Source organism: Flavobacterium erciyesense (assembly GCF_018069925.1).
GTDB classification, from domain to species: Bacteria; Bacteroidota; Bacteroidia; order Flavobacteriales; family Flavobacteriaceae; genus Flavobacterium; species Flavobacterium erciyesense.
Genome location: NZ_JAGPXB010000001.1, coordinates 1 through 115,343, shown reverse-complemented (window position 1 = coordinate 115,343; position 115,343 = coordinate 1). Strand labels below are relative to the sequence as shown.

Genomic DNA, 115,343 nt, shown 5'->3' with positions numbered 1-115,343 from the left:
AAGTGCTCATAGTTTTGGAATTCATGTGGCTAAAATGGCTGGAATGCCCCAAATTGTGATTTTAAAAGCGCAAAAACTGCTTAAGAAGCTTGAAAAAAATCATTCTAGTGAATCGCTCAATGGAAATTCAGTTGCGAAGAGAGGCGCTAGTTTAAAAGAAGCGCAAACTGAAACCATGCAAATGAGTTTTTTCAACCTTGATGATCCTTTGCTAGAAGAAATAAAAGAGGAAATAATCAGTCTTGATATTAACACCATAACGCCTATGGAGGCGTTAATGAAACTCAATGAAATTAAAAGAATGTTGACTCGAAAATAATTTCTCTTTTTAAGCACACGTTATCAGATTGTTATCGTTTTTGTTTAATTTTTTTGCAAAAAAGACTTGTTTAATCCAATAAATGTCCTAAATTTGCATCCGCAATACAGAACAAGTGTTGTAGTTCTTTTAAATACAAAATGCGAAAATAGCTCAGTTGGTAGAGCGCGACCTTGCCAAGGTCGAGGTCGCGGGTTCGAGCCCCGTTTTTCGCTCAAACACCTCTTAATGCTCGGATGGTGAAATTGGTAGACACGCTGGACTTAAAATCCAGTGAACAGCAATGTTCGTGCGGGTTCAAGTCCCGCTCTGAGTACAAAAGCCCCTTCAATTGAAGGGGCTTTTTTTATGACCTAAAGTCAAAGGATATATTTTGTTCTGATTGAAAAATGGTCAAGTCGTAAAGCGAGGTTTAATTTTGAAAAAACAATCAATATGGGGGCTTTTGTGATAAGTAAGCGTTACAATGACGAGTATAAGTTTGTTTTTACCTCAAGGAAAGGGAAAGTGATTTTTACAAGTTTGAGTTACGAATTAAAGTTCGAGGCCGAGGAGGCTATTGAACATTTTAAAAAAGTACTTTCGTCAGCTGATTTTTTAAAATTTAAATCGACCAGTGGGAAGTTTTTTTTTAAAGTAGTTCTCGAAGGGCATCATTTTGCTACCAGTCGAAAATACACAACGGCTTTGCGTTTGCAAAAAGGGATAGATGAAATTGTGAAATACGGCTCGGCAGCAGAGATCTTAGATTTCTCAACCAACGACTGTATTTTTTTAGATTAAAAGAAAAGAGTCTTGAAAACGATAACGTATTCAAGACTCTTTTTTGTTTTGCGATATGAAATTATTTCATTTTATGGCATAAAAAAGCCATCTCGCTAAGCGGATGGCTTTAAAATCTTTAGAATTTAGATTCTAATTATTTTTTTACAGCTTCAGCAGCTTCTGTAGCAACCTCAGCAGCTTCAGTTCCAGCAGCAGCAGCAGAATCAACTACTTGAGCAGCAGAATCAACAACTTGTGCAGCAGAATCAACTACCATAGCAGCAGAGTCAACAGCAGTTTCAGTTCCTTCAGCAGGAGCATCAGCTTTTTTACAAGAAACAACAGTTAATACAGCAACAGCAGCTAAACTTAAAAATACTTTTTTCATCTTAATTTAATATAAAGGTTAATTATTAATTCGTGGCAAAGATATAAATTTTTTAATATGGAAAATATTTTTTCATTTATTTTTTAAAAAATATTATTCTTTCCCATTGTCCAGCAAATTTACAATTATTGTGCCAGTTTTTGTATGTCAAAGGCAATTTTTTTTAAAGTTTTATTTGGACTTTTTTTCTGACTGCTTTTGTTTTAATGGTTTATTTATCAATGTCTTGTCTTTTTTTGGATGTACAAGCTTTAATTCGGCCATTAAGTTTTTTGCCCCAGCGTATTTGTCCATGATAAATAAGACGTATCTTATGTCTACCATGATGTTTCTACAGATACTTGGATCATAGTAAATATCACTCATTGTACCTTCCCATACACGGTCAAAATTTAGTCCAATCAAATTACCGTTGGCATCTACTGCAGGACTTCCTGAGTTACCTCCTGTAGTGTGGTTTGTTCCAATGAAACACACGGGCAATTTACCGGTAGCATCGCTGTAATTGCCGTAATCTTTATTTTTGTACAACTCCACTAATTTTGAAGGAACATCAAATTCATAATCTCCAGGAATGTATTTTTCCATAACACCTTCTAGGTAGGTAACAGGAGTGTATAAAGTAGCGTCTTTTGGTTCGTAACCCTTCACTTTTCCGTAGGTAACACGCAAGGTACTATTGGCATCTGGAAACAAACGACCGTTAGCATTAAGTTCTAATTGCGCTTTCATATACGTGCACTGCAAAGCAGTTATCGTTTGGTTTATCTCATCGTATTTAGGAGCAATTTGGATGTTGTAACTATCCGCAAGTTCTTTTACCAGTTGGTAGGCAGGATCTTTTCTTAGGTTGCCTAAAGCAGTAGTCGCATCACCAGAAAGTATTTCTTTTAAGCCCGCGTAGCTTGTAATTTTAGAAATGCTGTATATAGCGGTAGCTAGTTTTTTTGCATCAACATTTGCCAAGCTATTTGGTAAAAATTGTTTTGGTGACTTGGTAGTATACAAATCGATTAATTGTTCGAAAACTTTTTCATCGACAGTTGCATTGAAGTTTTTATAAAAATCAGCTAGCCCGCCAATTAAATTATTTTTTCGGTCATTGAAGGCTTGTTCACCTCTTGCATTGTACACTTGCTCTAGTTGGTACAAGCGGTATGCAGCACTTAACAACTCAGTGTTACGCTGTACGGTTTCCATAAAGTAATCTCTAGCTAGAGCGTAAGGAGCAATTGCTGTGTAGTTTTTATCAAAATCAGCAAGTAGGGTTCCGTATTCTTTTTCTTTGCCTGCTTTTTTTACTTTTTCTTGAAAAGTTTTTTCATCATTGCGTTTTACAGCTACAGCATTTGATTTTTGAAGACCTTGGGTTTCTCCAATCCATTTTTTCCAATAATTAGCAATACTAGCATATTTAGAGGCATACTGAATTTTAATAGCATTGTCTTTACGCATGAATCCGTCGGCTACTTTTAAGGCTTTATCGCGGATTTCAATTTTTGCAGGATTGAGTTCGTTTACAATTTGTTCAATGGCTACTGAGGGTAGGTACTCGTTTGTTTTTCCCGGATAACCAAAAACAAGGGTAAAATCATCTTCTGCTACACCGTCAAGAGAAATAGGCAAGAAGTGTTTTGGAGCATAAGGCACATTGTCTTTGGAGTATTTTGCAGGACGATTATTTTTATCGGCATAAATACGGAATAACGAAAAATCACCTGTATGACGTGGCCAAACCCAATTGTCTGTGTCAGATCCAAATTTACCGATTGATGTAGGCGGAGCACCAACCAAACGCACATCAGAAAAAGTCTCTGTTACAAAAAGAAGGTATTGATTGCCTTCGTAAAAAGTACGAATTTTGTTTTCTTGCCAAGATTCTTTCGGGAATGAGGCGCTCAAACGAGTAATGTTTTCTTGAATTTTTTTCTGTTTGTCGGCTTCGTTTGTGAGTGTCGCTGTACCTTCAAGTATTTGCGTAGTTACGTCTTCAATTTTCACTATAAAAGTAACAGTCAAATTTTCGTTTGGTAATTCGTCTTCCATTTTATAGGCCCAAAAACCATCGGCTAAATAATCTTTATCAACTGATGAGTGCGATTGAATTTGCGAATAACCGCAGTGGTGATTGGTAAGTAATAAACCTTTTGGCGAAATTACTTCAGAAGTACAGCCACCGTTAAAATGCGGCACTGCGTCTTTCATGCTAGACTGATTCACATCATAAATGTCTTTGATTGACATTTTCATGCCTAAATTCTTCATTTCGGTTTCATTCATTCCTTTCAATAAAGAGGGAATCCACATGCCGCCTTGTTGCGCTTGTGTTTGAATGACAAATAGTAATAAGAACAATTTTAAAAATTTCATTGGTATATAATTTAGTTTGAGAAAAGTGTGATACAATTAGATGATTTATTTGAAATATAATGGAAAAGAAAATGACTTAATGTCGTTTGCCTTTCCAAGTTCCTCCGTATTTATATTGAGGCAATGATTTTGATTTTTCGCAGCAAGATTGACAAACGAAAATCCAGTTTTTTCCCGTGGCGATTTGAACCCGAAACATTGTACTGGCTGCAATAGAACAAATTTCACATATTTTGGTTTTCATTTTATTAGCTCAATAGCGACGCTTCATTTTTAAAAGCAATATTTACTTTGAATAGGTTTCTATAAAACGAATCAATTTAATATATCTTTTAAAAAGTCCGTGTTTGATTATTTTATTAGCAATTTCAATCGGTTTTAAGACGCATTAATTTTCGATTATGCATTTCAAAACCGCTGGCAAGATACAATTTTTGTGCTTTTGTATTGTGTGGTTCTACCTCAAGATAGATCAGTTTTAACGATAATTTATGGCTTTCGGCTTTTATAAAATCTATGGCTTTGCTGCCAATGCCTTTGCCTCGAGCTCTTTCTATAACGAATAACTCATCTAAAAATGCAATTTTTCCTTGGTATTCAAAACTAAACACAAAAGTTAGAATAAGGTAGCCGACCACTTGCTCCTGCCTATAGATCAACCAAGCTTTTCCTCGATGATCGTTTTCAATAAATTCTTTCCAAAGATTTGTTGTTTTAGCGCTATCAAACGGATAATTATCAATGGCGTAGAACTCTTTCATTAAGCAAACTATGCTTTCTATAGTGCTTGCTTTGACAGGACGAAAGGTGATCATGGAGCAACTTTTTTTAAAATACTTGAAGTTGCGCCTTTGTTCATTTGTACAAAAGTGCTGCACATATGCCCTTTTTCGTGACGGATGTCTTCATTTCGAATTAAATTTTCAAAAGCCTCGTTCAGTTCTTGTTGATTGTTTATGGCAGTACACGCTTCCATGTTAACCAATGCGATTGCTTCTGCAAAATGCGAATAATTGGAACCAATAACGATTGGAACACCGAAAGTAGCTGGTTCTAAAACATTGTGTACGCCAGGATTTCCAAAGCCTCCACCCACGTAAGCAATATCAGCATAACTGTAAATTTTGGTCAAAATTCCAATGGTGTCAATGATAAAAACGTCATAATCCGCTAGGTTTTTATTTTCTTTTTCAGAGAATAAAACAGTTTTTCGGCTGATGCTGTTTTTGAGTTTTTGAATTTGATCGTCTTTAATATTGTGTGGAGCAATTATAAATTTCACATTCAAAGCGGTCGAGTTAAGGAAGTTTACAATGAAATCTTCATCTTTTGGCCATGAACTTCCCACAACAATTGTAGTAGTGTTGTCCTTAAATTGAGCAATAAAATCCAGTGTATTGTCTTTTTCTAAAATGGTAGCCACGCGATCAAAACGAGTGTCACCAGAAACAATAACGTTGCTTTTGCCTAACTGATGCAAGAGTTTTTTAGAACTTTCATTTTGTACAAAAAAGTAAGTAAAAGCATCGAGCGCTTTTCTGTAAAAGCCGCCATACCATTTAAAAAAGGCTTGGTTTTTTCTTAAAATTCCAGAAATCAAATAGCTTTTTAAGTTTCGTTTTTTGAGTTCGTTTAAGTAATTCGGCCAATATTCGTACTTGATAAAAAACACCATTTCAGGATGAACGAGGTCAAGAAATTGTTGTGCGTTTTCCTTTGTGTCCATTGGTAAATAAACCGTCACATCAGCTATAGCATTGTTTTTTCGGACTTCGTAACCTGATGGGGAAAAAAATGTCAATACAACTTTATGACTTGGGAATTGTTCTTTTATTTTTTCAATCACGGGCAATCCTTGCTCATATTCTCCTAGCGATGCAGCATGAAACCAAATGGTTTTGTCGGCTGGTTTTATTTGCTGTTCAAGTTGCGTAAAAACACCTTTTCTGCCGTCTACAAAAAGTTTCATTTTTGGACTTAAAAGCGCCACAATTTTCAAAAGAAAACTCGCAACTAAAACTAATAAATTGTAGATAAAAAGCATGGCTAAAAATTTTGGGCTAAAATACGTTTTCTTTAAATGAATTTCTAACGCATCATTTTTTTAAATTTCAAGACTGCGCAGTTTATTTTATTTTATTGCCTGCTTTTTAAGAAACGTTGCATTGGTATCAAGACATAAATAACTATTTTTGTTCTTCGTTTTAAGAAAGGAACAAGAATGTACTAGCAAGCTTCTCTTTCGAACATTAAACTGAAAATCGAAATGAAAAAAATCCAAATGGTTGACTTAAAAAGTCAATATGAAAAAATAAAAGAGGTTGTAGATGCTTCTATTCAAGAAGTTTTAGACACCAATACGTATATCAACGGACCTAAAGTGCATGAATTCCAAAAATCACTAGAGGAATATTTAGATGTAAAGCACGTAATTCCTTGTGCCAATGGTACTGATGCTTTGCAAATTGCAATGATGGGATTGGATTTGAAACCTGGCGATGAGGTCATCACTGCCGATTTTACTTTTGCAGCCACTGTTGAGGTAATCGCTTTGTTGCAACTAACTCCCGTATTAGTAGATGTAGATATGTACAACATGAACATCTCTATTGATGGGATTCGCAAAGCAATAACTCCAAAAACAAAAGCCATTGTACCGGTTCACTTGTTTGGACGTGCGGCCAATATGGAAGCCATTATGGCTATTGCCAAAGAACATAATTTGTACGTGATTGAAGATAATGCTCAAGCTATTGGTGCTAATTGCAAGTTCTCTGATGGTACAAAAAAGAAAGCAGGAACTATTGGTCACGTAGGAGCGACTTCATTTTTTCCTTCTAAAAATTTAGGATGTTATGGTGATGGTGGAGCAATTTTTACCAATGATGATGCTTTGGCTCACAAACTTCGCGGGATAGTTAATCACGGAATGTACGAGCGTTACCACCACGATGTTGTGGGTGTAAACTCAAGACTAGACAGCATACAAGCAGCAGTTTTGAATGCTAAATTACCTTTGTTAGATCAATATGGAAAAGCCAGACAAGATGCAGCACGTAAATATTCTGCGGCTTTTGAAGGGCACAAAAATATAATTGCACCAAGTATTTGTGATATTTGCGACTGTCACGTTTTTCATCAGTATACATTACGAATTATCGATGCAGATAGAAATGGATTGATGCAACACTTATTAGATAAAGGCATTCCTTGTGCAATTTATTACCCAATTCCGTTACATTCGCAAAAAGCATACACTGATGCTAGGTATAACGAAGAAGATTTTCCAGTAACCAATCAGTTGGTAACTGAAGTACTTTCGTTACCAATGCACACTGAATTAGATGATGAGCAAATTGCTTTCATTACATCGAGTGTTTTAGAATATCTACAATAATTTAAGAGACGCGGTTTTCGCGTCTTTTTTATGAATTAATTCAGTGTAAAAAATACACTTATAAAATAATTTATTATGAAGATACTAGTAACAGGAGGTTTAGGATTTATAGGTTCTCATACCGTGGTTGAATTGCAAAACGAAGGATTCGAAGTTGTGGTTGTTGATAATTTATCTAACACTTCTTTGGGTGTTTTAGATGGAATTCAAAACATTACGGGTGTGAAGCCTGCATTTGAAAAAATTGATTTAAGAGAAAAAGATAAAGTTCAAGATTTTTTTAAAAGACATGATGATATTGCAGGTGTGATACATTTTGCGGCTTCAAAAGCGGTGGGCGAAAGTGTTGAAAATCCGTTGTTGTATTATGAAAATAACATCAGTGCTTTGATTTATCTGTTGCAGGAATTACAACAAAAACCTGAAGCCAATTTTATTTTTAGTTCCTCTTGTACGGTTTACGGTCAAGCCGAAACAATGCCGATTACTGAGAATGCGTCTATTCAAACTGCCATGTCTCCATATGGAAATACCAAACAAATAGGGGAAGAGATTATTACAGATACAGTCAAAGTTACCAATATCAACGCGATTTTATTGCGTTATTTTAATCCAATTGGGTCTCATCCATCAGCTGAAATTGGAGAATTGCCACTAGGAGTGCCACAAAACTTAGTGCCTTTTATTACGCAAACCGGAATGGGATTGCGAGCTGAATTATCAGTTTACGGCAACGATTATCCTACGCCCGATGGCACTGCCATTCGCGATTATATTCACGTAGTCGATTTGGCGAAAGCCCATGTTATTGCATTACAGCGCTTATTGAATAAGAAAAATGAAACCAAAGTGGAGACGTTTAATTTAGGTACCGGTACCGGAAGTTCGGTTCTGGAAGTAATTGAAACTTTCGAGAAAGTAAGCGGAAATAAGTTACCTTATAAAATTGTGGGTCGACGAGAAGGAGACATTACATCAGCTTACGCAAGTACTGAAAAAGCTAATGAAGTTTTAGGTTGGAAAGCACAATCAACACTAGAAGAAGCTATGGCAAGTGCTTGGAAATGGGAACAGAAAGTTCGTATGTAGCGTTAGATTTTAGATACGCTCTTGCTAAATAGAATGAAAATCCTGAATTATCGAGATGATAATTCAGGATTTTTTCGTTCAAGTAATTTGTTGTAAATTCGTGAAACTAAGATATGAGTCATGGATGTTGAAAAAAACAAATCTGAAAATAGTAAAGCCGAAGAGCCTTCAATAGGTTATGAAACTTCAAAAATTAGGTTTAAGGGAATTGATAGAGCTACTTTTAATTTTGATGAAGAAGTTAAAAAAGGTTTGACTCCTGAACAAGCCAAAGCAGAATCCATTAAAAGAATTAGAGAGTGGTGGGCAAAATAGAAGTTGTTTTCACACCGCACATAATTGATTTTTTGGATGACTTAGTTCGTCTTTTGTATAAACAAGAATATTTTGGGTTTATAGAAACGGCGGAAGAGTATGTTAGTAAAATTTATGATTTCATCCCTGAAAACTTACGATTAAATAACCACAAAGTAACTCCACAAAAACTCCGATATTTAGGAACCAACTATATTTTTTACAAAGCGAATAATCGAACTACTTGGTACATATTCTTTGAAAGACAAGATTCTATATTTTTAATTACAGGGATTAGTAACAACCATTGTGAAGAAGCTAAAAGGTTATAAAAAAAAGTAAAGCCAAATCTGATAGGATTTGGCTTTTTTATGATTTATTTTTTTGCTGCTTCTTTCATTTTTGCTGCTGCTTCATCTAATTTTGCTGCACCTTTTTCAAGCGCTTTGCCAGTTTTTGATTGTAATGAATCTACTGCTTTATCCATTTTAACTTCAGCAGTGTCTAGTTTTTGATCTAGTTCAACTTCTACGGCATCTTTTGCCTCGTCTAATTTTTCTTTGGTTTCTTCTTTACAAGATACAGTTACTAATGCCAAAAAGGCTATTCCTAAAATTACTTTTTTCATATTTTATTAATTTATGGGTTTGTATTTTTAAAGATATAAAAAAATCCTCATAAACACATGCCTATGAGGATTTTTTCTAAGATCGACAAGTAGCTTATGCGTTGGCTGTAGCTGCTTCTTTATTGATTTTTCCAATTAATCCAGCAAGTACTTTTCCAGGACCAACTTCGGTAAATAAAGTTGCCCCATCAGCAATCATTTGCTGTACAGATTGCGTCCATTTTACAGGAGCGGTTAATTGTATGATTAAATTTTTCTTGATTTCATTCGGGTCCGAAACGGCACTTGCAGTTACGTTTTGATACACCGGACATATTGGTGTTGAAAAAGCGGTAGCTTCAATAGCTGCTGCAAGTTCTTCACGAGCTGGCTCCATCATTGGGGAGTGGAAAGCGCCTCCAACAGGTAAAATCAAGGCTCTTTTGGCACCCGCTTCTTTCATTTTTTCGCACGCTAATTCAACGGCTTTGTATTCGCCAGAAATTACCAATTGACCCGGACAGTTATAATTGGCAGCAACCACAACACCATCGATAGAAGTGCAAATGTCTTCAACAATTTTGTCGTCTAAGTTTAAAACAGCAGCCATTGTTGATGGAGTAATTTCGCAAGCTTTTTGCATCGCCAAAGCTCTTTGAGAAACTAGCTTTAGACCGTCTTCAAAAGATAAAGCGCCATTAGCAACTAGTGCAGAGAATTCGCCAAGAGAATGTCCCGCTACCATTTCTGGAGCAAAATTTTCTAGAGTTTTAGCTAAAATTACAGAGTGTAAAAAAACAGCTGGTTGAGTTACTTTGGTTTCTTTTAATTCTTCGGCAGTTCCTTCAAACATGATATCGGTGATGCGAAATCCTAAAATTTCGTTCGCTTTTTCAAATAATTCTTTTGCAAGAGGATTACTCTCGTACAAGTCTTTACCCATACCTGTAAACTGTGCGCCTTGCCCTGGAAAAACGTATGCTTTCATGTGTTTCTTTTAAAATTGAAAAAAATAAGGATAGAAATTACGACTCTATCTCGCTGCAAAAATACTATTTTTTTGCATCAATCAATAGTTCCTTTTTAGCAGGTAATTGTGTAACGCTTTTTGATGTACGAAGACTAATTTGGTACACAAATAACTTTTCAAAATGAAAAAGACATTTACTTTTATTTTTTTACTGCTTTTAGGTTTTTTATTGGTTTACAATAACCTACCCGTTTTCAATTACGGTTTTCCAGGCTTCGCTATTATTGTACTTTTTTTATTGGTTTTAGCTCTTTTGTTCTCGACGGGATTTACTGTTTCAGGTTCCAATAATCAGTTAAAAGTGGTCTCGAGACCCAGTCGTTTTTTGGTGTATGCTTTTCTTGTTGTTTTAGGTTATTGTACGGTTTTACCTTTTGTAACTAGTTTGAAAATGTTTCGCTCTGATTCGTATCAAAAATTATTAGGCACGGTTAAGAATGGTCAAAAAATCACCAATCATATAGCACCAATCGCTATTGATCAAATTCGGGTAGTTGACGAAGAATTGGCGCATTTGTTAGGCGAAAAAATATTGGGATCGCAACCAGCTTTAGGAAGTCAAGTAGAGTTGGGCGATTTTTGTATTCAAAAAGTAAACAACAGTTTGTATTGGGTGGCGCCTTTGTTACACTCTGGTTTTTTTAAATGGTTCAACAATCAAGAGGGAACAGCAGGATATGTAATGGTTTCAGCAACCAATGAGCGTGATGTAAAACTGGTACAAAACGTTGCGGGTAAAGCAATTAAAATTAAGTACCAACAAGGTGCGTATTTCCAAAGTGATATTCATAGACATGTTTACTTTAACGGAAATGCTACAGTAGGTTTGACTGATTTTAGTTTTGAAATTGACGATGCTGGAAATCCGTTCTGGATTATAACACAATACGATAAAAAAATAGGTTTTTCAGGAAAAGAAGCTACAGGAATCTTGGTTGTTGATGCGCAGTCGGGTGCAATAACCGAATATTCTATCGCCAATACTCCAAAGTGGGTAGATCGTATTCAACCTTTGGCCTTTATCGAAGATCAGTTGAATGATTGGGGCGAATATGTGCATGGTTATTGGAATTTTTCGAATGCAGATAAACTTCAAATTACTGAAGGTTTAACATTGGTGTATGGTAAAGATAACAAGTCTTATTGGTATACAGGCTTAACTTCGGTGGGGAAAGATGAATCGGCGGTGGGTTTTGTTTTGGTGGATACAAGAACCAAAGAAACTACTTTTTACAAGCAAGGTGGTGCAACTGAGTTTGCAGCTCAAAGTTCGGCTCAGGGAAAAGTTCAAGAAAAGGGATACCGTGCTTCTTTGCCAATTCCGTACAACATTAATAATATTCCAACTTATGTAATGACTTTAAAAGATGATGGTGGTTTGGTGAAAATGTTTGCCATGGTGGCCATTTCGGACTACACGATTGTAGGTGTGGGCAATACCATGCGTGAAACGTTGACTTCGTTTAAAAATGTCTATAATATGGCAGATAATAAAATCAATCCGAATGGTGCTTCAACTCAAAAATCAGTACAATCTATTGTGACGCGCATTCAAAATGATGTAAAAAACGGAAATAGCTTTTATTATTTCAAAGTAAAAGACTATCCTAATATTTTTGTAGGCTCATCGCAAATATCCAATCAACTGCCTGTGACCATGGTGGGTGATAGTGTGATGATTTCTTTTGATGTTGATATGGAAGAAGTAATTGATGTGGCAACATTCGCCAATAAGACTTTAAAGCCTAGTTCAAAAGCAAAATAGATAGAATAGTTTAAGATAAAAACACCCCAAAAAGTTGACGACTCTTTGGGGTATTTTTTTAGGATTTCTTTTTCTCTTTTGGCAAAAGGGTAAAGGCAGTTGCTTTGAAACGATTATTTACCACTTTTCCTTGTACAGATGCCTTTCTAATAGCAGAACAAAAGCCATCTTTGGCATGTGCATCACCGTGGGAATCGATCGAGCTACCATCAACAAAATAAGATTTTCCGTCTATGCGAACGGCTAAATCGCATCCGTGTCCGGTCATTCCAAATTGGCATTGACCACAAGAAGCTTCAACAATTTTAGCTTTTTGGTTTTCTTTTTTATCCTGAGCACTGGCCAGGATAGTTAAAAATAGAAGTGCTAAACAAAGTATTTTTTTCATGGTAATTGAGTTATTAAAAACAAAGATACTAGTTTTTTACATCGAATAGTTTTTGAACATGTAAATCCATAACAGTCGCGATAATCGGATGTTAAAAGAGGATAAGCTGATAATTACAAAAGCAATAATAGGAATGATTCTTAAATCAAAAGTCTCTTTGAAAAAAAATTGAGCCAACACATAAGTTGCAATTCCTTGTGCTACTGTTAAACCATAATTGACATACATAGCTCCAAAAAAATAGCCAGGTTCTTTCTCAAATTTGTAATGACAATGCGAGCAGTATTCGTTCATTTTAGGGAAACCAAAAGTAAAAAAGATACTTTTTTCATTAAAAACCTTACCTTTTTGACACTGAGGACAATCATTATTTAGGATATGAGCGATAGCGTGTGACATGATATTTATTTTTATCAAAGGTATTTCTTATTGCTATGCGTAGTATTTTCTATCTTCGCTACTTCTAGGACAATAAAGACATTTAGATATCATGGCGAAGTATCCCATTTACAACATTCAGCGGTTTAATTGCAATGCAGTCAACAGTAGTTTGTATATCAATACCTTTAAAAATCATTTAATTACGCACAGTTTTGTAGAGGAGCCACACCGTCATAACTCTTATGTTTTAGTGTTTTTTACACAAGGCTCCGGAACGCATGAGATTGATTTTGATGTTTTTGACATTCAGCCCGGAAGTATGTTTTTTATGCAACCTGGACAAATTCACCATTGGCATTTATCCGAGGATGTCGAGGGATATGTTGTTTTTTACTCGCAGGAATTTTACAATCTTTACTTTGGACAAAAAGACATTGCGGACTATCCTTTTTATTCTGCTGTGGATAATAAACCCGAGCTTGTTTTGCAAACTACCGAAACACTTGCCATTGTGCCGTATTTTGAAAGACTTATCGAGGAATCACAGTCTTCTCAGCCTTGGCAGAAGGATTTCATTTTGAATCTTTTGGACTGCATTCATATTCAAATTGCGCGTAAGTATGAAAGATCGAATTTGCATCAAGCACATGCCTATAATGTGAAAATTAAAGCTTTTGAAACCGAATTAGAAAAGTATTACAAAACAGAGAAAGCGGCCTCCTTTTATGCAGCCCAGCTTCACATAACACTGAAACATTTAAATAGAATTTGCAACGAAAGACTCCAAAAAACCACCACAGAAGTTATTACGGGCAGAGTTATACTCGAGGCCAAACGAATGTTGTTTGACAAAGATTTTACGATAAACGAAATCGCATTACGTTTAGGATATGAAGATTACTCCTATTTTACCCGATTGTTTAAGAAACAGACTGGATTGACACCAACGAACTTCCGCAATTTTAAAAAGTAATGGGGATCAATATCGTTTATTAAGAATTTTGTCAAGTCAGGCGCAGTCGAGACCAACTGTTACTTCGCGAATGCGCCCGATTTGAAAATATTACTGAAAGTAAATTACGGATGAACGGTAATTAAACTAGCCGCTTTTTTCGCTTTTTCTACAACAATGTCAATTGGTGTTTCAAGACTATCATTTACTAAAGCTACACCCATGCGTCGGTAAGGTCTTGAAGTAGGTTTGCCAAAGATTCTAAAATCAGTTTTAGATAAACCGGCAATTTTTTCTATTCCTGTAAAACTTGGATTTTCAGAGTTTTCAGATGCTAAAATCACAGCACTAGCACCTACTTTTTCTAACTTAATTTCAAAAATAGGTAAACTCAAAATAGCACGTAAATGCAATTCGAATTCGTTAAAATTTTGCGTTCCCGCCAAAGTTACCATTCCTGTATCATGTGGTCTTGGCGATAATTCTGAGAAATAAACACCATCATCAGCCAAGAAAAATTCGACTCCAAAAAGTCCTGCGCCTCCCAAAGCTTCGGTAACTTTTTCGGCCATATCTTGGGCTTCGTATAAATCTTTGTCTGAAATCAGGGCAGGTTGCCAGCTTTCTTGATAATCGCCACGTTCTTGTCTATGTCCAATTGGAGCACAAAAAAGCGTAGGATTATTATTTTGCGTGACGGTCAATAAGGTAATCTCTGAATTGAATTTGACAAAAGCTTCTACAATTACTTCAACTACATCACCACGAGAACCGTCAACGGCGTATTGCCAGGCTTTTAAAATATCATCCGAAGTTTTGATGGTGGATTGTCCTTTTCCAGATGAAGACATCAATGGTTTTACCACGCATGGCATTCCAACTTCGGCTACTGCTTTTGTCAATTCTTCGGCGGTGGTGGCGTAACGATAGTTGGCCGTTTTTAGCCCAAGATCTTTGGCTGCCAAATCACGAATGGCTTTACGATTCATGGTAAAGTTGGCTGCTTTTGCAGATGGCACTACGGTAATACCTTGTTTTTCGTAATCATAAAAACGTTCGGTACGAATGGCTTCTATTTCGGGAACGATAAAATCGGGTTGGTGTTTGGCAACAATGCGGTCTAATGCCTCGCCATCGAGCATATTAATGACTTCAAAACCGTGCGCTACTTGCATAGCAGGGGCATTTTCATAACTGTCTACCGCAATTACAGTTTGCCCAATGCGTTGTGCAGCAATTACAAATTCTTTACCTAATTCGCCTGAGCCGAGGAGTAGTATTTTCATTTTTTTAAATTGTTGGGGAGAGATTATTGAGTTTTACATTGTTATCAAACGGAAAGCACAATCTTGTCTAAACGTTTTTAGTGTAAGATTCGCTCTCCTGTTTTTAACTCCATCTAATTTTTCAAATTGATATATTCTAGCATTCATAACATCCCAAAAAGTATAATTTCCTATATGTTTTTTGTTTTTTCTGTTTTCGAAAATAGCATAATAGTTCTTTTTTAATCTTTCACTACAGTCATTATTATTTTCGATTGGAATATTATTATTTGAGGTCAAAAATATAGCTTGTAGTTCATTATTTTCTTTTTCACTTACTCTTACACAATGTAAAAGTGAAAAAAATAATTCATCAAGTACGATATTAGCAGTTCCTTTTGAATCATTCAAATTTAATGTATCTAATGCTTTTATTAATTCCTTTTCAAAAGTTGTATTTGTTTTTTTGATACTAGGTATTTGAGTCTCATTTGGAAACTCCCAATAATCTCGATGCGTATTTGATAAATAAGGTATTGCGTAATATTCTGATTCTTGATTGACAAGAATTATTATCTTCTGTGGGTCATTATATTCATTCACTACAGATGAATATAGTTTTAATTGAAATTCTCTATCTCCATTTGTTACACTTCTTGTCAGTTTGTATTCAATATTTTTATTGTTCTGTTTCGCTAATTGCGGAAATTTGTTTTTCAAATCAGAAATAGCTTTTTCAAAACTAGGCTCTTTTTGACAGCTTATAAATGATAAAAGTGACAAAGCTAAAATTATTGGTACGGATTTTATTTTCATTTTTTAGGGATTTGCGTGAGGGATAGAAGCGACATCCTTTTGTGAAGCGATAGCGGAACAAAAGATATAGCGTATAGCCCGCTCGCCGCGGCGAACACGCCCAAATTTAATAAAAAAACCGATGCCTTTTTTTAATAAAGCATCGGTTTTGTATTTTAATGAAAGTGATCTTCTTCAATTTCGAATTCAGCATCTTTTTCCCAAATCTCCATTTCGCAGGGTTTACAATTGAATTTGAGTTTGTATTCTAATTCGCCTTGTTTTAATACCAAAGGTTCTTTTACCTTCTTGTCCATATTTTCTCGATGGTATTTTGGACAGCGTTCTAATTCGTATTTGATGCAATATTTGGTGGTCATCACGCGGGATTTTCCAGGGTCCCATTGTAATTCAAAAGCTTTTTCGATTTCGGTAACGCCATGACGTTCGTAGAATTTACGGGCTAGTTTGTTCGAAACATTGTACATAAAATCCAATTTGGTTTCCGGATAAGGATGCGATGTTTTAACCAATTGGTGTTCCTCAACTTTGTAATTAGCCAAACGAATTTCTGAAAGTTGTTCGTAAACCGTTCTTCGCATTTCGTTGATTTTAGATATTGGTAAGAACCAATTTTCAGAAAAAGCAATTGTAATTTCATCAGCTGTGTAAGGTGTGAAACCCGTTTTGGCCAAGTTAATTTTAAAGTTTTCTTCAATCGACTCGTTGTTCTTGGTTCTTTCTTTTGGATGCGCCAATTGAACCGTACTCACATTACCATCTTCGTCAGTAGCAGTTAGCTCAAAACCATTTTCGGTTTCGGTTAGGTGCAAAGTGGTGCTTATTTTACGAACCGCACTGTCTTCACGTTCTACAATTTTGATAAAAGCCGCGTCGTTGTTACGGTAAATAAAAGTACCTTCTTTTAGTTCTTTTAATACATTTGGGTAAGCCAAGCCGTTTTCGACTTTGTTTACATAAATTCCGTCAGCTTCATTATTTTCATTGATGTAACACAAACCGTCGCCGTTGTTAAGTAATTCGCCGTTTTCTATTTCATAAGCGTTACCCACAGTACGAATTAGTTTCCCGATATATTGCCCTTTTGATTTTGGACTTTCCCAAGAACCGATAGATTGATGTCTTTCGTTTACAAAATAATCAGTGTATCCACGATTGAAACTTTTGTTCAAAGCTGAGTCAAAAGTGTAGGTGCATTTTCCAGAAGAAGCTTTAGTGTAGTTTTCATTCCCTTCCAAGAAAGCATCTAATTTTTGACGTAAATACGAAACATTATTTTTTACATAAACGATATCTTTTAAACGCCCTTCGATTTTAAAGGACATCACGCCGGCTTCAACAAGATTTGGAATTTGATCCGAAACATCAAAATCTTTAATCGAAAGTAAGTGACTGTTTTTGATTAAAGTGTCGCCATTACCATCGATTAAGTTGTACGGTAAACGGCAGTTTTGAGCGCAGGAACCACGGTTTGCAGAGCGTTCGCCATTGGCCACACTCATATAACAGTTTCCACTGAACGACACACAAAGTGCACCGGTTACAAAAAATTCTAATTCCACATCAGCAGTATCCGCAATTTCTTTGATTTGGTGTAAATTCAATTCACGAGCCAAAACGACGCGTTTCATTCCGGCATCTTTCAGGAATTTTATTTTATGAGGATCACGGTTGTTGGCTTGCGTACTCGCGTGTAGCACGATAGGCGGCAAGTCCATTTCCATGATCGCCATGTCTTGTACAATTAAAGCATCAACTTTAATATCATACAATTGCCAAATCATCTGACGACAAGTTTCTAACTCGTTATCATACAAGATCGTATTGATTACCACAAAAACTTGTGCGTTAAAAAGGTGTGCGTACTTTACTAAAGCGGCCACGTCTTCGATAGAGTTGGTGGCATTCGAGCGTGCACCAAATTGTGGAGCACCAATATATACAGCATCAGCACCTGCGTTAATGGCTGCCATACCGTGAATAAGGTCTTTGGCGGGTGCGAGGATTTCTATTTTCTTTTTCATCTTTGGGATGATAATGGGTTAATTGCTAAAACATTAGGTTTTTGGGCTTTCGCCGAAAAAAGTGTGCAAAGGTCTAATAAATTATTCAAGATTTCTAATTCAAAACCGTATTTTTTGGATTTTATATTGTACCATCAGCTTGTAAGTGACATTATACAAATCATGTTTGAAATTTTATTCTCATTTAGCGTTGATTTTGGCTTTAAATAACAAAGCCTCTTGTGTGATCAAGAGGCTTTTAGGTATGTGTGTATAGGTATTAAACCGTTAATGCATTTTTGATTCGAGACAGTGCTTCGGTTAAAAGGGCTTCGCTGGTAGCGTAAGAGAAACGAATGCAATTAGGATTTCCAAAAGCGTCTCCAGTAACGGTAGCTACATTGGCTTGCGCCAAAAGATACATGGATACATCATTGGCGTCTTTAATTTCGGTTCCGTTTAATGTTTTTCCGAAGAAAGAAGATACATCTGGGAACACATAAAAAGCACCTTCAGGAACATTTATTTTTACACCCGGAATTTCTTTTAACAATCCTACAACTAAATCACGTCGACTATGAAAAGCATTTACCATCTCTTTCAATACACTAGGATCAGCGTCAAGAGCAGTGATAGTAGCACGCTGTGCTATAGAATTGGCTCCTGAGGTAACTTGACCTTGAATTTTAGTACACGCTTTTGCAATAAATTCAGGTGCTCCAATGTATCCAATTCTCCAACCTGTCATGGCAAAAGCTTTAGCTACACCGTTTACAGTAATTGTTCTTTCGAGCATTCCTGGGATGGAAGCAATACTGCAAAAAGTACCTGAAAAATTGATGTGCTCGTAAATTTCGTCAGCAACTACGTAAATGTTTGGATATTTTTCTAAAACTGCCGCAAGCGCCGTTAATTCTTCGCGACTGTAAACCGATCCTGATGGGTTACATGGTGAGGAAAACCACATCATTTTTGTTTTTGGTGTAATGGCAGCTTCTAATTGCGCAGGTGTAATTTTGAAATCTGTTTCCACAGATGTAGGAACTTCAACAGGAACTCCACCTGATAATTTTACAATTTCGAAATACGATACCCAATAAGGAGCTGGCAAAATTACTTCGTCACCGTCATTCAACATTACTTGAGCAATATTGTACAATGATTGTTTAGCTCCCGTAGAAACTACAATTTGAGTTGGTTTATATTCTAAATCATTATCTCTTTTAAACTTTCTGCAAATCGCCTCCTTAAGTTCTAAGTACCCTTCAACAGGTGAATACGTACTGTAGTTTTCGTCTATGGCGCGTTTTGCTGCTTCTTTGATAAAATCAGGAGTATTAAAATCAGGTTCACCAAGGCTAAGGCTAATAATGTCTTTTCCTTGTGCTTTTAATTCTCTGGCTAAAGCCGCCATGGCAAGGGTTTGCGAAGTTGATAAGTTGTTAATTCTGTCGGATAATGGATTCATTAGTATATAGTTGTAGTTAGTTTTATTCTTTTGCTGCTATTGAAAATTAAGCAGTAATTGCTGGGTTTTGCCCCAATTCTTTCAAATGTTTGAAGTGAGCAATAACGGCGCTTCGCATCGTTTTGTATTCGTAATAAGGTAAATTGCACTCTTGAGCAGTTTCTTTTACAATTTTTGCAATTTTCCCGTAGTGAATGTGACTGATATTCGGGAAAATATGGTGCTCAATTTGATGATTCAAACCACCTGTGTACCAGTTTACTATTGCGTTTTTAGGTGCAAAATTAGTAGTGGTAAACAATTGGTGAATAGCCCAAGTATTGTCCATTTCTCCTAATTCGTTTGGTGTAGGATTGATTGTTTCCTCTACCACATGCGCTAGTTGGAATACAACACTCAAAATCAAACCAGCAGTGTAATGCATTACAAAAAAGCCTATTAATACTTTCCACCAAGTGATTCCAATTACGATTGGTAATGCAATCCAAATAGCAACATAAATTATTTTTGTAATAATTAAAGTAGTCCATAATATTTTTGGACTTTTAGCTTCTCCGTAAGATAATTTTCTTTTTAAGTAGTTACGCATTTGCTTAAAATCGGTTGTAATTGCCCAATTGAAAGTCAATAAACCGTATAAGAAAATAGAGTAGTATTGTTGAAAACGGTGAAAATTATACCATTTTGCCTCTTTCGTAAATCGGATTACACGACCAGCATCAAGATCTTCATCATGACCAGGAATATTGGTATAGGTGTGGTGTAACACATTGTGTTGCACTTGCCAATTGTAGACGTTTCCTGCTAATACATAAATGGTACCACCCATAAATTTATTGATCCACGATTTGTTCGAATAAGATCCGTGATTTCCATCATGCATCACATTCATTCCCACGCCTGCCATACCAATTCCCATGACGATTGTCAATAAAAGGTGTGCCCAAAATGGCATATCAAGAGTTAATATTAAAAAGTAAGGTGCTAGAAAAACAGTGAATAAAATGATGGTTTTTAAATACAGTTTCCAGTTTCCTGTTTTTTGAATGTTGTTTTCTTTAAAGTAGTTGTTAACCCGTGAGTTAAGTGTTCTAAAAAATTTCAAGCTATCTTGCTTAGCAAAAGTAGGCGCAGTGTTATTCATATAAGTGGGATAAAGTTCAAAGGTAATTATTATAAATTTTTGGATATACAAAATTGGCATAAATATTTTAACTGTAAAGTATTACTTTTGTTAAAAAAAAGAAGAGATGGACGAGATTCTTAAGTGTTTTCCTAATTTGACACCAATTCAAATCGAACAGTTTCAAAAATTAGATGCGCTGTATCACGATTGGAACCAAAAAATAAATGTGATTTCTAGAAAAGATATTGATGCTTTGTATACCAAACATATTTTACATTCACTTGGTATTGCCAAAGTGATGACTTTTGAACCAGGAACTTACGTTTTAGATGTAGGAACGGGTGGTGGATTTCCAGGAATTCCATTGGCGATTCTTTTTCCGGAAACGCGTTTTTATTTGATTGATGTTATTGCCAAGAAAATAAAAGTAGTTCAGGCTGTTGCTGAAGGTTTAGAGTTGAAAAACGTAAAAGCAGAGCAAATGCGCGCTGAAAATGTAAAAGGTGATTTCGATTTTATCGTGAGTCGTGCTGTTACCAATATGCCTGATTTTGTGTCTTGGGTAAAAACCAAAATTAAGAAACAACACAAACACGAATTGAAAAACGGAATCCTCTACCTAAAAGGAGGTGACTTAACCGAAGAATTAAAAGATTTCCCTAAAGCTACTGAATACAACTTAGCAGATTATTTTGAAGATGAATTTTTTGAGACTAAGAAAGTGGTGCATTTGCCGTTGAAGTTTACGGTTTAGTTTTAAGGTCAAAAGTCATAAAGTCTAAAGAAAGAATTAGATAAAAAAAGCCGAATCTAAATTTTTAGATTCGGCTTTTTGGTATTTGCTAAAGTACTTTATAAGTTTTGACTTTAAAGCTTTAGGACTAAAATTACTCTCCTAAAAATGGGTATCTGTAATCAACTGGAGTTACAAAAGTTTCTTTGATAGTTCTTGCAGAAGTCCAACGCAATAAGTTTTGCATAGATCCTGCTTTATCATTTGTTCCTGATCCTCTTGCTCCACCAAACGGTTGCATTCCTACAATTGCTCCTGTTGGTTTATCATTGATGTAGAAGTTACCAGCTGCGTTTTGTAATTTCACAGTAGCTTCTTCAATAGCATAACGATCTTGACTGAAAACAGCTCCTGTCAAAGCGTACTCTGATGTAGTGTCTACTAATTCTAGAGTTTCTACCCATTTAGCATCTTCGTAAACGTAAATAGTTACAACTGGTCCGAATAGTTCGGTTTCCATTGTAGCGTATTTTGGATTGGTAGTTAAAATAACAGTTGGTTCAATAAAGTAACCTTTTGATTTGTCATAATTCCCTCCCATAATTACTTCTGCATCGCTATCAGCTTTGGCTTGGTCAATGGCTTTAGCTAATTTATCAAATGAACCTTCAGAGATTACCGCAGTGATAAAGTTGCTCATATCTTGTGGCGATCCCATTTTCATTGATTTTAAATCAGCTTCTAATTCAGCTTGTACAGCTGGCCATAAACTTTGCGGAATGTATACGCGTGAAGCAGCACTACATTTTTGACCTTGGTATTCAAAAGCACCACGAGAAATTCCTGTACTTACTTGTTTTGAATGTGCAGAAGGGTGTGCAATGATAAAATCTTTACCACCAGTTTCACCTACAATACGTGGATATGTTTTGTATCTACTAATATTAGTTCCAATTTTTGCCCAAATATCATTAAATACGCCTGTTGATCCTGTAAAGTGAACTCCAGCTAAATCACGGCTAGCCAATAAAGTTTCGGTGATCATTCCTGAGTCTCCCATAACCATGTTGATTACACCATTTGGTAAACCTGCTTCTTTGAAAATTTGCATCAATAAGTTAGCAGAGTACACTTGAGTTGCTGCAGGTTTCCAAACCACAACATTCCCCATTAAGGCAGCACTTGTTGGTAAGTTTCCAGCAATTGCTGTAAAGTTAAAAGGAGTAATGGCGTATACAAATCCTTCAAGAGGTCTGTATTCAACGCGGTTCCACATATCAGCAGTAGATTTTGGTTGCTCGTTGTAAATTTGTGTCATGTACTGTACGTTGAAACGTAAAAAGTCAATAAGTTCGCAAGCGGCATCAATTTCTGCTTGGTATATTGTTTTTGACTGTGCGATCATTGTAGCAGCGTTGATCTTAGCTCTGTAAGGTCCAGCCAATAATTCTGCTGCTTTTAAGAAAATTCCAGCGCGTTGTTCCCAAGCCATATTAGCCCAAGCTTCTTTTGCTTGAAGTCCAGTGGCAATAGCGGCTTCAATATGTTTTTTTTCGGCTTGATGATACACACCAACCACATGCTGATGGTCGTGCGGTGCAGTCATGTTTTTTGTATCTCCAGTTCTTATTTCTTCGTTTCCGATATAAAGGGGTACGTCTACTGTGCTGTTCCACATTTCAGCGTATGCTGCAGAAACGGCTGCACGTTCTGGCGAATTAGGGGCATAGCTTTTTACAGGTTCGTTGACCGCATTGGGTACGTGAAAAAATCCTTTTAACATATTGATGTTTTTATTGGGTTAAAAATAGTGTCGTATTGTTTTTTAAACTAAAAACAAAAGTACAAAGGTTTCTTTAAAGATTTGTACTTTTTTGAAGTTATGTACAGTGCACTTTTGTATAATGGTAGGTTTAGCCCTGATTGAAGTGGAAAGCTTTTTGAAGTGGAGAGCCTCATTTTTAAGGACTAAAAAAGCGACTGCAAAAAGCTCTTTTTAGGACTATAAAAAAGGGCTTAACACAAAAAAACTTGTAGCGAAAAGCAGGATGAGCTCCTGATAATGCGATTTAGTTTAATGCAAATGGCGCACAAAGTCTAAAAGTAGGAACCATGACTTTGAAGTTTCGGGTGGTGGTAAAGTTGATCATGTTGAAATAGCCTTTCATAGCGCCATACGGTGATGACAAGAGGCAACCTGAACTATAAGTGTGCTGTTCTCCTGGTTTAAGGACTGGTTTTTTACCAATTACTCCTTCGCCATCAACAATTTCGAGGTCATTAAGCGAGTCAGAAATCTCCCAATGACGGGTAATAAGTTGAACAGAATCTTTACTGTGGTTTTCGATAGTAATTACGTAACTAAAAGCAAAGTGAATCTTATAGTTTTTGAAGTAGGTGCCTTCAAAACTAGTTAATACTGAAATTTTTATGCCTCTTGTTATTTGAGAAACCATATTAAAAGGATGAATATGTGCTTATTATTGACAAATTTACAAAAAAAGGATGTTATTTTAATGGTTATTGCCAAAGTTTTTTTAATTGATGATATTTATTGAACTTGCATTTCCTTTTCCGATAACGCGGTCGTAACGGTCGATGGCTTCTCGGTAATACACTAGTATGGTATAGTCGTTTTCTGTTTCAAAGAAATTACCGTCAATGGCGTTTTCATAATCGATATTTCCCTTAGAGTCTGCAATGGTATACTGGAAATTAGTAAACCCTTGTTTGATTAAAATGGCTTTTTCGTAAATGGCTTTTTCAGGATTGTAATCCATTTTATTTTCATCTGTAAGGGCGTAATTGTTGAACATTCCTGTCACGTAAATGTTTTTATTGAGTCTGAAAGTAGGTGCTGATACGCTAAAATGTACCCAAACATAATCGGCTTCGATTTCGTTTTTTTGCGCGTTAAGGTTGTTCACTACAAATCCGCCGTTGACATCTTGCATGAAAGTGTAAGGCGTATTGGCACGAGCGGCACTAGTATATAAGTAGGCGCTATAAATGTCTGTTTTGGCATTGATTCTCGCTACATTGTTGCTAGCAGATCGAATGTCTTTATTTTCAAAAAACAGAAATTCGTTTCCTGCCCAGAATTGTGTTTCGGTATCGTATTTATAAATCAAATCGTTGCCAATCGTATATTGCGGCGCTATATTTTGAATTGCTGTGTGCCATTGTCCGTTTTGTAGCAAAACTACTTTGACATTTTTAAGTGGATTTTGAAACGTAAGGCTGTTGCTTTTTACGCTAAAATCTAAATTGTGTTTGCTAACTAGAGTGTTTACAGTTCGTGCTCTTTTTACTTGAATGGGTACTGTGGCTAGGTCTTCAAATAAAATGAATTTTCGACTAAACACTACATCGCGGTTTTCGTCTAAAATTTTAAGAATGTAGTTACCGCTTACTTTAAGCTGTTGTGTAAATTGATTAGGAATAGACAACTTGTAATGCGAATACAGTTGCAGGGCATTAAAGGAGTTGATGTAGTCTTGAATGCGTTGGTTGTCGAAACCTTGTAAGTATTCTATTTTTGGAATGGGAGAGGGTTCCCAATTAAAATTGCAGTGAACAATTTCGTAATAATAGTTTGCTTCGTTGCCGTATAAGTCGTCAAATTCCAATTGAAAACCCTCGCCAAGTTGAAAGATAGGCACTTTGTTTTGATCGTTTTGTACAAAAGCAACTGTTTTGATGTGAAAAGGTGGAGGAATCTCTTTTTCAACTTGTGCAAAAAGAGCAGAGTTGCAAAACAAAAAGAGAGATAGGATGGAATATATGAGTCGGATCTTTAACATTTTTTAGAAATGAGTTCAAGTTTTAAAGGTACAAAAAAACGTAAAATAGGAAAGATTTATTTTGATTGCTTCTTAATTGTGTTTTCGTGTGTAAATTCTGTTAATTATTTTTAAAAATAGTAATAAAGTAGAAAAATACTCGTTAGTTTTACAGCAAACAAAATAAACATATGAAAAAAATCAACCATTTATTAGTAGGAATTTTTATTATTCCTGCTGCGCTTTTTGCGCAAAAACTAGATTATAATACGGCCATTCCGCTTGATCCAAGTGTCAAGACAGGTGTTTTACCGAACGGCTTAACGTATTACATCAAGAAAAATGCCAAACCAGAAAAGAAAGTAGATCTTCGATTGGTAGTTAATGCAGGTTCTATTCTCGAGGAAAATGATCAGCAAGGATTAGCGCATTTCATGGAACACATGTGTTTTAATGGGACGAAGCGTTTTCCTAAAAATCAATTGGTAGATTACCTTCAAAGTATTGGGGTTAAATTTGGACAACATTTAAATGCATACACTAGTTTTGATGAAACGGTGTATTTCTTGCCAATTCCGTCAGATGATCCTGAGAAACTTGAAAAAGGATTTCAAATCATTGAGGACTGGGCGTTTAACACTGTTTTGACACCAGAAGAAATTGATAAAGAAAGAGGCGTAGTATTAGAAGAATATCGTTTAGGTCTAGGCGCTGGAAAAAGAATGATGGGTCGTTATCTTCCTAAAATGATGCACGATTCAAAATACGCTACTCGTTTGCCAATTGGTCAAAAAGAGGTGTTAGAAAAGTTCAAACATCAGTCTTTAATTAATTTTTACAAAGATTGGTACCGTCCGAATTTGATGAGTGTTATTGTGGTTGGTGATATTGATGTAGCCGAAATGGAGAAAAAAATTGTTTCTCACTTCTCTGCTTATAAAAATCCTGCAAATGAAAAACCAAGAAAAGTATTTGAAGTTCCTAATCACAAAGAAACTTTTGTAGCTGTAGAAAGTGACAAAGAAGCATCGAATACACAAGTGCAATTATTGTACAAAGATTATGCTGCACCTAAGAAAATGGTTACCGTAGCTGATTTTAAAAATTACATGATCGAGAATTTATTTGCAACGCTTTTAAATACACGTCTTGATGAATTGACAAATTCTGCAACACCACCTTTCACTTATGGGTATTCTTATTATGGTGGTACTTTTGCAAGAACCAAAAAAGGATATCAATCTGTGGCAATGTCATCAGAAGACAAGCAATTAAGTGCCTTGAAAACATTGGTAACAGAAAACGAGCGTGCTAAGAAGTTTGGTTTCACACAAGGAGAATTAGACCGTGCTAAGTCTGAATTTATGGCTTCTATTGAAAAAGCATACAATGATAGAAGTAAAACGAATTCAGAGAATTTTGTAGGCGAGCTTCAAGCAAATTTCCTAGAAAAAGAACCTGCTCCAGGTATTGAATGGACTTTTCAAACCTTTAAGCAAATCTTACCGTTAATCGAGCTTGCAGATGTAAATGGCTTAATTAAAGAGTACGTTAAAGAGGATAACCGTGTTATTATTTTAACGGGTCCTGAAAAAGAAGGCTTGAAAAAAGTTACAGAGCAGGAAGTATTAGCTGCAATAAAAGTGAATACAGACGAATTAAAACCTTACGAAGATGCTGCGGTAGCTACGAGTCTGCTTAGAAAAGAGGTAAAAGCAGGAACGGTGGTAAGCAGAAGTAGTAATGATAAATTGGGTACAAAAACATTAGTTCTTTCCAATGGTGCTAAAGTGACGTATAAAAACACCGATTTTAAAAATGACGAAGTGCTTTTTGAAGCGGTTAGTTTAGGTGGGTCTAATTTGTACTCAAACGAGGAAATGAAAAAAGTTCAGTTTGCTAATGGAGCACTTGCTGAGGCTGGTTTCTCTGGCTTAAAATTGAACGACATTAACAAATTCATGACGGGTAAAATTGCAAGAGTGAATCCTTATATTGGAGGTACTAGCGAAGGACTTAGAGGTACATCAACTCCTAAAGACTTAGAGTATTTAATGCAAATGACGCATGCTTATTTTACAGATTTAAATTTTGACCAAGAAGCTTTTGAAGGATTCAAACAAAAACAATCAAGCTTTTTCAAAAACATGGCTTCTACGCCACAGAATTACTTCCAACAGGAGTTTTATACCTATTTGAACCAGAATAACCCACGCTTTTTTGGAATCATGCCTACTGATAAATCATGGGCTGATACCGATTATAAATTGGCTTACGAAAAATACAAAGAGCGTTTTGGAAATGCTGCTGATTTTGAATTTTTCTTCGTAGGAAATGTTGATGATGCAACAATCGAAGCTATGGCTACGAAATACATCGCTTCATTACCAGCGAATGATAAAAAAGAAAAAGCAGTAGATTTAGGATATAGAATGTTGAAAGGCGACTTGAAAAAAGTAGTAAATAAAGGAGCAGATCCAAAGAGTAACGTTACGATTATGTTTTATGGTGATGCTAAATATTCTGCCAAAGATGCTATGAGTATGCAAGCTTTAGGGGAAGTACTTACTATTAAGCTAGTTGAGCAATTACGTGAAAACGAAAGTGGAGTTTACGGTGTAAATGCTAGAGGAAGCATGAACAAAATGCCTTACGGATCGTATACTTTCTCAATAGGTTTTCCTTGCGGACCAGAAAATGCTGAGAAATTGACTGCATCAGCCTTGAAAGAACTTCAAAATATTATAGACAAAGGGCCAGATGAAAAAGATGTAGCTAAATTCAAAGAAGGTGAATTAGCCGATTTTAGAAAAGATAGTAAAGAGAACCGTTTTTGGTTGTCTAACTTGACAAGATCGTATTTAAACGCATCTAATGCTGAAGATGTTTTGAAAATGGAAGAAATGGTAAATGCCGTTACTGCCAAAGATATTCAGAACATCGCCAAACAATATCTTACAAAAGATAAAGTGATCGGTATTTTGATGCCAGAGAAAAAATAATTTTTTTAGTCTTAAAACTAAAACCTGCTATTTCATTGAAGTAGCAGGTTTTTTTTATGCTAAAATAAAATCTAAATTTTCTTCAATTTCTGGGCTGATGTGGTTTTCATCAAGTAGTGCATCCGAAAGTAGTTTTTTGTTTTCTTGTAATCGAATGATTTTTTCCTCGACGGTATTCTTGGTAATGAACCGAACGACATTTACTTTGTTCATTTGCCCAATACGATGAGCCCGACCAATTCCTTGCTTTTCGGCAAAAGGATTCCACCATGGATCTAAAAACAAAACATAAGAGGCTTTGGTAATATTGAGTCCTACGCCACCTGCTTTTAAGGAAATGAAAAACAATTTAGCACGCTCTTGTTCCTGGAATTTCTGAACTTGATACGCGCGTTCATTTTGTGGAGTCGCGCCTGTCAATTCACAAAAATCAATTTTGTTTTCAACGCTCCATTTTTTATAAAATTCCAAGTTGGATACAAACGAACTGAATACTATTGTTTTTTGATTGGATTGCACTAATGTTTCTAAATATCGGGTCACCGCAATATATTTCCCCGAATCAAGTTCTGATTTTTTGTCAATCATTTTAGGATGATTGCTCAATTGCCGTAAGCGCATCAACGTATTGATAATATTGATTTTGCCAATTCCAGAACCATCGGTTTTTAAAAGTGCGTTTCTTGCTTTTGACTTTTCTTCTTCGTATAGTTTTTCTTGTTCAGGTTCCATATCACAATAAAAAACTTGTTCCGAGAGCTCCGGTAAGTCTTTTAAAACTTGTTCTTTTGTCCGACGTAAAATAAACGGACTGACGAGGTTTCTGAGTTCCAGTAGACTATTTTCGTCTTGGTTTTTCTCTATTGGAATTTTGTAATGCTCCGCAAAAAAAGCGTAACTCCCCAAAATATTCGGATTGATAAATTGCATTTGTGACCACAAATCGTCTAAGGAGTTTTCTATTGGCGTTCCACTCAGAGAAATTTTATGAGTCGTTTTTATTTGATTGATGGCTTGAAAAATTTTCGAGTTTTTATTTTTGATGTATTGACTTTCGTCTAAAATCAAATACCGAAATTGGTACTTTTCCAAAATGGAAAGATCTTTCGATACAATGGCATAACTCGTAAAAATCAAGTCGTATTTTTCTAATTTTTTAGAAATTAGTTTTCGATCTTGTCCCACATATTGAATTCTCCTGAAATGAGGCGTAAATTTTCTAGCTTCGTTGTACCAGTTGAATACCAAAGAGGAGGGAAGCACAATCAAGGCTTTTAGGTATTCTTTGGCTACAGGAATTTCATTGCCAAACAAATCGAGTTGCATGTTTTCGGCTTTTTCAAAATCTAATTTTTCTTGTACAGCGACCAGTGTTGATAGGGTTTGCAATGTTTTTCCCAATCCCATATCATCGGCCAAGCAAGCGCCTAAACCATTGTTGTAATGTTCTAGAAGCCATTGTACGCCTTCTATTTGGTACGGTCGCAACGTGGCTTTAACCAAAGGCGAAGGTTGGTATTGAACCGTTTCTTTTACATGCAAGGTCTGTTTTAATTGCGGGATGTCTTCAAAAACACCAAAATTACTTTTGAGCACTGCCATAGTTCCGTTGTTGATTTTAGCCAGCTTAGCCATAGCTCCGTAACGCGTCATCCATTCTAACGGAATCAAAAAATAATTCCCATTGGGTAAGAGAAACAAGCGATTTTGGCTTTTTATATTCGGAATCAACTCGCTGAAATTGAATTCAAAATCATCACAAACCACAGTCATTTTAATATCAAACCAATCGTTTTGAATGGTGTTGGAGAATGTAATGGTAACTGCATTATTATCAATTTTTTTTCCGTCGATTTTGAGATTCTCTAACGAAAAACCTAATGATTCTAATTTCACACGATTTTCTAATGCCCATTGCACACAAGCGTAGGTGTCTTTTTGTTCTGGTTTTTGCAAAAGTCCAAAAAGCAGATTCTCTTGTTTGCCAAGACTAAGCGTTTGCAGGGATTTCGTAAATTTATCCTCAGCTTGACTGCGCTTGTATTGGATTAATTTTATATTCTCTAAGTTTTTTAAATCAATTTCTGTATGCGTGTTTTTGGTTTTAGTGGCATCAAAAACGTATCCATCATAATCAAAAGAAAGACTGATGAAATAGGTGTTTTTAAAAAAATCATGCACCAATTGTAGGTTGCATGAACGTATTACATTTTGGGTAATCACCTCAAACCCTGTGGCGCTGATATCTACTTTTTGGGCAATGTCTTTAATGAATTTTTCAAAATAGTCGGGTACTAATTTCGAAGGAATTTCGACCGTTTTTTTATTTAGAAAAGGGGTGACTTTTTTGGAATTGATATCTTTTAATTGAAACAGTTTGTGATGCGCAACCAACCATCCCGGCTCATCTAACAACAATGTTACTGTTGTGTTCGAGGGATAAAAAGCAAGTTCATTTTCCTTTAGTTTTAAAGTATATGAAATTCCGTTTTCGTGTTTATCAAAATGCAGTTCAGTTTCTAAAGCTGGATTTTGAGTGCCAATACGACTGATGCGAAAATCTTTTTCTTTACCTAATTGAAACGAAAGCGGAAAATCATGTTCGCGAACTAAAGCATAAAAGGATGCTAATTGCAGTTGTATGAATTGTGTAATTCCGAATTTTAATTTCTCGTCTTGCAATAAGTCCTCAATCTTCTTGGCAGCTTTACTTTTTGTTCTGTATTTTTTAAACAAGACTTCTGGTTGTAGGCTTTCGCAAATGCTAAGTGTTTTTTGCGTTGAAAGTGGAAGTTGTTTTGTCTCAATACCCATACTTTGCAGTACTTCTGAACTTGCTTTTTTTTCTAAATACGTGATGGTATCCGCATGTCCAACCACATACGAAGTAGGGATATAGTAATTGAGTTTCGCTTCAAAACTAAGATCAAAGCAAAACTGGAAATGATTTTCGGATTGCAAAAGTAAAACGTTATTTGATTGTTAGGTTATAAAGACAAAGATTCCACAAATTCACACAGATAATTTTGTGCAAATTTGTGGAATCTGTGTTGGATTTTATTCTGTTTAAAAAAATTATTTAAAACAAACTGGAATAATTTCGCCTTTGGCTAAACAGTACTTTTCTACTAATTCAGGTGCAATTTTATTGGTGTAATTTTCTTCAACAACTGTAAAACCGATACTTCTTAATTTGTCAAAATAATCACGACCGTAAATACGCACGTGGTCATATTGGCCAAATATTTTGGCACGTTCTTTCTGGTCGGTAATGCTATCATCCGCAAAAGTTACGTCTCTTTTTAAGTCTTGTGGAATTTGTAAAATAGCCATTCCTCCTGGTTTCAACACACGATATAATTCCTGCATCGCTTTGGTATCGTCAGGAATGTGTTCCAAAACGTGGTTGCACAAAATCACATCGTATTGATTGTCCTTAAAAGGTAAATTGCAAATGTCTGCTTTTACATCTGCCAATGGTGAAAACAAATCGGTGGTGGTGTAGTCTAGGTTTTTTTGCTTACGAAACAATTTATAAAAAGCCTGCTCAGGAGCAAAATGCAATACTTTTTTTGGAGCAGTAAAAAAATCAGTTTGTTCGTTGAGGTACAACCACAATAAACGGTGTCTTTCTAATGAAAGCGTACTTGGCGAAAGGACATTGTTACGCTGTGTTTCATAGCCATACGGCAACATTGATTTGAAACTTTTTCCATCAATTGGATCAGTAAACTTGTCACCTTTAAGAGTAAAGGCTATTATAGGGCGTGCCACATAACTCAGACGAATTAACAGCGGACGCGGAATGGTATTGAGGATAAGTTTAAAAGCAGATTTCATTTACATATTAATTAAAACACGAATTTCACGAATTTGCACTAATTACAAAAGTTGATTTTGTTTTGAAAGCCAAAAAAGTGCGTGTTTGTTACAGGATTATTCTTTTATATTTAAGGCTGTCTTCACCAAAGTTGACCAAAATTCCAAGTTTATTTTTTGAGGCCGCTAAGTAATTTAGTGTTTGTTTAATTTCACTTTTACTCAATTCTTGTATCGCCTTAATTTCGAGTATAATTTCGTCGAAGACTAAAAAATCAGCAAAATAATACGTTGGTAAAACTATTTCTTTGTACTCAATGTTGAATTTGGATTCTCTAGAATAAGGAATATTATTTTTCCTAAATTCATATTCTAATGCATCTCCATAAACCTTTTCACTATGTCCTTTCCCCAGAATTTTGTGGACTTCCATACAAATTCCAATAATTGAATAAGCTTCTTCTTTCAAATAAAGTTCATGCATTTTGTCTACCATAGGTTAAATAATCGTATGTATTATTTCTTAAATTTTCACAAATTTTTAATTCGTGGTAATTCGTGAAATTCGTGTTTAGATAACCAAAGGCACTTTTCTAAACTCATCTTCTTCATTACTTTCAATCCCCAAAGCTTTGTATACATAAGCAAAAGTAGAAAGCAATTCTGGTTTTCCATCGATGATTGCTACATCATGTTCAAAATGGGCTGATGGTTTTCCATCGGCAGTGGTAATTGTCCAGCCGTCTTTATGTTGTTTGATGTTGCGCGTTCCCATATTGATCATCGGTTCAATGGCGACAACCATTCCTTCAACTAACATTTTGCCACGTCCTTTTTTACCATAATTTGGCATTTCGGGATCTTCGTGCATTTTTTGGCCAAGACCGTGACCTACTAATTCACGAACTACTCCATAACCGTGTGCTTCGTTATATTTTTGAATGGCATTGCCTACATCTTCTACACGATTGCCCGCGCGAAGTTCGCGAATACCTACATATAAAGATTCTTTAGTAACCTGTAACAGTTTTTTTGTTTCTGGAGCTACTTCACCAATTTCAAATGAGTAGGCGTGATCACCATGGTAACCGTTTTTAAAAGCACCACAGTCTACTGAAATGACATCGCCACTTTTTAAAGGAATATTATTTGGAATTCCGTGTACCACTTGCGAGTTAGGACTCATACATAATGAATTCGGGAAACCATACAAGCCAAGGAAACTAGGGACGGCTCCGTGATCACGAATAAAGGCTTCTGCTAATTTGTCAAGGTATAAAGTAGTTACGCCTTCTTTGATTTCAGAGGCAATCATTCCTAATGTTTTAGAAACGATTAAGGCACTTTCGCGCATTAATTCAATCTCCTCACGTGTTTTTTGAATAATCATATTTTCGAATTTTCAGTTTGCAAAAGTACGATTTTATAATTATTTAATCCGGATTGGCCATAATTTTAAACAGTTCGGAGTTTGAAATGAAAAAGCGGTTTTCTAAAGCAATTCTAGAAAGTTGTGCGCTAACCAAATTGTTCTCTCTGGTGTTGATTAAAAATAGAGAGCTTTCACCAAATGAAAACAGTCGCTCTTCTGATTTTAGCATCGTTAAATTATCATTTACCAATCCTTTAATCAATTGTTGTTGCTTTATGAGGGATTCTATTTCAGTTTTTTGAGCGTTAATTTTATTGGTCAATTGTACTTTTTCCAGATTCAAAGCAAATTGGGTTTCTTGCACCTTGAATTTGGCTAATTTCAGGCTTCCTCTCTCTTTTCTTAAAAACAAAGGAAAGTAAAAGTTGAGTCCAATTTTGTAATCTTCAAAGCGGTAATTATCTATATAACTTGGTTCCGATAAATAGCTGTAACCCACGTCAATTTTGGGTAGAAGCATATTGGCTTTCAATTTTTGCTCGACAGTAAGCATATCAATTTTACTCTCAAGGGCATTAATTTTTGGGTGATTGGTAATTGAGAAATCTTGGTTCACCAAGTCATTAGTGCGTAAACTTTCTTGAATAGTGAATTCTAGTTGTGCCTCTGGAATAAGTTCTTCGGCAAGTTCTAATGGAATGTTATTCTCCAGCCATAAATAATTTGATAGTTCTAGTTTTGCTTTTGCTAATTTTAATTGAGAGTCTTCTAAACTCAGCGCTCTGTTTTTTACAATAATACCAGCCTCTACACTATCAATTGCAGGTTTATCACCTTGAACAATTAAGGATTTAATTCCTTTAAATCGGATTTGGGCATTCTCGTTGTACTCTTTATAAAGTGCAACTTCGTTAAAGTTTTTTTTCCAATTGAAATACGCTACAGAAGCATCATAGAGAACTGCAATTGCCTGTAATTTGCGTTCGGCTTGGCTCAATTGCAATTGCATTTTAGCTTTGCGTACATCGGCCATTCGTTGGTTAATCAGTAATCCTTGACCCAAAGGTACAGTGATCCCTAAGGATGTCAGTCCTTGATTTGGCACCGTGTTTTCCGGATTGAGGTATACGCCTTCGTTGTTGTCAAAGCCAGCTTTAATCTCAATTCCGTACCAAGTTGGTATTTTAAAACTACTATTCAAAATAGAATAATACTCGGTGTCTTTGAATTGTTTTTTGCTAAAATCAACTTCAATTTTCGGATCGAAACCACCACGAGCCATCATCAAATTTGCCTGCGCTTTGCTAATTTCTAGGTTTGCATTTTTTACCAACGGATGGTATTTTTTTACGTAACCTAAATATTCATTATAGGTAAATTCTTTGGAAGGAATGTTTTGAGCAGAGGCAACAAAACCAAAAAATAAAAACGCAATAAGTAGTTGTTTCATTATTTCTTTTCTTTTGAAGTCGCAGTTGCAGAGGTGTAATAATTAGGAGGGAAGCCGTTAAGTGTTCTCCAAATTTCAAACCAAACAGGGACATTATTCAATAGCGCAAGTGTTTGTGCACCCGCACCAATACTTAGTTGTTTTGGCCATTTGTGATCGTTTTCGTCAGGAGCAATCAAAACTCTATATTTTCCATTTGGGCTTATAAAATTTTCGATAGCTACAATTTTTCCACCAAAAGTTCCATATGACATGTTTGGCCATCCCGAGAAAACAATAGTAGGCCATCCGTCAAACCATACACGTACTTTTTCGCCTTTGCTTATAAGTGGTAAATCAATCGGATTCACGTAAGTTTCTACAGCAATATCATATTTGGCAGGCATGATCGTAGCAATTGGGGTTCCTTCTTTTATGGTTTCTCCAATTCCTGATTGTAACGCCCTGTTCACGTAGCCGTTTTGAGATGCTTTGATATAGTACATTCCGTTACGAATGCTGTAGTTGGCATATTGATTTTGTAACTTATTTACTTGTGCGTCGGTATCAAACTGATTGCTCAAGGCTGTAAATTTATCGCTATTCGCTTTCGAAGCTTTTTCAGCGTATTCGGCACCAATTCTGTTGATTTCAACTTTGGCGTTAATGAATTCGTTTTTACTAGTCAGTAATTTGTTTTCCTGAGTAATGATTTTGGCTTCAACTTCTTGTAATTTAAGTCGTTTTTCTTCAATATCAGTTAAAGGTTTTAAGCCTTCTTTGTTCAGTTCAACAGTTCGATTGTATTGTGTAGTTGCAATTTTCAGTTGTGTTCGCACCGCAACTAAATCAATACTATCGCTTTTTATTTTAAATAAAGCTTGTTTAATTTTATTATTGGCTTGCTGTAGTTTCAAAACCTTTTCACGTTCAATTGCTTCTATTTGGCCTTCTAAAGTAGTTACTTTTGACCCGTATGAAAGTAAGGATTGTTTCTTAGCATTCATTTGGTTCTCGGTGTTTTGTACCAAGTTCGGATCCATATACTCTTCTTTTATCTCCGAGATAAAGAGTATGGTATCGCCTTTTTTTACATAATCACCTTCTTGTACGTACCATTTTTCGAGTCGTCCTGAAATAACACTCTGAATAGATAACGGGCGCTGGTTGGGTTTAAGTGTAGTAACGCTACCTGAACCCGAAATGTTTTGTGTCCAAGGCAAAAACAAGGCAATGACTCCTATAATAGATACACCAGCAATAATCTTATTTAAGATTTTGTAATGAGGCCTATTAACTAAATTTTTTACTGTAGTAAAGCGCTCCAATGAAGGCAGCTTTGTATTGTTTTCAGATATGTTTAGCATTTCTAAATATTTTTTGAATCAAGTTGTATGATGCCATTTTGCATGGTTATTTTTCGCGTACATTTTGTTTTCCAGTACGGATTTTTAGAGGAAACAATGATGGTCCATTTGTGTGAATCGGCCGTAATGAAATCAATAATTTCGTTAGCTACTTTTTCGTCCATCGCATCAGTTGGGTCCTCATAAAACAAAATTTTTGGCTTGTGAATAATGCTTCGTGCCAAAAGTAACTTTTGAGCATTAGATGAAGAAAGTTGTTTGCCTTCTGGAAAAATAGGAGTATCAAGACCTTTTGGTAAAGCTTTGATAAAGCCCGATAATTGTACGCCATCAATTGCCCATTTTAAGTCCTCAGTTTTGATACTCGGATCATTAAAGGTTATGTTTTCAATCAAAGTTCCTTCAAAAGGAGTTTCGCCCGAAATGATAGTGCCAATTTGTGAACGGTATTGTTTTAAATTGATTTTCTTAAAAGTGTCATCGTTGATGTAAAAAGCACCAGAAGTTGGCTGTAGTAAACCTGAAAGGATTCGAATTAGCGTTGTTTTCCCTGAACCATTAGCTCCATCAATCACTATTTTTTCACCTTGTTCGATTTTGATCGATAAAGATTGTAAAATTTCAATTGGAGAGTCAGGGAATTTAAAGCTTAAATTTTCAGTTTCTAATGCGATCCTGTTGTAGCAGGTGTCACTATCAAATCCTATTTCTTCTTCTAGACTTAAATCGGTTACCTGCCCGATTTTTTCAACTGAAGTAAGTACGTCATAAAACGTTTCAAGACCTAAAATGATTTTTTCAACAGAATTGATAACCAAAAGAATAATGATTTCTGCAGCAACAAATTGACCGATGTTCATTTGTTGTGATAAAACTAAGAAACCACCAATAGATAACAAACTAGCCGTGATTATTACTTTAAACAGAATCAATTGTGTAAATTGTCTTTGGATAACTTTAAAGTGTTTTTCGCGATAATTTAAATAATCAGATACAATCGTATTGTTTTTTTGAAGTCCGAAATTATAATTTAAATCGTTTTTAAAACTAAAACTATTACGGGCCATTTCTTGTAACCAACCTGCAACTCTGTATTTGAATTTCGATTCTTTTAAACTCGTTTCAAGACCTGAATTATAGGAGAATTTAAAAATAAAGTACAAGAGTAAAAAGAGCAAAAGTCCAAAAACTATAAAATACGGATGGTAAAGTGAGAGTAAAATGATTCCAAAAGCGATTTGTAATAATGCTGCCGAAAAATCAATTAATAATTTAGAGGTTCCTTTTTGAATAGTCAAAGTATCAAAAAAACGATTCGCTAATTCTGGCGGGTAGGTATTGTACAAAGCCTCCGTTTTTATTTTAGGAAGTCTGGCGCCAAATTCAAATGAGGAGCGAACAAATATTTTTTGCTGTAAATTCTCGGTGATTCGCAATTGCATTAAAGATAAAATACCAACAAGTGCTACTCCAAAAACTACTAAAACAATCAAGACGATCCAAGAGGCACTCACACGACCAGATTGGATAAAATTGGTTATGGCTTGAATTCCTAATGGTAACGACAAGCTAATCAAACCTGCGAAGATGGCGTAGAAAAATATTTGATAAACATCTTTTCTGTCTAACGAAAGTAAGTTGTAAAATCTACGTAACGGTGTTTTTTTCATAGTTGTTTATATTGCAATTTTTTCTACTAAATCAAGGTAAAAATCAGTTGGTGATACTGTTTCATTACAATTAGTTATTGTTTTTAAATGGTCTTTCAAAAAGTGTTGGTGCAAGGCGCCTTCTACAATTGATGAAGCTAAGCTTTTAGCATACAAATAATTTGGATTGACAAGTGCAATCATCTCGATTAATCGGTTAATTACACGTTTATAAATCAGGAAAAAGCCTTCTTTATTTTCTTCGTCAACTTCTTTGGTTAAAAGAGTTTTAGTAAATTCAGCAATAATTATTTTGTTTAAAACAGACTCATTTATATGTGCTGTAGTAGAATCATCTTCAATTTTTTCGGTAACGATAATTACGGCTTTTCTTAATTTTTCGATGGGACTTTGAATATTATTTGTCGCAAATACGAGTTTGTACTCTATCCAGCCCCAATACCAAGAGGATAAATAGAGTAGTAACTTGTGTTTGCTTTCAAAATAACGGTAAATAGAGCTTTCGTTTGAACCAATTGCTTCTCCTAATTTTTTAAACGTAAAATTTTCAAAACCAATTTGATCAATCATCAAAATACTGTGTTCGATAATCTTTTTACCCAAGGCTGAAGTTTCGGGGTTTTTAACGTACAGTTTTTCGTTGACTGAAATAATAATATTTGTTAAAATAGAATCCATTAGAAGTATTTTTGCTGAATAAAAGGAATGTTAGTTTTTAAAAATTGATTTTGAAGCCAAAATTAGTATTTCTAGTATCTTGTAAATCAACTTTGATTTTGTTCCCTTTTAAATCAAGGTATTTCAAATGATCTAAAGTTTTAATCACGGGAATGCTTTGCAACTGATTGTTTCCTAAGTATAAATTTTCAAGATTTTTAAAGTTTAAAATCTCATCGGGTAAGGCAGTAAGTTTGTCTCCCTCTAGATGTAGTGATTTTAAATTGGGTAATTTGGCTAAAATGGAAAGTGTTTTGGGCACATCCATCTTTTTGTCATCGTTTAAAACTATTTCTTCTAAGTTCGATAGTTCCCCAAAAGTAGCAGGTAAAACGCTAAAGTCATTACCACTCAAGTCAATTTTTTTAAGAGATTTTAAAGTGGTGATCCCTGTGGGGATTTCTTTTAAATGGTCATTTTTTAACGTCAGGTATTCTAAGTTGGTAAATTTTGACCAATCAATGGTGTTGAATTTTAGTTTTTGATTACTTAAATTCAAATTGATAATTTGTTCCGGATGTTGCAGCGCCTCCTCAAGATTGGTGTATTCCTTGTTTGATTCGATTTTGATTTGTGCAAAAATTAAGGAATTGTAAATACAAAGAAACGCGAGTAAAAGTAATTTTTTCATTGTTCAACTATTTACGGTTTGCACAAAGGTATCAATAAGGTTAATAGTAAAACTATTAATATAGTGTTTTTAACTTTAATTTAATAATCGATTAATTAGTATTAAAAAATTTCAAGTGGCTGCTTGCGCAACTGATGGCTAGCAGCCCTTGAGATTTACTTTTTTGTGGCATCGATATTTATTATGGTGTTCAATATGAAACCATTGTTGTTTTGAAAAACGTTGCGTTGCTCGATTTCTCGGCCTAATTGTACGGTTTGATTCAAATAGCCAGCCTCTAAACGAAGTTGGTTGTTCAACTTGTATCCTAACAAAATCCCTAACCTGTTTTGATCAAATATGTTTTCATTGACATTTTTTCCAAAACCAATTAGGATTTCATTATACGCGGCAAGGTAGGGTGTATGATCAGCAATACTTGTTCCTTTTAATGGTACTTGTACGCGTAGCATGTAGCGCAAGCGATGCAATAACAAATAATCGTCTTCACGTTCTAATTCAGCATTGGTATAGCGGCCTACAAAACGTTGCTCTAGCATAAAGCGATGCGAAATATCCACAAGCGAAAGTTTATCTGTTAATGTAGCCATTTGAAAGATGCGGTGCTCGGTAAAGTCCTTGCCAAAACCATTTATAGGAAAATCTCCGTAAGGTTGTGTCTCTATCCAAGCGTAACCTAATCGGAGTTGTAATTTTGGATTTGCTTGATAATTGAGACCAACACGCAATAATCCTTGTAATGGGTCTTGAATGTAGTTGTCGCGGCGCCACTGATATTCAGAGTGGATACTATATTTGTCGCTAATTTTCACGGTTCCAAAATAGCCTAACCAGCCTATTTGGTTGCGATCAGTAATGCGGGTATTTTGCGAAAAAGTCCTGTTGCCTACTAGAGACAACAGGGCTAAAAAAAGAATGGCGTTTGTTTTCATTATTTTTTAAGTTGTGGTAAGTTATGTAAAGTTTCTGGTAAAAACTCTACTTTTCCGGTGTGAATATCATAAACAGCTCCTACAATTAATATTTCTCCGTTTACATATTTTTTGTGCAAGATAGGTTCTAAATCTCTTAAGTTATTGACTTGATCAATTACATTTTGTCTTACTGAGTTGTTAACGGCATTACCTGGTAAATGAGCGCATTTTGCTACTGCTGGTTTGATTTCATTAATTAAGGTTACAATATGTCCTGGAACATTTTCTGGACGTTCAACAGCTGCTGCGACTGCGCCACATTCTGTGTGCCCCAGCACAACAATAAGTTTTGTTTTTAACTTTAAAGTCGCGAATTCCATGCTCCCATAGGATGCTGCCGCCGATACTTGTCCCGCGGTGCGAATGATAAACAAGTCTCCAAGACCTTGATCAAAAATCATTTCGTTTGGTACACGTGAATCAGAACAAGCTACAATTGTTGCAAAAGGCTCCTGTCCGTTTTCAAGTTTTTTGATAGTCTCCATGTTTTGCCTTGGTTTGATGCTCTTGCCTTCAACAAAACGCTTATTGCCGCCTATTAATTTTTTGAGTGCAATTCGAGGATCAGCATACGCTGAATCTCTATTGACTACATAATGTTCTTTCTTCCATTTTAAGGAATCAATTTCTACTTTTTTTACAGCACTTTTTTTCCTCTTTTTTTCTTGCGAATAAGATGCAGTGGTGAGTGCTAAACACATTAAAAATAACATTACTTTTTTCACGGTAATAAAATATTAGTTATACATTTATAATTTGATGCAAATCTAATCAAAATTAATAGCTTTGCTATCAGTTATAATTATTTAACTTTTATTTATGTGTTGATTAATCTCAATTATGATAGTTATATGAATAAAAAAAGGAGCTGTTCAAAATTACTTTTGACAACTCCTAGATTTTTATTTATTGTTTGGTCTATCGTGGCTCACCGTTTTTACCGGGAGCGCCATTTTTTCCATTCTCGGTTCCTATTGCATCTGATCCATTCTCGCCAGGGCTACCGTCTTTGCCTGTTTTAAGTGAGATGCAACTAGCCAAAGTGATACTTAACAGCGCAATGATGTACTTTTTCATAGTAGAGAGTTACAAGTCATTACTGCAGGTTTTTCAATTCCCATTAACTCTAAAATAGTTGGTGCAATATCACCTAAAACTCCGTCGTGAACGTTTCTTATTTCTTTGTCAACCAATAAAAACGGAACTGGATTGGTGGTGTGTGCCGTATTTGGGCTACCATCAGGGTTAATCATTGTTTCACAATTTCCATGATCAGCAATTACAAGTGTAGTGTAGTTGTGGGCTAGAGCTGTAGTAATCACTTTTTCTACACATTTATCGACTGCCTCACAGGCCTGAATTGCTGCGCTCATGATTCCGGTATGACCTACCATATCACCATTCGCAAAGTTCAAACACACAAAATCTACCTCTTCTTTTTCTAACTCAGGAATCAATGCTTCAGTTAAATCATAAGCACTCATCTCGGGTTGTAAATCGTAAGTAGCTACTTTTGGCGAGTTTTTTAAAATGCGGCTTTCGCCAATAAATGGCTGCTCTCTACCACCCGAAAAGAAGAAGGTTACGTGTGGGTACTTTTCTGTTTCTGCAATTCGAATTTGTTTTTTGTTGGCTTTTTCAAGTACTTCGCCTAGTGTTTGAGTAATATTGTCTTTGTTGTAAACTACTTTTACGTTGGTATAGGTTTCGTCATAATTGGTCAACGTAACATAATACAAGTTGAGTTTATGCATGTTTTGTTCGTGACAATCCATTTGGCATAAAACCTCTGTAAGCTCGCGCCCTCTATCAGTTCTGAAATTAAAAAAAACTACCACATCATCCTCTTCAATTAATGCAATCGGTTGGTTACATTCATTAACCATTAAAATCGGATTGATGAATTCATCAGTAATATTTTCGTCGTAACTAGCTTCTATAGATGCTACTGCATCATTAGATGGGATTCCAACACCATTTACCAATAAATCGTAAGCTAGTTTTACCCGTTCCCAGCGTCTGTCGCGGTCCATTGCATAATATCGACCAATCACCGAAGCAATTTTTACTTTAGTAGGAGCAATATAGTCTTGAAGATCTTGTATGTATTTTTTTCCTGATTTGGGATCAACATCGCGTCCGTCAGTAAAAGCGTGTACATAAACGTTCTCCAGTCCGTATTCTTGTGTGGCATCGATCAATCCGCGCAGATGTGAAGTGTGTGAGTGCACTCCTCCATCAGATACAAGACCTAAAAAATGTACTTTTTTGTTATTTATTTTAGCATAGGTGAAGGCATCAATAAGCACTTGCTCTTTTGCAAGCGTACCGTGTGCTACCGCCAAATTAATTTTTGCTAAATCTTGGTAAACAATTCGTCCTGCGCCAAGATTCATATGACCTACTTCGCTATTGCCCATTTGTCCTTCTGGCAGGCCAACATTCAATCCATCGGTGCGCAATTGTGCACTAGGATAGTTCACATACAAACGATTTATAAACGGAACATGCGCGTTGTCAATTGCAGATACTTTCGGATCAGGTGATTTTCCCCAACCGTCCAAAATCATTAAAATTACTTTCTTATTCATGAGTTTTAGTTTTAAACAAAGGTAAAGTATTTCTAAAAATCTTGAGGAACATGAAAACCACAATTGCATTATAGCTTAAATAGCTTTCAAAAAAATGATAATTCTTTTATTTGCAGTTGTAATTTTTAAAATTAATGCAGTTATAAGCGTTTTGCTACTTGGTTTGCATCTATAAAATAGCGAACACTAATAGAGAAAACATGATTCAACGCATCATTGTTTAACAAAGCAGTTACATTATTTGTGAATTCTTTATTGATGCTTCGATCAAATTTACCTGCATTGTTGCGGTATAAGACTGATACTTGACTGCCAGGAGCAAACCACCAATTGTACGATAAGTCGGCATTCCAAGAGTAAAAACTTGAATTCTTGTTTGCGTTATAAGTGTTGTTTGGATTCAATCGGCCATCATTACCTAAAGTAAGTGCATTTTTGTTTTCGGCATACGACCAATAATGACGTAATGCGATGTTAAAAGTCATTTGACTGTTTAGTGAATATTTACCAGAAAGCGTATTGGCATAAGTTACCACATTACGGTTAGCAAAAACAATTGTATTGGGTGTTGCCGCATTTTGATCCTCATTTACGCTATCAATGAAACCCTTGTTGTTGTTTTGTCTAGAGAAATTGAAATTGTAATTCAGTGATAACTTGTCATTGAAACGGTATCGTGGTCCCAAAGAGAAGCCATATGATTTGCGACCTGCTTCATCAAAAACAGAAAATGATGGATTGAAATCAAAAGCAAAAGGATTATTGTAGTTGGTCGAAATATAAATAAAACCGCCAATTCTAGTTGGGCGAATTACGAAACGATCAGCGGCTCGAGGTTCGTAATAATCATAAGTTTCTACCGGGTTAGCATCGAATCCGAAACCAATGTAATGGTTTTTTTTGGTGTTCGAATTCACCTGATAGTTGATATTACTCGATTGTATTTTTCCAGTTTCTTTTTGAAATTGAGTGTAGGCATTAATCCTAGTGTTAAAGGAGTTGAAATATTTAGTAGGGTTTAAAATTCTGTAGCTCGCATTACCATAAACGCTGTAATAGTTGGTTTCGAAATTGATCCCCAAATCATTATTGTCAAAATCTTTACTCATGACATCGCCTCCAATGCCATAGCGAAATTTACCGCTTGTTTCAGCAAAGTTAAGTTGCGAATTGATTCCAGTTTTAGTTGCGCCTTCATTGACATGACTATATTTAAAATCGCCCGATAAGTTGTAGGTGTTTTTTTTAGTATTCAAATCCCAAACTAGCGCCGTTACGTTTCCGTCTCTAAAACTTCCGTTTCTGGTCACATTGGTATTCACAAATGAAACTGAGGAATTTTTGCGAAAGCGCTGGTCAAGTACCAAAACATTATAATTTGCCAACGGTTCAAGTAATTCTCTGCGTGTTTCTCCAGTTACAGTGTTAGCTATAGTTGCCGAGGTTTTTTGAGTAACGGCATTTAAAATTCCTACTCCAAGTCCATTTTTAGTTCTTCCTGATACCTTGAAGGCATTTATTAAACTTACGTTAGCAGGATTTTCAAGAAGAACTTCATTGGTTCCTACTGATGGTGAATTCGTCGGATTACCACCAATTCTTCTCGAGTAAACCAAATTTCCTTTGCTAAACAAGTCAGTTCCCTCTGTAAAGAAGGGTCTGTTTTCATTGAACTGCTGTTCAAAAGGACCTAAATTTAGGATTTGATCATCAAATTTTGTTTGACCAAAATCAGGTATCAAAATCATATCTAAGGTGAAAGCATCATTGATACCATACTTTACATCCAAACCACCTTTGAGAGTTCCTACTGTTTTTTGTCGGGAATTGGCATCCACATAAAAAGAGGAGTAAGGCAATAAAAAGAGTCGAGTTGGTGGTTTTATATTTTCAATTCCTTCTAAAATTCCAGTTTGTTGTGTAAAAGTCCCTAATTTGGAGTCGATAAAATTCCATGTGTATTTAAAACGATCTCTGCGTACTTCTCTAAAAAAATTAAGTCCCCAAGTTTGTTTTTTCTCAGCTGAAAATCGCAATGCAGCATAAGGAATTCGCATTTCTACGTTCCAACCTTTATCTGTAATGACGGCTTTACTTCGCCACACAGCATCCCAAGAATAGTCCTCGCCATTGGTATCGGTTGTAATACAATCGGCTTGACCATCAGCAGCATTTACAAAAAATTGAAAATCTTGCTGCCCATCATTAAATCCATTTATAAACACTCCAAATACATCCGAAGTACCAAAATCATCGCGTTGTGTAATTTCACGAAGAATTTTTTCAGGATTTTCGTCATTCATTATAGCTGCAATATAAATAGCATCATTGTCATATAAAACACGAACTTCAGTTTTCTTATTTTCAGGAATGGGTTTACCGTTATCCGGTTCAAAGGTGATAAAATCACCCGCTATTGGTGCAGTTTGCCAAACAGACTCGTTGATTTTGCCGTCGATTTCAATTTTGTCAGAAATGAATTTTGTTTCTAATTTTTTTCTTTGTCCAAAGCTGTAAATGGTGCCTAATAAAAGAGTCAACAAGATTAGTTTTTTCATGAAACGATTGATTGGTTGATTGATGATGATTGTAAAACCAAAATAGCTTCAAGAAGATTGTCTTTTTTTTGCTTTTAAGTTTGCATTAATAGACTAGTTTGTCTGTGAAATGTTACAGTTGTGGCATAAAAAATATTATTTTAACACATTCGCATCAATGAAATAGCGGATACTAATAGATAACACACTAGTAAGGTTGCTATTGAATACGTTTTTTAAATTTGTGGTCAAATTTTTCTCTACTGTACTAGCACGCTGTAAGCCGTAATTACGATACAAAAGTGAGATTTCACTGCCGGGTGCAAACCACCAAGAGTAGGACAAATCAAAGTTCCAAGAATTAAAATTTCGGTCTTTGTTTAGATTGTAATTGTTATTTGAAGTTAAAAATCCATTTGGTTGCAAGGTGAAAAATTCTCTATTTTTTGAGTATGACCAATAGTAGCGAGCAGTTAGGTTGAGCGTCATCTTATTATTGATGGAGTATTTCCCGGTAAGATCATTTTGCAGGATTTCGCGGTTTCGTTCTGTAAAAACAATTTCGCCATTGTCCCCAAAATCAACCCATCCACGATCTTGATTTAATTTTGAGTAATCGATAGCAAATGCTAAAGATAGTTTGTCGTTAAAACGGTACTTTGGGGACGCGTAAAATTCGTAAGTGTTACGTCCTTGTTCGTCAAATTTTACATAGCTAAAAGTCATATCCACCAAAAAAGCATTGTTTCGGTTTAACTCAAAACCAAAATAAGTAGCTAAGTTTCGTGGTCTGTAAACGTAACTGCCGTAATCGCGTGGCTCGTAAAAATCATATACTGTAAAAGGATTCGCTACTATTCCCAATTCAAAATAGTTGTTTTTTAAAGTAGTACCTTTAACGACAGTTTTGTACCAAGCTTCTTGCATTTTACCGGTTGTATTTTGTAATTCTAAATTGAGTTCTTGTTCCACTTTTAATGTATTAAATACTTTAGTGGGGTTTAAAATACGGTAGCTAACATTAGCAGAAGCAGCATGGTAATTGGTATAAAAAATAATACCTAGGTCATTGATGTCATAGTTCTCAGATAAATATTTTCCTGAAAATAAATAGCGATAGCGGCCACTAGTTTTTTCAAAGTTGATGCTCGTTTTGTAGCCACTGTAATTTTTAGTATCATTCACATGACTAAACTTAAAATCACCATATAAATTATAGGTGTTTTCTTTAGTGCTTAAGTCATAAAGTAAAGCAGATGCATTGGCATCCCTAAAACCGCCATTTCGGGTAGTGTTGGCATTCACAAAAGTAACCGAAGAATTTTGATTAAATCGTTGGTCGAGTACTAACATATTATAATTAACCAAGGGCTCAATTACCGCTTTGCGGGTCATGCCAGTAGCTTCATCTAGAATTGTTGCTTTCGTTACTTCAGTAATAGCATTTAAAAATCCAACGCCTAGTCCTTTTTCGGTGCGGCCTGAAACTTTTACCGCATTTATTAAATTAACAGTACTTGGGTAGTCGATTATCTGTTCAGTATTATTTAATTCGGGTTCACTTGTTGGCGATCCGCCAATTCTACGGGAATAAAACAGTCCACCCTTATTGAATAGATCTGTTCCTTCAGTAAAAAAAGGTCTGTTTTCTTCAAAACGTTGTTCGAAGGGTAATAAGTTTAAGATGGCATTATCAAATTTTGTTTGACCAAAGTCAGGTACAAGAATGGCGTCTAGCGTAAATGAATCATTGATTCCGTATTTAATGTCAAGTCCAGCTTTAAAAGTATTATCGTAGCCAATATCGCTTTTTTGTGCATAGGCTGATGCATACGGAATAAGAAATAATCGAGTAGGAGTTTTGATATTTGATATGCCTTCTAAAATTCCGGCTTGTGGAATTACAGCTCCAATTTTGGTATCAATTCGGTTCCAAGTATATTTTTGAACGTCTCTTTTTATTTCGCGCATGAAGTTCAAGCCCCAAACTTGCTGATCTGATTTTGAAAAACGCAGTGCAGCATAAGGAATTTTCATTTCTACAGACCATCCAAAATCAGTCAATAATACTTCGCTATCCCAAATAGCATCCCAAGTAAAGTCTTCAAAATCTTCAGTTGCTAAGCAGTCCATTTGAACTCCAGCGGCACTAACAAAAAAACGAAAATCTTGCTGTCCGTCGTTAAACCCGTTGATATAGACCGCAAAATGATCCGATACTCCAAAAACATCTCGGTTGGTTAATTCCTTTTGAATTTTACTCGGTTCGTTGTCATAAAGCAGTGCCGAAATGTAAATAGCGTCATTGTCATAAACAATTTTAACCTCTGTCTTTTTATCTGCACTAATGGGTTTTCCATTATCGGGTTCAAACATGATAAAGTCAGTAGCTACTGCAGTTGAGCCCCAAATTGCTTCGTTTGCTTTGCCGTCTATGATGATGCTTTCGGTGGTTTTTTTGGCTTGGAGTATTTTTTTTTGACTGTAATTATTTACAGAAAACAATAGCATGAGCAATGCTGTTAAATATTGTGGTTTTGGCATGAAATGGTTGGTTGGTTTTGAACAAAAGTAATAAAATTAACAAATAAATTGTAGTTTTTTTCACCATCTGCTCTTTTATTGTTCCTATTACAAAAATACCTGTAAGAATAAAATTGTGTTAAAAATTATTCATTTCTCAATAAATAACTTAGGTTTGCAAACCCAAATTTATTTACAACATAAAGATAATCAATGATTTATAATACACTTCCTACGCTATTTATTTCGCTTTGCTCATTATTTTTACTTTCTGAAAATGGTGCTTCTATTTCAACAGAAACTAAACATTCGTTTATTGCTCGTCATGAAGTTTCAAATCTTGACGAAGTAGAAGTTCTTTATCAAGATTTACAGCTCAAAAACAAACAAATTCCAACATTAGAAAGTTTCCAGCAGGCCGTGGATGCCTATACTAAAATAAAGCACAAAGGGCTTGTGCAAAAGGAACTGCTTACTATTATTGATTTTAGTTTGTCAGCAAATACCAAGCGACTGTGGGTGATTGATATGGCCACCCACGAAGTTAAATTTCATTCTTTGGTATCGCACGGCCGAAATACTGGTGAAGAGTTTGCTACTTCATTTTCAAACGCTGCAGAATCTTTTAAAAGTAGTCTTGGTCTTTATCTAACTGCTGAGGTTTATTCTGGCAAACATGGTTTATCTCTTAAATTAGATGGTCTTGAAAAAGGAGTAAATGATCATGCGAGAGCAAGAGGTATTGTGATGCATGCCGCTGATTATGTTTCGGAATCTTTTATAAAAAACAATCAACGTTTGGGCAGAAGCCAAGGTTGTCCTGCTGTACCAAGTAGTATTTCTAAAGAAATTATTAATCTTATTAAAAACAAATCTTGCTTTTTTATCTATCATCCTTCGCGTGCAGTTGCTTTGGGAGGAACATTTGTATCATAATTTAAAGTTGAAAAATCCAATTATCTAAAAAATGAATCAAATTTTGGTCTAAATTGAAGATTAGAAGGCTTGATTTTAGGTTTTGATTATTAATTTTTAATTTTTTTTTTCGTCAAAATTATTGATGATAAGATTTTCATAGTAAATAAATTAGGTGCGGAAATGTACTTTGTTGAGGTCTGAAAGTGGAGTGAATTTTAGTTTTTTTCAGAAAAAAACTTGCAAGAAAGCAAAGTTATTAAGTATATTTGCACCGTTGTAATGCGAAAGTAGCTCAGTTGGTAGAGCTCCAGCCTTCCAAGCTGGTTGTCGCGAGTTCGAGCCTCGTCTTTCGCTCTAGGTTTCAAATCTAGTTTTTGAAATTAAATTTATTGTATTACAATGCGAAAGTAGCTCAGTTGGTAGAGCTCCAGCCTTCCAAGCTGGTTGTCGCGAGTTCGAGCCTCGTCTTTCGCTCAAAGCCTCAAACATTTGTTTGGGGCTTTTTTTATGCAATGTATTCACTTCTTATTTGCATATTCAATTTAAACCATAAAAAAAATCCAAAGTAAACTACTTTGGATTTTTTTAATTTTCTTATTTCAAAGCGCTCAAATCAGAACCAGTTGGTAACTCCTCTGCTAATTGATTTTTCAAGAAGAGTCTTGCTGTTATGGGGCCTTTTAGTGTTACTTTGTCTGCTTTCACCTCAATCCAACTTCCTTCGCGCAGGCCCAAAACTGGAGCCGAGTTGTACGCGTGAAATTCTTTGATGCGGGTTTCTCGTGTTTCGCCCATGTGAGTAGATCTTGGATCAGGATCAAGATAATGTGGATTTATGTTGAAAGGAATAAGTCCCAGTGTTTGAAAACTTGGCGGATACGCAATTGGCATATCGTTGGTGGTTTGCATACTCAAGCCACAAATATTACTTCCTGCACTACATCCTAAATAAGGAGTTCCTTTTTTTAGAACTTCTGCTAGAGCGCCCATTATTTTGTTTTTGTAAAGCTGAGAAACCAGTACAAAGGTATTTCCGCCCCCTGTAAATATTCCTTCGGCTTGGTGAATTGCATTTTCAGGATTGTCAAATTCATGTATGCCAACGACTTTTTTATTGATCTTGGCAAATGCACTTTTTACTTTATCGGTATATTCTTCATGGCTCATTCCGCCTGGCCTTGCATATGGAATAAAAAGAATTGTATTACATTGACTGAATAGCAATTCTAATTCAGGAAGTAAATATTGTAAGTAATCCTCATTAGCTAACGTCGAGGTACTCGCTATGATGGCGTTTTTCATAGTTTAATATAATTTTTTTGATAAAGGTATTAAAGTCTGTTTTTGTATTCCTTTTTAATTAACATTTTTTTACCACGGCATTAGTATTAAATTTGGAGTTGAGTATGATACTTTTACGTGCTTAGGGATGACGTTATGCGACAAACAATGAGGATATACTGTTTATTTTTGATTCTTTTTGGTTTTAATTTGTCTGCACAAAATGCAAATAGATCAATTGTAAAAGGTCGAGTTGAGGTTGTTCGTGCAGATGCGGCAGGGATTTATGTCGCTAATAAGACTACAAATGATGTTGTGCAGACAGATGCAGAGGGTAATTTTGAAATAAAAGCTACCGTGGGTGATGCCCTTTGTTTCACTGCTCCTCAGTATAAAGAATTTTGTTTGGTGCTCACTGCAATTACTTTACAAAAAGAGGTTTTGTCAGTTTTTTTGAAACGAATTGTCAATGAACTCGATGAGGTAGTTGTTTCAGAGAAAGTAAGTGCAACCAGTTTGGGGATTATCCCGAAAGGGCAAAAAGTATACACACCTGCAGAACGAAAATTATATACTGCTACACATTTAAATGCTTCGGCAAATGCAGGGAGCATGGCCGGAGGATCTATTTCGGCTGATCCGCTTTTGAATTGGATTTCAGGAAGAACGAAAATGTTAAAAAAAGAGTTGCAAATTGAGAAAAAGGAGCGCTACATGCGGCAATTTGAAGCTTTGTTTTTGCCAGATTATCTTATTAGTAAGCTTAAAATCCCATCAGATTATGTAAAAGGTTTTGAGTACTTTGCCATAGAAGATGCTCAATTTGTGGCCTCTTTACAATCTAAAAATAAATCAATGAGTCAATTTTTAATTAATGATTTGGCTATCAAATATAAAAAAATACTAAGTGAATAATTATAGAGTCCTACTGTTGCTATTTTTTTTGCTGTTGATGCAAGGCATTAGTGCGCAAGTCAACTTGAGTCGTCAGTTAAAAGGTCGGGTTGTTGCTGACTCGGTAAGTGTAGATCGAATCAATATCAACAACATTACAAGTAAAGTTTTGGTGCTTACTCAAAGTGACGGTACTTTCGAAATTGAGGTTAAAAACGGTGACGTACTAGTCTTTTCTGCCGTTAATTTAGAAACCGTGCGAAGAACAATTTCAGCCATAGACCAAGTCTCGGGAAATGAAATGCAAATTCGAATGTACTCCAAAAGTATTATTTTAAAAGAAGTGGTTATTGCCGAATCGTCTATTACGGCTGAAAGTTTAGGGATTATTCCATACGGTCAAAAAAAATATACTGCAGCAGAACGAAAGTTGTATACTGCAACTTCTGGCGGCGGAATAGATGGCTTATTAAACACTATTTCTGGAAGGAAGGCTATGCTGAAAAAAGAGATTTTGGTCGAAAAAAAAGAAAGCAATTTATATCGATTAGAAGCCTTATTTGACGAAACCTATTTTACTGAAACCTTAAAAGTGCCGCAAGATTATGTAAAAGGATTTTTATATTATTGTGTTGAAGACAATGCTCTTGCAGCGGCATTGAAGGCCAAAAACAAAACATTGGTTATGTTTTTGATTGTGCCATTGGCTGAAAAGTATAACCAACTTCGAATGAGTGAAAACTAGTATCTATCTCCTTTTGTTTGGATTTTTCACTACGGTAATGCTGGCGCAAAATCAAAAACTAACTTCGATTCGAGGTTTAGTTGTGTGTCAAGAGCAATCCATCGCCGATGCTACAATTAGAAATGCGACAACGGGCCAAGAAGTTAAAAGTAACAGTATTGGAAGTTTTTCTGTTTTAGCAAAAACAGGAGATGAACTACTTGTTTCGGCATTTAACTATGAGACTGTTCGTAAAATAATAACTGCACAAGATTTACTTTCAAGCGATGTAAAATTTGAACTTTCACAAAAAATTACCGTATTACCCGAAGTCATTGTAAGGGATCAAAAGATTACGGCACGCTCGATTGGGGCACAAATCACAGAACCTAAACGGTTCACGGCTGCAGAGCGAAAGCTTCAAACTGCTGGGGATTTCAAACCAATTATGTTGTTGGGATTACTTGGTGGTTCCATGCCGCTCGATCCTTTGATTAATAAAATTAATGGGCGAACGAAAAGATTAAAAGTATTGGTTGCCTTAGAGAAAAAGGAGCAAGTAGTAAAGCTTTTGTCGGAATGGTTTGAGCCTAATTTTTACACCGATCAACTACAAATTCCATCGGAGTTTTGTTCTGGTTTTAAATTCTTCGTTGCTGAACAACCCTCTTTTGTAGTTTTAATGGATACTCGGGATAAAAATAAAATTGCTTTTGAACTGGCTATTTTGGCTATAAAATACAAAACGCTTTTGCATTCAAATGAATAGAGATCGCCTTCATTCATTTGATAATGAAATGTATTAAAATACTTTTAATTGCACATTTATAAAGTCATTTGCTGTTTTTTTGTATTCTATTAAAAAAATCATAATTTTTTTTGAGTCGAGATGAAACCTTTTGCGTTTTTTGGCGTCTAACAAGTTCTAGTTCGCAAGTGTTATTTGCTTAAAAGGAATTATTGATTAAAAAATGAAAAAATCTGTTGTAGTTATTTTACTGGCATTGTTAAGTTTGACGGTGTCTTCATTTGCTTATCACAAATTTTATGTAGGCCTGTTTCAGGTAAATTTTGTACCTGAAAAGAAAATGTTACAAGTAACTGCTCGGTTGTTTGTTGATGATTTAAATTTGGCATTGGGGAAAAAATACAACAAAAAAGTGTACTTGGGAGACCAAAAAGAAACCACAGAAGATGTTGTTTTATTAAAAAAGTATTTGAACGAAAAATTCAATATCAAAATAAACAACCAAAGCAAACCGTTTTTCTTTGTTACTAAAGAATTAGAAGGCGATGTTTTGGTTTGTTACCTTCGTTTAAATGAAGTAAAAAAAATATCGGAGCTAGAAGTGTTTAACAGTTTGCTTATGGAGAGTAGTTCAGAGCAGCAAAACATCATGCATTTTAATATAAAAGGAACTAAAAATACGTTACTGATGACCAGTAGTTCTGCTCGCGGAATGTTAAAATACTAAATTAACAGTCTCTTAATCACTAAAATTCTTAATTTCACACCAGATAATAACCAGATTTCTACCTATGAAAAAATTGTCCTTTTTACTATTTTTTCCTGCGATGCTTTTCGCACAGGAAAAACCGGCTACAGTCGCGCCAAGACAACCAGGCAAATACGACACCAATAAGTTTAGCCAAATGTACGATTTGATGGCTACGCCAAACATGTTTCGTACTGCTTCTGGAGCGCCAGGTCCAGCTTACTACCAACAGCAGGCAGACTACAAAATCAACATTGAGCTTGATGACAAAAAATCAAGATTAACTGGTTCTGAAACCATCACTTATACTAATAATTCACCAGATACTTTAGAGTATTTATGGGTACAATTAGACCAAAACCAACAAAATAAAAATTCACAAACTCCTTTGGCAGAAAGTCAGAGAATAGATCAAGTTTTGCCTGCATCAAATTTTGCAAGCAAGTTTTTCAAAGACCCATTAGAGCGTGGTTTTAATATTGAGCAAGTAAAAGATGCAAAGGGCAATCCTTTATCATACGTGATCAATCAAACCATGATGCGTATCAATTTAGCTACTCCTTTAAAACCGGGTGAGAAATTCTCATTTGGAATTAATTGGTGGTACAACATCAATAATTATAGAGCAGAAGGTGGTCGTTCTGGATATGAATTGTTCGAAAAAGAAGGTAACAAATTATATGTAATTGCTCAATTTTATCCAAGAATGGCAGTGTATAATGATGTTGAAGGTTGGCAAAACATGCAATTCTGGGGAACAGGTGAGTTTACTTTACCTTTCGGAAACTTTGACGTAAACATTACTGTTCCTGCTGATCATGTGATGGAAGCAACTGGAGAGTTAATGAACCGTAGCGAAGTATTTACTCCAGAGCAAGTTAAAAGATACGAATTGGCAACAAAATCATATGATAAGCCAGTGGTTATTGTAACACAAGCAGAGGCTGAGGCCGCTGAAAAAGGGTTCTCAGATAAAAAGAAAACTTGGAAATTTAGCGCAAAAAACGTAAGAGATTTTGGTATTGCTACGTCTAGAAAGTTCATTTACGATGCAATGGCTGTAAAACTGAGCGAAAAAACAGTTATGGCAGTATCAGTTTATCCAAAAGAAGCAAATCCATTATGGGGCGAAACTTCAACTAGAACTGTTGCACATACTTTAAAAAGTTATTCAGCACACACGTTTGATTATCCTTATCCAAAAGCAGTTTCAGTTTCTGCCGAAGATCAAGGAATGGAATACCCAATGATTTGTTGGAACTATGGTCGTCCTGACGAAAAAGGAGTAACTAGCGATCGTATCAAAAACGGAATGATTGGTGTAGTAATTCACGAGGTAGGGCACAACTTTTTCCCGATGATCGTTAATTCTGATGAGCGTCAATGGTCTTGGATGGATGAAGGATTGAACACGTTTATGCAATACATGGCTGAGCAAGAAATGAATGTTAATTTCCCTTCAAGCCGCGGACCAGCAAGTAAAATAGTTCCTTACATGAGCGGTGATCAAAAATTCTTGGAGCCAATTATGTCTAACTCTGAAACGATTGTTCAATTTGGATCTAATGCTTACGGAAAGCCAGCAACAGGTTTAAACATTTTGAGAGAAACGATCATGGGAAGAGAGTTATTTGACCATGCATTCAAAGTTTATGCGAACAGATGGAAATTCAAACACCCAACTCCAGAAGATTTCTTCAGAACAATGGAAGATGCTTCAGCAGTTGATTTAGATTGGTTTTTTAGAGGTTGGTTTTATTCTACAGACTATGTTGATATCGGTGTAAAAGAGGTGAAGCAATATTTTGTTTCTGAAACAGCAACTAAGGAATTAAAAGATGCGGTAGTGCGCAGAGGTCGTTTCGGACAAGAAAAAGGACCTTTTGTTTACTTAGTTCCAGGAACAAGCGAAGAATTGCCAGCGAAAGATAAAAAAGCATTGGCTATTTCAGATGTGAATTTACTATCTGATTACGTAAACAAAAACTTTTCAGCAGAAGAAAAAGCGGCGATTAAAGCACCTAAATTCTTCTACGAAGTAGAGTTCAACAAGCCAGGCGGAATGTTAATGCCTATTATTGTGGAGTTAACTTACGAAGATGATACTAAAGAAACATTCAAGTATCCAGCTCAAATTTGGAGAAAAAATAATGATACTGCCAAAAAAGTATACGCTACTGCAAAGGCAATCAAAAAAATTCAAGTAGATCCAAAATTAGAAACTGCTGATATTGATGTAACCAATAACACTTGGCCAAAAGAAGAAGTAAAATCTAAATTTGACTAAACTTAAAAACAAAAAAAGACTCTGCAAAGAGTCTTTTTTTTATGAAATAATTAAAAGTCAAAGGGTCAAAAAGTAATATCTTTGTCTTTGAAATAAAATAACACTATTATGTTCGGTATAGGAGGAGGCGAATTAGTTTTTATCATGTTTATTGTGCTCATGCTTTTCGGATCAGATAAAATTCCTGAAATCGCTCGCACTTTGGGTAAGACCATGGCACAACTAAAAAACGCTACAAACGATATTAAAAATGAAATTCAAAAAGGAGCAGAAGCTAATGGTTTCGACTCTAAATCATTAACTGATTTCACAGGAAATATTACTAGCGAAATCAATAAAGCAAAAGAAAATTTGCTAGGTGATACAACTCAATTTACAAGTATTACAGAGGGTTTTAATAACGAAATCAATACTGTGAAAGACAATTTAATTGTAGATACAACGAAGCCTGTTGATGCTGCTAAAGAAGTTATTGAGGAAATAGAAGGTCCCATCAAACGCCAAATGTAATGCTTGACAAACTACGTGCAATTGACATTGATTTATTCGTTTTTCTTAACGGTTTAGGTTCAGAGTCTTTCGATCCGTTTTGGTTGTTGGTAACTAAACAAATCAATTGGATTCCTCTTTTTTTGTTATTGCTATACCTCATTTACTCTAAGATAGGTGTCAAACAAACCATTTATTTACTGGTTTTTGTAGCTTTGTTAGTTACGTTTACGGACCAAGTTACGAACTTATTTAAAAATGGTTTTCAACGCTTGAGACCATGTAACAATACTGATATTAACTCTTTCATTCGAGTAGTGCAGCAACGTGGATCGTACAGCTTTTTTTCAGGCCATGCTTCTAATTCTATGGCAGTTGCAACTTTTATATTTTGTGTTTTTCGATCTCAATTTAAATATTTTGGTTTCATTTTTTTATGGCCGTTGGTTTTTGCATACAGCCGAATTTATCTTGGATTACATTATCCGCTAGATATTCTTACTGGCTATTTATTTGGAGTTTTAAGTGGTTATTTGGTATTCAAAACTTATTCTCATTTTCAAAAAAAGTATTTTCCGCTAGGACAATAATTTTAAAAATAGTTGAATTAAATCTTTAGTATAAAATTCAAAATCCGAAATCATCTTACTTATTGCAGTAAAGTGATTTCGGATTTTTTATGTTGAAAAGTAATTTCAGCTATTTACAAAACACGGCTGACCGTCAAACCATCTCGAATGGGTAATAAAACAGTTTCTACGCGTGGGTCTGTAGCTAAAAGTTGGTTGTATTCTAATAATACTTTTGTGCTCACATCTTTTGGGTTTAAAGGTTCTAAAACCTTTCCACTCCAAAGTACATTATCAGATAAAATAATGCCGCCTGGATTCATTTTTGGAAGAATCAATTCAAAATACTCGAGGTAATTTTCTTTATCTGCATCAATAAAAACCAAATCAAATTTAAGTTCTAGCGTGGGTATAATATGTATTGCTTCGCCTAAATGTTGCACAATTTGTGCTCCCCAAGGTGATTTGTCAAAGTGCTTTCGTTGAAAGTCGACCAATTCTTCCTTGATGTCAATCGTATGCAATTGCCCGTTTTTTAGCATGCCTTCGCAGAGACACAATGCAGAATAGCCAGTATATGTTCCTATTTCTAGGATGTTTAATGGTCTAATTAGCTTAGATAACATGCTCAAAACACGACCTTGAAAATGGCCGCTTAGCATTCGCGGAAGCAGAATTTTTTGGTAAGTTTCTTTATTCAAAGCCGCTAATAATGCAGGTTCTTTTTCAGAATGTTGTTCGATGTAATCCTCTAATTCAGGCGAAATAAAATGCATGATTCAAATTTTTTGCTGTGGATTGCAAAGTTACCAAATTATAAAATCAACAAGTGTGCATTTCTTTAAATTGATGAAATAAATCAACAAATTGTCATTAAATTTGCAGCATGGAAATGGATAAAAAAGACATACGATCTTTAACAAAAGAGCAACTTCGTGATTTTTTTGTGGCCAATGGCGACAAGGCTTTTCGAGGCAATCAAGTGTATGAATGGTTGTGGAGCAAAGGAGCCCATAGTTTTGAAGATATGACTAATGTTTCAAAAGGAACACGTAGTATGTTAGAAAAGCACTTTGTAATCAATCATATTATGGTTGATACCATGCAACGTTCAGAAGACGGAACGGTTAAAAATGCTGTTCGTTTGCATGATGGCTTGGTTGTAGAGTCGGTTTTAATTCCTACCGCTACCAGAACAACTGCTTGCGTTTCAAGTCAAGTTGGGTGTAGTTTAGATTGTAATTTTTGTGCTACTGCACGATTAAAAAGAATGCGTAACCTAGAGCCTGCCGAAATTTATGATCAGGTTGTGGCTATAGATAAAGAAAGTCGTTTGTACTACAATCATCCCTTGTCAAATATTGTTTTCATGGGAATGGGCGAACCGCTTATGAATTACAATAATGTTTTGAAGGCGATCGAAATGATTACTTCTACAGAGGGTCTAGGGATGTCTCCAAAACGTATTATGGTTTCTACATCAGGCGTTCCTAAAATGATAAAAAAGCTGGCTGATGACGATGTCAAATTCAAATTAGCAGTCTCTTTACACTCGGCAATTGATGAGGTTCGTGCACGAATTATGCCTTTTAGCGCCAGTTTTCCATTAGCTGATTTGCGTGAATCATTAGAGTATTGGTACCGTAAAACCAAAAGTAAGGTTTCGTACGAATACGTGGTTTGGAAAGGGATAAATGACAACAAACAAGCGGTTGATGCTTTGGTTAAGTTTTGTAAATACGTGCCATGTAAAGTAAACTTGATTGAATACAACCCGATTGATGATGGCGAATTTCAACAAGCTTCCGAGGAGTCAATCAATGCCTACATTAAAGCATTAGAAGCTAGCGGAATTGTGGTAAAAGTACGCCGCAGCCGCGGTAAAGATATTGATGCAGCCTGCGGACAATTGGCAAACAAAGAAGCATAAAAAAAATGGAGTTCAAAGTTGAGCTCCATTTTTAGTTTCCGATAGGATTAAAAATTAATTCCCTAAAATTATTGGTTTTGCCTGTCCGCCATCAATGGCTAACATTGCAAGATTATCACATTCACCATTGCCGTATTCAATAATTGCATAGTGAGATTCCTTGCTAATTTTTAGTTTTCCTGATACAGGAAAAGGCATGGGAGTTTTTTGTAAGCTGCAAGCCGTTTTGTGTATTAATGCAGTTCCCTTTGCAACTAGCCAAGTATAAATCGATCCATTTGGATGTTTGGTGGTGAACGTTCCATAGGTGGCGAACACGTCGTCAGCAAGATTCAAACGAGTAGCAAAACCTGCAACCATTTCTCTTATTCTTTCTCCTTTACGGCTATAAACACCTTCTCTAGTTGTCCATGTCATAGCGTTCATAGAAAATGTGGTTTTTGGATGTAATTCATTCCCCGTTCCAATCATTTCTCTTTTCCAGGTTGATGTTCCCTCTAATTTATTGTCATTGATATAAAAATTATTGAAGGTAACAGTCATTATTTTAGGGAAAGTAGTTCCTACTGTACGCGTTAAAATAATTTGGCCTTTAAGGAATTGACCTCTAAACAAACAAGCAGCTGTGTTTGGATTGCCAAAAGTGATTGTGATTTTTCTAACGGTAGCTGTAGAGCCCAAATCGCTTACTGTGGCACAAGTAGGCAATATGGAGTGGTAGTTGCCTATTGTTCTTCCTGTTGATGTCCCTTCAGATAATTCATACTGATCGTCAACAATAACAGCAATATCATCTACAGCATTATCCATTTTTTGTGTTGCAGCAACCTCATTAGTGGTTACTATCGTATCAGCTGCAACCGGTTCGGATTCGTTGGTACAACTATTAAAACTAAGAATGCCAAGTGTCAATCCGAGAATTAAAATTTTCGATTTCATATTGATGGGGTTTTTGGTTTATTTTTATTAGATGCTTATTTGGGAAAAAGGTTTAACGTATATGTTAATATTATATTTAAAATTAGTAAATAAAAGTTAAATAATAGAGATTTCAGCAATTGTAACTGCTGTTAAGTTCAGTGTTATGCTTTTTAAATAATACACATACTTATATTTACGTACAGTTTTTTTGTTTCAAAATTGTATCTTTGAGGAGCAAATGAATATCACTTCACAAATAAAACAGCCCATTTTTGATGAAATGGAACTTTTTGAAAAAAAGTTCTACGAGTCGATGTCTTCGCAAGTGGCGCTTTTAAACCGCATTACGTATTATATTGTCAATCGTAAAGGGAAGCAAATGCGTCCGATGTTTGTTTTTTTGACTGCAAAAATGTTAGCGTCAGGCCAAGTTAACGAACGTACCTATCGAGGCGCTTGCGTCATTGAACTTATTCATACTGCTACTTTAGTTCATGATGATGTGGTTGATGATAGTAACAGACGCCGAGGTTTCTTCTCCATAAATGCACTTTGGAAAAATAAAATTGCCGTTTTAGTAGGCGATTATTTGCTCTCTAAAGGTTTGTTGCTCTCTATTGATTACGGCGATTTTGATTTGTTGCGCATTATTTCAGTGGCCGTTCGCGAAATGAGTGAAGGCGAATTGTTGCAAATAGAAAAAGCCCGCCGACTAGACATTACCGAAGAGGTTTACTACGAAATTATACGTAAAAAAACAGCAACCCTCATTGCTGCTTGTTGCGCGCTTGGTGCACAATCAGTTATTGAAGATGCCGTACAAGTAGAAAATATGCGCAAATTCGGCGAACTCATTGGTATGGCATTTCAAATTAAAGACGACTTGTTTGACTACACAGATGAAGCCATCGGAAAACCAACAGGAATTGATATCAAAGAGCAAAAAATGACTTTGCCATTGATACACGTTTTGAATACTTGCACTTCAAAAGAAAAAAGTTGGTTGATCAATTCCATCAAAAACCACAATAAAGATAAAAAACGCGTCAAAGAGGTTATTGCTTTTGTAAAAAACAATCAAGGTTTGTCTTACGCCGAAAATAAAATGATGCAATTTCAAGCTGAGGCATTGAGTTTACTGGCTAATTATCCAGATTCCGATTTCAAAGCAGCCTTGGTTTTGATGGTGAATTATGTGATAGAACGCAAAAAATAGTCCCCTTTTTTGCTGTCAAAAATCCTTTTTTAAATTTTTTTTGAAAAAAATTAACCTCCCATGCAACCATTTTAGAACCACAAGCGTCTATGCTAATAGAAGTCTGTATGAAACGGACTTGAGATAAAAAGTAGCGCAAGAACCACGCACATGAAAGTGATACACTTACATCAAGAAGAACGAGAAATAATTCAGTTGGCTGTCGAGCAAAACCGACAAGCACAACAGAAAATTTATTCGCAGTTCGCTCCTAAAATGTTAAGCGTATGCAGGCAATACATAAAAGACTTGCAGCAAGCCGAAGATGTAATGCTAACCGCTTTCATGAAGGTGTTTACCAATCTTCATCATTTTGAACACAAAGGAAGTTTTGAAGGTTGGATACGCCGCATCATGATAAATGAGTGTATTTCATTTTTAAGAGTTCATAAAAAAATGAATTATACCGAAGATGAATTTTTTGTTGAAGAATCTCAGGATACAATAACAGATCAATTTTCAGTGGAGCAAATTCAATTTTTAATTGATAATCTACCGGAAGGATACCGCGCTGTTTTTAACTTGTACGCTATCGAAGGCTACAAGCATCATGAAATAGCAACTCTTTTAGGCATTGCCGAGGGAACTTCAAAATCTCAATTATCGCATGCGCGTAGAATGTTACAAGAACAGGTGCAAACCTTAAAATCATACCAAAATGGAACCGAATAATTTCGAAAAACAAATTAAAGAACGCTTGGATGCTCGCGAGATTCAGCCTTCTGAAATGGCTTGGTCCAAACTAGATGCTATGCTAACTGTAGCTAGCCCAAGTTTAAGTGAGCAGCCAAAACCAAAAAATAAATTTCCGTGGATGTACTTGGCAGCGAGTTTTGTGGGTGTTTTATTGCTATCTACTTTGTTTTTTAATAATGATAATAACGATGTAATCCCATCAAAAACTACTGTAGTTGGTGTTGAAAAAAAGACTTCGAATGAAGATGAAAGAGGACAGTTAAGTTCAGTTACTCCAAAAGAGGAAGTGGCAGTACAAACTGCTTCTACAAAAGGGATGCATGCGATAAAACAAAATGTTGGATTAAAGTCTTTAGCTATTTTACAGTCTAATAGTGTAAGTGAAAATGAAATTGCTCAAAACAAAACTACTGAAATCAAGGAAGCAACGCCAATTACTGCAATTGAAGATGTTCAAAAAAGAACTATTTCATTATCTGCCGCTCGCTTACTTGCAGAAGTAACTAACGAGAATTTTCAATCTGAGGCCAATTTAAAAAGTAACAATAGTTCTGCAACATCAATTGTGGTGCAACCTGATCAGTTGTTGTCAAAGGCTGAATCAGAATTAAATCAAACCTTCAAAGAGTCGGCTATCAATAAATTCAATAAAAATTTTAATGCGATTAGAACGGTCTTGGTAAACAGAAATTACGAATAAATATCAAATTCAATCATCAATCAAAAAACGAAAATCATGCAAAAAATTATTTTAATTACAGCGATGTTGTTGCTTTCAGTTTTCAATAAAATGAACGCACAAGGAGTAGAAGCCATTAAAAACAGTACCGATTGGCATTATCGAGGTTCAAAACCGGATAGTTATGTTATGGGGCCAGATGCAAATGATTCCAATGTGTTTCAAATTAAATCCAATCAATCAAAAATATATGGTTTTGGAACCATCATGAAATCGGTAGCGCCATCTCCATACGCAGGAAAAACAATTAAAATGACGGCCACTGTAAAAACAGAAAATGTAAAATCATGGGCTGGTTTATGGATGCGTGTTGATTATTACAATGCTGCCGTGTTAGCTTTTGATAACATGCAAAGACGACCAATTAGAGGTTCGAAAGATTGGGCCAACTACGAAGTAGTTTTGTTTGTTCCTGAAGAGGCTACAGCCATATCTTACGGAGTATTGTTGAATGAAACAGGTCAGGTATGGTTTAAAAATTTAGTAATAACTGTTGTTGATGATACAACAGCCGAAACAGGTCAAACTAAAGGCAGAAACAATGTTTCTCTTCCATTTGAAACGAGAGCCAAAGCCATAAGTAATGAAATTAAAGGCATTACAAGTACAGAGAAAAAAGCGCTAAAAGAAGCCATTGAAGGTATTGATGCTGATCTTGCAAAAGGATCAATCACAAAAGAGAAAGCTAATGAGTTGAAAATGCAAAAAGCAACGCTTCATGCAAATAATATCGAGTCAAAAGTAGCCGTAGAACAAGCTAAACTAAACAAACTGGTGCAGGATAAAGTAGACGGTAAAGTAGAAGATGCTAAGGAATACAGATCTGGCGGCAGAACAATTGTAATGGGTACTAACTCAAGTCCAATTGGTTCACAAACCGAAATTAATCTCACATCAATGAAGGTATACAACGGACAAGAGGACAAAGAGGCACGTCAATCTAAAAAAACAACTTCACAATTTGTTTTTGCTACTGGGGTTAATAATGTTGTTACAGACGGAAAAGTCGCCAACTCAGATTTCAAATATGTAAGATCTCATTTTTATGAGTGGGGATTGAGTTACAATACGCGTTTGTTGCAAAACAATAACTTGTTGCATGCCAAATACGGTTTGTCATTGATGTACAATAACCTAAGACCTACGGATAATAGAATTTTTGTAGATAACGGACAACAAACTGATTTAGTTGTAAATCCTAACACTCATGATGATTCACGTTTTAGAAACGTAAACCTAGTTATCCCAGTTCATTTAGAATTCGATTTTACCAAAACTTCACAACGAGATGGGAAAACTTATTTTAAAACGCATGACAGTTTCCGCCTTGGTCTAGGAGGATATGTTGGTACTAACTTAAAATCAAAGCAATACATCAATTACGATGAGGCCGGTTACAAAGAGAGAACGGTAACCAAAGGCGATTTCAATACTTCAAATTTTATTTATGGTTTGAGCGCCTACGTGGGTCACAAAGCAACGAGTTTGTATTTGAAATACGATTTAAATCCGTTGTTTAGAAACAATGCCGTGAAACAAAATAATGTATCGTTAGGATTGCGTTTTGATTTTAATTAGAAATTGTTTTAGTTAGTTTCATAATTTGAAAAGCACTTTGTAAAGAAGTGCTTTTTTGTTTTTTTAGACTATGCATAATCCAATTTGATTTGTGTAATTTTACATTTTTCAATACCTAAATATTTTTTCAACTTGATTTCAAAGGCTACTATTGATACCGTTTTCGAAACTGCTCGTGTAGAGGAGGTTATTGGCGATTTTGTAAATCTCAAAAGAGCAGGAAGTAATTTTAAAGGATTAAGTCCGTTCTCCGAAGAGCGTTCTCCTTCGTTTATGGTTTCGCCAGCCAAAGGAATTTGGAAAGATTTTAGTTCCGGAAAAGGAGGGAACTCGGTTGCATTTTTGATGGAACATTCCCATTTTACCTATCCAGAAGCCATTCGATATTTAGCGAAAAAGTACAATATTGAAATTGAAGAATCAGAGCAAACAGATCAAGAAAAAGCAATTACCGATACGCGCGAAAGCATGTATTTGGTATCAGAATTTGCAAAAACCTATTTTCATAATACACTTTTAAATTCCGAGGAAGGCAAAGCCATTGGCCTTTCTTATTTTAAAGAGCGTGGTTTTACCAATGAAACCATCAAAAAATTCAGTTTAGGTTATTCGCCAGAATCTTGGGATGCCTTTACCAAAGAAGCACTCGGAAAAGGATATAAATTAGAATTTTTAGAAGCAACAGGTTTGACCATTCCTCGTGAGGATAAACCTTTTGACCGTTTCAAAGGGCGTGTGATGTTTCCTATTGAAAGCATGTCTGGTCGTGTTCTAGGTTTTGGAGGTCGAATTTTAACCAACGATAAAAAAGCTGCCAAATACTTGAACTCTCCCGAAAGTGAGATTTACCATAAGAGTAAAGTGTTGTACGGGATTTTTCAAGCCAAACAATCGATTGCTAAATTAAATAATTGTTACCTAGTTGAAGGATATACAGATGTGATTCAGTTCAATCAAGCCGGAATTGAGAACGTAGTTGCTTCCTCCGGTACGGCATTAACGCCAGATCAAATTCGATTGATTAACCGTTTGACTAAAAACGTGACGGTGTTATTTGATGGGGATGCTGCTGGTTTGCGCGCTTCTGTTCGCGGAATTGATTTGATCTTGGAAGAAGGAATGAACGTAAAAGTATGTGCTTTTCCTGATGGTGAGGATCCAGATAGTTTTGCCAAAAAAACACCTTATGATGAGTTAGTTCGTTATTTAGAGGATAACGCCAAAGATTTTATCCAGTTCAAAGCCTCTCTTTTGATGAATGAGGCCAAAAATGATCCAATCAAAAAAGCGGATTTGATTAGAGATATGGTTGGTAGTATCTCAAAAATTCCGGATCGCATTCAGCGTGAAATTTACATTCAGGAATGTTCCCGAATCATGGATATCTCTGAGCAAGTATTGCAAAGTACACTCGCTCAGCTCATGCAAAAAGATATTGCTGAAATTGGTAAAAAGCAAAAACAAGCTGAAGGTGGAGCTCCAAAAGCTTTTGAAGTTGTTAAAAACGATAATCCAATTGCTACTGAAAAAGTAGATGTACTATATCGATTGGAGCGTAAAATAATTGAAATATTATTGCTCTATGGCAATCATGAGGAAGAGTTTGAAGATGCTTTTCATAGAGCAAATGAAGAAGGCGAAATTGTAATCGTGACAGAGCGCAAGCTGTATAAAGTGTATCAGCGTATTTATTTGAGTTTGCAAGAAGATGAGGTCGAATTGGCAAATCCGCTTTTTAGAGGAATTTACAATGATTTAATTGCGTATTATCACCAAAATGAAAGTTTTACCATTGAGCAGTACTTGATGCAGTTGCATGCTGATTTTGCACAAGAGGTAACTGATATCTTGATGGAAGATGAGCAATTGGTCTTGCACAATTGGGTAGGGCAAAATATTTTTCCGAAATCAAAAACTGAAACAATTGCACAAGAAGTTTCAGAGACTATTTTAACTTTGAGATGGTATTTAGTAGGCAGTCTCATAGAAGAATTAAAAAACTCCCTATCATCTGAACCAGGTTCAGACAATACGGAGTCTTTATCTCTTGTGATGGATTATAATATTTTAATCCATTCTTTTTCGAAAAAATTAGGTAGAGTAATGTCTCGCTATTACTAAACGATCTCTAACTTTTTAGCTTTGTCAACTAAATCAACTAAGTTGGTTACGTTCAGTTTAGTTAACAAACGCAATTTGTAAGTACTGATAGTTTTTTCGTTTAAGTTCAAGATTTCGGCAATTTCGTGGTTTTTTTTGCCTCCGCTTAAATAACGTAAAACTTCAACTTCTCTGTTAGAAAGTTTTCTGTACAAACGCTCGCTCTTACTTTGCTTAGCAATTAGGGCTAAGTTTTTCTTAACGGTTTCGTTCATAATGATTTTTCCTTGTTGTACTTTAACAATAGAAATACCTAGAGTTTCTAACTTTTCAGACTTGTGCACAAAACCAGAAACCCCGGCCTTAATCGCATTTGGTGCGTAGATTTGTTCAGAAAGTCCACTGTAGATAATAATTTTAGTTTTTGGAAAGTTTTTTAAGAGTGCTTTCACTTCAAAAATACTAGAAAGACCTTCTAGCTCTAAATCTAAAACTAATACATCAATTTCCTTCGTCTGAAGAATATCCCTTACCATCATAAAATTACCTACGTTAGCAGCAATTGAGATGTCAGCATTATCTTTAAAGTAAGATTTTACTCCAAAATGCACAACAGGGAAATTGTCGGCGATACATACTTTAATCATAATAAAAATTTTTTAGAATTGTTTGTAATTGGAGCTGTAAAATTAATAAATAAATTCTGTAAATATTTGTAAATCAACAGAAAATATTTTTTTTTAATTAAATTTTAAGAAAACACACCGGAATTGGGTCCATTTTATGACGATTTGCAGTGTTCAAACGGGTGTAAATTTCAAAAACAATACGCTGCCTTCCTTCAAAATCAGAAGCTTTTTGTCCTGCTTCTGATGCTAACATCGCCCATTCAAGTTCATCGTAGGTTGCACCAAGTTGGTCTTCGTCTGTGCGGTCATCCCCAAATAGTCCGTCTGTAGGTGCTGCGGTCAAAATTGAATTTGGAATTTTTAAATAAGTACCCAAAGCATACACCTCTGATTTCATTAAATCAGCAATCGGACTCAAATCAACACCGCCATCTCCGTATTTGGTATAGAAACCTACGCCAAAATCTTCAACCTTATTTCCAGTTCCAGCAACTAGCAATCCGTGAATACCCGCGAGATAGTATAAGGTCGTCATTCGTAATCGAGCACGAGTATTAGCTAAGCTCAAGTTCAGTTTGGCAGTATCAGAACTTGTTGGTACTGCACTTTTAAAAGTCTCAAAAACAGGTGTCAAATCTACGCGATCGCTATTCACATTTGGGAATCGCGCTTTCAACTGTTCAATATGTTCTTGTGCACGGGATACGTGACTTGCTGCTTGGTGAATAGGCATTTCAACACATAAAACCTGTAAACCTGTTTGTGCGCACAAAGTAGAGGTTACGGCCGAATCAACGCCTCCTGAAATACCAACAACAAATCCATTTACTTTCGCATTTTGGGCATACGTTTTTAACCAATTAACAATTTGCTCGTTTACATTCTCTACGTTGATGGTTCTTTTTTTAGTCATAATAATTACGTTTTAAAAAGCAGGAATGTATATTTGCAAAAGCAATTTGTAATGCTCTCCTTTTTCAGGATTCCTTACTAACAAATTTAAAAAATTAATATGAAAAAATACCTGTTTCTTGTAGTCTTTTGTTTCTTTATTGCATCTTGTGATAAGAAATCTAAGGTTGAGAAAGAAGTTGAAGCAATCCCTGTCGAAATGAAAGTGGAACGTTTTGATCAATTGTTTTTTGAAACAAAACCAGAAGATCTTCAAAAAATAAAAAAGCGTTACCCTTACTTTTTTCCACAAGGAACTCCTGATGCGGTTTGGATAGAAAAAATGCAAAACCCGTTGTGGCGTGAATTGTACACCGAAGTACAAAAAAAATACAGCAATATCGATTCTGTAAAGCAAGAGTTGACCGAAGTTTTTAAACATGCAAAATATTATTTTCCAGAGGTAAAAACGCCAAAGTTAGTAACCATCATTGCTGAAATGGATTATAACAGTAAGGCTATTTATGCAGACAGTTTGGTCATTGTTTCACTAGAATTGTATTTGGGGAAAGGACATAAGTTTTATCAGTTTCCGAAGTATATAAAACAAAATTTCGAATCCAAACAAATTGCACCAGATGTAGTTACTAGTTTTGCTAATAGCAAAATGCAACTTCCACTCGAAAAAGATTTTATAAGTCAGATGATTTATCAAGGGAAACAACTTTATATGAAAGATTTGTTATTGCCTGATTACTCAGATGCTGATAAGATGGGATATACTCCAGAACAAATAAAATGGTGTGAAGAGAATGAAAGCTACATCTGGCGTTACTTTCTTGAAAAAGAAATGCTCTATAGCACAGACCAAAAATTAGCGCCACGATTTATTAATCCGGCGCCTTTTTCTAAATTTTATCTTGAAATTGATAACGATTCACCAGGTCAAGTTGGTGCCTGGATTGGATGGCAAATTGTACGAGCTTACGCGAAAAACAGCGAAGCACCTTTGTCAGAATTATTAAAAACCAACGCTAAAGAAATATTTGTTCAATCAAAATACAAACCTAAAAAATAATGGCTAATACCAACACCTCCGAAATTAAGTTTCAAATTGAACTTGATGAAAATAGAGTACCTGAAAAATTAACTTGGTCTGCTGCTGATGGTGGCGTAGAGCAAGAAGATACCAAAGCCATCATGTTGTCTATATGGGATAGTAAGGCGAAAGAAAGCATGCGTATTGATTTATGGACAAAAGACATGCCTGTTGATGAAATGAAAATATTCTTTCATCAAACTTTAGTGGCAATGGCTGATACTTTTAAACGTGCTACAAACGATGAGAAAATGGCTGACACCATGAAAGACTTTTGTGATTATTTTGCCGAGAAGTTAGAGCTTGTAAGCGGAAAATAAAAACCAAAAAAAATCCAAATTCGAAAACTGAATTTGGATTTTTTATTTTGTATCAGTTTTTAAAACTGACTATTGTTTTTAAAAACTTCTTGATTTACTTCGTCAATATAACTGAGTAATTCTTCTTTTCCGATGCCTTCTGTAGCCGAGGTTACGAAGTATTGAGGCATTTCGGCCCAGTTGTTGGCAAACATTTTCTTTTTGTATGCTGCAATATGTGAGTCAATTTTCACCTTACTAATTTTATCGGCTTTGGTAAAAATGATGCAAAACGGAATTTCACTTTCTCCCATATACGACATGAATTCCATATCAATAGTTTGTGCTTCGTGACGAATATCAATCAAGACAAAAGCGCACACTAATTGCTCTCTAGTTTCAAAATAATCTGTGATGAATTCCTGAAAAATAGATTTTGTTTTCTTAGATACTTTGGCGTAGCCGTAACCAGGTAAATCGACCAAAAACCAATTGTTGTTGATTAAAAAGTGATTGATTAATTGTGTTTTACCAGGTCGACCTGAAGTTTTTGCTAACTTTTTGTGATTGGTAATCATGTTAATCAACGAAGATTTCCCCACGTTAGAACGACCAATAAAGGCATATTCTGGTAAAAAGTCCTTCGGGCACTTTGTTACATCAGAGTTACTAATTACAAATTCGGCGGTATTGATTTTCATATTAAATTGGGAATGTGAGGCTGCTGAGATTAATGTATTGCTAAATGAGTGTGCGTAAGCCATTCTTCTAACAGCCTATTGAATTCTTCCGGATGCTCCATCATGGCGGCATGACCGCATTTATCTATCCAGTACAAACTAGAGTTTGGTAATAGTTTATTAAATTCTTCAGCAACATCTGGTGGCGTAACTTTATCATTTTTACCCCAAATAATACAAGTTTGCACGTGCATTTTTGGTAAATCTTTGGCCATGTTATGACGAATTGCGCTCTTAGCAATAGTCAAAGTTTTAATTAATTTGATTCTGTCATTTACTGATTCGTACACTTCATCAATCAACTCTTTTGTCGCAACTTTAGGATCGTAAAATACGTCTTCGGCTTTTTTCTTGATGTATTCGTAGTCACCTCTTTTTGGGTAACTGTCGCCCATAGCGCTTTCGTATAATCCAGAACTTCCTGTGATTACCAGTCCTGCTACTTTTTCAGGATACATTTTGGTATGGTACAACGCAATATGTCCTCCTAATGAATTACCTAATAAAATAACGCGTTCTAATCCTTTGTAGGTAATAAAATCTTTAACGTATTTGGCAAAGCTTTTTACGTTGGTTTTTAAAATATTCTGGGTATAAATTGGCAAATCAGGGATGATGATTCTGTATCCTTTTGAGGAAAAGTGATTGGCAACGGCATCAAAGTTGCTTAGTCCGCCCATCAAGCCATGTAAAATGACAATGGGAGTTCCTTCACCTGCTTCATAATAGCTGTATTTACCTTCTTTTTTATAATGTTTTTCCATTTTTTTTGAATGCCTATTTTCAATTTCGACAAATATAGGATTTAATAAACAAAAATGAATTTTTCGGGTGTTTTTTAATTCTAAAATTATCTTTAAACCTTGAGTGAAACACCTATTTTTTAATGCCAAAAACTGTATTGGAAGGTCTCTTTTTAGCGATTAATTCTTCCTCAATACCGATGAAATAGCCGTTGCGTTTTTGGAATGTTTAATCTAACGTTAGGTTTCCTACATTTTCCTTTTTCGAATGCTAATGTATTGATAGTCTATAAACTACCGACAATGAGACGAAAGTGGTTAAACTTATTAACAAAGTGGTATTAAGTGGTAAATAGTGGTAATATTTTTTATATTTTTGCTCTATATCAATAAACACTTTTTGTTTGAACACAATTGTCGGAACATACGAATGTAAAGTCGATGCTAAAGGAAGGCTGCTCATGCCAGCGCCTCTCAAAAAGCAGTTGGCCTCTTCTCTTCAAAACGGATTTGTTTTGAAGCGATCGGTGTTTCAGCCTTGTTTAGAGTTGTATCCGATGCAAGAATGGGATGCAATGATGGCAAAAATTAACAAGTTGAATCGATTTGTTAAAAAGAACAACGATTTCATTCGTCGTTTTACAGCAGGTGTAAAAGTGATTGAGATTGATGCTTTAGGAAGAGTTTTGGTGCCAAAGGATTTGGTTTCTTTTGCAAGTATTTCAAAAGATGTAGTGTTCTCCTCTGCAGTGAACATTGTAGAGATTTGGGATAAAGATTTATACGAAAAATCTATAAGTGGTGAAGATATGGATTTTGCTGATCTAGCCGAAGAAGTAATGGGGAATTTAAATGACGACGACAATGGAATATCATAATCCAGTTTTGCTTCACGAATCAGTTGATGGTTTGAATATAAAACCTGATGGAGTTTATGTAGATGTAACTTTTGGTGGCGGTGGTCACTCCAAAGAAATATTAAAAAGATTAGGTCCAAATGGTAAATTGTTTGCCTTTGACCAAGATGAAGATGCGTTGGCTAATGCCTTAAATGACGATCGCTTTACCTTAATAAATGAGAATTTCAGATTTATCAAGCGCTTTTTGAGGTTTTATGGTGTTAAAAGTGTAGATGGAATTTTGGGCGACCTTGGAGTTTCTTCACATCAGTTTGATGTGCCAGAACGCGGTTTTTCCACTCGATTTGATGCAGGTCTAGACATGCGCATGAGTCAAAAAAACGATCTAAACGCTTATAAGGTTGTAAATGAATATGAAGAGGCTGAATTAAAAAGAGTGTTTTTGGATTACGGGGAATTGAAAAATGCGCCTGCTCTCGCCAGAACTATTGTTGAGGAACGCGAGCGATATCCGATAAAAACTACCGACGAATTAAAAGAAGTTTTAGCTCGTTTTTTACCAGACCGTGTAAAAAATAAAATTTTGGCGCAAATCTATCAAGCTATTCGTATTGAGGTAAATCAGGAAATGGATGTTTTGAAAGAATTTTTAGAGCAGTCATTAGAAATATTAAGTCCCGAAGGCCGATTAAGTATTATATCGTATCACTCACTTGAGGATCGATTGGTAAAGCGATTTATGAAAAACGGACTTTTTGACGGAGAGCCAGAACGTGATTTCTTTGGCAATTTTTCTGTTCCTTTTAAAAATGTAGGCAAGTTAATTGTTCCCAACAACGACCAAATTAAAGAGAATAATAGAGCAAGAAGTGCAAAACTGCGCATAGCAGAAAAAAAATAAAGGCATTACTGATGAAAAACGGAGTGTACAATATTTTAAAAGCCCGATTTCTAGTTAATGATGATGCGTTCAAAAACTGGAGATTCATTGTCTTTATAATAATACTGGCAATAATCATGATTGCCAATACGCAGCGTTACGAGCAAAAGGTTTTTAAAATTGTAGCATTAACTAATGAAGTCAAGGAGTTGCGATCAGAATTTGTAGATCGTCGTTCAGAGTTAATGAAATTAAAAATGGAATCAACAGTGTCGAAAAAAATGGAGGAGAAACAAATTTTTCCAGCAACAGTTCCTCCAATAAAAATAAAAATAGTTAAAAAAGAAGAGAAAAACTTTTTTCAAAAAATATGGCAGTAGACGATAAAAATATTTCCTACCGAGTTTACCTGGTAGCAGGCTTCATCTTTTTGATGGCCATTGCTATTGTGGTAAAGTTGACCAACATTCAGTGGGTCGAAGGAGCATATTATCGTCAGCTTGCTAAAGAAAGAACGGTGAGGAATTTTGTAATTCCAGCCAACAAAGGCAATATCTACTCGGCAGATGGTAGTTTATTGGCAACATCTATACCTAATTATGAGATTCGTTTTGATGCTTTGGCACCAAAAAGCGAGGTATTTGAGAAAAACGTAAAGTCATTATCAGACTCGCTAGTTACTGTTCTGGGTAAAACCGCTTATTTCTACGAGAATGAATTGCGAAAAGCGAGAGCCAACAAAAACAGGTATTTTTTAATTGGTCGAAAATTAAGTTACACGCAATATTTTAAAATTAAAGGTTTCCCACTTTTTAATTTAGGAGCTTACAAAGGCGGAATTATCGTAGAGCAAGAAACGGTTCGTGAGCATCCAATTGGGAAAATAGCCGAAAGAACTGTAGGTTACGAGCGCACTGCAAATGGCGTTTCCGTCGATGGTAAAGGAATTGAATGGGCTTTTAGAGACTATTTAAACGGAAAAGATGGCAAAATTTTAAAGCAAAAAATTGCCAAAGGTCAATGGAAACCAATTCGTGATGTAAACGAAGTGGATCCTCAGGACGGATACGATGTGATTTCGACAATTGATGTGTACATACAAGATATTGCGCATCATGCTTTGCTAAAACAATTGGAAGCCTATGAGGCAGATCACGGATCAGTAGTAGTGATGGAAACAAAAACAGGTCACGTAAAAGCGATTTCAAACTTAGGACGCGCAAATGACGGAACTTATTATGAAACAACTAATTATGCTGTTGCCGAATCTCACGAACCAGGTTCTACCTACAAGCTAGCTGATTTGATGGCGCTTTTTGAGGATAAAAAAGCCGATACGAGTACTGTTTTTGATAGCAAAGGTGGAGAGGTTACTTATTTTGGTCGCAAAGTTCGTGACTCCCATAAAGGTGGTTATGGTAAAATTTCATTAGGGCGTGGTTTTGAGGTTTCTTCAAATACGGTTTTAGTTCAAGCGGTTTACAATGCATACAAAGACAATCCGTCACAGTTTGTAAATCACCTTAATAATTTTGGTTTAAATAAAACATTAGGGCTTTCTATCAAAGGAGAGGGAATTCCGTACGTGCCGCAACCTACCGATAAAAATTGGTCAAGAGTTTCTTTGCCGTGGATGGCTTTTGGGTATGGCGTACACATTACACCGATGCAAACTTTAGCTTTTTATAATGCTGTTGCTAATGATGGAGAAATGGTGAAGCCACAGTTTGTTTCTGAAATTAAAGAATGGAATAAAACCATTAAAAAATACGATAAAGAGGTCCTTAACCCGAGAATTTGCTCGAAGGAAACCATTGTAAAACTGAAAGCAGTTTTGGCCAATGTGGTAAAAAAAGGAACAGGAGAAAAATTGTATTCGAAAGAATTTTCGATGGCAGGAAAAACCGGGACAGCTCAGGTTAATTACGGTAAAGCAGGTCGAACAGGAATGTATTATGCTTCTTCGTTCGTGGGATATTTTCCAGCTGAAAGTCCAAAATACTCTTGTATCGTAGTAGTGCACAAGCCTAACACAGCACTGAATAATTTTTATGGAGCAGATGTCGCCGGACCTGTTTTTAAACGTATTGCACAAAAGATATTTACGGATGCGCCATCAACAAACGCAATAAGAAATATTGATCGTAAAATCAAAAAACAAGAAACACATTACGCTTCTTTTTATTCAAAAGTGCAAAAGAAAGCCAATGTTATGCCAAACCTCAAAGGGATGTCAGGCATGGACGCTGTAGCATTAGTAGGCAATCTTGGACTTAAAGTTAAGGTGATTGGCGTAGGTAAAGTGAAAAAACAATCGTTGCAAGCAGGAGATGCATTGGTGAAAAACGCAACGGTATTATTAGAATTATCATGAAAGTATTGCAAGACATATTACATAAAGTAGCCATTGAATCTATTCAAGGAGCAACTACTGTAACTATCAATAAAATTGATTTTGATTCCCGAAATATTGGAGCAAATGATGTTTTTGTGGCTATCAAAGGAACAATTTCTGATGGGCATGATTTTATTAGCACTGCCGTTTCGCAAGGTGCAGTAGCTATTATTTGTGAGCAGTTACCAACTGTTTTGGAGTCGAATGTGACTTATATCCGTGTGGCTGATGCGAACGCTGCTCTAGCTTTTATGGCGGCAAATTATTACCAAAATCCATCAAGTGAATTGAAATTGGTTGGAATTACTGGTACAAATGGTAAAACGACTATTGCTTCTTTACTATATCAATTGTTTAAAAAAGCGGGTTTTAAAGTTGGTTTGCTGTCTACCGTTAAAATTTTAGTTGATGATGTAGAATACAAGGCAACGCATACTACTCCGGATTCGTTGACGATTAATCGTTACTTACGTGAAATGGTTGATGCTGGTGTAACCTACTGTTTTATGGAAGTAAGCTCGCACGGTATTCATCAGAAAAGAACCGAATCTTTGCAGTTTGTAGGTGGGATTTTCACCAATTTGTCGCACGATCATTTGGATTATCACGCAACGTTTGCTGAATATAGAGACGTCAAGAAAGCATTTTTTGATGGTTTGTCAAAAAGTAGTTTTGCACTCGTGAATGCCGATGACAAAAACGGAATGGTGATGATGCAAAATACGGCAGCAAAAAAATGTACGTATGCATTAAAATCTTATGCTGATTATAGAGCGCAAATTTTAGAGAATCAACTAGCGGGTTTACTGCTTAAGATAAATGGAAATGAAGTTTGGGTAAAGTTAATAGGAACCTTTAACGCTTATAATTTATTAGCAATTTATGGTGCTGCAGTAGAATTAGGCTTAGAAAGCCTTGAGGTTTTAAGGTTGTTATCAAATTTAGAAAGTGTTTCAGGTCGCTTTCAGTTCATCGTTTCGAAAGAGAATATTACGGCTATTGTGGATTATGCCCATACACCCGATGCTCTCGAGAATGTTTTGAAAACCATAACCGATATCCGTACCAAAAATGAGCAATTGATTACTGTAGTGGGCTGTGGAGGAAATAGAGACAAAGCTAAGAGACCTATTATGGCAGCTTTGGCAACTACTTGGAGTGACAAAGCCATTTTTACGGCTGATAATCCGCGTAACGAGGATCCAGAAATCATTATCAAAGAGATGGAAGAAGGAGTGCCTGCGCAAGATTTCAAAAAAATGGTCTCCATTACTGACAGACGCCAAGCGATAAAAACCGCTTGTCAATTGGCGCAGTCCAACGATATCATTTTAATTGCTGGAAAAGGGCATGAGTCGTATCAAGAAGTAAACGGTATTCGTCATCATTTTGATGATATGGAAACGGTAAAAGAGTTATTACAATTATTAGAAAAATAAAATCAAGTTCAAGTTTGCTTTTCATCGTAAAAAAAACTGAATCATAAAATAAACAACGAATTATGCTATACTACTTATTCGAATATTTAGACAAAGTAATGGATGTGCCGGGCACAGGAGTTTTTCAGTACATTACCTTCCGTTCTGCCTTAGCTTTAATGCTTTCGTTATTATTGTCTACCATTTACGGGAAAAGAATTATTCGTTTTTTACAAAGACAGCAAGTAGGCGAAACAGTTCGTGAACTTGGGTTAGCGGGACAAAATGAAAAAGCAGGTACACCAACCATGGGTGGATTGATAATTATTTTTGCCACATTGTTGCCGGTTCTTTTGTTTGCTAAACTGCATAATATTTACATCGTTTTGTTGATTGTTACCACTTTATGGATGGGAACTATTGGTTTTATTGACGATTATATCAAAATCTTTAAAAAAGACAAACAAGGTTTAAAAGGAATTTTTAAAGTAATAGGTCAAGTAGGATTAGGACTAATCGTGGGTACCGTTTTGTACTTTCATGCGGGAGTTACAGTTCGTACTGATACTTCAACATCGGATATTTTTAAAGCGCCAAATAGCACAGTAATAACTCCAGCTCCTATCGAAGAAAAGTCGACAGCTACTACAATTCCGTTTTTTAAAAATAACGAATTTGATTATGCTGAGGTTTTAGCTTGGACGGGTGATGGTTATGAAAAATGGGCTTGGTTGATATTTATTCCTGTTGTTATTTTTATTATCACAGCGGTTTCTAATGGAGCTAATTTGACGGATGGTATTGATGGTCTGGCCGCAGGAACATCGGCAATAAGTGTGTTGGCACTCGGTATTTTTACTTTTGTTTCTGGAAATATTATCTTTTCGAACTACCTCAATATTATGTACATCCCGAATTCGGGTGAAATGACCGTATTTATAGCCGCATTTGTTGGGTCGTTAATTGGTTTTTTATGGTACAACTCTTATCCGGCATCGGTTTTTATGGGCGATACAGGAAGTTTAACTATTGGAGGAATTATCGCTGTACTAGCAATTGCAGTGCGTAAAGAAATGTTGATTCCTTTGTTGTGCGGAATTTTTCTAGTCGAAAACTTTTCTGTAGTGCTGCAAGTAAGCTACTTTAAATATACCAAAAAACGTTTTGGCGAAGGACGAAGAATTTTTCTAATGTCGCCTTTGCACCATCACTATCAAAAGAAAGGTTACCACGAAAGCAAAATTGTAACTCGCTTTTGGATTGTAGCCATCATGTTAGCCATTTTGTCTATCGTTACTTTAAAATTGAGATAGTATGAGGCTAGTAGTTTTAGGAGGAGGCGAAAGCGGTGTAGGTACCGCCATTCTTGGAAAAAGTAAGGGATACGATGTTTTTGTATCCGACTTTGGGAAAATCAAAAACAATTACAAAGAAGTTCTTTTAATTAATGGCATTGCTTGGGAAGAAGAAAAACATACGGCAGATTTAATTTTAAACGCCGATGTAGTGATGAAAAGTCCAGGTATTCCTGATCGATCGCCTATGGTGAAACAGCTTTTAGCAAAAGGAATTCCTGTAATATCAGAGATTGAATTTGCAGCTCCTTTTACACAAGCAACAATTGTGGGCATTACAGGTAGTAACGGCAAAACGACCACTACCATGCTTACGCATCACTTGCTAAAATCGGCAGGTTTGAATGTTGGTTTAGGAGGTAATATCGGTAAAAGTTTTGCTTGGCAAGTGGCCGACAACAAATACGATTCTTACGTGCTCGAATTAAGTAGTTTTCAGCTTGACGGAATAGATAAATTCAAGCCGCACATTGCCATAATTACAAATATAAGTCCAGATCATTTGGATCGCTATGAATACAATTATGATAATTACATAGCAGCCAAGTTTAGGATTACAATGAATCAAACCGAAGAAGATTATTTGATTTACGATGCCGACGATGAGGCGATAACAAATTGGTTAAAAAACAATACAACAAAAGCAAAATTAATTCCTTTCTCATTGACACAAACTTTCAGCGAAGGAGCCTTTATAAAAGATAACAAAATGGAAGTAAAGATTACTAAAGACGAATTTACAATGGACACAGAGCACATTGCATTAGAAGGAAAACATAACATGAAAAACGCAATGGCAGCAACTTCTGTAGCTCGATTAATGCAAATAAGAAAGGCTACTATTAGAGAAAGTCTTTCGGATTTTCAAGGAGTAGAGCATCGTCTTGAAAAAGTGCTTAAAATTCAAAACGTACAATATATCAACGATTCAAAAGCGACGAATGTAAACGCAACTTTTTTTGCATTAGACAGCATGAACACACCAACAGTTTGGATTGTGGGTGGCGTAGATAAAGGAAATGACTATAATGAGTTAATGTCTTTGGTTCGTGAAAAAGTAAAGGCTATTATTTGTCTTGGAGTGGATAATAAAAAAATTATCGATGCTTTTGGCAATGTAGTTGATATGATGATTGAGGTTACGAACATGAATGATGCAGTTCGTATGTCACAACGTTTAACCGAGAAAGGTGATACGGTATTGTTGTCGCCTGCGTGTGCTAGTTTTGATTTGTTCGAAAACTACGAAGACAGAGGAAGACAATTCAAGCAAGCGGTTAAAAGTTTATAATAAAAATCCATTCCCAAAGTTCAAAACTACAAGCAATGATTAAAAATCTAGTAAACAAATTAAAAGGAGATAAAGTTATATGGTCATTTGTGGCCTTATTGGCTTTGTTTTCGTTTATGCCTGTTTTTAGTGCGAGTAGTAATTTAGCTTATTTAGGCCATGGTACGGGAAATACCTTGGGATATTTACTGAAACATTTGGTTCACATTTGCTGTGGTTTTGCCATTATTTTTTATGTGCACAAAATTCCGTACCAATATTTCCGTTCTTTATCAAGATTGCTACTGCCCCTTGTATGGGTGATTTTGTTGATTACAATGGTAAAAGGAACCGTTATTGGTGGCGCAAACGCTAGTAGGTGGTTGCAAATTCCGTTTATCGGTTTGTCCTTTCAACCATCGGCATTTGCTGCTTTGATTTTGTTTATTTATGTTGCAAGGTACCTTTCTAAAACTAGAGAAACTCCGATAGATTTTGTACAATCATGTAAGGAATTGTGGTTGCCTGTTTTCATCACTCTAATGTTTATTTTACCATCGAATTTTTCAACAACTGCCCTGATTTTTTCAATGGTAATTATGTTAGTTTTTATTGGTAAATATCCTTTAAAGTATATCGGATTTATAGTTGGATCAGGTATTGTAGCTTTAGTATTTTTTGTTTTAGTTGCTAAAGCTTTTCCTAATGCTTTTCCTAATCGTGTAGATACTTGGATCAGCCGAATAGAAAGTTTTACAAGCGACAAACCAGATGAAGATGATTACCAAATAGAAAAAGCAAAAATTGCAATAGCCTCTGGCAAAATTTACGGTTTGGGTCCTGGTAAAAGTGTCCAAAAAAACTTTTTACCGCAGTCTTCCTCCGATTTTATTTTCGCCATAATCGTAGAGGAATATGGCCTTGTGGGTGGAATTGGAGTTTTGATTATTTATATGTTTTTGCTTATTCGTTTCGTAGTAGCATCTCATAAAGCGCCTACCATGTTTGGGAAATTAGTGGTTATTGGTTTAGGATTTCCGATGATATTTCAAGCAATGATCAATATGGCTGTTGCGGTTGAGTTATTACCAGTTACAGGACAAACTTTGCCATTAATTAGTAGTGGAGGAACTTCTATTTGGATGACTTGTATTGCACTTGGTATTATTTTAAGTGTGACGAAAAAAGAAGAAGAAATCGCCGAAGAACAGAAAGAAGCGGCCAAGCGTGACGAAGTTTTACAGCGTTTAATTGATGAGACGATAGCAGCTGAAAACAATGCGGAGCCTTCTTACTCAATTGAAGAAAAAGGCTCAAACCCTTTGAAGGCAGTTTACAATAAATAAAGTACAGTAGATATTTAAGCATACAAAAATGAAAAACTATAAATTCATATTGAGTGGAGGCGGAACCGGTGGACATATCTATCCGGCAATCGCTATTGCAAATGAATTAAAGTCGCGTTTTCCTGACGCTTCTTTTCTTTTTGTTGGTGCCCAAGATAAAATGGAAATGCAAAAAGTACCTCAAGCAGGATATGCTATCGAGGGTTTATGGATTGCTGGTTTACAACGAAAGCTCACATTTGATAATGCTGTATTTCCACTAAAAGTAATGTCAAGTTTATGGCGTTCAAAAGCTATTATTAAAAAGTTTCAACCAGATGTAGTTATCGGTACGGGAGGTTTTGCGAGTGGTCCGCTATTGCAAATGGCAGGATCGGCGGGAATTCCTACTGTAATTCAAGAGCAGAATTCCTTTCCTGGAATTACAAACAAAATATTGAGTAAAAAAGCACGCAAAATATGTGTGGCTTACAACAATTTGGAGCGTTTCTTTCCAAAAGATAAAATTATTGTAACAGGAAATCCTGTTCGTCAAGATCTATTAGATATTGAATCAAAAAGAACGGAAGGGATTGCTTATTTTAACTTAGATGCTTCCAAAAAAACGCTTTTGGTTTTAGGTGGAAGTCTTGGTTCGCGAAGAATCAACCAATTGATCGAAAAAGAGTTGGATTTTTTGATTGCTTCAGGTGTTCAAGTTTTTTGGCAATGTGGCAATTTTTATAAATCAGAATACGAGCATTTGAGCAGTAAACCTGGCGTTCAAGTGGTAGCATTTATTGATAGAATGGATTTAATTTATGCAGCTGCTGATTTCGTGATTTCACGTGCTGGTGCTTCTTCTGTGTCTGAATTATGTTTGGTAGCCAAGCCAACTATTTTTATTCCATCACCAAATGTTGCCGAAGATCATCAAACTAAAAACGCACAAGCAATTGTGGATCAAAAGGGAGCACTTTTATTGAAAGAAAGCGATTTAGAAGTAAAATTTCAATCACTTTTCAACGATATTTTGCACGATGAAAAGTTGCAAAAAAGTTTAAGTGTAAATATGAAAGCCTTGGCTAAGCCTAATGCGACTAAAGATATTGTTGACGAAATTGTAAAACTGATTCGGGATTAAGGAAAATAAGTTCAGTATAAAACAGTGAGACTTCGTTAGAATAAAATTTTAAACAGAAAATAAAAATGAATCTAGAGCAAATACATAACGTTTATTTTATCGGTATTGGTGGTATTGGTATGAGTAATCTGGCGCGCTATTTTAAAACCTTGGGAAAACAAGTAGCGGGTTATGATAAAACGCCATCGGTATTGACTAATGAGTTGATAGCGTCAGGTATTGCTATTCATTTTGAAGATAACGTAGCTCTTATTCCATCTCATTTTTCTGTTGAAAGTACATTGGTAGTAGTGACACCGGCTGTTCCAGTTTCGCACTCACAATGGAATTTCTTTCTGCAAAACAATTTTGTGATTAAAAAAAGAGCCGAGGTACTCGGAATTATAACTAAAGATACTTTTTGCTTTGCCGTTGCGGGTACACATGGTAAAACAACTACTTCTGGAATTTTAGGTCACATCTTACATCAAAGTGGCGCTGATGTTACCGCTTTTATTGGCGGCATTGTAGAAAATTATAATTCAAATTTAATCGGAAACGGAAAAACGGTCACTGTTGTAGAGGCCGACGAATTCGATCGTTCATTTTTACATTTGCATCCAAATATAGCATGTATCACCTCTATGGATGCAGATCATTTGGATATCTATGGTACGAGCGATGCAATTGAAGCGTCGTTTAAAGAATTTGCTTCTAAAGTAGAAGATAAAAATAAGTTATTCATAACAAGCGAGTTACCAATTGATGGGGTGGTTTGCTCAATTAATACGGATGCACCTTATCGTGCGTATAATGTACGAATTGGCAACGGAAGTTATGTTTTTGATGTACAGACACCTACTGAAATCATCAAAGATCTTCATTTTGGATTGCCAGGAAAACACAATTTAATGAATGCATTAATGGCGATTGCAATGGCTAATTTATTCGGCACCCCAACCGAGGCCATTGCAAAAGGCATTGCTTCTTTTCAAGGGATTAAAAGAAGATTTTCGTACCAGATTAAAAGTGATGAAAAGGTTTATATAGACGACTATGCCCACCATCCTACTGAAATTAATGCCGTGCATCAAGCCGTAAGAGAATTGTATCCAGGGCAAAAAGTACTTGCAGTATTTCAACCGCATCTTTTTAGTAGAACGCGAGATTTTGCAGCTGATTTTGCAAAAAGTCTTTCAGCTTTTGATGAAATCTTGTTGATTGATATTTATCCAGCAAGAGAGCTACCAATTGAAGGAATTACCTCAAGTTGGTTGTTAGAAATGGTGTCTAATGAGCACAAAAAGTTAGTAACAAAATCAGAGATTATTCCTGCTGTTTTAGCTAGCGATGCAACGGTGATTGTGACCATTGGTGCAGGTGATATAGGAGAGATGGTTCCGCAAATTAAAATGGCTATCAATGAAACGCTTTAACTGGACAAATACCCGATTAGTCCTGATGTTTGGACTAGTTATTTTTCTTTTTTCATTCACTTCAAAACGAAATGAAAAAAGAAAATTAAGAGCTACAGAAGTTATTTTTGTTGAGCAATTAGACCCGTATGTTAAACAAGAATCGGTTAATAAATTGTTAATAGAAAAAAATAGGGATGTAAAAAGTATTGAAAAACTTACTTTAGATTTGAGGGAGTTGGAGCAAACTATCAATTCACAAAAAATGATTAAAGAATCAGATGTTTTTGTGACTATTGATGGCGTGCTTAAAGCAGTAGTAAAGCAAAAGACCCCAATAGCAAGAGTTTTTGCCAATGAAAGGTCTTTTTATATTGATTACGAAGGTGGTACAATGCCTTTGTCAACCAATTTTACTGCAAGAGTTCCGCTTGTTTCTGGAGTAATTGGGTCAGTAAATAATGAAGAATTGGTGAGTTTGTTTCGGTTGATTTACGAAGATGATTTTTTGAAAAAAAATATTATTGGAGTCGAGATAATGCCGAACAGTAGCCTAAAAATGTACAATAGGAATTTTGATTACCGCATCGATTTTGGTAATTTAAAAAATGCGGCAGTGAAATTTAAAAACTATAAAGCTTTTTTTCAAAAAGCAGTTTTAGATAGTTCGTTGTATAAATATAAAAAAATTGACCTCCGATTTACGGATCAAGTAGTTTGCACTAAATAATAGAGAATGGAAAAAGAGAACATTGCAGTAGGTCTAGATATTGGGACAACTAAAATTGTTGCCATGATAGGTAAAAAGAATGAGTACGGGAAACTCGAAATTTTAGGATTAGGTAAATCCAAAAGTCTTGGTGTAGCCCGAGGTGTGGTAAATAATATTACCCAAACTATTCAATCTATACAGCAGGCAATTCAGGAGGCGGAGATAGATTCAGGTTTTAAAATTAAGGATGTTGTTGTTGGGATAGCCGGTCAACACATTCGTAGTATACAGCATACAGATTATATCAGTAGAAATAATCCAGAGGAGGTTATTGGCGGAAATGACATACAGTTTTTAATTGACCAAGTCAACAAACTTGCGATGTTGCCGGGAGAGGAGATTATTCATGTTTTACCACAAGAATTTAAAATTGATGGTCAATCTGAAATAAAAGAACCTATCGGGATGTACGGCGGACGCTTAGAGGCGAGTTTTCATGTTGTGGTAGGGCAAGCTGCTTCTATCAGAAACGTAGGACGTTGCATTCAAAGTTCTGGTATTGATTTGTCAGGACTTACTTTGGAACCTTTGGCTTCAGCAGATGCAGTTTTGAGTCAAGAAGAAAAAGAAGCAGGTGTTGCCTTGATTGATATTGGTGGTGGAACTACTGATTTGGCTATTTTTAAAGATGGAATCATTCGTCACACAGCTGTAATTCCTTTCGGTGGAAATGTAATAACAGATGACATCAAGGAAGGTTGTTCAATCATTGAAAAACAAGCTGAATTGCTTAAAGTAAAATTTGGTTCTGCTTGGCCAGGTGAAAACAAAGACAACGAGATTGTTTCAATTCCTGGTTTAAGAGGTAGAGAGCCGAAAGAGATTTCTTTGAAAAATCTGTCTAAAATTATTCACGCACGAGTTGTAGAAATCATTGATCAAGTTTTTACAGAAGTAAAAGCATACGGACACGAAGATCCTCGCAAAAAATTAATTGCAGGTATTGTATTAACTGGAGGTGGTGCGCAGCTTAAGCACATCAAACAATTAGTGGAGTACATTACCGGTATGGATACGCGTATTGGTTATCCTAATGAGCATTTGGCAGGTAATTCAGATGAAGAAATTTCAAGCCCTTTATACGCGACAGCAGTAGGTTTGGTAATGAAGAGTATCGAGAATAATTCTCAAAGTGCTGTTCGAAAAGGTCAAATAGAACAACCAAAAGAAGTTGTAAAAAGAGTTCAAGAAACACCAACTGTTGTTTATGAACCAGAAGAAGAAGTGCAGATAGAGCCAGAAGCAGTGAAGGCACCTTCGACAGTAAAAGGAATACAAAAAAACTTCTTTGATCGTTATGTAGAAAAAATCAAAGAATTTTTAGACAACGTAGAATAAGAAGTCAGCAAAGAATAAGAATTAATAATAAATATCAAAAACCCAAAATTATGCCAAGCAACACAGAATTTGGAAGTATTTCATTTGATTTACCTAAAAATCAATCAAATGTAATAAAAGTTATAGGGGTCGGTGGCGGCGGTAGTAACGCTATAAACCACATGTTTAGACAAGGAATCAAAGGGGTAGATTTTATCGTTTGTAATACTGATTCTCAAGCGTTGCATAATAGTGCTGTTCCAAACAAAATTCAATTAGGTGTACACTTAACTGAAGGTTTGGGAGCAGGCGCAAATCCAGATGTAGGACAACAATCAGCCATCGAAAGTATCTCTGAGATAGAGAAAATGTTAGATGTAAATACCAAAATGGTTTTTATCACCGCTGGTATGGGTGGAGGTACAGGTACTGGTGCTGCTCCTGTAATTGCACAATTAGCTAAAGAAAGAGATATTCTTACTGTAGGTATTGTGACTTTGCCTTTCTTATTTGAAGGTAAAGTACGTCAGGAACAAGCGTTAATTGGTATCGAAAAATTGCGTAAGCAGGTTGATTCTTTGATTGTTATCAACAATAATAAGTTAAGAGAAGTTTATGGTAATCTTGGTTTCAAAGCAGGATTTTCAAAAGCGGATGAAGTTTTAGCTACAGCCTCAAGAGGTATTGCAGAGGTAATTACGCACCACTACACACAAAACATCGATTTACGTGATGCTAAAACTGTGTTATATAACAGCGGAACGGCTATCATGGGATCAGCTGTTTCTTCTGGCGAAAACAGAGCAAAAGAGGCTATTATTGCGGCTTTAGATTCTCCTTTATTGAATGATAATAAAATTACTGGTGCCAAAAACGTATTGTTGCTTATCGTTTCTGGAACTAATGAAATTACTATCGATGAAATTGGCGAGATCAATGACCACATTCAAATTGAAGCAGGTCACAACGCCAATATTATTATGGGTGTTGGTGAGGATGAAGCTCTTGGTGATTCTATTGCAGTTACAATTATTGCTACAGGTTTTGATATCGAACAACAGAATGATATCGTAAACACAGAGCCAAAAAAAATTATTCACACCCTAGAGGATGAGCAAAGAAGTGTTCATAATTTGAGCAATACGTCAGTAAATACTTTTGATATCAATATTGAAACTCCAGTATCTTCAAATTCAAACGAAAGAATTGTCTTTGATCTTATGGAAGATGAAGTTGTCGTTCCTGCTCCTGTAGTTGCAGCTCCGGAGGTAAATGCTGAAGAGTTAATTGGAATGTCTGACTTTATCAAAAATTTGGATGTTACTTTCGAGATAGTTTCTCCAATCACTGATATCGATTTTGTAGTAACCAATGCTATTCCAGAAGTAAAAGCAGTTCAGCCAAAAGCGCCAGAAAAACAAGAACAAACCGCATTTTCTTTTGACTTGCCACTTTTCAAAACTGAAGCAGCAGCTCCAGTGCAAGAAAATAAAGTAGTTTGGGAACTAACCAACGAAACAAAAGAAATCAAAGTAAATGATGCAGTTCAGTTCGTTCCTGTAACCGAACTTTCAGATAACGGCATTATCAAATATTCTTTAGAGGAGTTTATGGAGCCAGAAGCAGAGTTCATGCCAAAGCCAGTTGCTAAAGTAGTTGAACCTGTAATTCCAGCTGAATTAAATATTACACTTAAGCAAGTTGAGCGCGCGGTAAATGAGGCGCCGGTAGATTTCGCAGCAATTTCACCAATGGAAATGACTATTGAGGAATCAATGCGTATGAAAGCAGATGAGCGTCGTCAAAAATTAAAAGAATTCAACTATAAGTTCAATAACAACGTAGCGAATCGTGACGATTTTGATAAAGGACCAGCCTACAAGCGTTCTGGGATCGATATTTCAACTAATCAAGTGAACAGTGCTAATTCAAGAATTTCATTGAGTACTGACAGTAACAACGATTTACAATTCAGATCAAACAACTCGTATTTGCACGATAACGTTGATTAATACGCAATAATACCAAATGTAAATAACCCGAAAATAGAACTTATTTTCGGGTTATTTTTTTTGATGCTATGACATTAACAGCAGTTGCTATTACGGTTAAAATGCTATAAATTTGTCGAGCCTATTTCCAGCTGTCGTTACAAGCTTTTGGCACAAAACACTTTTTTCTACCTCCTTAAAATAGCTTCCTTTGGTCGCTTTTTAAGTCCAAGAAAAAAATGTGTTTTCCTCTCAAAAGGCTTTTCACTTTCATCTGGGGCAAAAATTTATCATTCATAAGTTGTTTCAACTACAACAGTAAAACAAAATTTAAAACCCAATATATGAGTTTATCAGTACAAATCATGGACGAAATGAAAACCGCCATGAGAGCCAAAGATACGGTTGCTTTAGAAGCTTTAAGAGCCATAAAAAGTGAGATTCTTTTAGCGCAAACGGCTTCTGGATCTAAAGAAGAAATTACCGAAGATGAAGAGGTGAAGTTATTACAACGTTTAGTAAAAACACGTAAAGAAAGCGCAAGAATTTTTACAGAGCAAAACCGTTTGGATTTGGCTGAGCCAGAATTGGCTCAAATCGCTGTAATCGAAAAATTCTTGCCAGCTCAGTTAAGTGAGGAGGAAGTAGAAGCTGTAATTGCTAAAATTATTGCTGAAACAGGAGCTTCTGGTATTGCAGCAATGGGTAAAGTAATGGGATTGGCTTCTGCACAACTTGGTGGAACCGCTGAGGGTAGAACGATTTCAACAATAGTAAAAAAATTATTGACCTAGTCAGAAATTTATGCATAACGATTTTATTTTGTAAATCTAAAATCGTTACTTGCGCCTCTCAAAAAAACAAAACTTTTCCGTTTGGTTTGTAATCGGCAGTTACATTTTTGCATACCAACAGTGTTTTTAACACTCCAATGAAAAACTGTTTTGTTTGAGATTTTTTTGGCTGTGTAGTTCAACTGGATAGAATATCAGATTTCGACTCTGAGGGTTGCAGGTTCGAACCCTGTCGCGGCCACTTTTAACTTTAAAGCTTCAACTGATTTCCCAAGGAGGGAGCATGGTTGAAGCTTTTTTAATAAATCCACCTTTTCGTATGACAATTGCATTGATAATTTCTGGGTTTGTTGCTGTATCTCTTTTGCTCTATGTGATCTTTGTGATTGTAGAGCCCATTTTTTTGTTTCTTTTTAATAAGCCACTTTATGTTCATTTTTATCCGGTACAACGCAAATTGTCACCGAATCAAAGAGAATTACTGGCAGATAATTTTCCTTTCTACACGGCACTTTCCACACGATACAAATCCTATTTTGAACATAGAATAGTATGTTTTATCGAGCGTTATCAATTTGTAGGTAGGAAAATTGAAGTTACCGATGAGATGCGGGTTTTAATCGCTGCTACTTACGTCATGCTGAGTTTTGGTTTGCGTAAGTATTTAATAGCTGTTTTTGAAGTAATTATTATTTATCCTACTTCTTATGATTCGGATGGCAATGGTGTCTTTCACAAAGGGGAGTTAAATATAAAAGCGAAGGCAATAGTTTTCTCTTGGGAAGATTTTATGTCCGGTTTACAAACGAAAAATGACAATATTAATTTGGGTTTGCACGAGTTTGCGCATGCCTTACAAGTGCATGGCGTAAAAAGTAAAGATGCAAGTGCAATTGTGTATCACGATTCTTTCAACCAATCACTAAGTTATTTTTTAGACCCTAATCGTCAAAATGAATTACTTCGAAAAGGATATTTTAGAGCTTATGCTTATGAAAATGAGTTTGAATTTATGGCCGTGGTTTTAGAGCATTTCTTTGAATCTCCTTTAATTTTTAAAGAGAATCATCCCGCATTATACCAACATGTTGTTAGGATGCTAAATTACAAAAGCAGGTAATTTTGTGCTCTGCCGCCAAGCGAATTGAGTTGCGTCTTTTTGTTATTTCCCAATTGTAAAGCTATTTTTTATAATTATTTACCAAGATTTGTATAGTAGTGACAAGTGGGGAAAGTAAATTTTTAAAGGTTGCTATTTTTGATAAGCCTACTTTATCGCTACACAATATTAATTTTATAACACAAACTAATTCTAATGGAAAAGAAAGAAAAGAATTTTGGTCTTCACGAAGATTGGACTGTGGTACTCATTGGATTTTTAATTATTGCTATATCGCTGTTTGTATTTCTGCCAGAGGTGCCTGTTTTTAAATGGTCCACGGGTTCTGATTTGATGGATACGGTTTTTTCAAAAGAAAATGTGCTGCTTATCCTTGTTCAATTTTTCTATTTTGGAGCATTAGGCAGTCTTGCAGCATTGTTGATTGGTAAGTCAGTGCGGTATTTTGCTATAGTTTTTCCAGTACTGTATGCTCTTACCCTTTTGGCTCTTATTTGTGCCGGAAACAGCTGGGTAAAAAATTATAATTTAGAAGCGGTTATTTTTAGTTTAGCAATAGGGTTGTGTATCGGTAATTTGGTTATACTTCCTGACTGGTTTCGTACAGCGCTTTCAACTGAAGTCTTTGTCAAAATTGGTTTGGTGCTTTTAGGAACGAGTGTGATTTTTTCAGATATTCTAAAAGCTGGTTCGTTGGGACTTATACAAGCATTGGTTGTGGTTTTGTCAGTTTGGTACTTTGCCTTTTGGTTGTGTAAAAAACTTAAAGTTGACGATGAACTGACTATGATGATATCTAGTGCCGTTTCCATCTGTGGCGTATCAGCAGCTATTGCTACTTCGGGAGCTATTAAAGGAGATTCAAAAAAGTTATCTTACGTAATTTCGATGGTGTTGGTTACTGCAATCCCAATGATGATTTTTATGCCGATGATTGCTAAATATTTTAACTTTCCAGAAACAGTTACAGGAGCTTGGTTGGGCGGAAGCATTGATACTTCGGGAGCGGTTGTTGCTTCGGGGTCATTAGTAGGCGAGACGGCTTTAAAAATAAGTACTATCGTTAAGTTTTCTCAAAATGTTTTATTAGGAATTGCTGCTTTTGCGATTTCAGTTTATTGGACGTATACGCAAAACCAAACAGCCGATGTTCAGGCTGCCAAACCTACTTTAGGAGTTATTTGGGAGCGTTTTCCGAAGTTTGTTTTGGGTTTTATTGCTGCCTCTTTGTTTTTTTCTTTTTTGGTTCCATCTGAAACGAGAGAAGTTGTAAAAGAAAGTTTAAAAAATATTCAAGGTCTTTGGTTTGCTTTAGCCTTTACTAGTATTGGTCTTGAAACCAATTTTAAAGAGCTTTTTTCAAATAGTAGTAAAAAACCATTGTTCGCTTTTTTATTGGCGCAGTTATTTAACGTGATTATGACATTGATTGTTGCTTTTCTATTGTTTGAATAACTTTTGTAATAGGAAGCCCTGAAAATTTTTGAAAGTAATTCTTCTAGAAATAAAAAATCCCAATCTATGTGATTGGGATTTTTGTCGTTTTATATGGTAGTAATCTTTTTTAAGTCGGCAACCGTGGCAATTGGGTCAGTAGCTCCAAATACGTAGCTTCCAGCAACTAAAACATCGGCTCCAGCTTCTGCTAGCTGACGCGCGTTTTTGTTGGTTACACCGCCGTCTATTTCAATAATTGTTTGCGCTCCTTTGCGGTTTATTAAAGCTTTTAGCTTTTCTACTTTTGCGTAAGTGTTTTCAATAAATGATTGTCCTCCAAAACCAGGATTTACACTCATGATACAAACCAAATCAATATCATTAATTACATCTTCTAACAGATCAATTGAAGTGTGTGGATTAATGGCAACTCCTGCCTTCATTCCTTCTGCTTTTATGGCTTGCAGCGTTCTGTGCAAGTGTGTGCACGCTTCATAATGTACGCTCAGGATATTAGCTCCTAGGTCAGCAAATGTTTTGATGTAACGATCAGGATCTACAATCATTAAGTGTACATCAATTGTTTTGGTAGCGTGTTTTGCTATAGCTTGTAAAACTGGCATTCCGTATGAAATGTTTGGTACAAAAATGCCGTCCATGATGTCTATATGAAACCAATCGGCTTCACTATTGTTGATCATTTCAATGTCTCGCTGTAGGTTTCCAAAGTCAGCCGCTAATACTGATGGAGCAATAAGTGTATTTTTCATTGTGTAGTTGTTTAATCTGAATATGTTTCAGATTCTTAAGTTGTTGGTGCAAAAATAGTTTTTTTAGACCAATTGAAGTACTTTTTCATTAAGAAGAAATAGCGTCTTTTTGTAACGAAGGTAGCGTAAGGGATAACAGCGACATTCTTTTGTGCAGCGTTAGCGAAACAAAAGATATAGAGAATAGCCCGACCCGAAGTTTTTACGGAGGGTTACGCCCTTAAAGTGAATAGTGAGAAGTGAATAGTGAGAAGTGAATAGTGAGAAGTGAATAGTGAGAAGTAAATAGTGATTTGTGGTTATATTGAAAAAAAATAAAACCTCGGAAACTCGATCCGCCGTGGCGGAGAACAGACCGAGGTTTTATTGAAAAAAATAAAACCTCGGTAATCAGCCGAGGTTTCAATCATCAATCAAAAAACGAACAGTTAATCAGACTGTTGTTTGCTTTAAAAAAGTTTCAAGTTTAAGGTTTCAAGATGTTTTGAGCAACTTTAAACTTTAAACTTGAAACAAATATAGTTATCCTAAATAGGTTTTTAAAATTTTACTTCTAGAAGTATGTTTTAATCTACGGATTGCTTTTTCCTTGATTTGACGTACACGCTCACGAGTTAGGTCGAAAGTTTCTCCAATTTCTTCTAAAGTCATTGGGTGTTGGTCACCAAGACCAAAGTACAAACGAACTACATCAGCCTCACGAGGTGTAAGAGTTTCAAGAGAACGCTCAATTTCGGTGCGCAATGACTCGTGAATTAACTCTCTATCTGGGTTTGGAGACTCTCCAGAACGCAATACATCGTAAAGGTTAGAATCTTCACCTTCTACAAGTGGAGCATCCATGGATAAGTGACGACCAGAGTTTTTCATAGACTCTTTTACATCATTTACGGTCATGTCAAGTTCTTTTGCAATTTCCTCAGCAGATGGCGGACGCTCGTTAGATTGCTCTAGTAAAGCGTACATTTTGTTGATTTTATTGATAGAACCAATTTTGTTCAAAGGCAAACGCACAATACGAGACTGCTCAGCCAAAGCTTGCAAAATCGATTGACGAATCCACCATACAGCATACGAAATGAATTTGAAACCACGAGTTTCATCAAAACGTTGTGCTGCTTTTATAAGTCCAAGGTTTCCTTCGTTAATTAAATCGGGAAGTGTTAAACCTTGATTTTGATATTGTTTTGCCACCGATACTACGAAACGTAAGTTGGCTTTTGTTAATTTTTCTAAGGCGCGCTGGTCACCAGCTTTAATCTTTTGTGCTAACTCTACCTCTTCATCAGCCGTGATAAGATCAACTTTTCCAATTTCTTGTAAATATTTGTCTAATGATGCAGTTTCACGATTCGTTACCTGCTTGGTAATTTTAAGTTGTCTCATGGTGTTGTCTCCTCAATTTTAAAGTGTACAAATAGTTATACGTAAGGAGTTGCAAAAAAGTTACATTTTTTAAAAATAAATTTATTTAGTTTAATCCTGAGCGAAGCCGAAGGAGGGCATTTTCGCCGCGGCGAACCATGCTATTCGTTACAATCTTTTTATTCGCCGCGACGAATAAAAAGGATTTCCACTGCTATCCCTAATGCGGTTTGGTATACATTAGAACGATATGTGTTTTTAGAAAACAAAAATCCCGTTCGCATTGGCGAACGGGATTTTCTATAAATAAACCTTTAGTAAACTAAGATCTGATTACTCTTTTTTCTCCTCGCGCGGAGGTCTTGGTAAAAGAGCTTTTCTTGATACTTTCTCTTTTCTAGTTTTAGGATCAAGTCCTAGGTATTTTACTTGGAACACATCGCCCATGTTTACCACATCGCTAACGTTTTCAGTACGTTCCCAAGCTAATTCAGATACGTGTAATAAAACTTCGTTTCCAGGAGCTGCTGTATATTCTACCACCGCACCGAAATCTAACATTTTAATTACTTTCACTTCGTAAGCTTCACCCATCGCTGGTTTGAAGATGATAGAGTCAATTTTAGCTAAAACAGTTGCAATTCCGTCTGGATCAGTTCCTAAGATCTCAACTACTCCTTGCTCGTCCACTTCGTTGATTACGATAGTTGTTCCTGTAGCTTTTTGTAATTCTTGAATTACTTTTCCGCCAGGTCCAATTAAAGCACCAATAAAGTTTCCAGGAATAGTTCTGGTAATAATTTTGGGAGCATATTTTTTAACATCAGCTCTTGGTGTAGCAATTGTCTCAGTCAATTTTCCTAAAATATGTAAACGTCCATCACGAGCTTGTGCTAATGCTTGCTCCATAATGTCATAACGTAAACCATCAATTTTAATATCCATTTGACAGGCAGTAATACCGTCAGCAGTTCCAGTTACTTTAAAATCCATATCTCCTAAGTGATCTTCATCACCTAAAATATCAGATAGTACAGCAAATTTTTCGCCGTCAGTAATTAATCCCATGGCAATACCGGAAACTGGTTTTACCATTTGAACTCCAGCATCCATTAACGCCATTGTACCAGCACAAACTGTAGCCATTGAAGAAGACCCGTTAGATTCTAATACTTCAGATACGATACGAATTGTGTAAGGACAATCTGCAGGAATCATGTTTTTTAACGCTCTTTGCGCTAAGTTACCGTGACCTACTTCTCTTCTTGAAGTTCCTCTTAAAGGTTTTGCTTCTCCAGTTGAGAAAGGAGGGAAGTTATAATGTAAATAGAATTTTTCTTCACCTTGTTCAGATGGAGAATCTATTTGATTCGCTTCTCTTGAAGTTCCTAAAGTTACTGTAGCTAAAGCTTGAGTTTCTCCACGTGTAAATAAAGAAGACCCGTGAACTCTTGGTAAATAATCAGTTTCACACCAAATTGGTCTGATGTCTGTTGTTTTTCTACCGTCTAAACGAACACCTAATTCTAATACTACATTACGAACGGCTTCTTTGTTTGTTTTATAAAAATATTTAGAAACTAAATCTCCGTCTTCTGCTAATTCTTCTTCTGTAAATAAAGCTTTTACTTCTTCTTTTACTTCAGCAAATGCAGCGGTTCTTTCATGTTTAGCAGAACCTACTTTAGCGATATTGTAAATTTTATCGTAAGCAGCAGCTTTTACTTTTTTATAAATTTCTTCGTTTTCTTTCTCACCTTCGTAAGTACGAATTTCTTTTTTACCAAAAGCAGCTTGCAAACGCAATTGCGCTTGAATTTGAACTTTGATTGCTTCATGAGCAAATTTGATAGCTTCTACCATTTCTGCTTCTGAAATTTCTTTCATTTCTCCTTCAACCATCGCTACAGAATCCATAGAAGCTCCAATCATCATGTCGATGTCAGATTTTGCTAAGTCTTCTCTGCTTGGGTTGATCACAAATTTCCCGTCGATACGCGCAACACGTACTTCAGAAATTAAATTGTGAAAAGGAATGTCTGAAACCGCTAATGCTGCTGAAGCGGCTAAACCTGCTAATGAATCAGGCATTACTTCTTCGTCATGCGACATTAATTGAATCATAACTTGTACTTCCGCGTGGTAATCATCTGGGAAAAGTGGACGTAAAACACGGTCAACTAATCTCATAGTTAATACTTCGCTATCACTAGGACGTGCTTCTCTTTTGAAGAAACCACCTGGGAAACGACCTGCGGCTGCAAATTTTTCGCGATAATCTACTGTTAAAGGTAAAAAATCTACATTTGGATTGATGTTACGAGAGGCTACCGCTGTGGCAAGGATCATCGTATCACCCATTCTTACTACTACAGATCCATCAGCTTGTTTGGCTAAACGACCTGTCTCGATTGTGATGCTTCTGCCATCACCTAAATCGATACTTTCTACAAATAATTGTGGAATCATAAATTTAATTTTTTAGTTAAACATGGGTTCTAGTTGTGTTGTAGTTGTTGTTGTGCGTAGTTAATGCCTAAAACCCAATGAAAAACCAAACTTTTTTTAATGATCAATTCAAATGAATTGATTTTGCGATTTTGTCTTAGCTCTAATCCCTTTTGTGTCAGGACTTCTGTAGTGATTCAAGACAATATTATATAAAATAAAAAAAGAGGCACTTTCGCACCTCTTTCCTATTGATTATTTTCTGATATTCAATACTTTGATAATTTCACGGTATCTGTTGATTTCTTTCTTTTTCAAGTAATCTAACAACGATCTTCTTTTTCCTACTAGTAATACTAATGAACGCTCAGTGTTGTAATCATGACGATTTTTTTTCAAGTGCTCAGTTAAATGACTAATTCTGTAAGTAAACAAAGCGATTTGCGCTTCAGCTTTTCCAGTATTCGTTTTTTCTCCGTGTTGTGCGAAGATTTCTTCTTTAATCTCTTTAGTTAAATACATTCCAATATTATTTAATGATTCTTATGTATGTCTGCCATCTATTGGTAGACGGGTGCAAAATTAGTATTTATTTCTGATAATTAAAATTAAACTTGCGAAATCTTTTAAAAACTTTGCTTTCAGTATCTTAACACTAATTTGCCATTATTGTTATTGGTAAACTGTAAAAAAATCGAGAAATAATCCCTCTTATTTTACCTGGATTCCAGTTTTTAGCTTCATTTATAACTCTTAATGCTTCTGCTCCGGTTCCATATCCCGCATCTCGTACCACTTTTGCTTCTGTGAGCTTTCCGTCTTTGTCGACAATAAAGGTCACATAAATTTTACCACTAAAACCACGAATATTTGGTGCGTTGTATTTTTTTCCTACGTAACGATAAAAATCATTTATGCCTGTTTTCGGCGCTGGTTCTTCTTTTACTTCGGTGTAGGAATACTGATGATTGTCCTCATCAGTACTGTTGCCATTTATGAGTTTGCCGCTATCGTACTCTTCCAAATATGAAATTTTAGGACGTGTTGAGTTCCCTATCCATTTTCCGTGTTTGAATCCATTTTTGATTTCGCCTTTCTCATAAACGGTTCCTACTATCTCAAAACCTTCAACAATATCTTCGTCAATTGCTTCGTACATTCCATTGCCATCAATTACTAACTGTGTTTTATCGGGACTCCAAAATTGCAATACTTTTTCACTAGTTTTATTTGTGCTTTTATCGTAGCTAAACTCTTTTTCGGATTGTATTGAACCATTTTCATACCATCGATATTGCTTGCCTGTAATGTGAGAATCAATGTAATTGGTGATTTCTTTTTTACGTCCGTTTTCGTAATAGCGAACCACTGATCCATCTGGTCTTAAAATGTCTTTGTCTTTTGAAGTGCCAGCAGCGTAAATTTTACCAGATCTGTAGTATTCTAGAAACTGATAGTCATCTTTTTCTACGTAGTACTGCTTTATTACTCTTACGAATTTATGATTAGCTTCTTCTCCCACACGACCTAAAGAGTCAATATAGAAAAAAGCATCGTCATTTTTTTGTCCAAAAGAAGGAGTGACAAGACAAATAAAAAATAAAGTGATAATACAGAATTGAATTTTGAATTTTTTGTTGCTCATCATCAATTGTAGTCTTAAAATAATGTTGCAATCTCTTGATTTACAAACTCTAAAAATCGTTCGTCTTTCTCAGTGAAAGGATCTATTACATGGCTATCAATGTCAATTTGGCCAATATTTTGTCCGTTTACGAAAAGAGGCACAACAATTTCAGATTTTACGGTAAAACTACAAGCAATATAATTGTCCTGAGCGCTTACATCGGGCACCACAAAATTTGCATTCGACTCGGCAACTTGTCCGCAAATTCCTTTTCCGAAAGGGATTACAGTATGATCTGTTTCCGCACCTACGTAAGGTCCTAAATGAAGCGTTTTTGTTTCGTGATTGGCAAAATAAAATCCTACCCAATTGTAGTATGAGATAGAATTGCTCAAAAGCTGACAGATAGACAAAAGTTTTTCATCTCTACTTTGAGTTGTATTTTGAGTAATTTCGGTAACTTTAGGTTGTAATTCTTGAAAGGTCATGTTTTATTGATTTTATTTTACAAAAGTATTTAAAGACGGTTTTATATTTTGTATAAATTTGTTAAAAAAAATCAAGTTGAAAAAATATTATTACCAATACAAACCCTTTTTACTTTTTTTAGGTTCTTTTTTTCTGAGTTATGTTGTTTTGACAGCTTTATACCAATACTACTTATCTGGATTTGAATCGAATAAAGTGGATGGGATTACCAAAATGGTCAGCAATAATACTGCTTGGGTTTTGGATTGTTTTACTACTAATTCTTTTGTGACTGAAAGTTCAAAACATGCTTACATGAAACTCATGTATCAAAATCATTACGTTGCCAGGATTGTCGAAGGTTGTAATGCAGTGAGTGTTCTTATTTTGTTTGCCTCATTTGTAATTTCTTTTTCTGGTCGTTGGGCTATTACAATTGGGTATGTTTTGTGTGGTTGTGTTTTAATTTATATCCTAAATGTACTTCGTATTGCAGCCTTGAGTGCTTTAATTTTTTATTATCCAGAGCATGAGCCTTTTCTACATGGAGTCATTTTTCCATTATCTATTTATGGGGTGGTGTTTTTATTGTGGTTAATTTGGGTTCGTAAATATTCGAGTTATGCTGCGTAAACTACTTCAAAACAAATCGCGTCTTTTCTTTTTGATTGTTCTTATTGTACTTTTAATTGCGGTGCGTGCTTTTGAGAATCAAATGTTTTATGATCCACTTTTAGATTTTTTTAAAAACGATTTTGAAGAATCAGCATTTCCGGTTTTAAATAAAGGTAAATTATTCTTTGGCTTATTTTTTAGGTATTCTTTGAATACTGTTTTTTCGCTGGCAATCATTTTTGTTTTATATCGGGACAAAGCTTTAATTAAGTTTGCATCACTGCTGTACTTGTTCTTTTTTGTGGTGTTAATTGTTGCGTTCTATATTGTGCTATTGAATGATTTACCAAATCAAAATTGGTATCTCTTCTACATCAGAAGATTTATAATTCAGCCTCTTTTTTTGCTTTTGTTCTTGGCCGGTTTGTACTATCAAAAGCAATCAAAGTAAATTCATTTTGGGTTTTATCGGTGTTTTTTACAACCGTTAATAAAACTTTAAAATAAAACAATAAATTGTTCTTGATGTTTATTATATGTACTTTCACGCGCTGATAATCGTAGTACAAAAAAACTTAGAATGAACAATTTTGATTGGAAGAATTTAATAGACCCACTTTTTTATATCCATTTTGATGTCAACGGGATTAAGTTGGGAATTTATATCGTTTTATTTATTGTGTTTGCCGAAACGGGTCTCTTTGCAGGTTTCTTTTTACCAGGAGATAGTTTGTTGTTCTTGGCAGGAATTTACAGTCGCGAATTAATTGAAAATATCGTTTTTATTGATCATGATTTCTTAAATGTGGTCTTGTTAGCTACATTGGTAGCATTAGCTGGTATTTTAGGAAACGTAGTTGGGTATTGGTTTGGGTCAAAAAGCGGATATTATTTGTACAACAAGCAAGATAGTTTTTGGTTCAAAAGAAAGTATTTGGTTCAGTCTAAAGATTTTTTCGAGAAATATGGTGGCAAGGCGATTATTTTTGCTCGTTTTCTACCAATTTTTAGAACTTTTGCACCAATAGTCGCTGGTATTGTTTCTATGAACAAGCAAAAATTTATGTTTTATAATGTCTTGAGTTCATTTATTTGGTCTTTCACTTTGATATTCGCAGGACACTACTTGTACGGTTTTCTTTTAAAGAATTATCAAGTTGATTTGAAAGAGCATATTGAATTAATTGTTTTGTCACTCGTAGGAATTACAATACTACCGGTTATTTATAAGTTCAGTAAAAAATCAAAAGAGTAAAAAAATAGTTATACAAAAAAGCCCCAATTTAATTTGGGGCTTTTTTTATGTTTAGTAATGAACAGGAAATTACATCATTCCTGGCATTCCACCGCCCATTGGCATTCCGCCACCAGCGTTTTCTTCTTTAATGTCAATTAATGCACATTCTGTTGTTAAGATCATTCCAGCTACAGATGCTGCATTTTCTAATGCTACACGAGTTACTTTCTTAGGGTCGATAATTCCAGCAGCAAGCATATCTACATATTGATCTGTTTTAGCGTTGTATCCAAAATCACCAGCGCCTTCAGCAACTTTCGCTACTACAACAGATCCTTCAAGACCTGCGTTTTCAACGATAGTTCTTAATGGAGCTTCTACTGCACGAGAAACAATTTGGATTCCCGTAGCTTCGTCAGCATTGTCTGCAGTAATTGAAGTAAGAACATTTTTAGCTCTTAATAATGCTACACCACCACCAGCAACAATACCTTCTTCTACAGCAGCACGAGTTGCGTGTAATGCATCGTCTACACGGTCTTTTTTCTCTTTCATTTCTACTTCAGAGGCAGCACCAACATAAAGAACAGCAACTCCACCAGCTAATTTAGCCAAACGCTCTTGTAGTTTTTCTTTGTCATAATCAGAAGTAGTAGCTTCCATTTGACCTTTAATTTGGTTCACACGATTTTTGATCATGTCCGCATCTCCAGCACCGCTTACAATTGTAGTATTGTCTTTATCGATAGTTACTTTTTTAGAAGTTCCTAACATTTCAATAGTAGTGTTTTCTAAAGTGTAACCTCTCTCTTCAGAAATTACAGTTCCTCCAGTTAAAATTGCAATATCTTCTAGCATTGCCTTTCTTCTGTCACCAAATCCAGGTGCTTTTACAGCAGCAATTTTTAATGCTCCTCTTAATTTGTTTACTACTAATGTTGATAAAGCTTCGCCATCAACATCTTCAGCAATAATTAATAATGGCTTACCTGATTGCGCTACAGGCTCAAGTACTGGTAATAATTCTTTTAAAGAAGATACTTTTTTATCGTATAGTAAAATGTAAGGACTGTCAAGTTCTACTTCCATTTTTTCTGAATTTGTTACAAAATACGGAGATAGGTATCCTCTATCAAATTGCATTCCTTCAACAACATCTACAAATGTATCTGTACCTTTTGCTTCTTCTACAGTGATTACTCCTTCTTTTCCTACTTTTGCGAAAGCAGTAGCGATTAATTCACCAATAACTTCGTCATTATTAGCAGAGATAGAAGCAATTTGTTTGATTTTTTCAGAGTCGCTACCTACTACTTTAGCTTGCTGAGCTAAGTCAGCTACAATAGCCTCAACTGCTTTGTCAATACCGCGTTTCAAATCCATTGGGTTAGCTCCGGCAGCTACGTTTTTTAATCCTTCTTTTACAATTGCTTGCGCTAAAACAGTTGCAGTTGTAGTTCCATCACCAGCTAAATCATTAGTTTTCGATGCTACTTCTTTTACCATTTGAGCTCCCATATTTTCTAAAGGATCTTTTAATTCGATTTCTTTAGCAACGGTAACACCATCTTTGGTTACGTTTGGACCTCCAAAAGCTTTTCCAATAATTACATTACGTCCTTTTGGTCCTAATGTTACTTTTACAGCATTTGCTAATGCGTCAACTCCACGTTTTAATCCGTCACGTGCTTCAATATCAAATTTTATATCTTTTGCCATTTTTAATTTAGTTTAAAGTTGTTTTAGTTTAAAGTTGCTTTCAGGAATCTAACCTGAAACTTTTAACAAAATTTAGATTATCGCTAGAATATCATCTTCGCGCATGATCAAATAATCTTTTCCTTCTAATTTTAATTCTGTCCCAGCGTATTTTCCATAAAGAACAGAATCTCCAATTTTTACGGTCATTGTGTGTTCTTTAGTTCCATTTCCTACAGCAACAACAGTCCCTTTTTGAGGCTTTTCTTTGGCTGTATCTGGTATAAAAATTCCTGATGCAGTTTTTGTTTCTGCGGCAACAGGTTCGATAAGAACTCTGTCTGAAAGTGGTTTAATGTTTAATGCCATGATTTATGTTTTTAAATTATTTATTTTGGAATGCTCAATAACTTTCAGAAATTATGCCATGGTATTAAAACTGACATAATTTCTTAAAAAAAATGCCAGCTTTGACAAGCTGGCATTTTGTATTGTGTGTCGTAAAAATTATTTAGCTGGATTTGTAGCAGCTGGAGCCTTTTGTGCTGGTACAGCTGGAGCCTTTTGTGCTGGTACAGCTGGAGCTGGAGCCGCTGATGCTGGCGTGTTTTCAATGATTTTAGAATCTGTATCACTTAATGATCCAGTGAAACTTAAGCTTGAAAGTAAAATAAGCGCAATTAAAATAGCAGAAAGTGTCCAAGTACTTTTGTCTAAGAAATCAGTTGTTTTTTGTACTCCACCTAACATTTGTGAACCACCAACATTAGATGATAATCCGCCACCTTTAGGGTTTTGTACCATGATTACTACGATTAATAGGAAACAAACTATAGTTATTAAAACTAAAAAAATTGAAAATGTGCTCATTGTTTAATTATTATTATGTTGTAAAATCTTAATATCCGATATGCGGTCCGCAAAGAAACTACTTTTTTCTGGATATTTCAAAATTAATATTTCATAAGCTTGTATCGCTTTTTGATATTTTTTTTGCTCCAAATAAACTCTCGCTAAGGTCTCTGTCATTAATGCCGAATGATCTGCTGTAGGAAGTTCAATATTCACAGCTGGACTAGAGTTCTGCTTTACAGGAGAAATTTTAGGACTAGTCTCAATGAACTTATCAATAATGGCTAATTTTTTTAATTTTTCGGGATCAAGCGCAGGTTCCTTTGGAATACTTTGCTCAATTTCGTCTCGTTTGATAGGCTCTGTTCTTGAAAGTTGTAACCATTCTTGAAACGAATGTTGCTCTTGTTTTGAAAATTCTAATGGACTTCCAATTTCGAGTTTTTCGATCAGTATGGCTTCTTGCTCTTTGGGTTCAGGCGTTGAAGCTTCTTTAATCGAGGTTAAAATTGACCTTTCAACAGGACTCAGCACCGGTGTTGTAATTTCAGGCTGCTTTATTTCTTCACTATCAATAACATTAATGTCTAAGATGGCTTGGAGTTTTTTTTCGTAAAGTCGCTTGTGTATAGCCACAAAATTTTCGGAAGTGATAAAATCAAATAGTACCGAACGATCTGTGGTGTGGGCGGCCGTTAGTTTTAAAGCGCCATTATATTTAAAGCTGTTTTGACTGTATAGCCCTTTTAGCTGAATGGCTTTCGCACTTTGAAAATAAGGATACGATGCAATCACGTCGTCTAACGATGTGGTTTGCTTCTCAAGGATAGCATCCGGCTTGGTTATTAAATAGGTAAAGTCAGCTAATTCCATTTTTTTTAAATCAAGTTGTATGCTAATATACAGCTAGTTGGTCAAATAATTGTGAGTGCAGGTTGGATTAAGTTACCACTTAGCCAAAGACTCGTTGAAGATATCTTGTGTAATACGATCAAAAATTTCTTCCAAGGCACTATTAAGTGGTGCACCTGTTAATTGCTGTTCGGCAGGATAATCAAAGAAAAAGCTAAACGATTTTTCAAAATCATCTGTTTCTTTTTTCTTGTTTGAAAAACGAACATTTACTCGAACGGTCAAGCGGTTTTGTGCAGCTCTTTGATCAGCAGTGGCGGTCATTGGACTAATTCTGTAATCTACAATTTCACCTTCGTAGGTTAAGTCGGCACCATTCGTTACAAGGTTTAAATTCGTTTGATTCTGAATCAAATCTTGTAATTTCAAGGTAAATGTTCTATCGATTCCAGGTTCAATTAATTCAGCATTATTCTGAAAAAACCCTACTTGAAAGGTTTTGGCATCAATGTTACCTGTTCCCGTAAAATTATAAACAGAGCAGCTATTGGTGCTTGCAATTATTATGGCTAAAAGAAAATATTTTATAAATTTCATGTTCTTGAAAGTAATTGGTGAAAATTTAATCTGTTTTTTACAAATCAAATTGCTTAATTTTTCGATACAAAGTGCGCTCCGAAATTCCTAATTCATCAGCAGCAGCTTTTCGTTTTCCTTTATTTTTTTCTAGCGACTTTTTTATCATTTCAATTTCCTTTTGCTCCAAGCGTAATGTTTCTTCTTCTTCGACTGTTTCTGCAAATAGATAATTGTCATCGTTTTCTTGATATAATTCTTCGGCAGAAGGCGTAGTGATTAAACCGGTTCTTGGTTCTTCTTCAAAATCTATTTCGTTGTCGCTATCTTTTGTTCCGTAGATTTTCTTGATCAAATGTTGATTCGTTTCTTGGACTTTGGTACTTCCGTTTTGAATTAGTTCAAGGGTAAGTTTTTTGAGATCATTCAAATCACTTTTCATATCAAAAAGTACTTTGTACAAAATTTCCCTTTCGGTCGAAAAGTCGTTTTCACTTTTTTTATCCTTAATTACAGATGGCAAATTACTTCCTTGCTCGGGTAAATACGATTGCAAAGTTGCAGCAGAAATATCACGGTTGGTTTCTAGAACTGAAATTTGTTCCGCTACGTTACGCAATTGCCTAATGTTACCGCTCCATCTAAATTTTTGCAGTAACAGCACCGCATTTTCATCTAGTTTCAACGGAGGCATTTTGTATTTGTGTGCAAAATCAGCAACAAACTTTCTGAATAACAAATGAATATCGTCCTTGCGCTCGCGTAAGGGCGGTAAAGTAATGTCTACGGTACTCAAACGATAGTATAAATCTTCTCTAAAGTTTCCTTTCTCGATGGCGTCAAACAAATTCACATTGGTGGCAGCCACAATGCGCACATCAGTTTTTTGGACTTGTGACGATCCTACTTTGATAAACTCGCCATTTTCTAGTACACGCAATAAGCGTACTTGGGTGGTAAGAGGCAATTCGCCCACTTCGTCAAGAAATATAGTTCCGCCATCAGCTACTTCAAAATAACCTTCACGTGTGCTTGTAGCACCTGTAAAAGCCCCTTTTTCGTGACCAAATAATTCGCTATCAATAGTTCCTTCTGGAATAGCTCCGCAGTTTACAGCAATATATTTGCCGTGTTTTCTATGGGATAGGGAATGAATAATACGAGGCATATTTTCTTTTCCAACCCCGCTTTCGCCGGCAACCAATACAGTTATGTCAGTAGGAGCAACCTGAATGGCTTTTTCTATGGCGCGATTGAGCTTGGGATCATTCCCGATAATCTCAAAGCGCTGTTTTATATTTTGAACTGATTCCATTTGATTTTTGTTTAAAGTTTTTTTTGTTTCAGGTCTCAAGTTATCGAGTGAACTTTAAACCTGAAACCTGAAACTAACTTTTCTAATTCATTTCAGAATATCCAACTGCTTCCCCTTTTAAAGTTCCGCTTGTGCAACTTGTAATTTTTACATTTACAAAATCTCCAATTTTATAGTTTTCTTTTGGGAAAACAACTGTAATGCTTTGTGAGTTTCTACCTGAGAATTCTTGAGTTGATTTTTTAGAAACTTTTTCTACCAAAACTTCTACAGTTTGACCGATAAATTCTTCTGAACGAAACCAAGCGTGTTTTTGCTGTAAGTCTACAATTTCTTGCAGTCTACGTGCTTTTGTCTCTTCGGGTACATCATCTTCCATTTTTCTACCTGCAAGTGTTCCCGGACGTTCAGAGTACGAGTACATATAGCCAAAATTATACTTCACATAGTCCATTAACGCCAATGTATCTATATGGTCTTGTTCTGTCTCTGTTGGGAAACCTGCAATCATATCTTGCGAAATGGCGCAGGTTGGAATTACAGTTCTGATTTTATCAATCAAAGTCATGTATTCCTCACGCGTATGCAAACGATTCATTTCTTTAAGAATGCGATTACTTCCTGATTGTACCGGTAAGTGAATGTGCTTGCAAATATTTGGGTATTTAGCTATCACTTGTAAAATACTTTCATGCATATCTTGCGGATTTGAGGTTGAAAATCGAATGCGCATTTTAGGAAAAGCAACGGCAACCATTTCAAGCAATTGATCAAAGTCGATTGCAGTAGCTTTTTGCATTACGCTAGCATTTACAAAATCTTTTTTCAAGCCGCCACCATACCACAAATAACTGTCAACATTTTGACCTAATAATGTGATTTCTTTGTAACCGTTGTTCCATAAATCTTGAATTTCACTCAAGATACTTTGTGGTTCACGGCTGCGTTCGCGTCCGCGTGTAAACGGAACTACGCAAAAAGTACACATATTATCACATCCTCGAGTAATAGAAACTAGTGCTGTAATACCATTAGTCATTAAACGAACAGGCGAGATATCACCATAAGTTTCATCCTTTGATAAAATTACATTGATGGCATCACGACCTTCTTCAACTTCGGCCAATAAATTAGGTAAATCTTTGTAGGCATCTGGACCAACTACCATGTCAACGATTTTCTCTTCGTCTAAAAATTTTTCTTTCAAACGCTCCGCCATACAACCTAAAACCCCTACTTTCATTTTTGGATTAATGCGTTTTACGGCATTATACTTTTCCAATCTTTTTCGGATGGTTTGTTCTGCTTTGTCGCGAATTGAACATGTATTTACTAAAACTAAATCGGCTTCCTCCAAAACTTGGGTAGTATTGTATCCATTTCCGGATAAAATAGAAGCTACAATTTCGCTATCTGAAAAGTTCATAGCGCAGCCGTAACTCTCGATAAATAGTTTTTTAGTGTTTTCGGGTTTATTTTCTAAAACGAGACTTTCGCCTTGTTTGCTTTCTTCAATTATCTTTTCCATTCCATTTTTTCAAAGGACAAAGATAGAATAATTTGAGTAAATATGACAAGATGTCAGCCTACAAATTAACAATGTTTTGCATTTTACAATGGAATACTCTTGAGCTAACTGAAGTTGTCGAAAAAGTTTGGATTTTGCTCTACTTTTTACTTTGTACTGCGAAATAAGAAATTCTATTTTATGCCATTACTAAAATTTGGTTTCTGATTATTTTTATGAATAGAGTCAGTTTTTTGAAAGAGCGACAACAATTGTTATTATTTAAAATGAACCTCAAAAGACTTATTTTCGTAAAACAAGAGGCGGAATTTATTTATTTTCGAAGTGTTTTTCGAGAGATATAAAACAAGGGGTTTAGCTACAAATAATCAAATCAAGTAGGTATTATTCTATTTTAAAAATCGGCAAAAGCCCGATATATAAAAAAAACTTCTACTTTTGTCCCAGAAAAATAGAGCAATGGCAAAGAATTTAGTTATCGTAGAGTCTCCTGCAAAGGCAAAAACAATCGAAAAATTTCTTGGAAGTGATTATCAGGTAGAGTCCAGTTATGGACATATCGCCGATTTGCCTTCACGAGAAATAGGAGTAGATGTGGAGCAAGGTTTTAAACCAAAGTATGAGGTTTCTGCAGATAAAAAAGCATTGGTTACCAAGTTAAAAGGTTTGGCTAAAAAAGCAGAAATGGTATGGCTAGCGAGCGATGAGGATCGCGAGGGTGAGGCTATTTCTTGGCACTTGGCCGAAGAGCTAAATTTGGATATCAAAAAAACCAAACGTATTGTTTTTCATGAGATTACAAAAACGGCCATTTTAAAAGCGATTGACAATCCACGTGAAATTGACTATAATTTAGTAAATGCACAACAAGCTAGACGTGTACTTGACCGATTGGTTGGTTACGAATTATCGCCTGTTTTATGGAGAAAAATTAAAGGCGGTTTATCTGCTGGTCGTGTGCAATCGGTTTCGGTTCGATTAATTGTTGAACGCGAGCGCGACATTCAAAACTTTAATGCAGTAGCAACTTATTCAGTTGTAGCTGAATTTACAAACGAAGCCGGAAAAGCATTCAAAGCTAAGTTGCCTAAAAATTTTAATACCAAACAAGAAGCAGAAGCTTTTTTAAAAAATAACGTAGGTTCACAATATAAAGTAGGGGAGTTAGAAACAAAACCTACTAAAAAGTCACCTACAGGTCCTTTTACCACTTCAACTTTACAACAAGAAGCAGCTAGAAAATTGTATTTACCAGTAGGTATTACTATGCAGCTTGCGCAACGTTTGTATGAAGCGGGATTGATCACTTACATGAGAACGGATAGTGTTAATTTATCAAAAGAGGCGATGGAAGCAGCTCAGGCTGAAATTATCAAATCCTACGGTAAAGAGTTCTCAAAACCTAGAACTTTTACCAATAAAAGTAAAGGCGCTCAGGAAGCTCACGAGGCGATTCGACCTACAGATATGTCACGTCACACGGTAGATATTGATCGCGATCAAGCCCGTTTGTACGATTTAATCTGGAAACGTACACTTGCTTCACAAATGAGTGACGCACAATTAGAACGTACCAATGTAAAAATTGAAGCTAATAATCACGATGAAGTATTCACAGCTTCTGGAGAGGTGTTGCTTTTTGAAGGATTTCTAAAGGTTTATTTAGAAGGCCATGATGATGACGAAGAAGAGCAAGAAGGCATGTTGCCAGCAATGAAAGTAAACGAAAAGTTGCAGAATAATTATATTACCGCTACTGAGCGTTACTCTCGACCTCCAGCTCGTTTTACAGAAGCTTCGTTGGTGAAAAAATTAGAGGAGCTTGGTATCGGTAGACCATCTACTTATGCACCAACAATTTCTACAATTATCAACAGAAATTATGTTGAAAAAGGAAATCTTGACGGGCAAGAAAGAAAGTACACGCAACTTACTTTGCAAGCAGGCGCGCTTGCTGAAAAAGTACTAAAAGAAAATACAGGCTCTGATAAAGGAAAATTAGTACCAACGGATATTGGAACCATCGTTACCGATTTCTTGGTTAAGAATTTTGGAAACATTCTAGATTATAATTTTACTGCCAAAGTTGAGCAAGATTTTGATGAAATAGCCGAAGGAAATATCGTTTGGACGAAAATGATGCAAGAGTTTTACGATCAATTTCATCCAACGGTGAAGGATGTAGAAGCAAATGCAGAACGCGAAAGTGGTGAACGTATTCTAGGAATTGATCCTAAAACAGGCAAACCAGTTTCGGTGCGTTTGGGTAAATTTGGCCCAATGGCTCAAATTGGCGCTGCTGATGATGAAGATAAGAAGTTCGCAAGCTTGATGAACGACCAAAATATCGGTAACATCACGCTGGAAGAAACTTTAAACTTGTTTTTGTTACCAAAAAACCTAGGGGTTTATAAAGATGAAGAAGTAGAGGTAAGCAATGGCCGTTACGGTCCTTATATTCGTCATGGTGCAGCTTTCGTATCTTTGCCAAAAGGCGAAAATCCACTGGATGTTGATTTTGAACGTGCCAAAGAATTAATTGATGAAAAAGCCCTTGCTGATGCGCCAATTGCAGTTTATAAAGGCGAAGGTGTTCAAAGAGGTGTGGGTAGATTTGGTGCTTTTATCAAATGGAATGGCCTTTTTATCAATGTGAGTAAAAAATATGATTTTGATAATTTATCTCAAAACGATATTGAAGCATTGATTGAAGATAAGTTGCAAAAAAATATTGATAAAGTACTTCACAACTGGGAAGAGGAAGGAATTTTGGTTGAAAAAGCAAGATGGGGACGCTCTGTTATTACTAAAGGAAAGATAAAAATTGAATTAAGTAAGGATGTTGATGCTTCAAAATTGACTTTGGCCGAAGTACAGGAGATGATCGCAAAGAAAACTCCAGCCAAAAAAGTAGCGGCGAAAAAAGCGCCTACCAAAAAAGCAACAGCAAAAAAAACAGCGGTAAAAAAGCCAGTAGCAAAAAAATAGAAAATGGAATTTGATTTTTTGAAACCCATAGATTCAGATGTTCTTGATTTTATAGGTAATCTTAAGGCGCAGCAATTAGGGAGTAAGGTTGTTTTACATACAGCAGATCAATTTCCGGATTTAGATCAAGTTCAAATTGCCATTTTTGGTGTTTTGGATAATCGAGGCGATCGTAATGCTATTTCTGAGGTAGATGTCAATTCAATTAGGGAGCAGTTTTATAGTTTGTTTCCAGGAAATTGGGACGCTTCTATCGCTGATTTGGGAGATATTCCTGCAGGAAGTAATGTTTCAGATACTTATTTTGCGGTGAAGCAAATTGCTGCCGAATTAATTAAAAAAAGAATAATACCTATTGTTCTTGGCGGCTCTCAGGACATTACCTATTCTTTGTATCGTGCCTATGATACTTTAGAGCAAATGGTAAATTTGGTCGCCGTTGATGCAAAATTTGATTTCGGGACAGATGAAGAAGATCTTTCAGCTACTTCATACCTCACCAAAATGATTGTAGAGGAACCTAATAATTTGTTTAATTATTGCAACATCGGATATCAAACTTATTTCAACTCGCAAGAAGAAATTGATTTGATCGAAAAATTGTATTTTGACGCCTACCGATTAGGTGAGGTTTCGAATAATATTGCAATTGCAGAACCAGTTTTTAGAGATGCTGATATGGTTAGCATTGACCTGAATTCTGTAAAATCTTCTGATTCTGGAAATACAATTCGTTTTCAGCCAAATGGTTTTAATGGTAAAGAAATTTGCGCATTAAGCAGGTATGCAGGAATAAGTGATAAAGTATCTTCATTTGGTATTTACAATCATAACAATACTGCTGCCGAAGCCGTGCTTGTAGCTCAAGTCGTGTGGTATTTTATTGAGGGGTTTCATTACCGTTCACATGAATATCCGTTTGGAAGCAAAGACAATTATTTGAAATATATTGTTCCTTTAGAAGAGGAGGAACTTGTTTTTTATAAAAGTGATAAAACGGACCGTTGGTGGATAGAAATTCCATTTATTTCAAATGTTAATAATAAATTAAAAAGAAACACGTTATTACCGTGTTCCTACGATGAATACCTACTTGCTTGCAACCAAGAACTACCCGAAAGGTGGTGGAAAGCACAGAGAAAAAACATCGTTTAGATCGATTTAGGACATATTTATGATTTTTTTATAAAAAATGGTTTGTTTGCTACAAAAAAATTGTTTTTGTAAAAAATAATAAATAGGTTTACACACTTAAAAATAATGATTAGATAACCAAATTTATATGAAGAAGTTCATAGCTTTCACAGCGATTATAGCCCTTTTAATTGGCTGTGGTAAAACAAGCGACAGAGGAGAATTAGTTGGTGTTAATGGAGGGAAATGGCATCCTGAAAAACCTTATGGGATGACTTTGGTACCAGGAGGATCTTTTATAATGGGTAAATCAGATGCTGATTTAGCAAATGTTGAAGATGCGCCTACCAAGACTGTTACTGTGCGTTCTTTCTATATGGATGAAACGGAAATCACAAATAAAGAATATAGACAGTTTGTAGAGTGGGTTAAAGATTCTACGATGAGAGTTCGTTTAGCTATTATGGCTGATATGAATGGTCAAACAGCAACTGCAAGTACCGGAAGAGGCAGAAATGCAGGTAGCATTGGTGATTTCGCATTCAATGATTCAGATCCAGCAAAAATGACTGCTTATGACAAGTACATGTATGATAACTATTACAGTATTGGTACAGAAGATGATCAGTACGCTGGTAGAAAATTAAATAGAAAAGTGAAATTAATTAAGGATACCAAATTATATCCAGATGAATATTACACTGAGGTGATGGATTCTATGTACTTGCCAATCGAAGAGTCATATAATGGTTTACGTACTATAGATGTAAATAAATTGAAGTTCCGTTACTCTTGGATGGATATCCAAGCTGCAGCTAAAGCAAAAGTTGGTAGAAGAAAAGATTTCATCAAAACAGAAACAATTAAGGTTTATCCAGATACTACCGTTTGGATCAAAGATTTTGCTTATTCATACAATGAACCAATGCATAACGACTACTTTTGGCACAAAGCCTATGGAGAGTACCCTGTAGTAGGTGTTACATGGACGCAAGCAAAAGCTTTTTGTGCATGGAGAACTTTGAACAAAAACACATACATAAAATCAAAGAAAAAAGGGCAAGATTTAATCAACTCATTCCGTTTGCCTACAGAGGCTGAGTGGGAGTATTCAGCTAGAGGAGGTTTAGAATCAGCTACATATCCTTGGGGAGGTCCTTACACGAAAAATGATAGAGGATGTTTCTTAGCTAATTTCAAACCAAACCGTGGAGATTATGCTGCAGACGAAGCTTTATATACCGTAGAAGCTAAATCATATGAACCAAACGGATATAATTTATACAATATGGCTGGAAACGTTTCTGAATGGACGGATTCAGCATACGATCCAAACGCTTATGAGTATGTATCTACAATGAACCCAAACGTATTAGATGCATCCAACAAACGTAAAGTATTACGAGGCGGATCTTGGAAAGATGTTGCTTATTTCCTACAGGTAAGCACAAGGGATTACGAATACGCTGATTCAGCAAGAAGTTATATTGGTTTTAGAACAGTACAAGACTACATGGGACTTCAAACAACTGGAACAGGAAAAAAGAAAAAATAACAAAAACCCAATCTATTAAATTTTAAAACTATTATTATGGCATTACTAGGTAAAAAAGCAATGAACTTCGCTTACGGTATGGGAGCGGCAGTTGTAATCATCGGAGCATTATTTAAAATCACACATATTGAATTTGGTCCTATCACAGGAAACTTGATGTTGACAATTGGACTAGTTGTTGAAGCTGCAATTTTCGCACTTTCAGCTTTCGAACCAGTTGATGATGAATACAAATGGGAAAACGTTTACCCTGAGTTAGTAGGTGGAACGGCAAAACCAGCTGCAAAAAAAGCAGAACCAGTAGCGGATACTCAGGGTTTATTGTCTCAGAAATTAGATGCTATGTTGAAAGATGCTAAAATTGACGGTGCTTTAATGGCAAGTTTAGGAAACAGTATCAAAAATTTTGAATCAGCAGCAAAAGGAATTGCTCCTACTGTAGATTCAATTGCTTCTACTAAAAAATATAGTGAAGAGTTAAGTTTGGCGGCTACTCAAATGGAGTCTCTAAATAGCTTGTACAAAGTACAATTAGAAAGTGCTTCAAAAAATGCACAAATTAATGAAGAGGTTGCAGCTAACAATTTGAAATTGAAAGAGCAAATGCAGTCTTTAACTTCTAATTTATCTTCTTTAAATAGTGTATACGGTGGAATGCTTTCTGCTATGAACAATAAAGGATAATTAGTCAAGCGATACATTAACAACAAACTAATTATTTAGAAAATATGGCAGGAGGAAAACTAACCCCTAGACAGAAGATGATTAACCTTATGTATTTGGTTTTCATTGCTATGTTGGCATTAAACATGTCCAAAGAAGTGTTATCTGCTTTTGGATTAATGAATGAAAAATTTGAAGGATCAAATACAGCAGCAGAACAATCTAACGCTCAAATGTTATTGAGTTTAGATGCTAAAGCTGCAGAGGCAGGCGGAGAGTTTAAAGACGCTGCTGCAACTGCGCACAAAGTAGAAACACTTACTAAGAATTTCTACGATTATATTGCAGGTTTAAAAACGGAAGTTTTAACAGGTACCGAAACAAATCCTGATACGGGTAAATTACCTTATGAAGAAATGGATAAAGGAGACAACTTAGATAATTCTTGGTTCAGCCCTGCAGGATATTCTGCAAAAGGTAACGAAGTTGTTAAAACTATTGAGCAGTACAAAAATGATGTTAAGGCAGCTTTAGGTGGAAACAAAAAATTAGCCCCGATTTTAAGCGAAGTAGAGTCAAAATTTGATCTGGCTCCAGTTAAAAACAAAGACGGAATAGCAATAGCATATTTAGATTACCATTTTAAAGGCTTTCCAGCTGTAGCATCGTTAGCAAAGTTATCGGCTTGGCAAAATGATGTTAAAAAAGTAGAAACTGATGTTTATAATACTTTGTTAGGAAAAGCGGCAGTTGCGGCTGCGTCTTACAGTAACTATCAAGCGATTGTTGTTTTAGACAAGAGTGCTTACTTTCAAGGAGAACAAGTTACAGGTAAAGTAGTTTTAGGTCGTTATGACGAAAACACAAAACCAACTTCTTTTTCTGGTCCTGGAAAAATAGTTAACGGACAAGCTGTAATTTCGATGACTGCTGGAAGTGTTGGTGAGCAATCAATCAACGGTAAATTTACTTTCTTAGAAGATGGAAAGAACATTCCTTTACCTTTTCAAGGCAAGTATGTAGTTGTTCCTAGACCAAATTCAGCGACTATCTCAGCAGACAAAATGAATGTTGTTTATAGAGGAGTTGTAAACCCAATTTCTATCTCATTTGCAGGAATTGCTGATAACAACGTTAATGCTTCTGCACCAGGACTGACTAAAGTAGGAAACGGAAAGTACAACATGAGCCCACAAGCTGGTAACGAAGTTGTAATCAATGTTTCTGGAAAAATGGCAGATGGTAAAGTAGCTTCTGATAAACGTGTGTTTAGAATCAAAGGTATTCCTGGTCCAACTGGTACTATACGTGGAGAAATGGGAGTTGTTAAAGGCCCTAAATCAAGTTTAGAAATTTCTACTGTTGGCGCTAAGCTTGTTGATTTTGACTTTGAAGTAGGATTGAGTGTGGTTGGTTTTAACTTAAAAGTTACTGGTCAACCTACCGTAGTTGTTCAAGGAAACAAATTAAACGCACAATGTAAAGCTGTTTTGGCAAAAGCTGGACGTGGAGATCAGGTTACTATTTCTGAGATCAAAACAAAATTAGAAGGAGCGGGTAGCTACTTGTTGCCAAGAACTGCACCTGTAATTTATGAAATACAATAATACAACGGTTGCATAAACCAAAGTCAATATTTTATTAGGACAATATTATGAATGTAAGAAATCTTTTTATCGCTATCGTCTCTCTTTCTTGGAGCATTAGTTCTGTAGGGCAGTCGAATTTGCTTAATGCAAAAACTCCAGACCAAATTGGACTAAAAACCGCTGCGCAGTTGGATTCAGATAACGATAAACCACTAGCATACGGTTATGTACATGATCGTGATGTTTTAATGGGTAAAACAACATGGGAAATTATTGATTTAAGTGAAAAGATAAATTTCGCGTTATACTTTCCGATTGATACAGCGAATATTGGTTCTGATAGAAGGTCTTTGTATGATGTTTTGACTAAGGCTTTGAAAAATGGTGAAATCACTGAAGTTTATACTGATAGTTATTTCAACACCAAAAAATCTTTGCAAGACATTCAGGGTTCTTTAACTCGTGTCGATACAACTGATGCTGGTAGAGAGCAATTAAATGCTGGTAACAGAATTTCTGATGAGTATATTGTCAGACAAGATTTATCTGCACAGGATGTGACGCAGTATAAAATCAAAGGGTATTGGTATTTTGACAAACGTCAAAGTGAGTTGAAATATCGTTTGTTAGGTATTTGTCCTATTACTCCTGACGTGTATACGATGAACAGTGATGAAAAAGATTATATCGAGTTGTTTTGGGTGTTTTTCCCAGCGGCGCGCGAAGTTTTACATAATGCAAAAGCTTTTAATGATAAAAATTCAGCTATGCCAGTTTCGTTTGATCAAATCTTAAACTCGCGCCGATTTAACAGTTTGATTTATAAGGAAGAAAACGTTTACGGAGATCGTGCAATTGAAGAGTATATGAAAGACAATGCTCAAAATCAGCTGTTAGAATCTGAAAGAGTAAAAGATAAGATTAGAAATTTTGAATCGGATATGTGGAACTACTAGTTTCCGTAAGATGATAATAGATAAAACTCTTACCCTTGTGGTAGGAGTTTTTTTTGTTTATTAGTGATATTTAAACTGATATTTTATGATTGATTATTTAATAGTTGGTGCCGGCTTGGGCGGACTTTCTTTTGCAGAATGGGCACTTGAAAACAATAAGACAATTTGTGTGGTGGATAATAGTTCGCAAAATTCTTCCAGAGTAGCCGGTGGTTTGTACAATCCAGTTATTTTAAAGCGGTTCAGTGAGGTTTGGAATGCAAAGGAGCAACTTGAGCAAATGAAAGCTTTTTACAATAGAATTGAAAAACGTTTATCTTTTCAGTTTGATTTTAAAAGGCCTATTTTAAGAAAATTTTTCTCTATTGAGGAGCAAAATAATTGGTTTACAGCTTCCGATAAGGTAAATCTGTCACCTTTTTTATCGACAACATTAATTCATGAAACGTTTGAAGGCATTGACTCTCCTTATGGTTACGGTCAAGTTTTACATACAGGTTATGTAGATACCGCTTTGTTGCTTCAGAAATTTAGGACTTTCCTTTCTGGATCAGGTCAATATATAGAAAATGATTTTGAGTATGACGCTTTGGAGTTGATTACAGGAGGAGTGCGTTACAAGGGGATCATTGCCAAGCATGTTATTTTTGCTGAAGGGTATGGCTTGCACGCTAATCCGTATTTTAACTCTCTTCCATTAGATGGAACTAAAGGCGAATTATTTATAATTGAAGCGCCTGGTTTAAAACTCGATGTAATAGTTAATACCAGCGTATTTATATTGCCGCTCGGACGAAACCGTTTTAAAGTAGGAGCTACTTACAACTGGAAAGATAAAACCAATGATACGAGTGAGGAGGGCAAGCAAGAATTGATTGATCGAATACATGAAATTATCAGCTGTGAATTTAAAATAATATCTCATTTTGCAGGAATCAGACCCACCGTTCGAGATAGAAGGCCATTAATTGGAACGCACCAAATGTATCCGCAATTACATGTTTTAAATGGTTTAGGAACTAGAGGAGTTATGCTAGGTCCGGCAATGGCTAAGGCCTTGTATGATTTTATTGAGTTTGAAATTCCTTTAGACCCAAGTATTGACTGTTGGCGATTTGAAAAGCGTAAAAAGTAGGGGTTTATTTTTTGTTTTGGTTAGGGTCATACGAAACAAACATATTGATATAAATGTTTCGAGCCCATCGTAAAACAAACGGAAATAGTGCTGTTAATGCAATGATAATAACAGCAAATGCCTCTTTTAAGTTTGATTTAAAGAAGAAAAAAGAAATAATAAACGCTGCAATACCTATAGCTACATTGAGTCCGTAGCTTACGTACATTGCCCCGTAAAAGAAGGATGGCTCTATTTGATATCTCAATCCACAATGACTGCAATTGTCATGCATTTTTAAAACTTGGGTTAAATGCCAAGGGTTTTTTTGTAAATACATGCTCTCATTGTGACATTTAGGACAAGTTCCTGTTAAAATGCTATATAATTTGGATCCTTTTTTTAACATTTGCAAAAAATTTAATTTTCCTGATTTTAGTCCTATCAGAAGATAGGCAAATTTAATAAATCACAGAGGAATAAAATCACAATACATGCTTAATATACATAATTTATCGGTTTCTTTTGGTGGCTCTTATTTGTTTGAAGAAGTTACTTTTAGACTCGGTGCAGGAGATAGGGTTGGATTAGTTGGAAAAAATGGTGCGGGAAAATCAACCATGTTGAAAATGTTAGCACGTGACTTTGCTCCAGACTCGGGTGTGATATCTCA

General features: G+C 35.6%; 105 protein-coding genes and 5 tRNA genes (1 of these 110 running past the window's edge). 58 read left to right on the top strand and 52 right to left on the bottom strand.

Annotated features, from left to right (window positions below; genetic code table 11):
- The 4 genes from mutS to KBJ98_RS00535 form a co-directional block, all read left to right on the top strand.
- On the top strand, positions 1 to 319 hold the final stretch of the coding sequence (gene mutS, locus KBJ98_RS00550) for a DNA mismatch repair protein MutS (RefSeq protein WP_210787832.1). It extends 2,318 nt beyond the left edge of the window; 319 of the gene's 2,637 nt are visible here — the last part of the coding sequence; its start codon lies beyond the left edge, outside the window; the stop codon is at positions 317 to 319.
- A gap of 142 nt (positions 320 to 461) precedes the next feature.
- A tRNA-Gly gene (locus KBJ98_RS00545) sits at positions 462 to 534 on the top strand.
- Between the two features lie 15 nt (positions 535 to 549).
- Positions 550 to 635: transfer RNA gene (locus KBJ98_RS00540), tRNA-Leu, on the top strand.
- 119 nt (positions 636 to 754) lie between these two features.
- Positions 755 to 1,102 carry a YegP family protein gene (locus KBJ98_RS00535; RefSeq protein ID WP_166133199.1) on the top strand — a complete coding sequence of 116 codons (348 nt, stop codon included), beginning with the start codon at positions 755 to 757 and terminating at the stop codon, positions 1,100 to 1,102.
- Between the two features lie 136 nt (positions 1,103 to 1,238).
- Here KBJ98_RS00535 and KBJ98_RS00530 read toward each other — a convergent pair whose 3' ends face one another.
- The 4 genes from KBJ98_RS00530 to KBJ98_RS00515 all read right to left on the bottom strand — a co-directional run bounded on the left by KBJ98_RS00530 (position 1,239) and on the right by KBJ98_RS00515 (position 5,886).
- Positions 1,239 to 1,472: a PG1828 family lipoprotein gene (locus tag KBJ98_RS00530; protein ID WP_210787831.1), complete on the bottom strand. Its 234-nt coding sequence runs from the start codon at positions 1,470 to 1,472 to the stop codon at positions 1,239 to 1,241.
- 171 nt (positions 1,473 to 1,643) lie between these two features.
- The gene (locus KBJ98_RS00525) at positions 1,644 to 3,842 is read right to left on the bottom strand and encodes a S46 family peptidase (RefSeq protein WP_210787830.1); all 2,199 of its coding nucleotides are present in this window, start codon (positions 3,840 to 3,842) and stop codon (positions 1,644 to 1,646) included.
- A gap of 368 nt (positions 3,843 to 4,210) precedes the next feature.
- Positions 4,211 to 4,657, bottom strand: coding sequence for a GNAT family N-acetyltransferase (locus KBJ98_RS00520; RefSeq protein WP_225899029.1), 447 nt, complete (start codon positions 4,655 to 4,657; stop codon positions 4,211 to 4,213).
- Positions 4,654 to 5,886 carry a 3-deoxy-D-manno-octulosonic acid transferase gene (locus KBJ98_RS00515; RefSeq protein ID WP_210787829.1) on the bottom strand — a complete coding sequence of 411 codons (1,233 nt, stop codon included), beginning with the start codon at positions 5,884 to 5,886 and terminating at the stop codon, positions 4,654 to 4,656. The genes KBJ98_RS00520 and KBJ98_RS00515 overlap by 4 nt, the downstream gene beginning before the upstream one ends.
- A 222-nt stretch (positions 5,887 to 6,108) precedes the next feature.
- Here KBJ98_RS00515 and KBJ98_RS00510 point away from each other — a divergent pair, with 222 nt between their 5' ends.
- The 4 genes from KBJ98_RS00510 to KBJ98_RS00495 all read left to right on the top strand — a co-directional run bounded on the left by KBJ98_RS00510 (position 6,109) and on the right by KBJ98_RS00495 (position 8,954).
- Complete coding sequence (locus KBJ98_RS00510) at positions 6,109 to 7,239, top strand: DegT/DnrJ/EryC1/StrS family aminotransferase (protein WP_210787828.1); 1,131 nt, start codon at positions 6,109 to 6,111, stop codon at positions 7,237 to 7,239.
- Between the two features lie 75 nt (positions 7,240 to 7,314).
- Positions 7,315 to 8,328, top strand: coding sequence for a UDP-glucose 4-epimerase GalE (galE, locus tag KBJ98_RS00505; RefSeq protein WP_210787827.1), 1,014 nt, complete (start codon positions 7,315 to 7,317; stop codon positions 8,326 to 8,328).
- Positions 8,329 to 8,448: 120 nt separating this feature from the next.
- Positions 8,449 to 8,643 carry a hypothetical protein gene (locus KBJ98_RS00500; protein ID WP_210787826.1) on the top strand — a complete coding sequence of 65 codons (195 nt, stop codon included), beginning with the start codon at positions 8,449 to 8,451 and terminating at the stop codon, positions 8,641 to 8,643.
- Positions 8,631 to 8,954, top strand: coding sequence for a hypothetical protein (locus KBJ98_RS00495; protein ID WP_210787825.1), 324 nt, complete (start codon positions 8,631 to 8,633; stop codon positions 8,952 to 8,954). The genes KBJ98_RS00500 and KBJ98_RS00495 overlap by 13 nt, the downstream gene beginning before the upstream one ends.
- A gap of 44 nt (positions 8,955 to 8,998) precedes the next feature.
- On the opposite strand, the gene KBJ98_RS00490 is transcribed toward KBJ98_RS00495, so the two are convergent.
- Both KBJ98_RS00490 and fabD read right to left on the bottom strand, forming a co-directional pair.
- The gene (locus KBJ98_RS00490) at positions 8,999 to 9,250 is read right to left on the bottom strand and encodes a hypothetical protein (protein ID WP_210787824.1); all 252 of its coding nucleotides are present in this window, start codon (positions 9,248 to 9,250) and stop codon (positions 8,999 to 9,001) included.
- Between the two features lie 94 nt (positions 9,251 to 9,344).
- A complete protein-coding gene (gene fabD / locus KBJ98_RS00485) occupies positions 9,345 to 10,217 on the bottom strand; it encodes an ACP S-malonyltransferase (protein ID WP_210787823.1) in 873 nt (290 codons plus the stop codon).
- Positions 10,218 to 10,380: 163 nt separating this feature from the next.
- Here fabD and KBJ98_RS00480 point away from each other — a divergent pair, with 163 nt between their 5' ends.
- Positions 10,381 to 12,024 carry a hypothetical protein gene (locus tag KBJ98_RS00480; RefSeq protein WP_210787822.1) on the top strand — a complete coding sequence of 548 codons (1,644 nt, stop codon included), beginning with the start codon at positions 10,381 to 10,383 and terminating at the stop codon, positions 12,022 to 12,024.
- A gap of 58 nt (positions 12,025 to 12,082) precedes the next feature.
- On the opposite strand, the gene KBJ98_RS00475 is transcribed toward KBJ98_RS00480, so the two are convergent.
- Positions 12,083 to 12,412, bottom strand: a complete 330-nt coding sequence (locus KBJ98_RS00475) for a DUF6370 family protein (protein ID WP_210787821.1) — start codon at positions 12,410 to 12,412, stop codon at positions 12,083 to 12,085.
- 36 nt (positions 12,413 to 12,448) lie between these two features.
- On the bottom strand, positions 12,449 to 12,811 hold the full coding sequence (locus tag KBJ98_RS00470; RefSeq protein ID WP_210787820.1) for a DUF983 domain-containing protein: 363 nt from the start codon (positions 12,809 to 12,811) through the stop codon (positions 12,449 to 12,451).
- 91 nt (positions 12,812 to 12,902) lie between these two features.
- Between KBJ98_RS00470 and KBJ98_RS00465 the strand changes: the two genes are divergently transcribed.
- Positions 12,903 to 13,766, top strand: a complete 864-nt coding sequence (locus tag KBJ98_RS00465) for an AraC family transcriptional regulator (RefSeq protein ID WP_210787819.1) — start codon at positions 12,903 to 12,905, stop codon at positions 13,764 to 13,766.
- 104 nt (positions 13,767 to 13,870) lie between these two features.
- On the opposite strand, the gene purT is transcribed toward KBJ98_RS00465, so the two are convergent.
- From purT to KBJ98_RS00440, 5 genes are all read right to left on the bottom strand, one after another.
- Positions 13,871 to 15,055: a formate-dependent phosphoribosylglycinamide formyltransferase gene (purT, locus tag KBJ98_RS00460; protein WP_317192472.1), complete on the bottom strand. Its 1,185-nt coding sequence runs from the start codon at positions 15,053 to 15,055 to the stop codon at positions 13,871 to 13,873.
- Between the two features lie 9 nt (positions 15,056 to 15,064).
- Positions 15,065 to 15,826: a hypothetical protein gene (locus KBJ98_RS00455; RefSeq protein WP_210787817.1), complete on the bottom strand. Its 762-nt coding sequence runs from the start codon at positions 15,824 to 15,826 to the stop codon at positions 15,065 to 15,067.
- Between the two features lie 155 nt (positions 15,827 to 15,981).
- A complete protein-coding gene (locus tag KBJ98_RS00450) occupies positions 15,982 to 17,850 on the bottom strand; it encodes a peptidase U32 family protein (RefSeq protein WP_210787816.1) in 1,869 nt (622 codons plus the stop codon).
- Positions 17,851 to 18,109: 259 nt separating this feature from the next.
- Entirely contained in the window at positions 18,110 to 19,297 is a 1,188-nt protein-coding gene (locus KBJ98_RS00445; RefSeq protein WP_210787815.1) for a pyridoxal phosphate-dependent aminotransferase, read from the bottom strand.
- Positions 19,298 to 19,343: 46 nt separating this feature from the next.
- Positions 19,344 to 20,441 (bottom strand): fatty acid desaturase family protein, encoded by a 1,098-nt coding sequence (locus KBJ98_RS00440; RefSeq protein WP_210787814.1) that lies wholly within the window; start codon positions 20,439 to 20,441, stop codon positions 19,344 to 19,346.
- Between the two features lie 106 nt (positions 20,442 to 20,547).
- Here KBJ98_RS00440 and rsmG point away from each other — a divergent pair, with 106 nt between their 5' ends.
- Positions 20,548 to 21,177 carry a 16S rRNA (guanine(527)-N(7))-methyltransferase RsmG gene (gene rsmG / locus KBJ98_RS00435; RefSeq protein WP_166133237.1) on the top strand — a complete coding sequence of 210 codons (630 nt, stop codon included), beginning with the start codon at positions 20,548 to 20,550 and terminating at the stop codon, positions 21,175 to 21,177.
- A 133-nt stretch (positions 21,178 to 21,310) separates the two neighbouring features.
- Here the strand turns inward: rsmG and pruA are convergent, their stop codons facing one another.
- The 3 genes from pruA to KBJ98_RS00420 all read right to left on the bottom strand — a co-directional run bounded on the left by pruA (position 21,311) and on the right by KBJ98_RS00420 (position 24,959).
- The gene (gene pruA, locus KBJ98_RS00430) at positions 21,311 to 22,939 is read right to left on the bottom strand and encodes an L-glutamate gamma-semialdehyde dehydrogenase (RefSeq protein WP_210787813.1); all 1,629 of its coding nucleotides are present in this window, start codon (positions 22,937 to 22,939) and stop codon (positions 21,311 to 21,313) included.
- A 286-nt stretch (positions 22,940 to 23,225) separates the two neighbouring features.
- Positions 23,226 to 23,612 carry a Co2+/Mg2+ efflux protein ApaG gene (gene apaG / locus KBJ98_RS00425; RefSeq protein WP_166133241.1) on the bottom strand — a complete coding sequence of 129 codons (387 nt, stop codon included), beginning with the start codon at positions 23,610 to 23,612 and terminating at the stop codon, positions 23,226 to 23,228.
- A gap of 81 nt (positions 23,613 to 23,693) precedes the next feature.
- The gene (locus tag KBJ98_RS00420) at positions 23,694 to 24,959 is read right to left on the bottom strand and encodes a type IX secretion system plug protein (protein ID WP_210787812.1); all 1,266 of its coding nucleotides are present in this window, start codon (positions 24,957 to 24,959) and stop codon (positions 23,694 to 23,696) included.
- A 170-nt stretch (positions 24,960 to 25,129) separates the two neighbouring features.
- Here KBJ98_RS00420 and KBJ98_RS00415 point away from each other — a divergent pair, with 170 nt between their 5' ends.
- Positions 25,130 to 27,940: a M16 family metallopeptidase gene (locus KBJ98_RS00415; protein ID WP_210787811.1), complete on the top strand. Its 2,811-nt coding sequence runs from the start codon at positions 25,130 to 25,132 to the stop codon at positions 27,938 to 27,940.
- Between the two features lie 54 nt (positions 27,941 to 27,994).
- Here KBJ98_RS00415 and KBJ98_RS00410 read toward each other — a convergent pair whose 3' ends face one another.
- The 15 genes from KBJ98_RS00410 to KBJ98_RS00340 all read right to left on the bottom strand — a co-directional run bounded on the left by KBJ98_RS00410 (position 27,995) and on the right by KBJ98_RS00340 (position 47,591).
- Positions 27,995 to 30,901 carry a DEAD/DEAH box helicase gene (locus tag KBJ98_RS00410; protein ID WP_210787810.1) on the bottom strand — a complete coding sequence of 969 codons (2,907 nt, stop codon included), beginning with the start codon at positions 30,899 to 30,901 and terminating at the stop codon, positions 27,995 to 27,997.
- A gap of 114 nt (positions 30,902 to 31,015) precedes the next feature.
- Positions 31,016 to 31,780: a class I SAM-dependent methyltransferase gene (locus KBJ98_RS00405; protein WP_210787809.1), complete on the bottom strand. Its 765-nt coding sequence runs from the start codon at positions 31,778 to 31,780 to the stop codon at positions 31,016 to 31,018.
- Positions 31,781 to 31,868: 88 nt separating this feature from the next.
- A complete protein-coding gene (locus KBJ98_RS00400) occupies positions 31,869 to 32,243 on the bottom strand; it encodes a GxxExxY protein (RefSeq protein WP_210788198.1) in 375 nt (124 codons plus the stop codon).
- 87 nt (positions 32,244 to 32,330) lie between these two features.
- Entirely contained in the window at positions 32,331 to 33,149 is an 819-nt protein-coding gene (gene map / locus KBJ98_RS00395) for a type I methionyl aminopeptidase (protein ID WP_210787808.1), read from the bottom strand.
- A gap of 43 nt (positions 33,150 to 33,192) precedes the next feature.
- Entirely contained in the window at positions 33,193 to 34,581 is a 1,389-nt protein-coding gene (locus tag KBJ98_RS00390; protein WP_210787807.1) for a TolC family protein, read from the bottom strand.
- Positions 34,581 to 35,927, bottom strand: a complete 1,347-nt coding sequence (locus KBJ98_RS00385; protein ID WP_210787806.1) for an HlyD family secretion protein — start codon at positions 35,925 to 35,927, stop codon at positions 34,581 to 34,583. The genes KBJ98_RS00390 and KBJ98_RS00385 overlap by 1 nt, the downstream gene beginning before the upstream one ends.
- Positions 35,928 to 35,929: 2 nt before the next feature.
- A complete protein-coding gene (locus KBJ98_RS00380; protein WP_210787805.1) occupies positions 35,930 to 37,597 on the bottom strand; it encodes a peptidase domain-containing ABC transporter in 1,668 nt (555 codons plus the stop codon).
- Positions 37,598 to 37,603: 6 nt separating this feature from the next.
- The gene (locus KBJ98_RS00375) at positions 37,604 to 38,275 is read right to left on the bottom strand and encodes a TetR/AcrR family transcriptional regulator (protein WP_210787804.1); all 672 of its coding nucleotides are present in this window, start codon (positions 38,273 to 38,275) and stop codon (positions 37,604 to 37,606) included.
- A gap of 37 nt (positions 38,276 to 38,312) precedes the next feature.
- A complete protein-coding gene (locus KBJ98_RS00370) occupies positions 38,313 to 38,945 on the bottom strand; it encodes a leucine-rich repeat domain-containing protein (protein ID WP_210787803.1) in 633 nt (210 codons plus the stop codon).
- 155 nt (positions 38,946 to 39,100) lie between these two features.
- Positions 39,101 to 39,877 (bottom strand): DUF2490 domain-containing protein, encoded by a 777-nt coding sequence (locus KBJ98_RS00365; protein ID WP_210787802.1) that lies wholly within the window; start codon positions 39,875 to 39,877, stop codon positions 39,101 to 39,103.
- Positions 39,877 to 40,620, bottom strand: coding sequence for a carbonic anhydrase (locus KBJ98_RS00360; RefSeq protein WP_210787801.1), 744 nt, complete (start codon positions 40,618 to 40,620; stop codon positions 39,877 to 39,879). The genes KBJ98_RS00365 and KBJ98_RS00360 overlap by 1 nt, the downstream gene beginning before the upstream one ends.
- Before the next feature lie 217 nt (positions 40,621 to 40,837).
- The gene (locus tag KBJ98_RS00355; protein WP_166133267.1) at positions 40,838 to 40,996 is read right to left on the bottom strand and encodes a hypothetical protein; all 159 of its coding nucleotides are present in this window, start codon (positions 40,994 to 40,996) and stop codon (positions 40,838 to 40,840) included.
- Positions 40,993 to 42,510 carry a 2,3-bisphosphoglycerate-independent phosphoglycerate mutase gene (gpmI, locus tag KBJ98_RS00350; protein ID WP_210787800.1) on the bottom strand — a complete coding sequence of 506 codons (1,518 nt, stop codon included), beginning with the start codon at positions 42,508 to 42,510 and terminating at the stop codon, positions 40,993 to 40,995. The genes KBJ98_RS00355 and gpmI overlap by 4 nt, the downstream gene beginning before the upstream one ends.
- 140 nt (positions 42,511 to 42,650) lie before the next feature.
- On the bottom strand, positions 42,651 to 45,068 hold the full coding sequence (locus KBJ98_RS00345) for a DUF5916 domain-containing protein (protein WP_210787799.1): 2,418 nt from the start codon (positions 45,066 to 45,068) through the stop codon (positions 42,651 to 42,653).
- 135 nt (positions 45,069 to 45,203) lie between these two features.
- Positions 45,204 to 47,591: a DUF5916 domain-containing protein gene (locus KBJ98_RS00340; RefSeq protein WP_210787798.1), complete on the bottom strand. Its 2,388-nt coding sequence runs from the start codon at positions 47,589 to 47,591 to the stop codon at positions 45,204 to 45,206.
- Between the two features lie 192 nt (positions 47,592 to 47,783).
- Between KBJ98_RS00340 and KBJ98_RS00335 the strand changes: the two genes are divergently transcribed.
- The 3 genes from KBJ98_RS00335 (at position 47,784) to KBJ98_RS00325 (ending at position 48,962) form a co-directional block, all read left to right on the top strand.
- The gene (locus KBJ98_RS00335; RefSeq protein ID WP_210787797.1) at positions 47,784 to 48,506 is read left to right on the top strand and encodes a murein L,D-transpeptidase catalytic domain family protein; all 723 of its coding nucleotides are present in this window, start codon (positions 47,784 to 47,786) and stop codon (positions 48,504 to 48,506) included.
- A gap of 263 nt (positions 48,507 to 48,769) precedes the next feature.
- A tRNA-Gly gene (locus tag KBJ98_RS00330) sits at positions 48,770 to 48,842 on the top strand.
- A gap of 47 nt (positions 48,843 to 48,889) precedes the next feature.
- Positions 48,890 to 48,962: transfer RNA gene (locus KBJ98_RS00325), tRNA-Gly, on the top strand.
- A gap of 120 nt (positions 48,963 to 49,082) precedes the next feature.
- On the opposite strand, the gene pepE is transcribed toward KBJ98_RS00325, so the two are convergent.
- Positions 49,083 to 49,790, bottom strand: a complete 708-nt coding sequence (gene pepE, locus KBJ98_RS00320) for a dipeptidase PepE (protein WP_210787796.1) — start codon at positions 49,788 to 49,790, stop codon at positions 49,083 to 49,085.
- A 147-nt stretch (positions 49,791 to 49,937) separates the two neighbouring features.
- Between pepE and KBJ98_RS00315 the strand changes: the two genes are divergently transcribed.
- The 7 genes from KBJ98_RS00315 to KBJ98_RS00285 all read left to right on the top strand — a co-directional run bounded on the left by KBJ98_RS00315 (position 49,938) and on the right by KBJ98_RS00285 (position 56,249).
- On the top strand, positions 49,938 to 50,684 hold the full coding sequence (locus KBJ98_RS00315) for a hypothetical protein (RefSeq protein ID WP_210787795.1): 747 nt from the start codon (positions 49,938 to 49,940) through the stop codon (positions 50,682 to 50,684).
- Positions 50,677 to 51,408: a hypothetical protein gene (locus KBJ98_RS00310; protein WP_317192470.1), complete on the top strand. Its 732-nt coding sequence runs from the start codon at positions 50,677 to 50,679 to the stop codon at positions 51,406 to 51,408. Before KBJ98_RS00315 ends, KBJ98_RS00310 begins: the two co-directional genes overlap by 8 nt.
- Entirely contained in the window at positions 51,398 to 52,156 is a 759-nt protein-coding gene (locus tag KBJ98_RS00305) for a peptidase associated/transthyretin-like domain-containing protein (protein WP_210787794.1), read from the top strand. The genes KBJ98_RS00310 and KBJ98_RS00305 overlap by 11 nt, the downstream gene beginning before the upstream one ends.
- 202 nt (positions 52,157 to 52,358) lie before the next feature.
- On the top strand, positions 52,359 to 52,862 hold the full coding sequence (locus tag KBJ98_RS00300; RefSeq protein ID WP_210787793.1) for a DUF6702 family protein: 504 nt from the start codon (positions 52,359 to 52,361) through the stop codon (positions 52,860 to 52,862).
- A 64-nt stretch (positions 52,863 to 52,926) separates the two neighbouring features.
- Complete coding sequence (locus KBJ98_RS00295) at positions 52,927 to 55,170, top strand: M1 family metallopeptidase (RefSeq protein WP_210787792.1); 2,244 nt, start codon at positions 52,927 to 52,929, stop codon at positions 55,168 to 55,170.
- A 108-nt stretch (positions 55,171 to 55,278) separates the two neighbouring features.
- Positions 55,279 to 55,680: a twin-arginine translocase TatA/TatE family subunit gene (locus KBJ98_RS00290; protein WP_166133286.1), complete on the top strand. Its 402-nt coding sequence runs from the start codon at positions 55,279 to 55,281 to the stop codon at positions 55,678 to 55,680.
- Positions 55,680 to 56,249 carry a phosphatase PAP2 family protein gene (locus KBJ98_RS00285; RefSeq protein ID WP_210787791.1) on the top strand — a complete coding sequence of 190 codons (570 nt, stop codon included), beginning with the start codon at positions 55,680 to 55,682 and terminating at the stop codon, positions 56,247 to 56,249. The genes KBJ98_RS00290 and KBJ98_RS00285 overlap by 1 nt, the downstream gene beginning before the upstream one ends.
- A 113-nt stretch (positions 56,250 to 56,362) precedes the next feature.
- Here the strand turns inward: KBJ98_RS00285 and KBJ98_RS00280 are convergent, their stop codons facing one another.
- Positions 56,363 to 57,004, bottom strand: a complete 642-nt coding sequence (locus KBJ98_RS00280; protein WP_210787790.1) for an O-methyltransferase — start codon at positions 57,002 to 57,004, stop codon at positions 56,363 to 56,365.
- Positions 57,005 to 57,114: 110 nt separating this feature from the next.
- Between KBJ98_RS00280 and rlmN the strand changes: the two genes are divergently transcribed.
- Positions 57,115 to 58,158 (top strand): 23S rRNA (adenine(2503)-C(2))-methyltransferase RlmN, encoded by a 1,044-nt coding sequence (gene rlmN / locus KBJ98_RS00275; protein ID WP_210787789.1) that lies wholly within the window; start codon positions 57,115 to 57,117, stop codon positions 58,156 to 58,158.
- Positions 58,159 to 58,212: 54 nt separating this feature from the next.
- Here rlmN and KBJ98_RS00270 read toward each other — a convergent pair whose 3' ends face one another.
- On the bottom strand, positions 58,213 to 59,097 hold the full coding sequence (locus KBJ98_RS00270; protein WP_210787788.1) for a hypothetical protein: 885 nt from the start codon (positions 59,095 to 59,097) through the stop codon (positions 58,213 to 58,215).
- A 220-nt stretch (positions 59,098 to 59,317) separates the two neighbouring features.
- On the opposite strand from KBJ98_RS00270, the gene KBJ98_RS00265 reads away from it, so the two are divergent.
- The 5 genes from KBJ98_RS00265 (at position 59,318) to dnaG (ending at position 65,468) form a co-directional block, all read left to right on the top strand.
- Positions 59,318 to 60,295: a polyprenyl synthetase family protein gene (locus tag KBJ98_RS00265; RefSeq protein WP_210787787.1), complete on the top strand. Its 978-nt coding sequence runs from the start codon at positions 59,318 to 59,320 to the stop codon at positions 60,293 to 60,295.
- Positions 60,296 to 60,445: 150 nt separating this feature from the next.
- The gene (locus KBJ98_RS00260; protein WP_210787786.1) at positions 60,446 to 61,006 is read left to right on the top strand and encodes an RNA polymerase sigma factor; all 561 of its coding nucleotides are present in this window, start codon (positions 60,446 to 60,448) and stop codon (positions 61,004 to 61,006) included.
- Positions 60,993 to 61,730 carry a hypothetical protein gene (locus KBJ98_RS00255; protein WP_210787785.1) on the top strand — a complete coding sequence of 246 codons (738 nt, stop codon included), beginning with the start codon at positions 60,993 to 60,995 and terminating at the stop codon, positions 61,728 to 61,730. The genes KBJ98_RS00260 and KBJ98_RS00255 overlap by 14 nt, the downstream gene beginning before the upstream one ends.
- A gap of 36 nt (positions 61,731 to 61,766) precedes the next feature.
- Positions 61,767 to 63,347, top strand: a complete 1,581-nt coding sequence (locus KBJ98_RS00250; RefSeq protein ID WP_210787784.1) for a hypothetical protein — start codon at positions 61,767 to 61,769, stop codon at positions 63,345 to 63,347.
- A gap of 132 nt (positions 63,348 to 63,479) precedes the next feature.
- Positions 63,480 to 65,468 (top strand): DNA primase, encoded by a 1,989-nt coding sequence (gene dnaG / locus KBJ98_RS00245; RefSeq protein ID WP_210787783.1) that lies wholly within the window; start codon positions 63,480 to 63,482, stop codon positions 65,466 to 65,468.
- Here the strand turns inward: dnaG and KBJ98_RS00240 are convergent.
- On the bottom strand, positions 65,465 to 66,094 hold the full coding sequence (locus tag KBJ98_RS00240) for a response regulator transcription factor (RefSeq protein ID WP_166133304.1): 630 nt from the start codon (positions 66,092 to 66,094) through the stop codon (positions 65,465 to 65,467). The genes dnaG and KBJ98_RS00240 overlap by 4 nt on opposite strands.
- Before the next feature lie 97 nt (positions 66,095 to 66,191).
- On the bottom strand, positions 66,192 to 66,989 hold the full coding sequence (gene nadE, locus KBJ98_RS00235; RefSeq protein WP_210787782.1) for an NAD(+) synthase: 798 nt from the start codon (positions 66,987 to 66,989) through the stop codon (positions 66,192 to 66,194).
- Between the two features lie 99 nt (positions 66,990 to 67,088).
- Here nadE and gldB point away from each other — a divergent pair, with 99 nt between their 5' ends.
- On the top strand, positions 67,089 to 68,045 hold the full coding sequence (gldB, locus tag KBJ98_RS00230; protein WP_210787781.1) for a gliding motility lipoprotein GldB: 957 nt from the start codon (positions 67,089 to 67,091) through the stop codon (positions 68,043 to 68,045).
- Positions 68,045 to 68,386, top strand: a complete 342-nt coding sequence (gene gldC, locus KBJ98_RS00225) for a gliding motility protein GldC (protein ID WP_210787780.1) — start codon at positions 68,045 to 68,047, stop codon at positions 68,384 to 68,386. The genes gldB and gldC overlap by 1 nt, the downstream gene beginning before the upstream one ends.
- A 59-nt stretch (positions 68,387 to 68,445) precedes the next feature.
- On the opposite strand, the gene yihA is transcribed toward gldC, so the two are convergent.
- Both yihA and KBJ98_RS00215 read right to left on the bottom strand, forming a co-directional pair.
- Positions 68,446 to 69,066 (bottom strand): ribosome biogenesis GTP-binding protein YihA/YsxC, encoded by a 621-nt coding sequence (gene yihA, locus KBJ98_RS00220; protein WP_210787779.1) that lies wholly within the window; start codon positions 69,064 to 69,066, stop codon positions 68,446 to 68,448.
- A gap of 29 nt (positions 69,067 to 69,095) precedes the next feature.
- Complete coding sequence (locus tag KBJ98_RS00215; RefSeq protein ID WP_210787778.1) at positions 69,096 to 69,869, bottom strand: alpha/beta fold hydrolase; 774 nt, start codon at positions 69,867 to 69,869, stop codon at positions 69,096 to 69,098.
- A gap of 383 nt (positions 69,870 to 70,252) precedes the next feature.
- Here KBJ98_RS00215 and mraZ point away from each other — a divergent pair, with 383 nt between their 5' ends.
- The 17 genes from mraZ (at position 70,253) to KBJ98_RS00130 (ending at position 89,338) form a co-directional block, all read left to right on the top strand.
- Positions 70,253 to 70,726, top strand: a complete 474-nt coding sequence (mraZ, locus tag KBJ98_RS00210; RefSeq protein WP_210787777.1) for a division/cell wall cluster transcriptional repressor MraZ — start codon at positions 70,253 to 70,255, stop codon at positions 70,724 to 70,726.
- On the top strand, positions 70,701 to 71,609 hold the full coding sequence (gene rsmH, locus KBJ98_RS00205; protein WP_210787776.1) for a 16S rRNA (cytosine(1402)-N(4))-methyltransferase RsmH: 909 nt from the start codon (positions 70,701 to 70,703) through the stop codon (positions 71,607 to 71,609). Before mraZ ends, rsmH begins: the two co-directional genes overlap by 26 nt.
- An 11-nt stretch (positions 71,610 to 71,620) precedes the next feature.
- Positions 71,621 to 71,968, top strand: a complete 348-nt coding sequence (locus tag KBJ98_RS00200; RefSeq protein ID WP_210787775.1) for an FtsL-like putative cell division protein — start codon at positions 71,621 to 71,623, stop codon at positions 71,966 to 71,968.
- Complete coding sequence (locus KBJ98_RS00195; protein WP_210787774.1) at positions 71,959 to 73,962, top strand: penicillin-binding protein; 2,004 nt, start codon at positions 71,959 to 71,961, stop codon at positions 73,960 to 73,962. Before KBJ98_RS00200 ends, KBJ98_RS00195 begins: the two co-directional genes overlap by 10 nt.
- A complete protein-coding gene (locus KBJ98_RS00190) occupies positions 73,959 to 75,422 on the top strand; it encodes a UDP-N-acetylmuramoyl-L-alanyl-D-glutamate--2,6-diaminopimelate ligase (protein ID WP_210787773.1) in 1,464 nt (487 codons plus the stop codon). The genes KBJ98_RS00195 and KBJ98_RS00190 overlap by 4 nt, the downstream gene beginning before the upstream one ends.
- A gap of 62 nt (positions 75,423 to 75,484) precedes the next feature.
- Positions 75,485 to 76,714 (top strand): phospho-N-acetylmuramoyl-pentapeptide-transferase, encoded by a 1,230-nt coding sequence (mraY, locus tag KBJ98_RS00185; RefSeq protein ID WP_210787772.1) that lies wholly within the window; start codon positions 75,485 to 75,487, stop codon positions 76,712 to 76,714.
- A gap of 1 nt (position 76,715) precedes the next feature.
- On the top strand, positions 76,716 to 78,047 hold the full coding sequence (murD, locus tag KBJ98_RS00180; protein ID WP_210787771.1) for a UDP-N-acetylmuramoyl-L-alanine--D-glutamate ligase: 1,332 nt from the start codon (positions 76,716 to 76,718) through the stop codon (positions 78,045 to 78,047).
- Between the two features lie 38 nt (positions 78,048 to 78,085).
- Positions 78,086 to 79,372: an FtsW/RodA/SpoVE family cell cycle protein gene (locus KBJ98_RS00175; protein ID WP_210788196.1), complete on the top strand. Its 1,287-nt coding sequence runs from the start codon at positions 78,086 to 78,088 to the stop codon at positions 79,370 to 79,372.
- A gap of 28 nt (positions 79,373 to 79,400) precedes the next feature.
- The gene (gene murG / locus KBJ98_RS00170) at positions 79,401 to 80,495 is read left to right on the top strand and encodes an undecaprenyldiphospho-muramoylpentapeptide beta-N-acetylglucosaminyltransferase (RefSeq protein ID WP_210787770.1); all 1,095 of its coding nucleotides are present in this window, start codon (positions 79,401 to 79,403) and stop codon (positions 80,493 to 80,495) included.
- Between the two features lie 65 nt (positions 80,496 to 80,560).
- The gene (gene murC / locus KBJ98_RS00165; protein ID WP_210787769.1) at positions 80,561 to 81,910 is read left to right on the top strand and encodes a UDP-N-acetylmuramate--L-alanine ligase; all 1,350 of its coding nucleotides are present in this window, start codon (positions 80,561 to 80,563) and stop codon (positions 81,908 to 81,910) included.
- Entirely contained in the window at positions 81,897 to 82,619 is a 723-nt protein-coding gene (locus tag KBJ98_RS00160) for a cell division protein FtsQ/DivIB (RefSeq protein WP_210787768.1), read from the top strand. The genes murC and KBJ98_RS00160 overlap by 14 nt, the downstream gene beginning before the upstream one ends.
- Positions 82,620 to 82,625: 6 nt before the next feature.
- Complete coding sequence (ftsA, locus tag KBJ98_RS00155) at positions 82,626 to 83,999, top strand: cell division protein FtsA (protein WP_210787767.1); 1,374 nt, start codon at positions 82,626 to 82,628, stop codon at positions 83,997 to 83,999.
- Positions 84,000 to 84,049: 50 nt separating this feature from the next.
- Entirely contained in the window at positions 84,050 to 85,990 is a 1,941-nt protein-coding gene (ftsZ, locus tag KBJ98_RS00150; RefSeq protein ID WP_210787766.1) for a cell division protein FtsZ, read from the top strand.
- A gap of 323 nt (positions 85,991 to 86,313) precedes the next feature.
- Positions 86,314 to 86,763, top strand: a complete 450-nt coding sequence (locus KBJ98_RS00145; protein WP_166133340.1) for a GatB/YqeY domain-containing protein — start codon at positions 86,314 to 86,316, stop codon at positions 86,761 to 86,763.
- 167 nt (positions 86,764 to 86,930) lie between these two features.
- A tRNA-Arg gene (locus tag KBJ98_RS00140) sits at positions 86,931 to 87,004 on the top strand.
- Positions 87,005 to 87,082: 78 nt separating this feature from the next.
- Complete coding sequence (locus KBJ98_RS00135; RefSeq protein ID WP_210787765.1) at positions 87,083 to 87,883, top strand: zinc-dependent peptidase; 801 nt, start codon at positions 87,083 to 87,085, stop codon at positions 87,881 to 87,883.
- Positions 87,884 to 88,078: 195 nt separating this feature from the next.
- Complete coding sequence (locus tag KBJ98_RS00130; protein WP_166133343.1) at positions 88,079 to 89,338, top strand: YeiH family protein; 1,260 nt, start codon at positions 88,079 to 88,081, stop codon at positions 89,336 to 89,338.
- A gap of 89 nt (positions 89,339 to 89,427) precedes the next feature.
- Here the strand turns inward: KBJ98_RS00130 and rpe are convergent, their stop codons facing one another.
- The 6 genes from rpe to KBJ98_RS00100 all read right to left on the bottom strand — a co-directional run bounded on the left by rpe (position 89,428) and on the right by KBJ98_RS00100 (position 96,018).
- On the bottom strand, positions 89,428 to 90,090 hold the full coding sequence (gene rpe / locus KBJ98_RS00125; RefSeq protein WP_166133345.1) for a ribulose-phosphate 3-epimerase: 663 nt from the start codon (positions 90,088 to 90,090) through the stop codon (positions 89,428 to 89,430).
- Positions 90,091 to 90,612: 522 nt separating this feature from the next.
- Positions 90,613 to 91,476, bottom strand: coding sequence for a sigma-70 family RNA polymerase sigma factor (locus KBJ98_RS00120; RefSeq protein WP_026707723.1), 864 nt, complete (start codon positions 91,474 to 91,476; stop codon positions 90,613 to 90,615).
- Between the two features lie 312 nt (positions 91,477 to 91,788).
- Positions 91,789 to 93,924: a polyribonucleotide nucleotidyltransferase gene (locus KBJ98_RS00115; protein WP_210787764.1), complete on the bottom strand. Its 2,136-nt coding sequence runs from the start codon at positions 93,922 to 93,924 to the stop codon at positions 91,789 to 91,791.
- Between the two features lie 234 nt (positions 93,925 to 94,158).
- On the bottom strand, positions 94,159 to 94,425 hold the full coding sequence (gene rpsO / locus KBJ98_RS00110) for a 30S ribosomal protein S15 (RefSeq protein ID WP_086453034.1): 267 nt from the start codon (positions 94,423 to 94,425) through the stop codon (positions 94,159 to 94,161).
- A 133-nt stretch (positions 94,426 to 94,558) separates the two neighbouring features.
- A complete protein-coding gene (locus KBJ98_RS00105) occupies positions 94,559 to 95,551 on the bottom strand; it encodes an energy transducer TonB (protein WP_210787763.1) in 993 nt (330 codons plus the stop codon).
- Between the two features lie 11 nt (positions 95,552 to 95,562).
- Positions 95,563 to 96,018: a GAF domain-containing protein gene (locus tag KBJ98_RS00100; protein ID WP_210787762.1), complete on the bottom strand. Its 456-nt coding sequence runs from the start codon at positions 96,016 to 96,018 to the stop codon at positions 95,563 to 95,565.
- Positions 96,019 to 96,094: 76 nt separating this feature from the next.
- Here KBJ98_RS00100 and xrtF point away from each other — a divergent pair, with 76 nt between their 5' ends.
- From xrtF to KBJ98_RS00085, 3 genes are all read left to right on the top strand, one after another.
- Positions 96,095 to 96,631 carry an exosortase family protein XrtF gene (xrtF, locus tag KBJ98_RS00095; RefSeq protein WP_210787761.1) on the top strand — a complete coding sequence of 179 codons (537 nt, stop codon included), beginning with the start codon at positions 96,095 to 96,097 and terminating at the stop codon, positions 96,629 to 96,631.
- A complete protein-coding gene (locus KBJ98_RS00090; RefSeq protein ID WP_210787760.1) occupies positions 96,621 to 97,064 on the top strand; it encodes an exosortase F system-associated membrane protein in 444 nt (147 codons plus the stop codon). Before xrtF ends, KBJ98_RS00090 begins: the two co-directional genes overlap by 11 nt.
- A gap of 129 nt (positions 97,065 to 97,193) precedes the next feature.
- On the top strand, positions 97,194 to 97,868 hold the full coding sequence (locus tag KBJ98_RS00085; RefSeq protein WP_210787759.1) for a DedA family protein: 675 nt from the start codon (positions 97,194 to 97,196) through the stop codon (positions 97,866 to 97,868).
- A gap of 69 nt (positions 97,869 to 97,937) precedes the next feature.
- On the opposite strand, the gene groL is transcribed toward KBJ98_RS00085, so the two are convergent.
- From groL to miaB, 7 genes are all read right to left on the bottom strand, one after another.
- Entirely contained in the window at positions 97,938 to 99,569 is a 1,632-nt protein-coding gene (groL, locus tag KBJ98_RS00080; protein WP_210787758.1) for a chaperonin GroEL, read from the bottom strand.
- 72 nt (positions 99,570 to 99,641) lie between these two features.
- The gene (locus KBJ98_RS00075) at positions 99,642 to 99,917 is read right to left on the bottom strand and encodes a co-chaperone GroES (RefSeq protein ID WP_007137725.1); all 276 of its coding nucleotides are present in this window, start codon (positions 99,915 to 99,917) and stop codon (positions 99,642 to 99,644) included.
- Between the two features lie 138 nt (positions 99,918 to 100,055).
- On the bottom strand, positions 100,056 to 100,418 hold the full coding sequence (secG, locus tag KBJ98_RS00070) for a preprotein translocase subunit SecG (protein ID WP_210787757.1): 363 nt from the start codon (positions 100,416 to 100,418) through the stop codon (positions 100,056 to 100,058).
- Positions 100,419 to 100,421: 3 nt separating this feature from the next.
- Positions 100,422 to 101,273, bottom strand: coding sequence for a tetratricopeptide repeat protein (locus KBJ98_RS00065; protein ID WP_210787756.1), 852 nt, complete (start codon positions 101,271 to 101,273; stop codon positions 100,422 to 100,424).
- A 72-nt stretch (positions 101,274 to 101,345) separates the two neighbouring features.
- The gene (locus tag KBJ98_RS00060) at positions 101,346 to 101,849 is read right to left on the bottom strand and encodes an LptE family protein (RefSeq protein ID WP_210787755.1); all 504 of its coding nucleotides are present in this window, start codon (positions 101,847 to 101,849) and stop codon (positions 101,346 to 101,348) included.
- 37 nt (positions 101,850 to 101,886) lie between these two features.
- Positions 101,887 to 103,143 (bottom strand): sigma-54 interaction domain-containing protein, encoded by a 1,257-nt coding sequence (locus KBJ98_RS00055; protein WP_210787754.1) that lies wholly within the window; start codon positions 103,141 to 103,143, stop codon positions 101,887 to 101,889.
- A gap of 82 nt (positions 103,144 to 103,225) precedes the next feature.
- Positions 103,226 to 104,671 carry a tRNA (N6-isopentenyl adenosine(37)-C2)-methylthiotransferase MiaB gene (miaB, locus tag KBJ98_RS00050; protein WP_210787753.1) on the bottom strand — a complete coding sequence of 482 codons (1,446 nt, stop codon included), beginning with the start codon at positions 104,669 to 104,671 and terminating at the stop codon, positions 103,226 to 103,228.
- 459 nt (positions 104,672 to 105,130) lie between these two features.
- Between miaB and topA the strand changes: the two genes are divergently transcribed.
- The 7 genes from topA (at position 105,131) to KBJ98_RS00015 (ending at position 114,691) form a co-directional block, all read left to right on the top strand.
- Positions 105,131 to 107,659: a type I DNA topoisomerase gene (gene topA, locus KBJ98_RS00045; RefSeq protein ID WP_210787752.1), complete on the top strand. Its 2,529-nt coding sequence runs from the start codon at positions 105,131 to 105,133 to the stop codon at positions 107,657 to 107,659.
- A gap of 3 nt (positions 107,660 to 107,662) precedes the next feature.
- The gene (locus KBJ98_RS00040) at positions 107,663 to 108,814 is read left to right on the top strand and encodes a formimidoylglutamase (RefSeq protein WP_210787751.1); all 1,152 of its coding nucleotides are present in this window, start codon (positions 107,663 to 107,665) and stop codon (positions 108,812 to 108,814) included.
- A 127-nt stretch (positions 108,815 to 108,941) separates the two neighbouring features.
- Positions 108,942 to 110,348, top strand: coding sequence for a T9SS ring complex lipoprotein PorK/GldK (gene porK / locus KBJ98_RS00035; protein WP_210787750.1), 1,407 nt, complete (start codon positions 108,942 to 108,944; stop codon positions 110,346 to 110,348).
- Between the two features lie 36 nt (positions 110,349 to 110,384).
- A complete protein-coding gene (porL, locus tag KBJ98_RS00030) occupies positions 110,385 to 111,032 on the top strand; it encodes a type IX secretion system motor protein PorL/GldL (protein WP_210787749.1) in 648 nt (215 codons plus the stop codon).
- Between the two features lie 44 nt (positions 111,033 to 111,076).
- Complete coding sequence (gene porM / locus KBJ98_RS00025) at positions 111,077 to 112,618, top strand: type IX secretion system motor protein PorM/GldM (protein ID WP_166133380.1); 1,542 nt, start codon at positions 111,077 to 111,079, stop codon at positions 112,616 to 112,618.
- A gap of 47 nt (positions 112,619 to 112,665) precedes the next feature.
- A complete protein-coding gene (gene porN / locus KBJ98_RS00020; protein WP_210787748.1) occupies positions 112,666 to 113,556 on the top strand; it encodes a type IX secretion system ring subunit PorN/GldN in 891 nt (296 codons plus the stop codon).
- Positions 113,557 to 113,641: 85 nt separating this feature from the next.
- The gene (locus KBJ98_RS00015; protein WP_210787747.1) at positions 113,642 to 114,691 is read left to right on the top strand and encodes an NAD(P)/FAD-dependent oxidoreductase; all 1,050 of its coding nucleotides are present in this window, start codon (positions 113,642 to 113,644) and stop codon (positions 114,689 to 114,691) included.
- A 4-nt stretch (positions 114,692 to 114,695) separates the two neighbouring features.
- Here KBJ98_RS00015 and KBJ98_RS00010 read toward each other — a convergent pair whose 3' ends face one another.
- Positions 114,696 to 115,079 (bottom strand): DUF983 domain-containing protein, encoded by a 384-nt coding sequence (locus tag KBJ98_RS00010; RefSeq protein WP_210787746.1) that lies wholly within the window; start codon positions 115,077 to 115,079, stop codon positions 114,696 to 114,698.
- 85 nt (positions 115,080 to 115,164) lie between these two features.
- Between KBJ98_RS00010 and KBJ98_RS00005 the strand changes: the two genes are divergently transcribed.
- Positions 115,165 to 115,343, top strand: a 179-nt coding sequence (locus KBJ98_RS00005; protein ID WP_210788195.1) for an ATP-binding cassette domain-containing protein, incomplete at its 3' end; no start/stop codon positions are given.

Excerpts from the sequence above, each read along its gene's own strand:
- KBJ98_RS00535 (WP_166133199.1), top strand. The coding sequence starts at position 755 with ATGGGGGCTTTTGTGATAAGTAAGCGTTACAATGACGAGTATAAGTTT.
- KBJ98_RS00530 (WP_210787831.1), bottom strand. The coding sequence starts at position 1,472 with ATGAAAAAAGTATTTTTAAGTTTAGCTGCTGTTGCTGTATTAACTGTT.
- KBJ98_RS00525 (WP_210787830.1), bottom strand. The coding sequence starts at position 3,842 with ATGAAATTTTTAAAATTGTTCTTATTACTATTTGTCATTCAAACACAA.
- KBJ98_RS00520 (WP_225899029.1), bottom strand. The coding sequence starts at position 4,657 with ATGATCACCTTTCGTCCTGTCAAAGCAAGCACTATAGAAAGCATAGTT.
- KBJ98_RS00515 (WP_210787829.1), bottom strand. The coding sequence starts at position 5,886 with ATGCTTTTTATCTACAATTTATTAGTTTTAGTTGCGAGTTTTCTTTTG.
- KBJ98_RS00510 (WP_210787828.1), top strand. The coding sequence starts at position 6,109 with ATGAAAAAAATCCAAATGGTTGACTTAAAAAGTCAATATGAAAAAATA.
- galE (WP_210787827.1), top strand. The coding sequence starts at position 7,315 with ATGAAGATACTAGTAACAGGAGGTTTAGGATTTATAGGTTCTCATACC.
- KBJ98_RS00500 (WP_210787826.1), top strand. The coding sequence starts at position 8,449 with ATGGATGTTGAAAAAAACAAATCTGAAAATAGTAAAGCCGAAGAGCCT.
- KBJ98_RS00490 (WP_210787824.1), bottom strand. The coding sequence starts at position 9,250 with ATGAAAAAAGTAATTTTAGGAATAGCCTTTTTGGCATTAGTAACTGTA.
- fabD (WP_210787823.1), bottom strand. The coding sequence starts at position 10,217 with ATGAAAGCATACGTTTTTCCAGGGCAAGGCGCACAGTTTACAGGTATG.
- KBJ98_RS00480 (WP_210787822.1), top strand. The coding sequence starts at position 10,381 with ATGAAAAAGACATTTACTTTTATTTTTTTACTGCTTTTAGGTTTTTTA.
- KBJ98_RS00475 (WP_210787821.1), bottom strand. The coding sequence starts at position 12,412 with ATGAAAAAAATACTTTGTTTAGCACTTCTATTTTTAACTATCCTGGCC.
- KBJ98_RS00470 (WP_210787820.1), bottom strand. The coding sequence starts at position 12,811 with ATGTCACACGCTATCGCTCATATCCTAAATAATGATTGTCCTCAGTGT.
- KBJ98_RS00465 (WP_210787819.1), top strand. The coding sequence starts at position 12,903 with ATGGCGAAGTATCCCATTTACAACATTCAGCGGTTTAATTGCAATGCA.
- KBJ98_RS00455 (WP_210787817.1), bottom strand. The coding sequence starts at position 15,826 with ATGAAAATAAAATCCGTACCAATAATTTTAGCTTTGTCACTTTTATCA.
- KBJ98_RS00450 (WP_210787816.1), bottom strand. The coding sequence starts at position 17,850 with ATGAAAAAGAAAATAGAAATCCTCGCACCCGCCAAAGACCTTATTCAC.
- KBJ98_RS00445 (WP_210787815.1), bottom strand. The coding sequence starts at position 19,297 with ATGAATCCATTATCCGACAGAATTAACAACTTATCAACTTCGCAAACC.
- KBJ98_RS00440 (WP_210787814.1), bottom strand. The coding sequence starts at position 20,441 with ATGAATAACACTGCGCCTACTTTTGCTAAGCAAGATAGCTTGAAATTT.
- rsmG (WP_166133237.1), top strand. The coding sequence starts at position 20,548 with ATGGACGAGATTCTTAAGTGTTTTCCTAATTTGACACCAATTCAAATC.
- pruA (WP_210787813.1), bottom strand. The coding sequence starts at position 22,939 with ATGTTAAAAGGATTTTTTCACGTACCCAATGCGGTCAACGAACCTGTA.
- apaG (WP_166133241.1), bottom strand. The coding sequence starts at position 23,612 with ATGGTTTCTCAAATAACAAGAGGCATAAAAATTTCAGTATTAACTAGT.
- KBJ98_RS00420 (WP_210787812.1), bottom strand. The coding sequence starts at position 24,959 with ATGTTAAAGATCCGACTCATATATTCCATCCTATCTCTCTTTTTGTTT.
- KBJ98_RS00415 (WP_210787811.1), top strand. The coding sequence starts at position 25,130 with ATGAAAAAAATCAACCATTTATTAGTAGGAATTTTTATTATTCCTGCT.
- KBJ98_RS00405 (WP_210787809.1), bottom strand. The coding sequence starts at position 31,780 with ATGAAATCTGCTTTTAAACTTATCCTCAATACCATTCCGCGTCCGCTG.
- KBJ98_RS00400 (WP_210788198.1), bottom strand. The coding sequence starts at position 32,243 with ATGCATGAACTTTATTTGAAAGAAGAAGCTTATTCAATTATTGGAATT.
- map (WP_210787808.1), bottom strand. The coding sequence starts at position 33,149 with ATGATTATTCAAAAAACACGTGAGGAGATTGAATTAATGCGCGAAAGT.
- KBJ98_RS00390 (WP_210787807.1), bottom strand. The coding sequence starts at position 34,581 with ATGAAACAACTACTTATTGCGTTTTTATTTTTTGGTTTTGTTGCCTCT.
- KBJ98_RS00385 (WP_210787806.1), bottom strand. The coding sequence starts at position 35,927 with ATGCTAAACATATCTGAAAACAATACAAAGCTGCCTTCATTGGAGCGC.
- KBJ98_RS00380 (WP_210787805.1), bottom strand. The coding sequence starts at position 37,597 with ATGAAAAAAACACCGTTACGTAGATTTTACAACTTACTTTCGTTAGAC.
- KBJ98_RS00375 (WP_210787804.1), bottom strand. The coding sequence starts at position 38,275 with ATGGATTCTATTTTAACAAATATTATTATTTCAGTCAACGAAAAACTG.
- KBJ98_RS00370 (WP_210787803.1), bottom strand. The coding sequence starts at position 38,945 with ATGAAAAAATTACTTTTACTCGCGTTTCTTTGTATTTACAATTCCTTA.
- KBJ98_RS00365 (WP_210787802.1), bottom strand. The coding sequence starts at position 39,877 with ATGAAAACAAACGCCATTCTTTTTTTAGCCCTGTTGTCTCTAGTAGGC.
- KBJ98_RS00360 (WP_210787801.1), bottom strand. The coding sequence starts at position 40,620 with ATGTGTTTAGCACTCACCACTGCATCTTATTCGCAAGAAAAAAAGAGG.
- KBJ98_RS00355 (WP_166133267.1), bottom strand. The coding sequence starts at position 40,996 with ATGAAAAAGTACATCATTGCGCTGTTAAGTATCACTTTGGCTAGTTGC.
- gpmI (WP_210787800.1), bottom strand. The coding sequence starts at position 42,510 with ATGAATAAGAAAGTAATTTTAATGATTTTGGACGGTTGGGGAAAATCA.
- KBJ98_RS00345 (WP_210787799.1), bottom strand. The coding sequence starts at position 45,068 with ATGAAAAAACTAATCTTGTTGACTCTTTTATTAGGCACCATTTACAGC.
- KBJ98_RS00340 (WP_210787798.1), bottom strand. The coding sequence starts at position 47,591 with ATGCCAAAACCACAATATTTAACAGCATTGCTCATGCTATTGTTTTCT.
- KBJ98_RS00335 (WP_210787797.1), top strand. The coding sequence starts at position 47,784 with ATGATTTATAATACACTTCCTACGCTATTTATTTCGCTTTGCTCATTA.
- pepE (WP_210787796.1), bottom strand. The coding sequence starts at position 49,790 with ATGAAAAACGCCATCATAGCGAGTACCTCGACGTTAGCTAATGAGGAT.
- KBJ98_RS00315 (WP_210787795.1), top strand. The coding sequence starts at position 49,938 with ATGAGGATATACTGTTTATTTTTGATTCTTTTTGGTTTTAATTTGTCT.
- KBJ98_RS00300 (WP_210787793.1), top strand. The coding sequence starts at position 52,359 with ATGAAAAAATCTGTTGTAGTTATTTTACTGGCATTGTTAAGTTTGACG.
- KBJ98_RS00295 (WP_210787792.1), top strand. The coding sequence starts at position 52,927 with ATGAAAAAATTGTCCTTTTTACTATTTTTTCCTGCGATGCTTTTCGCA.
- KBJ98_RS00290 (WP_166133286.1), top strand. The coding sequence starts at position 55,279 with ATGTTCGGTATAGGAGGAGGCGAATTAGTTTTTATCATGTTTATTGTG.
- KBJ98_RS00285 (WP_210787791.1), top strand. The coding sequence starts at position 55,680 with ATGCTTGACAAACTACGTGCAATTGACATTGATTTATTCGTTTTTCTT.
- KBJ98_RS00280 (WP_210787790.1), bottom strand. The coding sequence starts at position 57,004 with ATGCATTTTATTTCGCCTGAATTAGAGGATTACATCGAACAACATTCT.
- rlmN (WP_210787789.1), top strand. The coding sequence starts at position 57,115 with ATGGAAATGGATAAAAAAGACATACGATCTTTAACAAAAGAGCAACTT.
- KBJ98_RS00270 (WP_210787788.1), bottom strand. The coding sequence starts at position 59,097 with ATGAAATCGAAAATTTTAATTCTCGGATTGACACTTGGCATTCTTAGT.
- KBJ98_RS00265 (WP_210787787.1), top strand. The coding sequence starts at position 59,318 with ATGAATATCACTTCACAAATAAAACAGCCCATTTTTGATGAAATGGAA.
- KBJ98_RS00260 (WP_210787786.1), top strand. The coding sequence starts at position 60,446 with ATGAAAGTGATACACTTACATCAAGAAGAACGAGAAATAATTCAGTTG.
- KBJ98_RS00255 (WP_210787785.1), top strand. The coding sequence starts at position 60,993 with ATGGAACCGAATAATTTCGAAAAACAAATTAAAGAACGCTTGGATGCT.
- KBJ98_RS00250 (WP_210787784.1), top strand. The coding sequence starts at position 61,767 with ATGCAAAAAATTATTTTAATTACAGCGATGTTGTTGCTTTCAGTTTTC.
- KBJ98_RS00240 (WP_166133304.1), bottom strand. The coding sequence starts at position 66,094 with ATGATTAAAGTATGTATCGCCGACAATTTCCCTGTTGTGCATTTTGGA.
- nadE (WP_210787782.1), bottom strand. The coding sequence starts at position 66,989 with ATGACTAAAAAAAGAACCATCAACGTAGAGAATGTAAACGAGCAAATT.
- gldB (WP_210787781.1), top strand. The coding sequence starts at position 67,089 with ATGAAAAAATACCTGTTTCTTGTAGTCTTTTGTTTCTTTATTGCATCT.
- gldC (WP_210787780.1), top strand. The coding sequence starts at position 68,045 with ATGGCTAATACCAACACCTCCGAAATTAAGTTTCAAATTGAACTTGAT.
- yihA (WP_210787779.1), bottom strand. The coding sequence starts at position 69,066 with ATGAAAATCAATACCGCCGAATTTGTAATTAGTAACTCTGATGTAACA.
- KBJ98_RS00215 (WP_210787778.1), bottom strand. The coding sequence starts at position 69,869 with ATGGAAAAACATTATAAAAAAGAAGGTAAATACAGCTATTATGAAGCA.
- rsmH (WP_210787776.1), top strand. The coding sequence starts at position 70,701 with ATGACGACGACAATGGAATATCATAATCCAGTTTTGCTTCACGAATCA.
- KBJ98_RS00200 (WP_210787775.1), top strand. The coding sequence starts at position 71,621 with ATGAAAAACGGAGTGTACAATATTTTAAAAGCCCGATTTCTAGTTAAT.
- KBJ98_RS00195 (WP_210787774.1), top strand. The coding sequence starts at position 71,959 with ATGGCAGTAGACGATAAAAATATTTCCTACCGAGTTTACCTGGTAGCA.
- KBJ98_RS00190 (WP_210787773.1), top strand. The coding sequence starts at position 73,959 with ATGAAAGTATTGCAAGACATATTACATAAAGTAGCCATTGAATCTATT.
- mraY (WP_210787772.1), top strand. The coding sequence starts at position 75,485 with ATGCTATACTACTTATTCGAATATTTAGACAAAGTAATGGATGTGCCG.
- murD (WP_210787771.1), top strand. The coding sequence starts at position 76,716 with ATGAGGCTAGTAGTTTTAGGAGGAGGCGAAAGCGGTGTAGGTACCGCC.
- murG (WP_210787770.1), top strand. The coding sequence starts at position 79,401 with ATGAAAAACTATAAATTCATATTGAGTGGAGGCGGAACCGGTGGACAT.
- murC (WP_210787769.1), top strand. The coding sequence starts at position 80,561 with ATGAATCTAGAGCAAATACATAACGTTTATTTTATCGGTATTGGTGGT.
- KBJ98_RS00160 (WP_210787768.1), top strand. The coding sequence starts at position 81,897 with ATGAAACGCTTTAACTGGACAAATACCCGATTAGTCCTGATGTTTGGA.
- ftsA (WP_210787767.1), top strand. The coding sequence starts at position 82,626 with ATGGAAAAAGAGAACATTGCAGTAGGTCTAGATATTGGGACAACTAAA.
- ftsZ (WP_210787766.1), top strand. The coding sequence starts at position 84,050 with ATGCCAAGCAACACAGAATTTGGAAGTATTTCATTTGATTTACCTAAA.
- KBJ98_RS00145 (WP_166133340.1), top strand. The coding sequence starts at position 86,314 with ATGAGTTTATCAGTACAAATCATGGACGAAATGAAAACCGCCATGAGA.
- KBJ98_RS00135 (WP_210787765.1), top strand. The coding sequence starts at position 87,083 with ATGACAATTGCATTGATAATTTCTGGGTTTGTTGCTGTATCTCTTTTG.
- KBJ98_RS00130 (WP_166133343.1), top strand. The coding sequence starts at position 88,079 with ATGGAAAAGAAAGAAAAGAATTTTGGTCTTCACGAAGATTGGACTGTG.
- rpe (WP_166133345.1), bottom strand. The coding sequence starts at position 90,090 with ATGAAAAATACACTTATTGCTCCATCAGTATTAGCGGCTGACTTTGGA.
- KBJ98_RS00120 (WP_026707723.1), bottom strand. The coding sequence starts at position 91,476 with ATGAGACAACTTAAAATTACCAAGCAGGTAACGAATCGTGAAACTGCA.
- KBJ98_RS00115 (WP_210787764.1), bottom strand. The coding sequence starts at position 93,924 with ATGATTCCACAATTATTTGTAGAAAGTATCGATTTAGGTGATGGCAGA.
- rpsO (WP_086453034.1), bottom strand. The coding sequence starts at position 94,425 with ATGTATTTAACTAAAGAGATTAAAGAAGAAATCTTCGCACAACACGGA.
- KBJ98_RS00105 (WP_210787763.1), bottom strand. The coding sequence starts at position 95,551 with ATGATGAGCAACAAAAAATTCAAAATTCAATTCTGTATTATCACTTTA.
- KBJ98_RS00100 (WP_210787762.1), bottom strand. The coding sequence starts at position 96,018 with ATGACCTTTCAAGAATTACAACCTAAAGTTACCGAAATTACTCAAAAT.
- KBJ98_RS00090 (WP_210787760.1), top strand. The coding sequence starts at position 96,621 with ATGCTGCGTAAACTACTTCAAAACAAATCGCGTCTTTTCTTTTTGATT.
- KBJ98_RS00085 (WP_210787759.1), top strand. The coding sequence starts at position 97,194 with ATGAACAATTTTGATTGGAAGAATTTAATAGACCCACTTTTTTATATC.
- groL (WP_210787758.1), bottom strand. The coding sequence starts at position 99,569 with ATGGCAAAAGATATAAAATTTGATATTGAAGCACGTGACGGATTAAAA.
- KBJ98_RS00075 (WP_007137725.1), bottom strand. The coding sequence starts at position 99,917 with ATGGCATTAAACATTAAACCACTTTCAGACAGAGTTCTTATCGAACCT.
- secG (WP_210787757.1), bottom strand. The coding sequence starts at position 100,418 with ATGAGCACATTTTCAATTTTTTTAGTTTTAATAACTATAGTTTGTTTC.
- KBJ98_RS00065 (WP_210787756.1), bottom strand. The coding sequence starts at position 101,273 with ATGGAATTAGCTGACTTTACCTATTTAATAACCAAGCCGGATGCTATC.
- KBJ98_RS00060 (WP_210787755.1), bottom strand. The coding sequence starts at position 101,849 with ATGAAATTTATAAAATATTTTCTTTTAGCCATAATAATTGCAAGCACC.
- KBJ98_RS00055 (WP_210787754.1), bottom strand. The coding sequence starts at position 103,143 with ATGGAATCAGTTCAAAATATAAAACAGCGCTTTGAGATTATCGGGAAT.
- miaB (WP_210787753.1), bottom strand. The coding sequence starts at position 104,671 with ATGGAAAAGATAATTGAAGAAAGCAAACAAGGCGAAAGTCTCGTTTTA.
- topA (WP_210787752.1), top strand. The coding sequence starts at position 105,131 with ATGGCAAAGAATTTAGTTATCGTAGAGTCTCCTGCAAAGGCAAAAACA.
- KBJ98_RS00040 (WP_210787751.1), top strand. The coding sequence starts at position 107,663 with ATGGAATTTGATTTTTTGAAACCCATAGATTCAGATGTTCTTGATTTT.
- porK (WP_210787750.1), top strand. The coding sequence starts at position 108,942 with ATGAAGAAGTTCATAGCTTTCACAGCGATTATAGCCCTTTTAATTGGC.
- porL (WP_210787749.1), top strand. The coding sequence starts at position 110,385 with ATGGCATTACTAGGTAAAAAAGCAATGAACTTCGCTTACGGTATGGGA.
- porM (WP_166133380.1), top strand. The coding sequence starts at position 111,077 with ATGGCAGGAGGAAAACTAACCCCTAGACAGAAGATGATTAACCTTATG.
- porN (WP_210787748.1), top strand. The coding sequence starts at position 112,666 with ATGAATGTAAGAAATCTTTTTATCGCTATCGTCTCTCTTTCTTGGAGC.
- KBJ98_RS00015 (WP_210787747.1), top strand. The coding sequence starts at position 113,642 with ATGATTGATTATTTAATAGTTGGTGCCGGCTTGGGCGGACTTTCTTTT.
- KBJ98_RS00010 (WP_210787746.1), bottom strand. The coding sequence starts at position 115,079 with ATGTTAAAAAAAGGATCCAAATTATATAGCATTTTAACAGGAACTTGT.